This is a genomic window from Bacillus sp. 01N45 (assembly GCF_056399205.1).
The window spans coordinates 57,672-173,014 of the sequence record NZ_JBFTQW010000002.1 but is presented as its reverse complement, the minus strand read 5'-3'; the positions used below and the strand labels follow the sequence as shown (position 1 = coordinate 173,014).

The following is a 115,343-nucleotide window of genomic DNA, read 5'->3' as shown; positions in this document are numbered from 1 at the left end:
GATCCAAATAATATCCCCTCTCGCAAAATTTTAATAAACGTCGGTTTTACCTCTGAAAAAGTTTGTGAGATTGATGGATTGCCTAGGGAGGTTTTGAGTATATATATTTAACTAAATAAAAGGCAATACTACTAGTAGTATTGCCTTTTTCTCTTAGCCATCATTTCATGGAATGACGGCTTTTTCTGATTACTATTATTCATAATTAATTGATAGATACATTCTTTTTAACTGACGATCAAGTTACCTATTATACAATAGAAAACATCATATACACTCCAACAACGAAGAATACGGCAAGGGTCTTAATTATCGTAATACCAAATATCTCTTTATAAGCTTCCCGGTGCGTTAATCCTGTAACCGCAAGTAAAGTTATAACTGCTCCGTTATGAGGTAAAGTATCCATCCCTCCTGCCGCCATTGCAATTACACGATGCAGCACATCTAACGGAATATCAAAGTTCGCTGCCGCTTCAATATATTTTTCAGCCATTAAACCTAATGTAATACTCATTCCACCCGAGCCTGATCCCGTCAGCCCGCATAATATATTCGTCATGACCGCTCCGCTAATTAATGGATTTGAGAAAGTCCCCGTTAAATAGTTTTGAATCATGACAAATCCAGGTAAAGCTGCTATAACGGCACCAAATCCATACTCGGCTGCAGTGTTCATAGCTGCTAAGATTGAACCACTCACACCAACGCTTGTAATTGATTGAAAATGATCTTTTACCGCTTGGAAGTTTAATAATATAGCAGATAATATTCCGATAAGAAGTGCCATTTCCACTGACCAAATCCCCACAACTTGTCCCATATCAATTGTTCCGTACTCCTTCAAACCTATGGATGCAAAATCAAATCCCTTTGTATACCAAACAGGAATGAATGCTGTAAAGACTTTATTCATCACTCCAACCAGTACAAGCGGAAGAAATGCTATCCAGTAACTAATTGGAATTACATCGCCCGAAGCAATCGGATTTTGCACCAATTGCGCGCTAGTTGTAGCAGCCATCTCAGAAGTAGCATCGCCTTTTCCGAAGTACCCCTCCCCCTTAGCAGCAGCCTTCTTCCTACATCTTTCCAAATACAACATACCACATATGAAGATAAACAGTGCTCCTATAATTCCTAATGTAGGAGCGGCATAAATATCTGTTTTAAAGAACGTAGTTGGAATAACATTTTGAATTTGAGGCGATCCAGGAAGTGAATCCATCGAAAACGTAAATGCGCTGAATGCGATTGTTGCAGGAATGAGACGTTTCGGAATATCCGCCTCACGAAATAATTGCGCTGCAAATGGATAAATCGCAAATACTGCGACAAATAAACTGACACCACTGTATGTAAGAATCGCTCCCATTAATACGATGGAAAGAATTGCTCTTTTCACGCCTATAAAGCGGATAATAATTTTCGCGATTTTTTCTGCTATTCCAGTGATTTCTACCACTTTACCAAATATCGCTCCAAGCAAAAAGACAGGAAAATATAATTTTATAAATCCGACCATCTTCGCCATAAAAACATTAGAAAAGAATGGTAAAACATTTGCCGGTTCTGTTAAAAACACAGCGAGCAACGCACATAACGGAGCGAATAAAATGACTGAGAATCCTCGGTAAGCAACAAAAATAAGCAAGCCAAGCGCTAACAATACAATCAATAAATCCATAACCCCAATCCCCCTCAATAATTTGGATTTTTTAACTTTGTATCCTTTTCTGTTTGTATATATTTTGGTAATGCCTGCCGGAGGCAGGCATTACTTTTTTGCATATTATAGTTATAGCTTTTTATTTATGATGAAAGATTGGTGCCCTCTTTTCTATAAAGGCCTCCACTCCCTCTCTTACATCACTTGTTTGAAACACATGTCCGAAATTCTCAGCTTCTATTTTTAATCCTTCCTCAAGAGAAGCAGATAATCCCTTATTGATAGATTGCTTCATCAAGGATAAAGCAGGAAGAGAAAACCGAGCCATCTTCACAGCTAGTTCCTTCGCCTTATTCAGCGATTCGCCACGCGGAACAACATGATTCACCAAACCAACTCGCCAAGCTACTTCGGCAGTGAGTGGTTCACCAGTAAACATCATTTCTTTCGCACTTGCAGTTCCAATTAATCGCGGTAAACGTTGCGTTCCTCCTGCACCTGGAAACAAACCTAACTTCACTTCTGGAAGCCCGATTTGGGCGTGTTCTTCTATAATCCGTAAATCACATGATAAAGCTAATTCACACCCGCCCCCAAGCGCTAATCCGTTAATAGCAGCAATTACAGGCTTGGGCAATCTTTCTATTTTATTTAACGGATTCTGAAGCCACATTGATTTTCCCTCTGCATATTCACTCCCTTTTCCAATCCATTCCGGAAACGACTTAATGTCTCCTCCTGCAACGAAAGCCTTTTCTCCAGCTCCAGTTAGAAGTACAACAATTACTTCATCATCCTGTTCTATTTCACCGACTACTACCGTCAGTTGATCTATCACAACACTGCTCAGTACATTCACAGGAGGATTATCAATGATAATCGTTGCGACTCCATTTTCTTTGGACCATGTAACAACCCGCTTATTTTCCAATTCAATCCCTTCTTTCTAATATGTAATAAAGTAAAATCAGCACATCAACTCGTTCTTTTAATTACATAACCGGCCTGTTCGCGATCCCAAGCGCTACCAATCCCTTCCTCCTTCAGCTTGAACTTTTGGATCCGTTCCGTCGCTGTTTTTGGGAAGGTTTCACTGAACTGAACATATCGAGGTACCATAAAATAAGCCATACGTTCTTGACACCAATCTATAATCTCTTCATGGGACATCGTTTCATCTTTCTTTACAATCACATATAATTTAACATCCTCCTCTCCCACTTCTGATGGGACACCGATGGCCGCCGATTCAAGTACTTTCGGGTGATTATTCACAACTTTTTCGATTTCCCAAGAGGAGATATTTTCACCACGTCTTCGGATACACTGTTTAATTCGATCACAAAAATATAAGTAACCCTCCTCATCTAGATAACCTCGATCTCCTGTATGGAACCATCCCTCCTTCATTGCCTCCTCTGTTTTATCAAACATTTTATAATAACCTTCCATGAATGCTTGTCTCTGTAAGGAACGAATAAAAATCTCTCCAATTTCACCAGTCCGTGCTTCATTTCCATCCTCATTAACAATCTTCGTCTCTACGTAAGAATATGGTTTTCCTATAGAAGGTGGCTTATTGGCATACAATGGATTCGTTACACAAAAACCCGTTGTTTCCGTTAATCCGTAACCTTCTACAATCCGAACGCCAAACCTCTCCTCAAACGGCTTCCAAAATTCCTTAGGCGTAGCAGCACAAGCTGTCACCCTTACTAAATTTTCATTATCATCTTCCTTTTCCGGCTGCTTACAGAGAATAGGAATCATAGATCCTAAAGAATTAAAAATGGTTGCGCCATGACTGCGAATTTCATACCAAAATCTAGAAGCACTAAACCGCTTACCTAGAGCAATCGTAGCATTGGAAGAAATGGATCCAAGTACTGTATGGGCCTGGGCGTTTATATGAAATAACGGAAGCGCTGTAAATAAGACATCTTTTGAACTTGCGCCAACCATATAGTTGGCAAATGACTGCGCAGAATTTACATAAGCAGAATGACTTAACATAACCCCTTTAGGTAAACCAGTCGTCCCAGAGGTATAGAGGATACTGTTAATAGAAGTGGAGGAAACAAATGCAGTTGGAAGGTGATGATTATTTGTATTTAGTACATCTTTCAATTCGATTACTAACCACTCTTTGCCATCACCTGCAATGACTACGCTTTCATTTTTTCCGTAAGCAACAATTTGAATGTCCCTATGTATAAATGACAAACAAGAGGCAATTTGAGGAACAAATTCCTTATCAACGATAATTAACTTACAATCAGAGTGAGATATAATATACTGCAAGCCTTCTCCTTTTAAATGCACATTCAGAGGCACCGCAATTGCTCCCATAAAAGATAAAGCAAACCATACATCCAGATATTCAGGAGTGTTATGAAGCATAATACAAACTTTGTCTCCTTTTTGAATACCGAGCTCACAAAACCCCGCTATAGCTCTTGTAATTCGATGATAAAGTTCCTCATATGTAACCCTTTGTTCTTCAAATTGTAAATATACTTTACTTGGTGTTTTTTCGATACTTTGCATAATAAAATGCGGTAAGCTATGATTTTCTAGCATTTAATTCCATCCCCTTCCTACTAAAATCTTTTTTTATTTATATAGCAAGAAACATGCCAAAAATCGACTCATTACCTATTCCCTTATTCCTTCGTAATCTCCCTTACTTTTCTAACCTCACATGTCGCATTTGCGCTACAAACATTAGCAACCATGTCGCATCTATAAGAAAATGTCGCAAAAAAGAGACAGTGTTTATTACTACAAACAAAAAAAGGGCCTATTTGCCCTTTACTTTCCTTCACGGTATTTCGTATTTCTCTATTTTTCGATATAAGCTGGCCCGATGAATTCCTAAAAGCTCGGCTGCCTCTTTTACATTTCCAACTGTTTTTTCCAAAGCTCTCGTAATCGCACGTTTTTCAGCGGATTCCACTTCCGCCTTCAGTAAATAACTCATCTCATGGTTCTCATGGCCCATCGTAAATATTTCATGGATTAACTCTTCTTCCAAATCTTTTTTTCGTAAATAGGCAGGAAGATGATGCACTTGAATAATCATTCCTTCTATAACATTCATCGCTCGTTCTAATACATTCTCTAGCTCCCTAATATTCCCTGGCCAATCATGCTCCATAAATAAATCTCTTACTCTCTCATCCAATGAAATAACGTTACTACCTAGCTCACCATTCAATTTCTTAATTAAAAATTCCGTTATATGTATCATATCTTCTTTTCTCTCTCGCAACGGAGGGATATCAATTTCAAACACATTCAGCCTATAATATAAATCCTCCCTGAACTCCCCACTTTGCACCATTTCACGGAGATTTCGATGTGTAGCCGCAATGAAACGGACATCAATCTTTTGAATTTTTGTACCTCCAATTCTTTCAATCTCTTTCTCTTGCAATACACGAAGCAACTTCACCTGCATGTCCAATGACATATCACCAATTTCATCTAAAAACAATGTTCCCTTATGAGCTAACTCAATCTTCCCAGGCTTACCGCCTTTTTTTGCTCCTGTAAAAGCCCCTTCTTCGTATCCAAACAATTCAGCCTCCAAAAGATCCCTCGGAATCGCAGCACAATTCAAGCGAATAAATGTGCCACTAGCACGCGGACTTGCACGATGTACCGCATGTGCAAAGAGCTCTTTTCCTGTACCACTTTCTCCTCTTATCAAAACGGTAGACCGACTTTTAGAAACCTTTAAAGCCATCATTTTGACTTCTTTCATTTTTGCACTCTCTCCTATAATGCTTTGAAAGGAAAGTCGCCTTTCTTGCAGCCGCTGTAATTCAGTTTGATAGTAAGATAACTTTGATTCCATTTCACTAATTTGATCTCCCAAAGCTTTAAACTGCTGTATATCATGAAACATAATTTTACCAATTGCTCCAATAATCTTGCCTTCCTTGATGATAGGTATGCGCGTTGCGATTATATTCCGATTACTTATACGCTGGATATGCCCAATTTCCATCTGTCCCGTCTTTACGATAATATGCATCCTCGTATTCTCAACAACCTCCGTACAATGCTTACCAATCGCTTCCTTCGGATCATCAATCCCTAAAAATTGTGCATAAGAACCACTTAAAAAATTGACAATTCCTTGTTCATTTACCCCTAGAATGCATTCAGACAGTAAATTTAGGGCACTTTCATATCGACTTATGATGCTTTCCAAAGACTGTATACTTTTCCCCTTACTTTCCAGAATGGCAATTGATCCGTATTCTGTCTCATTCCGATATACATGGGATTCATTCACAATTAAAACTTGGTTGCCACTCCTACATTCATACCTGTACAAACTATCCTTTTGATTCACTACTAACTTTTTACGATCAGGAATAATCGTTGATATATGCTCACCTATTATTTCATTTTCTTTTTTCTGTAGCATGCTACAGAATAGTTTGTTGCTATATGTGATGATTCCATCATGACTTATAACAGCAATTCCGTTATTCATTACCTGAAGAGCCTGACTAGTTACCTGCAAATTCATTCGTTCGTCCATATGCATTTGAAAGCCCCCTATCCAATTGCGCTCGTTCTCGCATGTATTATATATTCATTTTAAATATTTACTTTCCCTTGGTTTTTCCATTTGAAGTTATAAATTATTAAACTAGTAATATAGCCCATTAACCAGTGGCTTCTTTTTTTGGCACTAGCAAGAGTTTTATAATCTACTTTCTTTAGCTTCTTTTGAGAGAAGATTATTTCATGGGCTATTTGCAACATGCAGCAGGGACATGTTTAACACTTAATTGGATACATAAAGCAAGTTTAATAAAAATAAAAAACAGTTGACGGATTACCTTCTGTCAACTGTTTTTATTACGAATATTGGTGACGAAACCCATAATTGTTAGGTTTCCTTTAGCATAAAGTTCGGTCTCCAATTTTCCAGCTAAACCATCTCCCATGCCCTTCGGTTTCTCCAACCGTTTCACGATATTCGTTTCCGTTAATATAATAATCAATATGAAGGTCCCGGTCCCACATGTTGTTATATAGGTGGAATACATCACGTTTTGCACCGATTTCTTGGATTTGTTTTTCTAACTTACGTTTTACTTGTTCAGGTATTTGATTTGCGACGTGTGTATGGAAAATACAGATTATAGCATCTTTACTTATTTGTTCGATGATAGATGGCAATAGCTCCACACCGTCTCCTTCTATTAATTGAACAGATTCAGTTTTCACTAAAGATGCTGCTTGGTCAAACATTTCAAGTCTTTCTTTATGCTCTGGCCAAATGAGTGCACGTAGCCACAAATAATCTTCATTACTATGTAAATCATTTACATGTAAATCTAGTCCTATTCTTTCTGCGACAGATGGACTTTCTTTTAGAAAATGAGGCACATTCTCTCCTCTTATTTCAGAAGTTACATGCACATTCGAGTTTATATTTCCGTATGTTACATCTGTTCCATACGAATAGCTATATTGATCCCAGAACAGTTGTAATCCAGAACTTGTCCCAATTTCAATTAACGCTAATTGTTTTTTCACTTTATTAAATATGTAACAAAAACTTGGGTATAAGTACGCACATCGCCTTACTTCATTCGTTTGAACGAGTTTCGTTTGTAATAAGGTAATGATTTCTTCTCGATACGTTTTACAGAAATCTTTAAAATAATCAAAAGCTTGATTTAAATCCGTATTAGCATTTTCAACTAAGCTACTGTAATACATTTTTAAATGATGTTCTTTCCCTGATAGTAATAAATAATGTACAGCACCTAATAATAAGTTTGGAATTGGTTGGCCTACTTGAGCGTAGGAAGATAGTGTAAGTACTTCCTCATCTTCAGCAATTTTTATTGATAAGTATTCATATAAATCACTTGACCCTTTACATTCCTTTATTGAAAAATTTCGAAATAAGTTTGCGATTTGTTCTTGTGTACGCATTGGTATCCCTCCTTTTCATTTTACAGAATAACCATACTATTATCAGAGGTAAAATTCCATAAAAAGGTATCTTTTCTACCCATTCTACGATACGTAAGCTTTTTCGGGATAATTTCAAACTGTAATTTTTTTCTATTTATCACCTTAAAAGAGCTTGTTAAATAAGATTTTTGGCGAATAAAACGTTAAATAGTTTAAAATTATCAGATAACACTAGATATTTTAGTCTATTAATTATTATAATAGAGTATGAGATGGTTATACAATTGAGACAAAAAAGGTAAATACCTAGGTGGGGCCTAGGCGGTGTTTCTCTTTTACGGCTTAGACATAGAAAACACCTACTCTTTTTTGCCAATATAGGGGATGGAGAGATTATCATGAGCAACATGCAGCAAAAAACAGACGTTATCTTAATTGGTGCAGGAATTATGAGTGCAACGTTAGGCTCATTACTAAAAGAATTAGCACCTGAATGGGAAATTAAAGTTTTTGAAAAACTCGCAAGTGCCGGGGAAGAAAGCTCTAATGAATGGAATAATGCAGGTACAGGGCATTCTGCGCTATGCGAACTGAACTATACTTCCGAAAAATCTGACGGATCTATAGATATTAGTAAGGCTGTAAAAGTGAATGAGCAATTCCAGCTTTCAAGACAATTTTGGGCATATCTTGTAAAAAGTAAATTAATTCGTAATCCACAAGATTTCATTATGCCTCTACCTCATATGAGTTTAGTACAAGGTGAAAAAAATGTTGAGTTTCTAAAAAACCGTTTTGAAGCGCTTTCAAAAAATCCACTGTTTCAAGGTATGGAATTTTCCGATGCTCCTGAAACATTAAAAAAATGGCTTCCACTCATTATGGAAGGACGTACACCTAACGAACCAATGGCTGCAACGAAGATTGATTCTGGAACAGATGTTAACTTCGGTGCATTAACACGTATGTTGTTTGATTACTTACAAACGAAAAATGTCGAGCTAAACTACAAACATAGTGTCGAAAATATTAAACGCACAAAGAATGGTTTGTGGGAAGTAAAAGTACACGATATGAATAGTGGTAAAATTGAGCATCACACTGCAAAATTCGTCTTTATCGGCGGCGGTGGCGGTAGTCTACCTCTACTACAAAAGACTGGTATCCCTGAATCAAAACATATTGGTGGATTCCCTGTAAGTGGACTATTTATGGTATGTAAAAACCAAAAAGTTGTCGAGCAACATCATGCGAAAGTATATGGTAAAGCTAAAGTTGGCGCTCCGCCAATGTCTGTACCTCACCTTGATACGAGATATATAGACAATAAAAAAGCTTTACTATTTGGACCGTTCGCAGGGTTCTCTCCTAAGTTCTTAAAAACTGGCTCAAACCTTGACTTAATTGGTTCTGTAAAACCAAATAACGTCTTAACGATGTTAGCTGCTGGTGTAAAAGAAATGGGATTAACAAAATACTTAATTCAGCAAGTTATGTTATCTCACGAAAAACGTATGGAAGAATTACGCGAATTCATTCCGAACGCGAAAAGTGAAGATTGGGATATTGTAGTTGCTGGGCAACGTGTACAAGTAATTAAAGATACTGATGCTGGCGGTAAAGGTACACTTCAATTCGGTACTGAAGTTGTTAGTGCAGCTGACGGCTCAATCGCTGCATTACTAGGTGCTTCACCAGGTGCCTCTACTGCCGTTCACGTCATGCTTGAAGTATTAGAAAAATGTTTCCCGAGCCGCATGGTAGAATGGGAAGAAAAAATAAAAGAAATGATTCCTTCTTATGGCATTTCACTAACTGAAAATCCAAGATTGTTCCAAGACCTTCACACTTCTACAGGTCGTACGCTTGGATTAAATGAAAAAGAAACGGTTCATAATTAAAGAAGTTATTAAAAAACGTCCGATTTATTCGGACGTTTTTTTGTTACTAAAAATTATATTTATCAATATTCTCTTTCGTAAATACAACCCGCTCTGGTAATACTATAATTCCATTTCCTTCTGCTTCATAATCATAACCTTGGATGGAGTTTGGCTCTACTTTCACTTTTCCGATTCCTTTTACTTCGAAACTATCCCCTACTTTTAACTTCTTCCCTTTTACTACTATTTCATTTGCTACATACGTTGCGAGTGCACCTTGTTGTTTTACATCCCATAATCCAAATTGTTGTACTGTTCCACGTTTTACGTAATCACGCATAACGTTTGGTGTGGAAAAACCAGTTACGACTACTTTTTTATCCATTTTTAAGTTTTCAGCTGCTTGTGCCATCGCTGGTAGTGCCGTTGCATCCGGGCAAATGACTGCATTAATATCTGGATATGTTTTTAAAATGTTCTCTCCTACAGATAAAGATTTTTGCGCATTATTTTCACCATACTGCGTCGTTACAATTTCCCAGCTTGGATATTTCTTTTTAATAATTTCTTTCGCTTTCGTTACCCATTGGTTTTGATCCGTTACTGTTGGGCTAGAATAAAAGAAAGCTACTTTTCCTTTATCTCCAATTTGTTTGGAAGTCATTTCAATTAATAAATTAGCAAGTTGATCTGGTGTTCCTTGGCTTATATAAAATGATCGGTCTTTCGGATTCACATCAGAATCCCACGTTAAAACAGTCATTCCTTTTTTCTTAGCTCGTTGCAATGATTGCGATAGACCATCTACTGAAGTAGATGAGACCATAAGTGCATCATAGTTTTGATTAATAAAGTTGTTTATATATTTCACTTGCCCTGATACGCTTGCTTCAGACGGTCCATCATATTTCACATGTACGCCTAACTTATCTCCCATCTCTTTTGCTCCTTCACCGCCCGATGTAAAGAAGCCAACTCCAGTTAATTTCGGAATGAATGCAAATTTCACATCATCTGCCCTTTTCTTATCTGCCGTTTGACTAGAGCAAGCGATTAAACCGATTAAACAAATGCATACAATGAATACAATCCCCAGTTTTCTCTTCATGACATTTCCCCCTTATGCAAGTTCTTTCTTTTCCACGGTGTGAATTGATGTAATTTGAAATGTCTCATAATAACTGAAAGAATAAGAATAATACCAATAACTACGTTAGATTGTTCATTTGTTAAACCCGTCATTTGCAAGCCATACTGCATTAACCCAATAAAAATACTCGCCAGTACAGTACCGATAATACTTCCTTTTCCCCCTGTAATAAGTGTCCCGCCTAATACGACTGCTGTAATGATTGGTAAAATCGTTTCACTTCCCATATCAGCACGTGCGGAGCTGAAATATGCAGTTAAGAAAGCGCCTCCTAATCCACCTCCTAACCCGGAAAGTATGTAAGCGATGATGACTACTTTTTTCGTTTTGATCCCAGTGTATTTTGCTGCATTTTCGTTTGCACCAGTTAATTTGACGTGGCGCCCATAAATAGTACGGTGAAACAATACAGTGCATAAAATCGTTAATATAATCAATAACCATAATAAATTCGGTATCCCTATAAAACTACCGTTTGCCAGTTGTACAAATGCGTCAGGCAAACCACCTATCCCTTCATATCCAGAAGCACCTGCCCCTCCTGAAATGACGAGTGCAATTCCGCCGTATAAAAACATTGTTCCGAGTGTAACGACAAGTGGCTCTACGTCTGTCATTTTTATAATGAATCCGTTTAAAGCTCCTGCTAAACAGCTGATTAAAAGAGCTAATATGACCGCTAGCAAAATAGGTATTCCATTCATCCAAAGTACACCAATTATAATCGAAGTTAACCCCATAATAGATCCTACAGAAACGTCAATTCCTCCTGTTACAATAACGAAAGTCATTGGTATCGCTGCGATTGCTATAAATAGAAAATCATTTGTACTAAAAAGGAGATTACTAATATTTAAGAAATCACTACTTATAAAACTAAAGAGAATGAATTCTATAAAAAGTAATACAATTAGAACACCTTCCCATCTGTACAAATACTTCATAGATTCATCCTCCTTTCCGCCTTCCACTTTTTCATAACACTATCTAATATAACGATTACTAATAATAAAAACCCTGAAATAGCATTATTCCAAAACGCAGGTATTTTTAAAAAGACAAGTGAACTACTAATCGCCTCTAAAAATACTGCTCCTAATGCAGCTCCAACTATAGAACCCGTTCCTCCTTTTAAATGAATTCCCCCTAGTACAGCAGCTGCGATAACCTGTAGTTCTATCCCGGTACCTGTTTGATTTGGTACGAACCCGATATTCATGACAAATATGCAACCAGCGAGAGCAGCGCTTATGCCAGATATAATAAACGCATATATCTTCACTTTATTAACTGGTATACCAATGAGTCTCGCGCCATCTTCATTATCACCTACCGCATAGAAGTATCTTCCGAATGGCACTTTCCTTAAAAAGAAGTATAGTAGTAGTAAAATAATAAGAACAACCCATACAATTATCGGCAAACCAAATATGACGATCGATGACAGTTGCTTAAAATTGTTTGGTATGTCTTCAATCCACTTTCCGCCTGTGAAAATTAACATCGCACCTCTAATGATCCCTAACATACCTAATGTCATAATAATAGCTGGTACCCGAAACTTCGCAACGCCAATCCCATTTATAAAACCGAGAATAGCGCCAAGTAAAATAGCAGCAAGTATGGACAAAAATGCATGATATCCATCCGTTAACAACATCCCGCAAACAGCTGCGCTTAATCCCATAATTGAACCGACTGATACGTCTATATTTTTCGTAAATAAGACGAACGATTGGCCAATTGCTAGCACAACTAAAATAACGCTTGATTTCATCATTAAAGATAACGAGTTAAGCTGAACGAAACTTGGATTTATCATTCCGACAATGGCAATGTAAATGAGTAATAATAGTATGATAGATGTTTCGTGCATTTTATACATACGTTTCATTCCGTTACACCTCCGTATGCAAGACGTGTAACTTCATCTACAGTCATATTTTGTTTCTCTAAATGAGAAACAAATTGTCCATTTCGCATTACATATACACGATTTACTAATTGAACGATTTCTTCAACATCGGAAGAGATTAATAATATTGCGAGTCCTTCCCTTTTCATTTTTTCTATCGTCTCATATACTTCAATCCTTGCTTTCGCATCAATTCCGCGAGTCGGTTCATCAAGAATAATAATTTTTGGATTACACGCAAGATATTTTGCAAGCACGACTTTTTGCTGATTACCTCCCGATAAAGATGCTAGAACTTCATCCATGCTTCGTACAACAATTCGAAACTGTTCTATATACGCCTTCAATAAAGCGCTTTCTTTTTCTTGGTTAATGAAAAATCGACTATTCTGATGTAAACTTGCTGCAGTCATATTTTCTTTAACCGATGCAATTGAGAAAATACCATTTCTTGCTCTATCCTCTGGCACATAAACTAATCCCTCGCTAAGTCTTTTATGCAAAGAGCATGAATCAATTGATTTTCCTTCTAATAAAATAGAACCTGATTTTATAGACTTCAATCCAAATATGGTTTCTGCTAATTCCGTTCTGCCTGATCCAACAATGCCAGCAATTCCTACAATCTCTCCAGCATGTACAGTAAATGATATATTTTCGAATGCGTGACTCGTTATATCAATTACTTCTAATATTTTTTTCGTTTCTTTTGTCTCTTGCACTATTTCTCTTTTCTCTTCTTGTTTATACCCTTTCGGCAATAACCCCTCCATTAGCATGTCATATGTATAGTCACATACATCACCTTGGCTTACAATCATTCCATCACGTAATATCGCTACTTTGTTGGCAATTTCAAAGATTTCTGGAAAGCGATGCGTAATATATATCATTCCAATTCCTTTTTCTTGTAAACTTTTCATCAGCACAAAAAGACTCTTTATTTCGTGAGTTGTTAATGTCGATGTTGGCTCATCTAAAATAAGAATCTCGGCTTGCCGTATTAATCCTCTAACGATTTCTACTAACTGTTGCTGCGCAATGGATAGTGATCCTCCTAATTCTTTAAGGTCAATATCCCATCTTAAACTGTCAATCAATTGCTGAATCTTTACTTTTAATTCCTTTTTCTTCCCTTTTAGTCCGATACATATATTTTCTTCAATGGTCATATGCGGAAAAATGAGTGGTTCTTGTGGTATTAAGTAAATCCCTTCTCGGTGTGCTTTTTCCGGATTTACAAACTGTTTCCTCATTCCTTTTACATACATTTCTCCACTATCATACGAATATAACCCCGTTAATATTTTCATTAATGTTGATTTTCCAGCACCATTTCCTCCAACTAAAGCGTATATATCGCCACGCTCTACTTGTAAGTTCACCTCTTTTAACACATGTTGATTTGAAAACGCCTTACTCATTTTCTTTACATGTAATAAAGGTACGTTCTCCACATGATGTCACCTGCCTTCATCCAGAACATTTTTTGAGAAAATGATTATTTGTTCTACTTGTTTTGTAGCATTGTATATTTCTTTTTTCATATCTAGAACACTTTTTTCATCAGACAATTAATCGTTTCAACTGGAATAAACAAAATACATGGCACATATGTTTAAGCAGTGGTCAATTGTTGAAAGGGATGACGCGTATGACACAGCTGAACTTTGAAGAGAATTTATTAACTAAAGTAGCTTGGTACTATTATAAAGACCAATTAACACAACAGGAAATTGCTTCACTTCTTCACATTTCAAGAAATAAAGTTGTCCGATTATTAGATAAGGCGCGCAGTGAAGGTATCGTTACATTTCACGTAAAAGGGACTGGTTTACACTGTTTAAGTATTGAGCGTGACCTAATGAAAAAATTCCATTTAAAAGATGCTTTCATTATCCCTACTCCAATAAACAATTATCACGCTTCTCTCGGAAAAGCTGCTGCACAGTATTTAGAAACTCAGCTCCAACAAGGCAATTTACTCGGCATTGGCTGGGGTGAAACGATTAGCAAAATGCTAGAAAACATTCATTTTGAAACTTCTATAAATCTTTCAATTGTAACGCTAACAGGCGGAGTAAATCACTATCTCCCGAGAAAACAAAACTATTTTCACTACATGCAAGGCGATTTTCACATTATCCCTACGCCGTTTCTAGCATCTACAACCGAAATGGCACAAAGTATTCTATCAGAACCGAGTGTAAAAGATATGCTTCATGTCGCTTCACTTGCTCATACAGCAGTTGTTGGCATTGGCGGGCTATCCCAAGACGCAACTATTGTAAAAGAAGAAAAATTAACACTACGTGAGATGACATATATTCGTAGTCAAAACGGTGCTGGCGATATTTTAGGGCAGTTTTATAATACGAATGGTGATTTATTAAAGCTCCCACATCATAATCGACTAATTGGTACGCCGCTCTCGATTCTGCGCAAAATGAAACATGTCGTTGGTGTTGCTGGAGGTATAGAAAAGATAGATGCAATTTATGGTGCCTTAAAAGGAAAGTTCATTCATACATTAATTACCGATGAGGAAACGGCCCTCTCCTTATTACGAAAGGATGGTGATTGTTAATGTCTCATTTATTAGCTTTTGATGCTGGTACAGGAAGCATTCGAGCTGTTCTTTTTGATTTACTAGGTAATCAAATTGCGGTCAGTCAAAAAGAATGGGTTCATAAAACGGATCCTTGTTATCCAGGCTCTATGAATTTTGATGTAAAAGAAAACTGGCAACTTGTACAACAATGCACGAAAGAAGTTTTACAAAGAAGTAATGTCTCGCCCTCTTCTATTCAAGCTATTAGCGCTACTAGTATGCGAGAAGGTTTTGTTTTATATGATAAAGATGGGCAAGAAATTTGGGCTTGTGCAAATGTTGATGGGCGCGCATCCGCCGAAGTTAGTGAACTAAAAGAAATTCGGTCACATCTTGAAGAAGAATTATATACAAGATCTGGTCAAACTTTTTCATTAGGTGCTTTACCCCGCCTACTTTGGATTAAAAAACATGAACCAGACGTCTATAATGCTATTCACTCTTTTACGATGTTAAACGATTGGATTTTATATAAATTAAGCGGCGTGCTGCAAATCGATCCATCAAATGGATGTACGTCCGGTATTTTTGACCTGCAAAATAGAGTATGGGATAACGATGTCGCTATCGAGTGCGGTTTAACGTTACCATTTTCAACAACAGTAAATGAAGCGGGTACAGTAATTGGCAACGTCACAAAAGAGTGTGCAGCATTAACTGGATTATGTGAAGGAATTCCTGTCGTCGCCGGGGGCGGAGATGCACAAATGGCCTCACTTGGAACAGGAGTCGTGAAACCTAATCAAACGTTAATATGCGGAGGTAGTTTTTGGCAACAAGAAGTCAATGTTACAGAACCAAAAACAGATCCACATGCTTCCATTCGGGTAAATTGTCACGTCGTACCTAACCTTTGGCAATATGAAACGATTGCCTTTTTCCCAGGCCTTGTTATGCGCTGGTTTCGAGACGCTTTTTGCCATGAGGAAAAGAAACTTGCTGACAAACTCGGTGTAGATGCTTATACATTATTAGAAGAACAAGCGAAAGACGTACCTGTTGGTTCACATGGCATTATCCCTACCTTTTCAAATGTTATGAACTACATTTCTTGGCGTCATGCCGCACCTTCTTTTTTAAATTTAAGTTTAGATGCAGACAAATGCGGAAAAAAAGAACTGTTCCGTGCTATTGAAGAAAATGCTGCCTTCGTTACACTTGGCAACTTAAAATTAATAGAAAATCTAACAGGGACATTCCCTTCTGAAGTCATTTTTGCTGGCGGTGCTGCTAAAGGAAAACTATGGCCACAAATTTTATCGGACGTCCTTGGTATTCCTGTAAAAGTACCTGTTGTGAAAGAAGCAGCTGCTTTAGGAACTGCGATTGCTGCTGGAGTTGGCGCTGGCATATATTCAGCTATGGAAGAAACTGCTGAACAGTTTGTACAGTGGGAGCACACATTTGAACCAGTTACTGAAAATCATGAACTATATAAAGAATTCTATGAAACATGGAAAACTGTGTATAACAGTCAACTCGCTTTAGCTGATAAAGGGCTCACCTCACATATGTGGATTGCGCCTGGTGCTCTGTAACACATTACATAAAGGAGTGAAAAAGTATGTTAAAAGCGAATGAAAATGACTTCTCCTATCGCTTCGGTGATAATGGGCCGAAATATTTAATACAAGGTCCGAATATTGATCTTGGCCTTGTTGTCATTCAGCCTGGGCAAGAGTTTCAAAATCACTACCATACGACGTGCGAGGAAGTCTTTTATGCATTAGAAGGTGAAATTGATTTCTATGTGAATAACGAAAAAGTTCCGATTAAACAAGGCGATGTATTGCAAGTTCGCCCTCATGAATCTCACTATCTTATTAACCATTCTGACAAACCTTTTAAAGCAGTTTTTATTAAGTCACCACATTTACCAAATAAAGATACGGTACAAACGGAAAATCCAACATTAACGAAGGAGTGATTTCTAATGACTTGGGGATTTAAAAATCGATTAAATACAATTTTGCCTGATGGAAGAGCGGTTATGTTAGCGATAGATCACGGCTACTTTTTAGGACCCATTCACGGGCTAGAACAGCCACTTGAAACAGTTAAAAACTTACTTCCTTACACAGATTCCCTCTTTTTAACTCGAGGTGTACTTAGCTCCTGTATTCCTGAAAACTGCAGCACACCGATGGTTATGCGTGTTTCAGGTGGAGCTACTGTCGTCGGTAAAGATTTAGCGAATGAAACAATTGTTACACCAGTAAAAGAAGCAGTAAAACAAAACGCAATTGGCGTCGGTGTTTCTGTTTTCGTCGGATCAGACTATGAAACACAAACTGTTTCAAATCTCGCAAATGTAGTTTCAGAAGCTCACGATTACGGTCTACCAGTACTCGGTATTACCGCTGTTGCGAAAGAATTACAAAAACGTGAAGCACGCTTTCTAGCACTCGCTTCCCGCGTATGTGTTGAAATGGGTGCTGACATTATTAAAACGTATTACTGCGAAGGATTCGAAAAAATCACCAGCACTTGCCCTGCCCCAGTTGTAATCGCTGGTGGTCCAAAACTCGATTCAATTGAAGACGCATTAAACATTACGTACAATGCACTGCAAGAAGGCGCAATCGGCGTAGATATGGGGCGAAACATATGGCAATCTGAACATCCTGCTGCGATGATTCAAGCGATTCATGGCATTGTGAAGAATAGATTGAATGTGAAAGAGGCACTCCAATTATTCGACGATGTAAAAAATTAAAATAAACGACAGACTATTACTCTTAAATATATACAAAATTAATATTTACTATAAAGAAAAACCTCTATGTTAGATTACTAAGTAACCTAGCATAGAGGTTTTCTTTTACATTTTTTTGTTCCGGATTTAGTCAGATTTCTACAGATCGCGTACGTTCCAAACAATCTCACCGCGCTCCCCCCACGTACTGTGATGCCGATGAAACCCTATCTTTTCTAATACCCGGAAAGACGCTGTATTCCAAGCACCTACAGTTGACCAAAGTCTTTGGCGCCCCGTAGCGATCGCGGCCTCAAGCACTGCTGATGCTGCCTCTGTCGCATAACCTTTTCGATGAGCACTTTGGAACAACTCATATGCAATCTCTGGCTCTTCAAGCGTGGAACGACCGATGATTAAACCACAGTATCCGATGAAATCCCCTTCTTCTCGCCTACGTATAGTAAGAAGAGAAATACCATTTTCAGTTGCTTTCTTGCGCATTTCGATAAGAGAGCTACGAACAGATTCAATGGTTGGCATGTCCACACCACGTTCACCAATTAATTGTCTCAGCCAGACTGCATCAGATTCCTCCCACATATTCAGATCGAGTCGTTCCGTTTTTAACTGGAACGCCATATCTTTAAAAACAGCTGTCATAGCGGTAACCTCCTATTGATTTCACTGTACTACTTATAATAGTTTCGTACTTTACCATATGGGAAACCTGCTTGATTCATACATTATTATTTTATGCATAAGCAATTCCTCTGCTAAATAGACCTTGTTATCAAACTTCATTTTAAGTCTACAATATTTGATTTATGAATGAGTTTAAATTTACATTTAAAAATGTATCGCACTTTCTTTTTTGTTAAAATAAAGAAAAGGAGGAATGATTATGAAACGAATGGGTTTTGAACGGCCTACTGATTATTACGATGAAAGGTTATATACTATCGATGAAAAAATTTGTGCCCTATTAAAAGAACGAAAAGAACTTTCAGATGGTGATCCAGGTTTTCCACATGATGAAGCCATTTATAAATGGGCAAAGCAATACGGATTCTATCCAGACTATTTAAATTCATTATTCTCTTCCATGATGGACGAAGGTGAATTTAAACCTCGCGTCGAACCAACTACATTCAAAAAACATATACCTGCTTTTAAATCTTATGAACATGATGGTATCATGTATACCGTAACTTTTATTCGGCAATATGCAAATGCTAGTGTCGTTTATTTATATAGCGATTGGGATTCTACGAATAACACTTTTAATGAAAATAAGCCTCATAGTTTCTTCCAATTATCAATAGATGATACATATGACTGCTGGCCTGAAGGTGGTGGCGGTACTGATGGACATTTGAGTCATCATTTCGTTGTATCTCCTGCCCTTCCTGATAATTCGTCTGGAATTAGATTACAATTTAAAGAACTCAATATACCGTTTAGGAAAGATCAAACTGTACTTGAATTTGAAATTAAGATAGATTAATAAAGAAGCTGTCTCACATGCCCTTTTCCTGACTAAAATTCGTTTATTTTCACTTTTATGTCCCTTAAAATGATCAAGCCCCTTTCCAAACTGGATAAGGGGTATAGTTACATCTTCATGCAATTACTCTTGTAAATTTGTTATTAAATTTTCTTACCATCTTTATAGTCAAGGCAGGACACTTCAATTAACAATCCATTAAACATTGAAAAATAAAAACCGTAACTACTACCTCTCATTGCATACGGCGCCTTTTCTATTTCAATGCCACCAGCTACTAAACGATTATATGTTTGATCAACTTCACTTGAAGTATCCACTAAAAAACCAATATGAAAAGCTTCAGGGTACATAACTTCCTTATTTCCCTTAAATGCTTTTGGATCGCTTAGCACAAGTATAAATCCACTCTCATCACTCATCACTACTAGTGCCTTCCCCTTTTGCTCCAAAAATTGAAAATCAAAAAATGTTTCAAAGAAATGTCTCGCTTCTGATAAATCATCAACACATAGATTCAAATGATTTAACTTCATTTACTCATCTCCTATTAAACAGAAGTTATATAGACTCATATCCATAACACCTAAATATGTAAAGCAAGATATTCAAGCGTTCCGTCTAAGACTATGCTTTATAGTCTAATACTTTTCTCTATAGCTTAGAACGCTTTTTTAATGCATGCAATTACATGAATCATTCGACATGAAATTTTAATTTACCTATATAAAATGGTCAAATTATTTACTTTTCAAATTGTGTAAAATCCACTCAATTAAGAACATTGCCGAAGAGGTACGTTCTATTGTATCCCCTACAAATAGTTTATGAAGTAATGCCTCCAAATGAATTGGTTTATTAGGCAACATTTGTATATATCTTAAAACAGATCCCGCTGGCGGTGTAGGTTTGTTATGAATGGCCCATATGCCTTCTATCAATGTCCAAGTTGACGTGTGAACTATGTATGAAGCTTTTAACTCATCATTTGCTTTTAAAGCAGACTGAATTTTAATGAGCGAACTATGCAACCAATAAGAAATGCCTTTCACTTTGTCACTAGAAACACGATAGTTTTCAAATTCATATGTAGCTATTTCCTTTAACTTTTTCAACTCGCCGCTTTTATCAAATAAAATTTCCCCTTCTAAAAATGAGTATAATTCCATCGGATTGTTTTTGAAGTTTTCTAGTATTTGATTAACGTCTGCATACTTATATTCAACTAAAATTTCTTCTCTCGTTTCAGAATGAAATTTCTTATTTTGTCCGTCTTCTAAAAGAACATAGAAGTCTAAATCCGAATCAGGATATGCATCACCTCTTGCGACAGATCCGATAAGCATACATCCAGTTATCTTATTTATAGATAAGATTTCAGCTACTATGGTTTGCACTAATTTTTTATGTTGTTCATGTTTAATAGATATTTGTGCTTCTAACATTTGTAACCTCCAAACATTTTTTTCACTTCATGTACCTCCATTTATAACGAAACAATAAAACATATATCACATCCATATTTTACTATAAGTCAAAAAAAGAGGATATTTGTTTATTAATAAACAAATATCCTCTACCTTTAATTATATTTTACGACTGCTGATAAGCCGCTTTCGATGATTTTACATAATAAACTGCGTGATCCACTTTAATGATATGATCTGGTTTTGGTTTACCACGACTCGCTCTATGTCCTGCTAGATGTTCTTCACTTGTTTCCCAGTTTTTCCATGCTTCTTCAGATTCCCAGCGAATCATAACGACAACTTCTTCGTCGCCGCGTCTTACTTTTTTCACAAGAACGCTTAAGTCGATGAAGCCTTCAAATTTTTCAATAATACCTTCGCCAGTGAAACGTTCTACAACTATATTTGATGTACCTTCTTTTACTGTAAATGTTTTCGTTTCAATAAACATATATCCCACTCCCTCTTTATAATACGAATACTACTATTCTTCTATTATAGTTGATTATGATAATTATTTTCAATTAAAAAGTTTTAATTATTTGAATCATGCCGTTTTCTCTTCAACTGCCTCATCTAAAAATTTGAAATACGGAAGTAATAATCCTATTAAAGAAGTAATACATATAATCGCACCGATAATAAAGTATAGTGCTCTTATTCCCCAGATTTCACTTAGTATGCCTCCTAATAACACACCTAACGGCATAGCAGATCGTATGAAAAATAAACGCACTGAAAATACTTGTCCTATCATATTGTTCGGTACTGTTTGTTGGCTTATTGTCGTGTTATGAACATTGAAAAAGGCAATGCAAATGCCTGCAACAACTTCAATGAACACTGCAATTACTATACTATGATTGAATGCTAGAGAAATATATGTGAGTCCTCCTATAAACAATCCACCAAGCATAAGTATACGCCGGCTTTTATATGTTACTTTTCCGACTAGTATAGATCCAACTACATAGCCAAATGGGAATCCGGCCATAAAATAACCAAATTCCGCATACCCGGCTGACAGCTCGTCTTTTATATAAGGAAGATTTGTAACTAGCGTAACCCCAACTCCAAATTGCACGAAAGTAAGAAAAATACCGAGCCAAACGATAACTGGTTTTGTGAAAAAATATGTAAAACCGTGAAGAAACTGTTCTAACCACGTTTTCCGAATAGATTGTTTTGTTCTCTTTTCTTTTATATTAAGTAATAATGCACCACTAACAAATAGACAAATACATACGAAAGATAATGTAAGTTCTGTTCCAATCAAATGAATGATTACTCCGGCTAATACGGGCGCAAGAAACATCATAAGACGAGCCATTCCATCAATATACGCATTTGCGTCTTGAAGCTGTTCTTTACTTACAATACTCGGTGTAATTGCTTGACTTGCAGGTGTATACAGCGGCGTAATAAGCCCGATTATTATTTGTACGACATACACATGCCAAACTTCTATACTGTTAGTAAGTAACATGACTAACGGCAGTAAGAAAACCGAAGCCCGCATCCATTGCGAAAAAATCATAATCCACTTCCGGCTCCATTTATCAATAAATGGGCCACTTATTAGTTGTAGTATAAGAGATGGGATAAAGTATAGTAGCCACATACTACTTAATGCTGTTTTTGATCCTGTTAATTCGTAAACAAGAATCGAATTACATAACGTTCCGAAAGCCCCGCCTAACTCTGAAATTGCACTGCCAATCCACATATAAAAGAACGAACGGTTTTTCAATACATTTTTCAATTTCACACACCAACTTTTCTACTAGATTCCTCCCTCTATGTGCATTCTAGTTGCATATTATCTATTTAAAAACGCATCTAATTCTTTCGCTAACGACTGTACTGCTTTCTTTCTCAATACATATTTCCCGTCATGTATATCTACTAACTTCGCTGCACGTAACAATTTCAAATGATGGTGTACAGTCGATTTACCGAGTTGCAGTCTTTCTGTAATTTCCTGCAAAGTCCGTTCTTGTTCGAACAACATTTTTACAATGCGTAACCTCGCTTCATCCCCAAGTGCCTTATGTTTTTGAACTAAAAAATAATTCGGTTCATATAGATCTTCAGGATGGATGCTTTCGTTTGCGACTGGGTAATGAAATACTTTCGTATCTTCAATATCCGCCTCAATGTTCCACGGTCTGTACGTCATTTGCGGGATAAGAAGTACATAATGAACACTTGGTTCTGGCATATAGTTCACACCGCCAGTCGCCCACTCGACAAACTCTTCTGGTTTCATCTTTTTATTCATTTCATTTTTCGCTTCATAATCTCTTTGTAATATAGAAAGTATTTGCTCCTCCTCTTTCTGAATAACACTCTCATACCACCCTGTCATAACGGCTACCAAATGGTCCTTTAGTTTTTGCACATCGATATTACATATAAAACGAAGATACGTAGAGAAAAACTGATGATCATGTGTCAGTTCCATTAGTTCATGTATTGCAGTTACGTCTCCACTTGCTGCTAAATGTCTTTTCTTTTCATACTTCTCGCCTAAAAACGGTAAGCATATATATTTCAAATCTACTTCTGAAAGCGAATCGATTTTAGCATGAAACTGTGCTAAGTCCTGAAAATCCTCTTTATACAACAACTGAAGTAACGCTTTCCACGTATTATGTTCTTCTACAAACTGTAAGTGCTCTCTCATTTCTTCTGTTAATGATTCCTTAATTTCTTCCCATTCATTTTGACTCTTTTCAAGGGTATCGATTAACCTTTTATGAGTGATTGCCGCAATGCCGAGTGCGCATTCGAAAAGTATCGAATACTTCACTTGAACATGGTAAGTTTCCCTCTTTCTACTCGTTATGTGATAGACCTCCATTTTATCCCTCCCTGTTTACTATATATTAAATTCTATTTTTATCGAATTATACCTTCTATATTTTTAGAATTAATGAAATTTAAGTTGAAATACATTCATTCTAAATTAAGAAGAATAGGAGCTTTTTTATATACAAATAATAACTTTCAAGGAGTTGTTGACATGTATTTTATATTAAATATGTTAGGGATTTTCGTTGTCATATTAATCGTTTTCCTATGTTCGCCTAATAAAAAACAAATAAAATGGAGACCAATCGTTATTCTAATCATATTAGAGCTTTTTATTACGTGGTTTATGTTAGGTACGAAGCTCGGTAGTATTATCATTAATAAAATTGCGTCATTTTTCAGTTGGCTACTGTCATGCGCGAATGAAGGTATTCGGTTTGCCTTTCCTTCCGCTATGGAAAATCAAACAATTGATTTCTTCTTTAGCGCATTACTTCCTATCATTTTCGTTATCACCTTCTTTGATATTCTTTCGTACTTCGGAATCTTAACTTGGATTATTGATAAAGTAGGTGCAGTTATTTCAAAGATTTCTCGTTTACCAAAGTTAGAAAGTTTCTTTTCGATTCAAATGATGTTTTTAGGAAACACCGAAGCACTTGCGGTTGTTCGTGATCAGTTATCTGTTTTAAAAGATAATCGTTTATTAACTTTTGGAATTATGAGTATGAGTAGCGTTAGCGGCTCCATTCTTGGCGCTTATTTATCAATGGTTCCAGCAACATATATTTTCAGCGCAATCCCTTTAAACTGTATTAACGCATTAATTTTAGCCAATGTTTTAAATCCTGTAGAAATTACGAAAGAAGAAGATGTCATATATACACCTTCAAAAGATGAAAAAAAAGATTTCTTTTCTACTATTTCAAACAGTATGTTAGTCGGGATGAATATGGTTATCGTTATTTTAGCTATGGTAATTGGTTATGTGGCATTAACTGCATGTTTAAATGGAATTTTAGGCTTTTTCGTCACAGGTTTAACAATTCAAAAAATCTTCTCCATTATCTTTAGCCCCTTTGCTTTTTTACTCGGTCTATCGGGCAGTGATGCGATGTATGTAGCTGAATTAATGGGGATCAAAATAACGACGAATGAATTTGTTGCAATGATGGATTTAAAATCGAATTTAAAGTCGTTACAGCCACATACGATTGCGGTTGCAACAACATTTCTAGCTTCTTTTGCTAACTTTAGTACAGTAGGTATGATTTACGGAACTTACAATTCATTATTTGGCGGAGAAAAATCAGCTATAATCGGTAAAAATGTGTGGAAGCTTCTCGTTAGCGGAATGGCAGTTTCCTTATTAAGCGCTATGCTTGTTGGGCTATTTGTATGGTGAATAATATTTAAAATAAAAGACACTCAAACGAATTGAGTGTCTTTTATTTTTATTTTCGAATCTGACCATTTCCACGAATCACATATTTTGTAGAAGTTAATGCAGGAAGTCCCATTGGTCCCCTTACGTGTAACTTTTGTGTACTGATGCCAATTTCAGCGCCGAATCCGAATTCAGATCCATCAGTAAAACGAGTGGATGCATTATGATACAGTGCAGCCGCATCTACAGCTGTGAAGAATTTGCTGACGTTTTCCTCGTTTTCTGAAATAATCGCTTCGGAATGCATAGAACCATACGTATTTATGTGATGAATCGCTTCTTCTATAGAAGAAACTACTTTCACTGCCAACGTGAGTGATAAAAATTCTGTTTCCCAATCTTCTTCTGAAGCAAGTACAATTGACGAATCGATTGCCAATGCTTTCTGATCACCACGTAGCTCCACGCCTTTTTCCTTCAAAGTTGAAAACAGCTCGCTACCAAATTGCTGCGCCCACTTCTCATGAAGTACAATCGTTTCAATGGCATTACATACAGATGGACGCTGCGTTTTTGCATTAATAATAATATCAATTGCCATTTGTTTATTCGCTATTTCATCAATGAAAATATGACAATTTCCTGCACCTGTTTCAAGTACCGGAACAGACGCTTCTCTCACTACCGTATCAATTAATTGTTTGCCTCCTCTTGGAATAAGAACGTCTAGGTAATCATTCATTGTAAACAACTGCTTTGCACTATCTCGCGTTGTATCTTCTATAAGCTGTACACTTTCTGGAGGCAAGCTTGTTTCTTTGAGCGCCCGATGAATAACGGAAACGATGGCTTTATTAGAATTGATAGCAGAAGAACTACCACGTAATATAACTGCGTTTCCTGTTTTCAAACAAATTGTAGCAGCATCTACCGTTACATTCGGCCTTGCCTCGTAAATCATGCCAACAACACCAAGTGGTACACGCATCTCCTGAATAGATAATCCATTTGGTCGCTCCCATTCGCTTACACATTCTCCAATAGGATCGCGTAATTCAATTAACTGCTTAATCCCCTCTGCCATATCAATAATACGCTGCTCAGTCAGCATAAGACGATCAATGAGAGAATCGGAAAATCCTTTCGCCTTACCTTCTTCAATATCCCGTTTGTTTTCCTTTAAAATATAGGCTGTTTCTACTATTAGCCTTTCAGCAATTGCAGCAAGTGCTTCATTTTTTTGACTTGTAGATTTTAGTACAAGTTCTCTAGCAATTTCTTTCGCTTTTTTTCCCTTTGCCAACACTTCATTCATCTTCATTTCCTCCTTTTTAATATCACTATTCTTAAAGTGACACCCAATAATCTCTATGAATGACTTCATAATTATGCCTTTCGCCTCTTGCTTGAATATGTTGACTTTGCATACCTTTTATCTCTCTTAATTCCTCTGCGCTATATGTGCATTGTCCTTTTCCAATTACGCGCCCTTGTTGCGTCATTACTTCTACGACATCGCCAACTTGGAAAAATCCTGAAACATTTGTAACGCCAGCAGGAAGAAGACTCTTACCATGCTGAATGATAGCAGTAGCTGCTCCAGCGTCTACTTCAATTTGTCCGCTAACAAGCGAATGCAACGCGATCCATTGCTTGTTCATCTTCATCTCTTTTTGAGGGGCATTTCCGACATACGTACCATCACCTTTGCCCTTCAAAACATCTACAAACTTCTCTTGTCCACGTCCTGTTCCGATAAATACACTCACGCCAAGAGAAAGTGCTGTCTTCGCAGCATCAATTTTTGATTTCATACCGCCAGTCCCAAGTTTGGACCCAGCATCTCCTGCAAGAGAAGCAATCTCTTCCGTAACTTCAGGAAGGAAATAATATTTTTTCGCATCCGCATTTTTCTGTGGATTTTTGTCATATAAACCGTTCACATCCGTAAAAATCATAAGCATATCTGCCGAAACAAGTCCGCTTACTAAAGCTGACAGCATATCATTATCACCGAACGTTAGCTCCTCTAATGAGATGGAATCATTTTCATTAATGATTGGTAGAGCAGAACGGTTTAGTAACTCTCCTAAAGTAGCGTAAGCATTACTATATTGTTCTTTTCTAGAAAAATCACTTCTCGTCAGCAATAGTTGCGCTGTAACGATGCCATATTTACGAAATTCCTCCGTGTACGCCTGCATTAACAAACTTTGTCCAACAGCCGCAGCAGCCTGTTTTCCTTTAATTGTCACAGGTCTGGTAGGATATCCTAGAGCCGAAAAACCTGCAGCGACAGCCCCAGATGTAATTAACAAAACTTCATGCCCTTCCTCTTTCAATCGAGCCAATGCGGCAACGTGATCTGAAAGTTGTTCTTTAGAAATGCCTCCGTGACTATCTGCCAAGGAACTACTCCCAATCTTTACAACAATTCGTTGTTTTTTCATTTTTTTATCCCCCAAGTCTAAAATCAAAGTTTTTTATAAATTACACTTCTATTCATATAGCTTGCAGCGATTCTATTCTTTTCAATGCTGCGCCTAGCCTATTTAAGAGCAAAATAAAAATGACCGCTTCGCCCTTAATAAAATAAAAAGGACGAAACGGTCATTGTTCCGCGGTACCACCTTAATTGATATACATAGATATCCACTTGGCGCCTATAACGCAGGCGAACGCCTAAACTTTCATTTAAGACTCAGAGATAGGTTCGATATATTCTATACGAGGAATCTTTCAGCCGGTGAATTCCACTCTCTTTCGCAAGAAGACATATGTACTATTTCCCTTCAACGATTTTCGGTTTAATTTTTTATATTATGCGATATAATTTGATTTGGTGTCAAGAAGTATTTTTAAAAATAAATAGAGCGGTAAGTTACTTGTATGAAATTATTACCGTACTGAATGAAAATACAAATCGATATAAGTTTAACTCATATTCATCAACATAAAACCTAAAATTAAAGTGTATATATTTACATAATGTCGAATATAATTGATTTTTATCTTTTGGTGTTGCAAAAAGGAATATATTCTCTTAGAATGTTTCTTTATATTACATAAAGATGTTATTGTTATTTTAAGATAGCAATTTCGAAATGATATAATTTATTATAAAAGGAGCAAGATTGAGTTATTATGGATAAACAAATTGGATTCATCGGTTGCGGAAATATGGGAATGGCTATGATTGGTGGGATGCTACACAAAAAGATAGTGTCTGCAAATAATATTATTTGTTCGGATTTAAACACTACGAATTTAAAAAATGCTAGTGAAAAATATGGGCTAACTACAACTACTGACAACAATGAAGTAGCTAAAAATGCTGATATTTTAATTTTATCAATTAAACCAGACCTATACACATCAATCATTAACGAAATAAAAGAAGTAATCAAAAACGATGTTATCATCGTAACGATCGCTGCCGGGAAAAGCATTAAAAGTACTGAAGAAGCTTTTGCTAAAAAATTAAAGGTTGTAAGAGTAATGCCTAACACCCCTGCTCTTGTTGGAGAAGGAATGTCTGCATTATGCCCTAATGAAATGGTGACAGAAAAAGATTTAGAAGATGTGCTAAACATTTTCAATAGCTTTGGTCAAACAGAGATCGTAAGCGAAAAATTAATGAACGTTGTAACATCTGTAAGTGGTTCGTCGCCAGCATACGTATATATGATTATAGAAGCGATGGCAGATGCAGCTGTATTAGATGGTATGCCTAGAAATCAAGCATATAAATTCGCTGCTCAAGCTGTGTTAGGTTCTGCAAAAATGGTACTAGAAACAGGCATACATCCAGGTGAATTGAAAGATATGGTTTGTTCTCCTGGCGGAACAACGATAGAAGCTGTAGCAACATTAGAGGAAAAAGGATTACGAACTGCAATTATTTCGGCAATGCAGCGCTGTACACAAAAGTCTGTTGAACTATCTGGGCAAACGAAAAAGTAAAACTATAAAAGAGATCACGTTAGCTTTGAATTTAGTTTGAAAACGGTGGATTACATACTCTCTCGCTTGCACTAAATGATAAACGGACAAACTCATAGATACTTGAGTTTGTCCGTTTTTTTGATTATACTACAATAATTTTATTTGTATCTTCTTTTGAAATTTCAGTTTTATCCCTTCCTTATTCTCTACTATGATTGTGTAATTTTATTAGAAACTAATAATTTTTCAATGCATTTCGGTAACATATCTAATAGCGTTTCAAATGCGTAATTTACATCTAAACGTTCTGTCCATTGATGTGCATCTTTTCCTACCGGCCCCATATTTAATACCGGAACGTCAAACTCTTCTAGATCCTGAAGTGGAATCGAATAACCTTTATCCCATAATGGCATATTGTCTACAAGTGAACTCATTGAATCTAGTGGATTCTGTAAGCCCACATAGCTCAAATCTGAAATTCCCCCAAAATAGTTTTGGTTTTCAAATGTAATGTTATGATTGTAGTGAGCATACTTTTCCATTTCTGCAACTACATCTTTAATTAACGGATTGTTGCGTGAACTTACAGCTGGATAATATGGTGGAGCAAAGAAAAGTACAATCATCGGCGCCTTTTCTTTACATAAAATAGATAGTTTATCTACTAAATCAATTGTTACCGCACGATCATCTTTATCTTCTCTATTTTTTATTATATTAGATTGAATATCATCTATTTTCTCTTGCCCATGTTGTTCAATTGCATAAGCGATAAGCTCTTCATACGTTAATACATTTACTTTCATATTAGGCGGTATAAACGGATTATATTTAGAAAAACGATATGCTTGCTTCTCGTATGATTCTTCTATTTTCTCTGCTACTTTCGTTACTTTTTGACGTAACATTGAAACGACGTCTGTCATCGTTTTTTCCAGTAAAAACAAATTGAATAATGTGACTGCACGATGCGGAATTTGTACAGAATAATCCTCCTTTAAATCACGTTGAAGTAAGTTAGTTGGGGGAGGACTCGCTTCTCCTTCTACAACATCACAAAGGTCCGTATTCAATTCTAATTCAGCCGTTAATAAAGCAGCCATATAACTCCCATTTAAGCCTGCAAATGGTTCACCCACATGTGTTTCTTTACCATAGCAAAGAAATCCAGGTAACACTTTACCAATAGAACCAGTATAAATATACTTATTTTGGTCACCAGGATGTCGTGAAAACATAGGCTCTGAATTTAATACCGTTTTATAATCCAAGTTATGTTCTCTTGCTAACTCTAGTAGTCTTGGAACAGCAGCCCTCATCCCTACAGAGTTTACTTCTTCATCTGGAACAGCTAATAAAAGAACATTCCCGTCAAATCTTCCTTCACAGGCTTGCTCAATCATTGCCATTTGTAATGTGAGGCCGCATTTCATATCCATTGTTCCTCTGCCAAACAGCCAATCTCCTTGTTCTATATCTTCACGTACATGGTCTGGTAATTCATCTTTATGAGAATAAAACATAGATGTTAACTTTTTAGGATTAAATGCATCTTCTTTCCAAACTCCGTAATCTTGCACATCTACAACATCAAAGTGACTAACTAAAATTACGGTATTTTTTGTACTATCGCTTTTCTTCACTAGGGCTGTAACAAAATATCGTCCGTCCCCCGTCGGATTTTTTTGCAAATGATGTGGGTTTTCTTTGAAGTACTGTAAATCAGATAATTGTTCCACAACAAAGTCTGGCAATATCACTTCAGCTTCTGTACCTGTAATACTAGGAATTTCAACAAGACTGCTTAATAATTGAATCAATTGTTCTTTTGATTGCCACTTTGACATATAAATCCCCCTATTTTTTCCGCATTATGAAAATGAATTCCAGTATATGAATAAAAAATGACGACAGTTATCAAAATTATAGTTCTGATGTACTGCCGATTTTTATTGATATTTCATGAGCTGCTTGTTTTACCTTACTAATCAGAAAAGATAGTCGATCATCATTTATGCGATGACTAATTAACCCAACACTTAATGCTCCTACTACTTTATGATTAAATCCGATAATAGGTGCAGCTACTGAAGCTGTCCCTTCTGTTTTTTCACCATAACTTACCGCATATCCTTCAGTTTTTATTTGCTTTATTTGATCTAAAAGAATGTGCTTTTGTTCTGGTAATGAAGAAAGTAAATGTTCTACAATATGTTCCATTTCATTCGTTTTCATATTGGCAAGCATCGTTTTATTTGCAGCACCTATTGAAAGTGGAATTTGTTCCCCTAAATTATCAATAACTCGAATTTTTAAAGGGCTATCCATTCTTTCAATGATAATAGAATGTGTTCCATTTGGAATGTTCAAATAAACACTCTCTTCCACTTCAGAGGCTAACCGCTTCATCACTTCTCTTGCAACTGATCTGTAGTCTACCTTCTCCAATTGACGTAATCCTATTTCCATCCACATTGGCCCAATTTTGTACTGTTTCGTTTCTGAAATTTGCGTAACTAACCCATGCTCGATTAAAGAGTTAAGTAATCTATGTACTGTACTAACTGGGAGATGTGTTCTGTCCGCTATATCAGAAATTGCCCAATACTCTTTTTCATTAGTAGAATTTAACAACTTTATAATACTTATCGCTCTATCAATGGACTGCACCATAATAACTCACCTCAGCTTGACTTGTAATATGCTAGTTCGCTCAATTACCTATCAATTTAACAAAAATTTAAAATGAAATCAATCTATTTATTCAATTTTCTAAAAATAAAAACATACCACTGATAACAATTTGTAAGCGCGAACAAAAAAATATTGACTTTTCTTTTTAATTATCTGAAAATTATAACAAGATTTCACATCACGGAATACATTCCACAATACGGAAAAACATCAAACTTCATTCTATCAACTACGAAAGTGAGGAAAACAATGACGCAAGTAAGTAATACAAACAATGAATTAAAACGTACGATGAAAAGTAGACACTTATTCATGATTGCACTCGGTGGTGTGATTGGAACGGGATTATTTAACGGATCTGGTTTTATTATAAGTCAAGCTGGACCTGGTGGATCCGTACTTGCCTTTATGGCTGGTGGATTATTAATGTATTTCGTTATGCTTTGTCTTGGTGAACTTGCTGTAGCCATGCCTGTTTCAGGTTCTTTTCAGGAATATGCAACTAAGTTCATCAATCCTGCAACTGGCTTTACAATCGGATGGTTGTATTGGTTAAGCTGGGCGAATACGACCGGTCTTGAATTTACAACTGCCGGCATTACAATGCAGCGCTGGTTTCCTGATATTCCTGTTTGGGTTTGGTGTTTAATATTTGGCGTTACTATCTTCACTATTAACGCATTATCTGCTCGTAGTTATGCAGAAACAGAATTTTGGTTTTCAAGTATAAAAGTATCTGCCATTATAGCTTTTATTATCCTTGGCGGTGCCGCTATGTTCGGTTTTATTGACTTAAAAGGCGACGAACCAGCCCCGTTATTATCAAATTTCGTAAATCATGGCGGTTTATTCCCAAATGGACTTGCAGCTATTCTATTAACAATGGTTACAGTCAATTATTCCTTCCAAGGTACAGAACTTGTCGGAATCGCAGCAGGTGAAAGTGAAGATCCAGCAAAAACTTTACCTCGTTCTATTAGAAATATTATATGGCGCACGATGTTTTTCTTCGTCTTAGCAATCTTTGTTCTTGTTGCTTTAATTCCTTGGGAAGAAGCAGGATTAACAAAGAGCCCATTCGTTGCTGTATTTGATAATATCGGTATTCCATATGCAGCTGATATTATGAATTTTGTTATTCTTACTGCTGTTCTTTCTGTCGCAAACTCTGGACTGTACGCCGCAACTCGCATGCTTTGGTCATTATCAAAAAATGAAATGGCTCCGGCCTTTTTAAAAAAATTATCTTCACGAGGAATACCTTTAAACGCTTTAATTTTGACAATTTCTATTTCTGCTTTTTCTCTTTTAACAAGCGTTGTAGCTGCTGAAACAGTTTACTTATGGTTAATTTCCATTTCTGGCGTCATTACAATCATTGTTTGGATGTCAATTTGTGTCTCTCAATTCTTTTTCCGTAAACATTATTTAGCAGACGGTGGAAAATTAGAAGACTTAAAATTTAAAACTCCACTTTATCCACTTGTACCAATTCTTGGTTTTGGATTGTATGGCATTATATTAATCAGTCTTATTTTTATCCCAGAACAACGACTTGGAATCTATTGCACTGTACCGTTTATCGTTTTTTGCTATACCTACTATCACTTTAAAGTTAAGAAAAGAATTGCTACTAACACTCATAGTGAAAGTAAAATTAGCGAGACTATGTAATACTATACTTATATATAAAAGACCGCACATGGCTTTCATTTCATATGCGGTCTTTTATCATTGGCATTTGTTCTATTCCCTTTTCATTCATTACCTCATACGATTCAGTGTTACTATATACCTTTACTTGGATTGCAAGTTCTTTGAAAAGTGATACCAATTTCCATAATGCGGTAAATACTACAATACTAATAATTGGATTTTTTCACTTTTAATACGTTATTGATTTTCTTTACTGTTTTGATATATTGAATATATATTGCTTAAAAATTTTAAAAAAGACAGGAGTTATCTACAATGATAAAAGGTTTCGGGGGAATATTTTGGAGAACTAAAAATCTTGATGTTATAAAAAAATGGTACAGTGAGGTGTTGAAAATTGAAATAGAAGATTGGAATGGGACTGTGATTAAACCCCAATTAGGAAATGAGACTATTTTTTCTTTCTTTACCGAAAATGATAATTATTTTCCAATAGAACAGCAAGTGATGTTAAATTTTGAAGTACATAATTTAAATGAGACTATTCAGCATCTTGAACATATTGGTGTACCTCTTGAAAAGAGAGAAGAAATTAGTGAGTTCGGAAAGTTTATTTGGATTAAAGATCCTGAAGGTCGTCTAATTGAGCTTTGGGAGAAATAGACGGTTATAATCCTTTGCTATTAAGCTAACGGTTGCTTTCATTCAACAAAATAAATAAAAAAGTCGATTCCTTAACTCCACAGGAAATCGACTTCTTCTATCCCATCGCAATAAAATGGAACTACTTCCCTTGATTAGATTGTTTTCGAACAAAAGATACGAAAAATAGTTTTTTCTGGCTGCTTATTTATCCCTTCTAATTCGCTTTAAAATTATATAATGGCTTAATAATGTGCTTTATATCTATTGTTTCTTTTGTATTTTCTATAATTTCATCCATTGGCTTGTATACCATTGGTGCCTCATCAATTGTGCTCTCTACTACCGATGTAGTCCAAACCTCTTTCATCGTATTTTGGAAGTCCTCTAGACTCAATAATTCTTTAGCCTTCTTACGACTCATGATACGTCCTGCCCCATGCGGACCAGAAAAGTTCCAGTCTGGATTACCTTTACCAAATGCAATAATTGAACCATCTCTCATGTTAATTGGAATAATTACTCGTTCATCTTTCTGAGCTGAAATAGCACCTTTTCGTAGAATCATATTTTCCATGTCAATATAGTTATGTATTGTAGTAAATTGATCAGTTACTTTCCAATCCATTTTAGTGACAATTTCATCAATCATTGCTTTACGATTGAACTCAGCATACTTTTGGGCAATATTCATGTCATTCATATAATCTTTGAATCCTTCTCCTTCTAAATAAGCTAGTTCTTTACGAATCTGTGGCTTCTTAATTCCACGTAAAGTTTCTTGTATTTCTTTTTCTCTCCCCTCTTTAGTTAATCTCTTAATAATCTCATCCTTCATTGATGTAACATGAATTAGTTGTTCATACGCGAAGTTCTGGTAATACTCTGCTATTTGTTTACCTAAATTACGAGAACCACTATGAATGACAATATATACATTTCCTTTATCATCTTCATTTAATTCAATGAAATGATTTCCTCCTCCAAGAGTACCTATACTTTTTTGAGCTCGTTGTAATGTATATGGGGCCTTCACACCATCAAAATCAATCATTTTTGAGAATCGATGTTCTTTATCTCGGATACGAAAACCACTTGGAACAAATTTACGAATCGTTTCGTCTAAGTAATCGAAATTAATTTCTACTTTTTTCTTATCAATCACAACAACTTCCATACCACAACCAATGTCTACCCCTACAAGATTAGGAACAATTTTATCTTGTATTGTCATTGTTGTCCCAATCGTGCAACCTGCTCCTGCATGTGTATCTGGCATAATACGAATTTGACTATCCTTTACGAATTCTTGGTTACAAAGATCAATAATCTGCCCAGTTGCAGTCTCATCAACGTTATTCGTAAATACTTTTGCTTCATTGTATTTTCCTTGTAATTTCAACATCTTTCATGTCCCCTTCCTTTTGAAAGAATTATTTTATTACGTTGTATGTGTTCTTATAATTACTATCATCCACCTTCTGCTTTCCAATATATATGTACTATATCTTTCACTATAAAAAAAATTATAATGATTCATTTTGTTTACATAATATAATTACTGTCTCTTTATATTTATACCTACACATAAGTATTCCTCCTCCTAAATATCGATCATATAATAATTAAATAAAAACTCCCCTTAAATCGAAAATGATTAAGGAGAGTTTTTTATTTACGATGAAATTATAGTTCAGATTTCACTCGAACAGAAACATTGTTTTTAATTATTTTTTTGAATTCTTTAAAGGTAACAAAATTGTTACTTTTCTCATCCCAAAGACGAAAACGGAGTGATCGTAAGCTTGTAGCAAGTGTAATCGTTGGTACATTTTTTAACGGAAGCGTATTATTGTGTGCCTCTTCTAGTTTATAGTTAGGTACTCTTGGACTTAAATGGTGAACATGATGGAATCCAATATTACCAGTTAGAAATTGCAAGATTTTTGGAAGTTTATAAAATGAACTTCCTTCCACTGCCGCTTTCACATATTCCCAATCTTTATCCTCTTCAAAATAAGAATCTTCGAATGTGTGCTGTACGTAAAACAGCCAAATTCCTACTGAACCCGCTATTAAGAATATCGTACCATGCACTAACAGAAACGATTGCCACCCAATTGCCCAGCAAAGTATAGCTATTAAAGCAACGATTATAATATTCGTCAAATACGTATTCATACGTTCTTTCTGTCTAGCACCTTTTCGGTTAAATCTATTTTTAAATAAGAAAACATAAATCGGACCTAATCCAAACATAACGAATGGATTGCGATATAAGCGATATGCTAAACGAAGTCTAAATGGCGCAGCTAAATATTCATCCACTGTAAGCGTCCAAATATCTCCTGTACCTCTCTTATCCAAATTACCACTTGTAGCGTGATGAATAGAATGCTCATGTCCCCATTGATCAAACGGGAATAAAGTTAACACACCCATACATGTCCCTACGATTCTATTTGCAGGTCGACTTTTAAAGAATGAATAATGGGTACAATCATGAAAAATAATGAAAATCCGTGTCATAAAACCCGCGGCTAACAGAGATGGAACTACCGATAACCAATAAGAAACGGACAAACTTTTATAAGCAAGGTACCATAAAATAATGAATGGCACGATTGTGTTAATAAGTTGCCACACACTTTTTTTAATCGTTGATTTTTCATAAGGAGCAACTTGTTTTTTTAAATTTTTAGTATTTTCTAATGTCATTGGTCTAATTCCTTTCCTTTATGTTGCTAATTCACATTATAGCATACTATTAGTATCAGGTGTTAAAAGTAGCTGTAATAAATATTATATAATATAAAAATTTCTTTTTTCTTACTCATTACTTACAAATTACTTACGGTCAAAAAAGCTTATATAATCGGACAGATGGAGCATTTTATTTGTTAAAGAAACTTCTATTCCCTCCCCAATAAATATATATAAACAGAAAGCTTTTTCACTTCTATGTATCTTTTTTCTTCTTATAAATAGCAAAGAGATTTTTTCATTTGTATTTATATAATAATCTCTTTTTCACAAGAAGAAAAGAGCTGCCATAAGTCAGGTTTCACCGACTTATGGCAGCTCCTTTTCATTTTATTTTAGCGATGGATCCAAACTGCACCTGCAGACTTGTCTTCAGCTTGACCTACTACTTCAAACTTCAATCCAAGTTTCGGCAACTTACGTCCGGCATCTGGAATAACACTGTTGATGTATTGCTTAGAATCATCAAATTTCGCAACGCCTGGCAATCCTTTATAATCAAAGATACCGCGAGTTGGCGAATTTACTTTCCATGCTGGCGTTTGATCAAATGAGAATGCCGCATCGGCAATTTGATAACGCGTACTGCTCTTCACAGTTGGTTGTCCATTTAATGTTCCTACGATTGCCTCTGGATGAGAATCTACTACCCCAAGGAATCCTTCGCCTGGATGAACGCCTACCCAGTTATCTGTAAAGCTTTGATCCGCATACCATACAACCATTCCTGTATTAAATACTGGACCACGTGCATGTTGTAGCGCCGTGTCAGACCCAGCGTAATTTCGCCACTCGATATAGTAGTTATGTTTTTTCTGTTCAAATCCGTTAGACACAGTAAATCCTTTTAGCGTCATTGCTGGCTGTCCTTCTGCATCATCAGAGAAAACAACTTTTCCATCTACAGTTAATGCTGCATTGTCTAACGCAAATCCTTTATAAGCTACTGCAATATCTGTTACATACTCAAATTGCAGTTTTACTTTCTTTCCTTTAAATTGGCTTAAATCGTATGATTTATCAACCCACTTACCATCTGTTGTATCTACGCCGCCTTTTACATCTTTTTCGCCCATTCTATCAATACGTGTCTTCGTTCCATCTTCTGCAATCGCATTTACGTCAAGGAAATCATACTTCGCTTCCAATTCATAAAATGCCTTATAATCAAACTTAGCATCCGTTGCAGTCGTTAAGTCAAATACTGGTGTCTCAAGTGTTGTATGAATGTCATTTCCTTTTGTGCTGTAATAAAACTTCTTACCAAATGCTGATTCGATATTTTTTATATCTTTGTCTGGCAAGTTAACACGAACGATTCCTGGTCGTTTTGATTTTGTAACACTTTGATCTAAAAATGTTGCAGTACCGATTCCTGTGCGCAGTTTATCATAATCTACCTCAACGATATTCGCCCAGTTACCCTTCATATTCTTTTGGAAAAACTCTTTATTTTGTGGCGAGAAACTTGTTGGCTCTGTTCCCGCAATTTTTCCAGCCCAGCTACCGCCGCTCATAAGGGACCATGATTCAACAGGTTCACCTTGCCCTGAATACTTTGTATCATATTCATCAGGTAAGCCTAAATCATGACCGTACTCATGTGCAAACACACCAACTGCTCCGTCTTCAGGCTCAATTGTATAATCATATGCAGCCATCTTTCCGCCCCAATTTGAAACTGAAGATTTTGTACCATCAATTGCATATGGCTTTGAGCCTAGTTTTGAACGATGAGACCAAATCGCATCATCTTTCAATTTGCCGCCGCCAGCTTCTTGACCTACGCCCGCATGTACAACCATTAAATGATCAATAATTCCATCTGGCTCGTTTTTATTTCCATCACCATCTTGATCGTATTGATCAAATTGATCATAATCAGCTAAATTAATGCCTTTTGCTACCGCTGCTTTTAATGCTTCTTTCACAAAATCTTTTGGTCCTAAAGGCCCCTTGTTATCATGACCAGTACCCGCATCCGCACCATAATCTGACGCTTTCCCTGGAACAGTAAGCCATTCTGTTACAGTTCCATCAACTGTGTAGCTTCCGCCAGATTGTTCTTCATAATATTGTTTAAATGTATTAATCTTCGATCCATCAAATAACGTAAATGGCTCATCACCAAATAACATTTTTTGATAATGTTCACGATTAAAGTCCTTAGAATACATATAACCCGGTTCTTGATCAATATTATTATGCTTAAAATCGCTAAATTCTACGAGTAAAACAAGTACTTTATCTTTTCGAACAGCTCCATTGTACTCAGCTTGCTTCGCTGGTGTAGTAGGTACTTTTCCATTTAATTTTCTAGAATTCAATCCTGCATCTTGTCCAGCAACTGGTCCTACTTCTGGTTGCTGCGCCTGTTCATTCTCCTTCATTTTTGCATCTTTTACTTTTTTCATAAAATCTGAAGCTTCTTGCGTAAGGTTATCTCCTGTCAAGATTTCTTTTCCAGGGTTTTCCCCTTTCTTTTTCTCAACATATTTTTCGACAGCCTTTGATGTCTCGACTTGTGATGCAGATTGATCAATTACTCCCCGTTGTTTCAGCGCTTCTGCCAAACGTTCCTCTGGTATTAAGTGCTCATCTATTGGTAGAGATGATGTCGGTGTCTCAGCATACGCTGCATGACCTCCAAAAGCAAACGTACCACTTAGTACTGCTGCTGTTGTTAATACCGCTAATGGTTTTAATTTCTTTTTCAATGTATTTCCTCCCCAGTGTCTGCAAATTATCGTTTTTTGCCGATAACAACATAATATTCGTTATAATACGAATATTCAATCTTTTTCAACAAAGAGAATGTTGAGAAATATTTTTTTAGGCAGGGCGAAAAATATATGATAGCAATAGGTCTAATATTGCAAAATCCTCATTCACAATAACTTATAAACGTAGAGAATGTTTTTGTAGAAACAGCGATTCTCTTTACTCTTGTTTTCGAATGAATTTTCATCTACACAAAAAATGCCAATTCCTAAGTACTTGCTAAGGAATTGGCATTTTTTTAACGAGAATGCTTTATGAATAAGCGGATTGCTTCTTCTGGTATATAGAACTTGCCATTGCTTTCTACAACGACACTACCTAATTCATATTCTTTATTCTTAATACGAATTATATTTTTATTTACAAATAATTGAGCTTTTACATTATTACGTTTTACTATGAGCACCGGGTTTTCTGCATCAGTATTATCTATTGCTACTGTTGCACCTTTTCGTTTAAAGGCTAATTCACTCTCTACAAATAATTTGTTTGTTACTTCTTCTAAGTTAAAGTCCATTGCTTTCGCCATCGTCTTCGCAATGTCTGTGTTTTGGATCAAACCTTTTGGCTTTTGAGGACCGTAAGAATATAAAAACACATCCTCACCTGTATGGCCTCCTGTTGTGAAGCCTATGTTCGCATGATTGGCCAATAATGTAGTAAGTATTGGACCTACATCCGATTTCTTTTTTGCTGCTTTTACTCTTTCTTTTTCATCATAAGTTAAATTGTCCAAACCGTATAATTTAGCTACATCTTCTACATTTGATAAATCAGATTTTAGTTTATTTGTAGCACCTTCAAGTGTCATTTTCGATTTTTTTAATGGACCAATGTATGCAGAGACCGGCGTAATATTATAGCCTTTTGTCGTATTCGCATTCCCAATAGAAATACCGCTGTTACCATGATCAGTTACAGCTATTAACATCGTATTACCATCTTTTTTTGCAAATTCCAATGCTTCTGCAACTGCGTTATCAAATGCTAATACATCACTAATCATCCCTATTGGATCGTTCACATGAGCTGCCCAGTCTGGCTTACTTCCCTCTACAAATAAAAAGAAACCATCTTTATCTTTTGATAGTGTTTGAATTGCTTTTTCCGTCATTTGAGAAAGTGTTGGTTGCTCCGGATTTGTTGCTTCGCGATCCATATCAAACGCAAGAGCATTATGTGAGAAAGAGCCCCAAATTTTCTTAGATTTAGAGTTCAATAATGCATCTTTCGTTTCAACAAAGTCGTATCCTTTGTTTTGAATCACCTTTACTAAATCTTCACCATCTTTTCTTTTTATAGGTAGCAGTGCCTCTTTTCCCCCACCTAATACGACATCTATATTTTGATACACTTGCTGCTCCGCAATTACGTCAAAACGCTTACGGTTAATATGGTGAGCAGAAAATCCAGCGGGAGTAGCATGCTGAATTTCAGCTGTAGCAACTATTCCAGTTGCGCGACCAGTGCGTTTGGCACCTTCTAAAACATTGGCAACTGGACGTAACTTGTCCTCTTCTTTGATTGATTTTAAGCCAGGTGAACTTACAATAGAAGGTAATATACCTACATATCCTGAATTCGATTTATTCCCCGTCGCTAAAGCTGTAGCTGCTGGGGCTGAGTCTGTTATAGCTGATTCCGCCGAATAGGTACGAACTCCTCCTGTTACAATTTCATCTAGTGCAAGTGGTTTCCCTTTATACAAGCGAGCTAATGTCGTTGCTGAAGAACTCGTTCCGTCCATAACCATTATGATTACATTTTTCGGTTGCCGTTCTACTTGTTTCACCTTAGCTTCCACCGTATGATAATTCATCATGCTTTCCGTACATAACATACTTAGTGTGATTGTTCCTACTAACAGTAACCTTTTCATCAATAAACCCAAATTCGACATTGTTCTTCCTCCGTATGTTTCACATTCATTTATATACAAAAAGATTTCCACAACCTATATATGTTTTATTAGTCCCCAATTTTCATGAAGCTAACAATCATTACCTTCATTTTCTTTTATTAGTAAAGCAACGAACGATACATATCATAGCTTTTTATGTTCAAATAAATAGAGACCACACTTTTTTATAAAAACGTCTTATCATTCTCTTCACTAAAATTTGTTTCTCAATAAAAATCCGATTGAAATAAATAAGAATTTATTGTTAAACGATAAAATTTATGTTAAATTAAAATGATAATTTAAAAATGAGGTGCTTTATATGAACCAAGGATCAACACTCTTTTTAAAGACAGCAATTATCCTTATCGGTATTCCTGTTTTTGCTTTGTGTATATTTTTAATTCCTAATATTGGGAATTACACAGCGGACTTATACCCGGATATTGCATATATAAAATATCTTGTTTTAATCAATCTATATGCAACGGTGATACCTTTTTATTTTGCTCTATATCAAGCCTTTAAACTTGTAAGCTACATTGATAAGGGGAACGCCTTCTCGAAATTATCTGTTAGAGCTTTAAAAAAGATAAAACAATGTGCTATTACAATTAGTGTATTATATGTAGTAGGTATGCCGCTTTTCTATCTTGTAGCAGAGAGAGATGATGCACCAGGTATTTTAATAATTGGCATGATCCTTATCTTTTCTTCAATGGTTATCGCAGTCTTTGCTGCCGTTCTCCAAAGACTTTTAAAAGATGCGATAGATATAAAATCAGAAAATGATTTAACGGTCTGAGGTGAATAACATGGCAATAATAATTAATATTGATGTAATGTTAGCAAAAAGAAAAATGAGTGTAACTGAACTTTCAGAGAAGGTTGGAATTACAATGGCTAACCTTTCTATATTAAAAAATGGAAAAGCAAAAGCAATTAGAATTACAACTTTAGATGCTATTTGTAAAGCGTTAGAATGCCAACCAGGGGATATTTTAGAATATCAACCGGAAGATACCGAATAAAAAGAGTCCTTCATACGAGAAGGACTCTTTTTATTACATATTACGGCGCAAAACTAATTTGACCAGTAAACAATAATATAATCGTGATAATCCAAAATATAAATAATGATAAGGACAGTATTATTGAAATAATAGCAATCCCCTTCTTCTCTGTTTGTTTCGTTATCGTAATGCTAGAAAGTATAATACCTGCAACTATGAGGGCAACTGTAATATAATCTCCCACTACATTACCCACATTGGCTATCCTTGTCGGTGTAATAAAAACGAACAGAAAACATAAAACACCGATGAGTAAAGATATGTAGCTTATTATACTGTACTTCTTTTTAGGAACTATTTCAGTTTTCATACTAACCCACCCTTTCTCTATAGCTATGTGTTTATATTAGCATGAATACCCATAATTTGGTTAAAACAAAAAAACAGATAAAGTGGACACAACCACTTTATCTGCCATTACATTTCTACCTAATTACTAACCCAGCTATTTCTTCTTTATCGTTATAAGTTACGATAAAGGTACGTTGTTCTTTACTATACTTTGCTACAAGAATAACAGTATATAAACCATCTTTTTCTTCAATCGATTTTTTCTCAATTTTTTCGAATGTACCAGCTTTTTCAATTATAGGCGTAAGTTCTTTCATTTGCTCTTCTGATAAGGCTGATTTCATTTTACTATCAAATTTTTCGTGTACGTCTTTATACTTCGCCTCATTTAGTAATGATACAATTTCTTCCGCCTTTGGAATAAACTTTTTTGACGTACTTTCATCTACTTTATTACCGGTACATGCTGCAAGCGCGAACGCCGCGATAGCACTTATAATAATAAGTAACATTCTTCTCATTTTCATACACCCTTTCTTTTTAAAGTGAAACTATAACTAAAAACGAGTAAAGCACAAATTGCTATTGAAACTTCTGACATAATGATCCCGCTTTTCCCTGGTACATATAGCGATATAATGCCAGCTAATGCATTTGCAGTTCCATGGATGAGAATTGCATAGAAAACATAACGAAATTTCTTTTGGGCGACAGCTTGTAATATAATGAAGGAAAGTCCAATATGCAATACCATCGCGAAGATGCGCTCAATACCGCCCAAATAATAACTGTCACCATTTTGAATGACTGTTTGTGACAATAATAGGGATATTACCGGGATACCAACTATCAACACCGCTTCAATACCACCATGCCCTGCTCCAAATAAAAAACCAGACTGCCAATCTCGTTGCTTCATAAAATAACGCATTGCGATAAAACGAGCTATCTCTTCAAAAATTCCAGCTGATAAACTAAGCAAAAGTACAAATAATACAGGCTGCATTATTGAAAACATTTGAAAATCTGTGCTAGTTCCATTTACATAATTCAGTATTGGTATGCGGATCAATATTTGCGATACAACAAAAGCCAATACACCTAACATATATGGAATATAGCGTTTCTTCCAAACAGCATATAAAAGTGCTACAAGCGGTAAACCAAAGCAAATCATTGTTGTAAAAATAAGTCCATTCATCTCGCTTCACCTCTTACTTGAAGTGTATAAAAACGAGTGAAGAAAGTATGTAGTTCTTTCCTATTCGGTTTCATTTTCATCATAGATGGTCATTTTATCTCTTTTAATATGAATGTTTGCGTGAAATAAGGACTTACATAAGTTGTTTCTAACGTTGCATTATTTGTTTTATTCATGATACGTTTTAATGAGAATAACCCGTATCCTCTAGCCCCCTCTTTACTTGAATGGTTTTTCTCATAAATTTTTTGCAAATCAATCGCTTCACTCTTTGAACTATTACGCACGATAAAATATTGTCGTGAATCCATTTCAAAGAATGCGATTTGCAATATCTTTTCCTCACTATGTACTGCTTCTTCAATTGCATTGTCTACTAAAACTGAAATGATGCGAATAAATGAAATAACCGTCATCGAAACACTTTCAATATTCTCTGGTATATCGAGCATTATTTTTATTTGTTGGTGCTGGGCAGTGCTAACTTTCGCCCTTAATACACTTCTCACTTCAGGGATATGTACGCGAGATAATTTCGCAATATCAAGTTCATGATCATTTATTGTTTTTAACGTAGGAGCTATAACGTCATAGTACACTTGCTCAATTTCTTTCACATTTTTCGTACGTATTCCCTCTTCTAACGATAGTAATACATTCATATAATCGTGACGGAAACTAGCAAGCTCATCATGCATATCCTCTAATTTCTCCACATAATCTAATAACTCTTTATCCAAACGTTTTTCATGCTCTTCTTGTAACTTTGCTCTCGATAAATGTGAACTTATAAGTACTATGATGACTAATAATAAAAATACAATAATCGCTGAAATATAACTTACATCACTGTATTGTTGATTTAATTGTGCTAATAACGCAGAAGATGGCTGAGTTAAGATTAGTTCAATAATAAATCCGGCAATTAATAATATATAAGTTACATAGTATAGCGGACTACCTACTATATATTGAGCAATTTTTTGGATTCTTTTACGGGCTACAAAAATACCGATAAAAGTAAATGTCGATACGGTAAGGTGAATCATGCTTCCTGTCCATAAATATAAATTGAATGGCGTTAACATAAAGATTTTCATTCCTAAATCGAAAAGCAACATTTTTACTAACGTTATAATCACCATGCTCACTAGTGCAAAATATACATTATGCTTAAGTGTTAATTCATTTTGCATTAATCCTAAACTTATTAGAAATAACACAATGGTACTATTCAATTCTGGATATCTCGTTACTGTTACGACAATAGCAAGTAAAATAATGAATACTGCACTTAAAGCTATTAACATTCTAACTGATAATCTATTGTACCGGATTAATTGAATATATAAAAACATATGGCTCATACTAGTAAGCAGTATTGCAAATAAATCATAAATATACATTACATCTCACCCTTTAATATGTTACGTACTTTACTCACTAAGCGCCGTGATACTGGAATGCGTTTCCCGCTTTTTAAAACTATCATTTTTTGCTTCGCATCGTAAGAAGACAGTTGCTTCGTATTCACGATATATGATTGATGACAACGAAATAAACGTTCATCTACTAATTCAATTTCTTTTAAAGTCCCATAAAAATAAACAATTCGATCTAACGTCACTAATGCTAAACGGTGCGGTTCATCGGTCATAACATATTCAACTTCATGAAACGGAACCCGCACAGTTGCATTACTATTTTCAACGATAAAGTCATCGGACGGAATAATATGCTTATTACGCGCTTCATATTGGAGTAAACATTGTTCAAAAACGTTACGCCTCTCCTCGTATGGCAACCCTTTATCAATAAAAGTTAAAGCTGATACCATGTATTGATACGAAATAGGTGCAAATTCAGAATGCGTCGTTACAAACACAATAATTCCTTGCGTATCATACTTTCGTATCTCTTGTGCCACTTGTAACCCTTTACGTTCTTCTCTTTTTATCTCTATATCTAAAAAATAGATTGGGATATACTTCGCCTTAGGAATGTTAGTAATGATGTTTTCACTTTTACTACTCACCTCGATAAAATCAAAAGGCAACATATATTTCTCACAAATCTCTTCAACTAGCCGTTTCATTTGCTGCGCTTGTATGACATCATCTTCTAAAATAAAAATACTCATGTAATCACTCGCTTTATTGAAATCTTTCCATCTATAGATTTATCTATAACTATATAATTCAAATTGTTATACTAATCTCCTTCCCAAGAATTAAAATAATTAATTTGCTATTACATAGAGAAACCTCAACTATTCAAGCACAAAGTTGAGGTTTTCTTCAAATCATTCTATAACTAAATCCGCCCGATCCTTCGGCAATTCCGTTTCTAAGTAATAATCCTCTGCTTTCCAATACCTATTTTCAAACTTTGAAAGGTTTTTCTGCGTTTCTTCACTCTCACGTAGAAACCGTGTCTCTCTTGGACAATCTAAATACACCATATAATGAAAGAAATCTCTCCATTCTTTTCTCTGTAGAAAAACACCTTCTATTACAATTACGCCTACTATGGGGATCTGTACTTTTTTCATCTCACTTGAGTCTGTCTCATTATTATAGAACGGTAATTTCAGTTTTGTGTCATTTTGTAACTTCTGAAAAAACTTCTGCCGAAGCCATTCAATATCCCATTGTAAATAATAATACTCATACCATTCTTCATAGCCAGTATGATACCGTTTATTACGTTCTACTATATGATCATCAATATGAAAAATATGGAACGGAATACTTTCTTGTTTCATATTTTCTTTTAAGTTTGTTACAAATGTTGTTTTACCCGATCGACTTAGTCCATCAATACCTAAAATGAACCTATTTTCTTTATGCTTCTTCATAACATTTATAAGCTCATTTGTACGCATTACTTCTTCCACTCTTCTTTTAATAACGAGTATAAAATTGTATCATGAGCAACTCCATTTTGAATCATATGTTTTCGAAGTAATCCTTCTTCTTGAAACCCTGCTTTACTTAATAATTTTTGAGAAGCTTTATTTTCTACATATACAACAGCTGCAATTCTTATAAGTTGTAACGTTTCAAACCCGTAAGTTAAAATCGCCTGTAACGCTTCCGTTGCATACCCTTGTCCCCAATATGTATCATCTAGTTCATAACCAATTTCAGCTCGCTTATGATGCTTGTTTATTAAATGAAATCCGCACGTTCCGATTAATTGGCCCGTACCCTTCTTCTCAATTCCCCAGCGAAATACAGTTCCTTCTTCATAACGATTTTTAAACGTTTGAATAGTCGTTTTCGCTTGCTCAATATTTTCGAAAGAATCCATTCCAAAATAACGTATAACAGATTCTTTTGAAAAATAACGGAACATCATTTCTGCATCTAACAGTGTTAGTTCTCTTAATTGTAAACGTTCTGTTTCTAGTTTCGGAAACCCCATCTCTTTTTCTCCTTCTATTCTAATGAACTGCAAATTTCAATATAATTCCCATCTGGATCGGCAATGTATGCAATTGTTTGTCCCCACGGTTTCACAATTGGTTCAACTAAGATTTTAATACCTTGCTCTCTTAATTGTTCGATTGTTTCTTGTACATGATCAACAACGAATCCCAATTCAAAATGAGAAGATTGTAACTCACCTTCTGTAAGTGGTAGTCCTGTTAATTCTTTCACATCTTGCCTTGTGTTCATCGCTAAAATTGTAGAACCAGTATTAAATTCAATATATGTACCATGCTCTGCTTTTATAGGTAACTGTAAAATATCTTTATAAAATCTTAAACATTCTTCAAAATTTTCTACATATAAAATGATGTACTTCATTTTTAAATTCATTTTACATCCTCCTTTATATCCATCCCTAAAATTTCGACAAATGTCTCATAAAAACCTTGTTCCTTATAGCAACGAGCACAAAAAAATGAGGCCGATTTCTCGGCCCCCCAGCTTATTGGCATAAAACAGGAGATTTGGTTTGGACATAACCAGTTCGTACTCTTATTATATTTTATTTTTTCTGAATTTTGAATACTTTTAACACCCATTTATATTGAGAAAGTTTTTTTGCTTGCATAAAATTAATGAGTTTAAGAAATGCTACAAATGGAGGTGTATACATATGGAACCAATGCTATGTCCAAGCTGTAAAACGAACCGTACTCGCTTTAATATTCTTGAGCAACAAGTAAAACCAGTCAAGTTAAATCCACAAACTGGTCAAGTAGAAGAAGAATACACAAATGAAACGATGAATGCTTTTCATATGTCCTATCAAGGACCAACATATAGAGTCCAATGTGCTGTATGCGGACTTGTTGAAAACCCAGAACAATTTATTAAACCTGCGCAAAATCAGTCGTTTTCTTAAACATTTTTATTACCCCCTACAGATTTTTTGTAGGGGGTTTTCGATTTAATATGTTAATCAAAAATGTTTTTCTTCCTTATTATTAGTTACACCCCACACCTCTTTAGTCATCTTTTATTTTTTTGATCTTCGATATGAATCATTTTTTCTTCATTTATTATTTTGGGGTATGTGTGGTTCGTAACTATTAATTTTGTGCCTTTATATAGATTTTTATTATATAAAAAAGAGTGAACAAAAATACAATTATATAGAAACAAAAGAAGTTGATCCCGGTAATTCCCTTAAAACATCAACTTCTTTTTAACTCTACTTTTTATTATAATATTTCACTTTTTAATTTCTTAATTTTCCAAGTGAGTCTTATAAAGAAGTAAATCCACATACAACCTGTAAGACCCGTCATAGCTTTCGCCCAAATTGGCACTCTTGATTCCATCGGGCTTATAAATAGATTGTACATTGATGGTAATATAGCTGCTAACATAATAACAAAGAATACTAATAACTCATTTAGTTTTTGTATCCTCGTTTCCTTATCTGAATATATATCAGGCAACTCATTTTCCTCTTCTACTTCTTTACAAAAATAATTCCATTTCGCAAAACTTGTTACATGTTTCCATCCACACATTTCATATATTTCAATATACTCTTTTTGTTTTTCTTTTGAATCTTTATAATCCAATCTAAAATCCGCTTTATATATTACATCTTTCGGCTCGGTTTTCTTAAACGTATACATCACATTATACTTTTGTAACGCCCAGCCTTGTTGATGCATTTCCCTTAAAAAAGCCTCCTCTTTTTCTAAGCTCCATCCCGCAAAAAATTTAAATATTTTCTTTGTCTCCATCTTCCATTCACTCCCCTAACATACCATTTCCATTCCTTACAGATCTCTGCAACCTGTTATACTCTAGCTCTAACACTTCTCTACCCAGTGGTGTTAACTCGTAACACTTCTTTCTATCTGTAGAGGCAACTTCAACTATTAACATCTCTTTTAGTAACTTCGTCGTATTCCCGTATAAAGTTCCAGGACCGAGCTTTACTTCTCCATTTGTCATCTCTTCTACCATTTGCATAATTCCGTAACCATGCATCGGCTTCACAAGTGACAACAATATGTAATATGTCGCCTCAGTTAACGGAATATATTTTTTCGCTTTCGCATTCATTATAACTACCTCCGATACATCGTTATCTGATATATCGACTAACGATACATCGTATATCGATATTGTATAATCATATTCCAAAATATGCAAGGTAATTTAATAACTTAATATCTATTTCTTTAAATTAAAAAATCATATCAATTTTCTGAATAATTTGTTAAAATATAGAAATATCCGTTTATATTTTGAAAGGAATGATACATATGATAAATAAATTGAAAGAAAATATAGGATCAGTTTTTGTCGGTAAAGAAAATGTTATTGATTTATTACTTGTTTCTTTGCTTGCTGACGGACATGTACTGCTTGAGGATGTGCCTGGTACGGGGAAAACGTTACTTGCGAAAACACTTTCTAAAAGTATTGGTGGTAATTTTTCTCGTGTCCAATTTACACCTGATGTACTTCCGAGTGATGTAACAGGTATTGAATATTTCAATCCGAAAACGAGTGAATTCGAATTAAGACTTGGACCAGTTATGACCAATATTTTGCTTGCGGATGAAATTAACCGCGCTATGCCTAGAACACAGTCTAGTTTATTAGAATCGATGGAAGAACGACAAGTAACGCTTGAAAAACAATCTACTCCTCTTCCGAAACCGTTCTTTGTTATTGCGACGCAAAATCCAATTGAATCACAAGGAACGTTTCCTCTACCAGATGCACAGCTTGATCGTTTTTTAATGACAATTTCAATTGGTTATCCATCTCCAGAAGATGAACTACAAATGATGCGACGTTTTCGTAACGATGTACCACTAGAAAGTATCACATCTGTTATTTCTTTAGATGATATTTTAGAAGCACAGAAACGAGTAAAAGAAATTTTCGTATCAGAACCGTTAGAACATTACATTATTAAACTTGCTCACGCTACAAGAAATCATGATTACATCGCTAATGGTGTAAGCCCACGTGCCACATTAGCTTTAGTACGCGCAGTTCAAGCACTAGCCTTTTTACGCGACAGAGAATATTGCACGCCAGAAGATATACAATTTTTAGTTCCTTCTGTTTGGAATCATCGTATCGTCTTATCAATGGAAGGGGCATTACGCACGACAAAAAATGAAATTATACAAAGGATTTTAAAAGAAGTTGACGTACCAGTGGAGATTGAACAAACATGAATGGACAGCGTGTTGTAACTGTACCTTTATTTTTCCAACTTCATATTATTCAATTAAGTGTGCCAGGTGCTATACTATTCACATTTTTTATGCCACAACGAATCATTATGTTTTTCTTTTTCTTCTACTATTTATTTGCGATTTTTATTTATAAATATGTAGCTTACATAGAGAAGAAATTTGAAGTTATAAATGAGAAACAAACTACTCGGCTTTTTCCTAATGAATCTGGGCAATTTTTTATTCATTTAAAAAACGGAGCAAATATACCACTCGTTAACGGCGTTTGTTATTTCCATTTAAATCCGTCCCTACTACCACAAAAAGATCAAGGAATTGAACAAATATCAAAAACACTATTCTCTTTCCCGTTTTCACAACCTGCTCATTCGGCGCAAAAGTGGGATTTAACATTAACCGCAACGAAACGTGGTGTGTTTCAAATTGAACAGTTCGAATGTGTCTTGAAAGATCCTTTTCATCTTTTAACTGTACATTTGCCTATTTTTGATAAATTACGGACTGAAATTATTGTGTACCCTTCTCCTAAAGAAGTAGCAGGCTTACAAGAACTACAGCAACTTTTAACCGGATCTTATCGAACGAATTTTTCTTTTTACAATGATGAAACATCTATTATCGGTGTTAAACGATATGAACGTGAGTCTTTCCGCTCTATTCATTGGAAAGCATCTGCTAAAATGCAAGAATTACAGGCGAAGCAATATGAACCTGTAAAAAATTATAGTTGGACGATTTGTCTTTCATTAGCTGCTGATCGCGGGTTTGGTTGGAAAGATAATATAGAAGACCTTATTTCATTTGCAACATACATTTGTCAATACGCAACGAAGCATCAAATACCGTTTGAACTATTTATTAGTGTATTAGCTGAAGGTGGTCCTCTGCACTTACCATTAAACGAAGGGCAAACACATTACGGAATATCTTTAGAGGAATTAGCGCGTATTTCAGATGATAGTACTTTACTTCCGAAACAAGGATTTCTTCATTATGTAACGAGAAAAAGAGAACGATCGTCTACAATGATATACATTGGTTTACAGAGAAATGAACTCCCTCTTCTCTCTCAGCCTACGTTTCTCATTAATAACGAAGGGATGGTGGAAAAGCTTGAAAACTTGGCTTTATCACGTTAATGACTTTATTCTGCTGCTCCTCCTTTCGTTATTAACGGAAAGAGATGAACTCATCGGCATTGTTATATTTTTAGCAACAGGCTATATTGGAGTATTTCTTATCCATAAACTAATGAAGAAAAAAACAACAGGTTTTGTCATACTGTTAATGACTCAAATAATTGGTTGTTCTATCTTTCTCCCTTTCTCTCTGTTTGGCACAATTATGTTACCGCTTTTCTTCTTTATCGTACATGTAGTTGGACCCGGATATCCAGTTCAAAAGTCATTAGGTGGTATTGTATGGTTTAGTATTTCAGCCATATTTTATGCGCCCTTTCCACCTTTGTGGAAACTATTACTTTTAGTTTTACACATTATGATTACATTTTGGTTAACCGGGATAAACCGTAATCAACAGTTATTACGTTTCGCTTCTCTTATTACGATTGGAATAATTAGTGCTTTCCTTATTCCTATTTTCCCATACATTCGGCTTCTTTTTTCTTATGTCGTACAAGTAGTTGCTTTAGGATTTGGATACGCCATTAATCCGTTATTTTCGGCAGCTGAATCAAAAGAAACTGACGATTTTTGGTCGAATAAAGGGAATTTAAAAGATCCTCAAATTAAAGATGAATTTGGACATCGTGCTTTTGATCCAACACTTATAAATAGCATTACAATAATAGTCTGTACAACCATTGCTATTTACGTCGTTTGGAAAATAATAAAAAAACGAAAACAATTCAGTTTACCAAATATGCCTGCCTTCGAATCTACTATCATTACTGATAAAGAAGGAATGAGTTTAAAACATTTTAAACGAAACAAACCGCCACATAATGAAATTCGAAAAGAAATTTTTAAACTGGAGAGTAAATTAACTCCTCCTTTAAATAGAAAACGAGGAGAAACTGTTGAAGCATGGTTAGAAAGAATAAATAGTGAAGAAGATGTAAGTATTCAGAGTCATATTATTGTAAATGCTTATAATACAGTACGTTATTCAAATAGTGAGGATATGATGCTACTTCAGGAATTTAAGGAAGAGATTCATAAGCTTTATTTGTATCAGAAGAATTTGAAGAAAAGAAAGAAATAACATAACAAAAAAAGACTCCTATTTTCATAGGAGTCTTTTTATACTTCTACGTTACTTGTTAAATTGAAGCATTCTTCCCTGCTTCAATTTCTAACGACTCTTCATGCCACCAAAGTGTTTCTTCAGGGTCTTCTTTAGCGATTTGGTGTGCTTCTTTTTTCGTTTCTACTGTAGGATATGAGCCTTTTAGCGCACGTCCTGAAGTTGTAACGAATAATACACTAAATGCGACTAATCCAATAATACTTACACCTGCTAAATAAAATGCTGGTGCAAGCGGGTTACCAGTAGCATGAACTAAGTATGAACATACGAGCGGTGTTGTTCCACCGAATATTGATACAGAAATATTAAATGAGATCGAAAGTGCTCGATAACGTACATCAGTGAAAAATAGTGATGGTAATAATGAAGGTAGCGTTCCTTCATATACACTTAGGAAGAATCCTAAAATGAAAATACCTGCAAATATAGCAGCAATATGTCCGTTACCTATTAATATAAATGCTGGAATTGCAAATACAGTTAAACCAAGTAAACCAATTTGCACGACGCGTTTATTACCAATTTTATCACTTAATTTACCGAAATATAATGCCAGTGGAATCATAAGTGCCATCGTAATTGAAATAATTAATAAGCCAGTTGTTTCTTTGACTTTAAGTACTTGAGTTAGATAAGAAGGAATATACGAAAGAATCATATAATTCGTAATATTAAAGAAGGCGACAATTACTGTGCTTAATAAGAAGTCTTTTTTGTGATATTTTAATATATCCATAAATGAAAATTGTTCGTTGTCTTCAGATTCCTCTTGTGCTTTTTCCATCTCTTCAAAGATGGGAGATTCATCTAAATGACGGCGTAAATATAAACCGACCAAACCAATTGGTGCAGCTATTAAGAAAGGAATACGCCAGCCCCAGCTGAGCATTTGCTCATCTGTTAACAATAACGTCAAAATGGTAACAATTACCGATGCAGCAATGTAACCTGAGAGTGTTCCAATTTCAAGACCACTACCGAGTATACCACGCTTTTTATCTGGAGAAGATTCTGCGATATAAACCATTGCTCCTGAATATTCGCCGCCTGTAGAGAAGCCTTGAATCATTCGCGCAACTAAAAGTAGTATTGGTGCCCATACACCAATTTGTTCATAGGTTGGTAGTAATGCGATGAATAATGTAGAAAGTGCCATTAAAATAATAGTAGTACTTAACACGATTTTTCGGCCGTACTTATCTCCTATTCTACCAAAGAATACACCTCCGATTGGTCGAACGAGAAAGGCTGCTGCAAATGTACCGAATGTAAGTACAAGTTGCAATCCACTATTATCAACACCTGAGAAGAATAATTGACTTAAGATAACCGCTAAATACGCGTATAATCCGAAGTCAAACCACTCCATTGCATTCCCTATACCAGTAGCAACTACTGCTTTCCTGGCTTGTTTAGGATTGACAATATTAACGTCTTGAGGTTCAAAATTTAAATCATTATTTTGTTGCATATAATAAATCAGCTCCTTTTTTAATTTAACTTCTTTAAGCACACCTTCTCTTATTGAATAAAATTAATTCGAAGCACTTAAGGAAAATCAACGTCTCCTTGTCTGTTATTATTATTTCACATAATTAATTATTTGTCCAATTAAATGCTCTTTTTGTATAAATTTACACCCTATTGAACTTTTTATAAAATGAAGTTTAGGCTATATAATATATACCTTTACACTACAAATGAACCTTTCATTTATTTATATTTATAACGTTTCTATAATTGTTTCCTATAACTTAGAAACCAGTAACTTTTACTAAAGATTTGCATATATTTAAAAAGTGAACTCATTAGCTCGAATTCTGTTTTATTACATTCAACTATAATATTATTATAGTTTTAAAGGAGGCTATTTTATGTTGGAAATAATACTTTCACTTACTACTGTTTCTTTTCTCTTAATTATTTCTGGATTTTTCATTACCTTAAAACAATATAAAGAAATTAAAAATATAAAGACTATATTAACTACAAAAAAAGAAAATGAGAAAACTCCATCCGAAAACTCCATCCCTCTGCAATTAGACCTTAGCGTTCTCAATAATTTACTCGCTTCTGGAATAAATAAAGGTTCTAATACAAGTAAAGAAAATTGTGAGTCTGATAAAACTAAATGATTGTTATGCTTATAACAAGAAGAAAATATATCTCCTCTTTTATCTAATCTTATTAACAACTACCTCTGATTAAAAAGGAGACTGCTTATGTGTAAAAATTCAATTTCTATTATTATCCCCATACAACATAAAATAAAAAATTTACCTAAAATTTTGAAAGCATGTGAACAACTACAACCTTTTGAAATTATCCTTACTATTATCAGTAGTGTCGATGATTCTATTGATATTGCGCGATCTTACAATTGTGAAATTATTACACTAAAAGAGCCGATAGAATCTACTAATTGTTATGTAATTGGTGCAAAAAAAGCAAAGGGAGAGTACCTCTTATTTTTAGATGAAAATTACATTATTCACTCCCCCTCACTTATACAATTTCTTCAACCATTACTAAAACAATCGGCTGACGTCGTATTAAATAATTTAGATAATTTTTTCTATCAAAAACAACAGCCAAATATAGCAATGATTTGGCAGCAAGTTACGAATCATTTTTTTCATCGCCCAGATTTAAATGTTAACTCCTTATTATTTCCTCCCTATGCAATGACAAAAGAAGTACTTGAGGTAATTACTTCAGATAGTTTATCAAATCCAATATTGGCACAAATGAAAATTATTGAACATAAATTTCGGATTTGCGATCAATTAAACATTTCTATCCCTCAAGTTCCCTTTTTTCCTTCAACTCAACTCATTCATTATCATCTTGCAGCCATTGCAAATTGGATCAATCTAGTGCGAGATCAAAGGGGAAACTATACCGATAATAATCGAAAGCGGGATATTATTTTAGGGCTTCACAACGGGGAACAAAAATCCACTCCAAAAATAATTACAGGTAAAGAGTTTTATTCGAATACTTATGGAGATAAACAATTATCAGTTATCATCCCTGTTCAAAATGAAGAAAAAACGATAGAATCTGTCATTTTTGAGGTGCAGAAATTAAAACCTTTTGAAATTATCGTTATTGTTAATGGATCAACAGATAAAACAGAGGAATTGGCGAAGGATTGCGATGCAACAGTTATTAGTTACGAAGAAGCACTTGGAAATGATACGGGACGTGCTGTTGGTGCCTATTTTGCCAAAGGTGACATATTATTATTTATAGATGGAGATTTCTTAATTTCTAGTTGTGATTTATTACCATTTGTACAATCTATTCAAAATGGCACGGACTTAGCTTTAAATAAACTAGATTACTACTATATGTATCGTCTCCCCTATTCTATCGTCACCGCATGTAAATATGCTATTAACTTAGCATGTAATCGAAAAGATTTAGGTATGGGATCCACAATTGCTGTCCCTCATGCTTTTAGTCGAAAATGCATTCATACAATTGGGTTTAATTCACTTCTTTCACCAACCTTAAGTCAAGTTAAAACAATTTTAGCAGGCTTTCATGTGCAAAATGTCCATTCTGTCGACGTCGATAAAATGAATCGTGTTCGACCTGAAAAACACTTCTCTGAGCAAGGTTGCCTTTCATTAGCAACACAACAAATCATTGGTGATCATATAGAAGCAATTTCTTACTTGATCGAACAAAAAGAGTACTTTTAATTATACATCCTGCCTACTAAATAATATATTATCTCATTTTTAATATATGACAGAATAAAAAAGATGGTTTGTAACCATCTTTTTTATTTTTACATCAGCTCAAAAGAAAAGTAGAAGGCAGGCTTTTCATTTCTTATTTTCTTAAGAAGTTTGAAAAGAGAGGCTTGTTAATGAAGATTCAACACTTAAATCATCTTTTAGTGCAATTGAGAAACATGCAACTAATGGTAAAGTAATAACAATTGATCCACTAGGACTAATTACAATTGTAGGACTTGTCCCACATGTGCCCCCACAATCCACTTCTGCATCAATTCCACTACCAGGGGTAATTGTAATTTTAAGACACACATCTAAACAAACATTATTCGTAGTACATGCCATAACTCTCCCTCCTTTCTCTTAACAATATATGCAGTTTATCGAATTTAGACACGACTCTCCTACTAAATTTTATAAATTAGCTGCTATTTTCTTATCAGTTTTATATATGTTTAATTTATTATTAAACTAGATAAATTAATTAATAAATTCAGATCATCTTTTACTGAAATAGAAATACATGCGGTAAATGGTATTACATTAAAATCAGATGAAAATTCATAATTGCACCTTAGAGATATTTCTGCCCCAACATTTGGATAGACCTTAATTTCTAAATACATATTAAAACACCTTTTATTGATGTAAGAAAAGGTATTCCCTCCTTACTTGCATCTGATATTAAGTTATATAGAACTTATCGTTACTTCTTTATTTATTTTTTACTTGATATACTTAAAATAAGTTAAAATAAAAAAGTAAAAACCTCTTCATGTATTTTAAGAAGTTTTTACTTTTCACTTACACCTGAACCAAAATGGTCACTTTTTTAAATTTTGTTTTCATTCCAATACTCAACTTATACTCTATCCGTTGCTATTCTACGCTTATTAGTAAAGTATCTTCCAAATTAAAATAAATCTTTAAAATCCCTATTCTTTAGTAAATATGAAAGCCCTTCTACATGATCACCGGTAATTCTCAATACAGCTGGTGGATGTCCTACTGTTGCAAAGTGCTCATTTGGACGAATACGATTTGGTTTCATTACATCTACAAAATGGACACATTCAACTTTATATCCTGCTAATATTGCCTTTACTTGCGCAACACACGCTGTATGAAGAGTATCCCAGCCAATTCCCTCTAAACATTTTCGACTAATAGCGTGGGGAACAGCAATTGTGGATCCCACACCTAAATCTTTACGATTACAAGCAATATTCAACATATATTTATATAAACTTACAATATATAGAGGAAATCTAAGATTTAAATTTAAATCATTTAAAACCATATCAACACCATCCGCAACAGCCTGCGTTAACGGATGAAGATCTTTTGCTGGAATAGCAAAATCAGCATCAATAAAGAGAAGTATATCCCCTGTGGCTTCTTGTGCACCAATTGCCCGTCCTACATCATGCCCTAATGCTTCTTGATAAACAATTACGGTTGCTCCTAATTGTTTTGCAATTACTTCTGTCCGATCTGTTGACCCATTAATGACAACAATTATTTCTTTCGGTTCAACTTTTCTTGCCTCAAGAATAACTTCTTTAATCGTCGCTTCTTCATTTTGTGCCGGTATAATAATTGATAACTGTTTCCCATTATAAATCGATGAATTCATACCCCATCCTTTATGAAAACTTGAATAATTCTTTTGTTTTTTTAGTTGCTCTATAATTTCTCTTTTTCTTCCTCCATCTGTATAGTTACCTCTATCATCTTTTCGTTGTAACCAACTTTCCAAAGCTTTTACATTCTCTTTAATCTCACATACTTCTAATTTAGTTAATTCATTTTTATAGAAAGAGGTTTTGTTTGCGGGTATATTATTCAAGGAGGTGTTAGTGATAGCTGACGAGGATTGTAGTCGCCACCCTTTCTCAATAAGAGTTACTTGGGACAGAATAGGGTTCTGCAAGATATCATATCCAATGTCTTCAATTGCTTTTTTAGTAATAACATATGGCATAGATAACATCGAATCATATTTTAAATCCATACGCCCCAATACATCGTTTACTATTTTTCTATACACCATAGCAATGCTTGGCCATTCTACTCTCATCTTTTCAAAACATACAGAGTCTATGTTATTCAAGATTACATCCTGTTCCTTTTTTAGTAGTGGTTCTATAAATCGTTCTAATTCTACCGAAAAAATAACATCTTCTCCATTTAAAAATAAAATTACATCTCCATTAGCGATTTTCGCCCCATAAACTGGTGCTTTCCATTTATTTTTCTCTTCAATAACAACAACGTTACTCTCAACAAATGTAGGTATGGATTGTATCGCACTCATTCTATCATCAGCTACAATGATAATTTCTAATGGTTTTATATGGTGCACTTTGTTTAAAATTTGATTCAATTTCGATTTTTCTTCTCCTAAAACTATAACGACTGACAGTGCCACTTCTTTTTGTTCTTTTTTTACAGTCTGATTAGGCTTTACTTTTTTTATATATTCAATTGTTTCACTCTTACCTACCGCTGCATGCCCTGCTTTTTTATCGAAATATAAGTCTATTACAATTTGATTTACTTCTGTATCTTTATCCAGTTGTTCTAATTCAGAAATGAATGGTATTAAATGATTTTGCACATCAAATTCACACGCGAAATTTTGCAAAAAATAAATATTCGGTACATATTTAATGTGATTAAAAAATTTCACAACATTAATTCTTTCGCCAAATTTCTCCTCAACTTCTTCTCTTGATAAACCTGGATAAGACAAATCAAAAACTAGATTTATTGGTACAGGTATCCATTTTAATAAATTTGTTTGAGGATTATTAATTAAAACTGTGGAGCCCTTAACGAATCCAGCTAAAATTAAAGACATAAACCCTCCCCCGGAACTGCCATAAAACAACACATTTTTCGAATCAATTTTTAACTTTGTAAATAATATTTCTAAAATATTTGCTATATCTTGTAAGTAAAATCTATCTAACTCCCCTTGTCCCCAACCTAAAGATAATTTTCCAAGATATAATGTAGGATCATTATAATATATAACAGTATCTTCAAACTCTTCCATCCAAGAATGTCTATGAAAAATAGGTGGACCGATTGGCTGTTCTTGAAATCCACCTGCTCCGGATCCAAAAACAATAGTGTTAGAAGCACCCGGCTTAATACGAATTAAAAATTCATACGTTACTTTACCCCAATCAACCTTGAGTATAAATGGTTCTGTAGTTTGAAAATCCATTTGCCATAATTCTTCATATGAAATGTTAATTTTTTTGTACTGGTCTAACAGTTTAATCACCCTTTCCATCTATTTCAAGGTGTTCTATTAAGTAAGAGAGAGCTTCAACGTGATCACCAATTATTCTTAATACCGCTGGAGGATGTCCATTATGACTTACATTCTCCATTAAACGAATTCTATTCGGTTTTACAACATCAACGTAATGTACACATTCTACTCTATACCCTTGTAATATAGCTTTTACTTGTGCAAGACTAGGGCATAGTAAACTTTCCCAGCCTATTGCATCTAAACATGATCTACTCATAGCATGTGGAATTGCTACTAATGAGCCATTACTTAATTCTGGACGATTATATGCTAAATTAAGCATATACTTTACGACGTCTACAACATAAAACGGAGGATGTAACATCGGATTCAAATCATTTAATGCTATGTCTACACCAGCTGAAACTGCTTTTGTAAAGTGATGCAAATTACTTCCTGAAACACTAAAATCACCATCAATAAATAAAAGGATATCTCCTGTAGCTTCAAGCGCTCCAATAGCACGTCCAACATTATGACCAAGTCGTTCGTTATATTCAATAATAGTAGCACCAAGTCTTTTAGCAATATTGGCCGTTTGATCTGTCGAACCATTTACAACGACAATTATTTCTAGCGGTTCTATTTTTCTTGCCTCAAGTATTACTTGTTCTATAGTCTCTTCTTCATTTTGCACTGGTATAATGACAGATAGTTGTTTCCCGTCATAAATTGAAGAATGCATTCCCCAACCTCGATGATACGAAGGATACTGCTTGCTTTCACCTAATCTTTGAATAATATCTCTTCTTTTTCCTGCATCAGTAAACCCTACTCTTTTTCCCTTTTTCTCTATCCATTTAGAAATACCGATTAAATATTTTCCCACTTTCTCCCTTTCATTTTCTGACAATTCTTTTTTAACTAAATAACCTTCCTCTTCTAACGTTTCATCTCTAGATAACGTTTTTATTGCATATTGATCGTTAATCCGCCAGCCTTGATTAACTATGTTCATATGAGCTAGAACGATATCTTTTATATAATCAAAGCCGATATTTACCACTACTTCTTTCGTAAGTGCATATGGTAATGAAAGTATTGAATTGCTTTTTAAATCTGGTCGACTTAAAATTTCATTTAACATTTTTCTCCAAACAATATCCGTATTTGGACATTTACCAACTTCTATAAATTTATCTATTTTGTTTAATACTACATCAGCCTGATTTGTAACAACTGGCTCAATAAAATTCTTCATTTCATTTGAAGATAATAAAAAATTACTATCTACAAATAACAATACATCTCCTTTAGCTGCCTTTACAGAAGCTTCATACCCATCATAATACGTACTATATTTATCCCTCAAAACAATATGGCATTTATGTTTCTTTGCTATTTCATACAAATTACTTCTATCGTTAGGAACGAAAATTATAATTTCAAGAGGATTTAGCTTCCATATAGATTGAATTGATTCTTCTAATATTTGTGCTCTTTCACTATACAAAATAATAACCGTTAACGATTTCATTACACGCCCCCTTTGCACATCATGTGACATAAAGTGAAACTTTAATCAGTGGGGGTTTTCTTCATCCCCCACTGATTATTAGTTGAACCAATCGGACTTTTATGGGCAGCCCGACCCCCATCTAACTTCTTTGCTTTCGCTAAATTTTGAGGTGGGGGTCTTACTGCCTATTAAAGTGGGATAAAATATTAAGTATTACCATTTCCTATGAATTTGCTACTTTATTAACATATTCAAAAGTGAATTATACTGTGTAAAAACAACCGTCTATTTTTGAAAATATAAGTTCTGCACTTACCTCCTTCCTCTTATCATTGTTTGTTACAACTCTCACCATTTAAAAACAAAAAAAGTCCTAATTTCTTTAGGACTCTATTAAACAAATTTATCAATATTATTAATTTTATATACTACCTTTTTCCATGTTATACCGCGATCTGTTGTAGTAAATATTTCTTTTTTATTACACGCCCAACCTTTACGCCGATTAAAAAAATGCAAACAAAATACATTTTTTAACAATGGATTACTTGATACTTTTATCCATTTTGATCCTTTTTTTATTATTTGATATACACTTCCATTTTCACTATTTATAACCCAGCCATAATAGGAACTAAAAAAAGAAACAGCCACTTTACTAGTATTTATTGTTTTATTTGAAATATGCCACGAATTCCCCTTATCAAATGAGTAATTCATTAAAAATTTATCATCATTCATTTTAGTTGGTATTACTAATAGGTTATTTTTGTAGATTGCTTTATAAGCCATAGCAGTCCCAGTATTAATCCCTTCAAGACTTGGAATATCTTTTATAGCTTGCCAACTTTCCCCACCATTTATTGTTTTAAATACCGTTGATGTTTCATAATGTTTTTGTAATGAAATAAATCCGACTAAATCGTTTATAAATGTTATCCCTGAAATACTATCACTAATACTTATATTTTTTATTACTTTCCAAGCTTTCCCTTTCGTTTTCAAATAGTATAAATTATGTTCAAATTTATTTGATGCAAGCTTTCTAGATAATACAATCCATATACTATCCATATTCGTAGCATGCAATTGCACTTGAACATCAGTCGATTTCTCCCAATCTTCTTCAACCGGTAAAATAAACTCACTCCATCTTTCCCCTCTATTAACTGTATAAAATATAGCTGGCAATAGATCGTCATTCGTTTTTGTTAAACCATATGCCCAAGAGCTTCGAGCGTTTATTGGATATGCAAATAATACAATTGAATTTAGAGGATTAACAACATCCCATTCTACTCCTCCGTTTCGAGTATATAAGATGGCTTGCTTTTTATTTGCATATTGAATACCAGCCCAACCATATTTATCCGTTCTCATTTGTAAAGAAGTAAATTGAATATCATTATTTTCCAATATACCACCTCATTCTTATTATTTATATATTCGTATGCTATTATTTTCAAAACGTTCTATCACTCGTTGTTAGTACCACTCGTTTTATCTACTATCTTTATATTTACTTTCTCTTTTCTTCAACAGTAAAATATCATTCAATCATGTATCAAATATAATGAAATCCCTTCTATTTTTTTCGTTATCATTTACCAACAACTGTATTTTACAAAATTCAACTATAAAAAATGCACCCCAATTGTAAAACTATTTTTAACAATTAGAGTGCACTTTATATAAAATTTAGCTTTTAACTTTTAAGCACTTACTACAGCAGCAACTTTATCCATACAAGAAATAAATTGAGTAATAAATGCATCAATTTCTTCTTTTTTAATTATATATGGAGGAAGTAAACGGATGATATTCCCTTGTGTAACATCAACTAACATCCCTTTCTCCATTAGCTCTACCTGTAATTTCTTTACATTTTCGTTCGTATCATTCAAACTAATTCCAAACATCATACCAGCATGGCGTACTTCCTGAATATAATAAGAATTTTCTTTCTGAATTTCTTGCAATTTATCATTTAGATAGTGTGACGTTTCATACGCTTCTTGCATTAAACCATCGTCAATCAATGTGTTTAATACCGTTAACCCTAAAGCGGTTCCCATTGAAGAATGAGCAAACGTTGTGCCGTGATCTCCTGGTGCAAATACATCACATAACTTTTCACCTACAATAATTCCGCCAAGCGGTATCCCGCCTCCTGCTCCCTTACCAATTTGAATAATATCCGGAGTAATATTGAAATTTTGATAAGCAAATAGTTTACCAGTTCTCCCCATACCACTTTGAACTTCATCAACGATAAGAATAACATTATATTTATCACATAAGTTTTGAACACCATGTAAATATTCACTTGATAAAGGGTATATCCCCCCGCTTCCTAATACAGGCTCTAGCATAATCGCAATTGGATTTTCTTTAACGATTGTTTCTTCTAATTGCTCTATATTCTCACGCTCTACTTCATATACCGGAATCGATGTTTTAGGAAAATTTTGATATACACTTTCTTGTCTCGTAAAATGAAGTGCTCCTAACGTACGCCCATGGAAACTATTCTTCAGCACTACGATTCCTTCACGTTCCTCTCCCGTATTAGCTCTATATTTATCAATTAATTTTAATGTCGTTTCTGTCGCTTCCGTACCAGAGTTTGTAAAAAAGACCTTTCCGTTTTTTAAAGAGCAGTCAACTAATTTCTTTGCATACTCAATCGCAACTGGATTTAAAAAATGAAATGGAAGATGCAACGATTTCGTAACTTGTTCCATTGTCATTTGCACGATTTTCGGGTGATTGTATCCTAATACATTCACTCCGACACCAGAAAATAAATCTACATATTCTTTACCATCCACATCATATAGTTTGCAACCTTCTCCTCTTTCTATCGCAACCTTCGTACGACAATACGTAGACATCATATATTCTTTATCTAATTGAAACCAATCCGACATTTTAAATTCCTCCTAGTTATTTTCCCTGTTTATTTATGTTCATTCTCTATAAAGTCATGTATAAATTCATTTTTCAGATTAAAATTTTAATAGTAATTTTCTTCACGATATTCATTTTTCCATAATTTCTTCTATTTCAACAGGTCCACTACATGTGCATTTTTTTCATCTAGCGGTCTGTTACCATTTTGGACTTTGCGTGTCATACATAATCAAGGCTATGAAATCATATTTAGTAACAATGGACAAAAAAGATTTGGAGGCTATATAGATGGATGAAAACTATGATAAACAGGGGCAATCTTTACTAGGGAATGACTTTAATGAAAATAGAGAACGTAATGAACAAGCTATACTTCACTCACAAACAGTTGGTTCACGTGGACCTATTCTAAAGCAAGATAGTGTACTTCACGAGACGCTACAAGAATTTATTCACGAAAAAATTTTAGAAAGACCTGTTCATGTAAAAGGATTTGGTGCGTTCGGTTATTTTCAAACGATCTATCCAATGTCTGAACATACTAAACTACGTTTTTTACAAAATTCTAATGCGAGAGTTCCTGTTATGGTGCGATTTTCATTAGCCGTTAGTACGAAAGGAACACCTGACACTTCTAGAAATGTACGCGGTTTTTCTACAAAGTTTTATACAGAAGAAGGCATTTTCGATCTTTTATGTAATCACATCCCTGTCTTTTCCGTTCGTGATCCGATGCGTTTCCCTGAAACGATTCAAGCGTTGTTACCTTCACCTATAAATAACTTAATAGACCCTAATAGATTTTGGAGCTTTGTCGCTAGAGCGCCTGAATCCATTCATTTCGTTGTTCATTTATATTCTGATGCTGGTACGGCCAAAAGTCTTCGCCACATCCCAGGACATAGTGTTAATACATATGTATGGAGAAATGCAGAAGGTAATCGAAAGTATGTAAAGTATCATTGGTACCCCTTTGAAGGTGTACAATACATTACTAGTGAGGAAGCGAATAAACTGGCTGCTGAAAACCCTGATTATAGCGGAAAAGATTTATATGATGCAATTGCAAATGGTAAACCAGTAGAATACGGTTTATATGTCCAGCTCATGGATCCGAAAGATGAAGCACATCTTTCTTATGACCCTTTAGATGATACAAAAGTATGGGATGAAAAGAAGTATCCTCTTATACCAGTAGGCAAAATGGTATTAAATAAAAATCCTGAAAATTATATGGAGCAAGTAGAAAAAGTCGCCTTCTCCCCTTCTAATTTACTAGACGGTGCAGAACTATCAGATGATAAAATGCTGCAAGGGCGTGCTAACATTTACAGTGATTCTCAAAGAAGAAGAATTGGTTCCGAATTTCGCAAATTGGCGATTAACAAACAGCAAAATTGGACGCCTGCTAATCAAATAACGAGCGGTGACGGAAGATACGTTGAAGGTAAACTTGAAAGAACTTCTATTACGAAACAGGATGACTTTACGCAGCCTAGTGAATTTTATGCGAAGTTAAAACCGATAGAAAAAGAACATCTTGCTAAAAACTTAGCTAGTGATTTCAAAGTTATATCCCATGATATTAGGAAGATAGTTTTGGGGTATTTCAATCAAGTATCAACTGATTTGAAAACAAGCATTGAGACAAAAATGAAAGAGCATTAAGAAGATTAAAACATGCTTTACGAATGAGAATTCAAATCTATATTAATTATTTTCTTGTCAAAATCCAATGAAGTTATTTAATTTAAAAATATAAAGCCAATATATCCCTGTTCTATAATTAGAACAGGGATATATTGAAGTAGTTTAATGTTTAACATTAAATACTTTATTTAGCTAAAAAATGCAATAAGTAGCCTTTCAAAACAAACTATTTTACTTGTACCGTATAATTCCCTGTTCCACCACCATACTTATATACACTTAAGTAATATTTCCCTGGCTTTGCATTATAATTTCCAAGCAATTTGTTTCCATCACGTTTTGTTGCATAAGCTACATAATTATTTAGATCTGATTCAGAATATAATACCCAGTTCAGTCCAAGATTTTGTTCGTTCGTAACAGAAATCTGTAAATCTTTTTGATCCTTTACATCAATAACAAATTTATCCCCCTGATCTTGATCGCTCAAGGTTCCTTTTAACAAAATATTCAAGGATAGTGGATTTGCTGTTTCAAATGAATTATTTGGTTCTTTTTCTACAGCCGTACCTTCTTCTGTATTCACTCCGCTAAACACAACATCATATTCATATTGTCCAGCATTATTTACACGGTAATTTACAAAATAAGCAGTCAATGTTTTATATCCAGTCCACTCTTTTCCTGAAAGGCGTTTCAACATATCATTTGTTGCTTCATTCATCACTTTCCAGTCCTCAACTTCTCCTTTAGCCGCACTTCCTGTATATGTCCCCTGTAGTGTAAATGTATTAAAGAATTGTGATTTATTCTTTGTTACTTTCACATCTTTTAATTTCGCTTCATTCGTAATATCTGAAGTAACGTCCGAAAGCGATTTTGGATCATGCTGAGTTAAATACTCATCTGATACTTGTGGAATTGTATACTTATCGCGATTATCAATAAGCATTTGCATATAAGATTGATATTCTTCATTTAACTTATTATCTTTGCTTAATGTAACACGGTATGCATCGTAACTTGAAACATCATTTGCGCGAATTAAATCATGTACTTTATCGAACATTTCTGGGCGTTTATTATACATATATGATTGCAGTGCAAACGAATAATTATAAAAATCCCACGTTCCATATTTCGCATTTAATGTTTGTGATGCTGTATAACGTTTTGCAGGATCATTAGATAACCCACCAATTATACTTTTTCGCGGTACTACACTATCTAATCGCGTTGCACCTGCAAAGAACTCTGCATTCCCTTCTTCAAACCATGTTAAACGTTCATTTTGATACATTTCTCCTTGTCCCCATAATCCCTGAACTTCGTACCTTCCTTGTAAGTAGTGCGTAAATTCATGGCGGAACAATTCTTCCAAACTATAAATACTTTGCTCTGGTGTACGTTCATATGTAAAGAAAGTCCCTGTCCCTTCAATATAAATCCCACCATTATTCGTTTCATATCCGTACAGTTGACGATTAAATTGATACTCATCTGGGCTATTATAAATAACCATCGTTAACACATCATCAGCATGTTCACTTTCAAGTGGTTTATCGCTACCAACTGTACGATAAAATTGAGAACGCACTTCTTTTGCCGCCCAGTATAGACGTTTAATTTTCTCTTCGCTAACTTTATCCCCAGCTTTAAAGACAATTGCTCCATCATCAAACGTATACGTTTTCGGTAAATATTTCTCTTTACCCTCTTCTCGAATTTGATCTAAATTTACAGTTTTTCCGTTCGCATCTATTCCTCCATAATTTGTAGTAATTTGTTCTGCCGCAACAAAGTATTGCTCTCCTAAATATGGATAAATTCGCATTGTATCTGTAACAACTTGTTGTCCTTTTGTCGGCGTGCTATGAAGCTTGCCCAATCGGCCAGCATAGTAAATTCCGTTATTTATTAACCATCCATTTTTATCTGATACAGTACCAATAAGTGCGAAACGACTTACTTCATTAATAAAGTTATCGATATTTCGATACCACATCGTATCTTTCGGCTCTTTTCCAGTCGTGTACATATCCGTCTGAATATCAAAGTCAATTCCCTTCATCAACTCATATATAGCGTCTCCTTTTGTTCGGTCTTCAATGAAAGTTGCAAGATTATCGTTATATTGTTTAAAAATTTCACCTGCATATAAAACCGTTTCAACATCTGCTGATGCATTTCCGATTAATTTTCCATATGATGCAATTACTTTATTTTGTTCTGATGTACCAAGTTTGAAATTTGGATTTTTTGCAATTGTTTTTAAAGCTGGTAAACATTTATCATGGTAGCTACGCTCATTTAGTTTGCTTAATTCATCATGGTAAAAACCTAAATAAAATGCTGCACGTAGAGCTTCTACTAATGTTTCAATCCCTTTTGAATCATCTTTCGTATAAGCTTGTCCTTGTTCTGCTAGTTTATTAATAATCGCTTGCATTCGGTTATCATCTTGATAGAATTTAAGACTATCACTATTAAACTGAAATAATTCCGGAATTTGATACCATTTAATTGTCACAAGAAGATCAGTTAATTGTTTGTTATTTAATTGATTTAACTCAGCCATCGAATACTTTTTTTCTTCAGCTAACGGTTTAATATTATCGGTTGGTGCTAGTGGACGCTGCGATAAATCCGCTAATTTTAACCGTTTTGTAAAAGATGCATTTTCTTGTACTTTTGAAGGGTGCGCCAATTCATCAACAGATTTCTGTATTCCTACCGGCTCCATTTGTAATACATTCTTCACATTTTTCTCTTTTGTCTCTGCTTGAATTTGCAAACCATTACATGTTATTGTCACTAGTCCAACACCAAGAATCCACTTAGAAATTTTCGAATATTTAACCATACCATTGCCCCCTAGTGTTTTAAAAGAAAATTCTGAATTCCAAAACCAAAAAACACTTATTTGTATGTATTTACAGTTCCGCTATAAATACAACTATGATCAATAATGCAATAGTAGCTTGTTTTATACTATTACGAGTACAGATTCCTTACATACAATCTCCCTTCCTTACATTTAGTACAAGCAAAAACTGTGCCAATCATATTAATCATATTTCTTATGAATAGCCAACATTCTTTTATAAATACTGTAGAATAAAATATACATAGGTGGTTCGGCAATGTATAAATCATTTGACACAAAATCTAATGTTTATGAAGAACAAATTCATTGAATGTTATAAGTTCATTAGCCAGTAAATAATTTTCAACTAACAACATCCCCAATTTTTAAATCTCTCAAAAAAGGTAAACAAACATATTCCATAAAGCTAATATGTTCGTTTACCTTTTTCTATTTCAAATCAACAGCAAAATATCGTTGAATAAAAATAGTATTAATAAGTATTTTGTTATTCATTTCTCTTTTTTAGATAATCTTTTTCACATTGTAACGGTTTGAATTTCACTTTTTTCCCTTTCTTCTTTTTCGTTTTTATAACGAGCCATTCCCCTTTTTCAACGTCTAGTTTAAGGCGTTTCATTACATTAATATTATCTTTTTCTTTATAAAGTAAAAATGCTTCTTGCGCCCTCACAAATAAGCTGGGCTGCTCGCTAAATCCACCACTATCATAAATTTTAGTTAGCGAATTATAATAAGAATCATTTTCCTTTCCACCATACATCAAATGGGCAGCCTCCAGATCTCTTTTACTTACTTCCCAAAAACTGTGTGCATCAATATTTAAATCAAACGTAGATTTAATGTCCCTCATAATGTTTTTCACATACTTCTCATCTCGAATTTTCCTTTTTTCAAGACAATCAGAAGATAACCTTGGTGCATCTGATTGGGAATGTACAACGTGTTGTATCGATACACACAAAATAAATACGCTTAAAATGTAAAATATTTTTTTCATATTTACATATCACCTCAAATGATTTATATACTATATCATTTGAGTCTTACAATATTCTTATGCTAACAATGTGAAAGGCCCTATAAATTGGACTTTTATAGAGCCTTTCATATTAACATTGCTTTATTAAATTTACCGGTGAAGCCATTACCTTACTATTTTTCACATCATATAGTCCTATAGGCGTTACCCGTATAAAAGGCAAGTGCGTCGCAGAAAAGAATAAAATGGTAAATGCCGGATCGTCATACCTGTAGCCACGCTCTTGCAATAATTTCACCAACTGTTTCTCTTCCTGTATTAATTCACTCATTTTTAAATTAGACATAATCCCGAGCAATGGTAATGCGATTTCGTGTAATACTTCATTCTTTTCAGCTATTACCATTCCCCCGCCAAGCTCTTTTACTCTATGAAAAGCTGTAAGCATATCTTCTTTATTCTTCCCAATAAGAATGATGTCGCCGGTACCAGAATAAGAGCTAGCAAGACCACCTAGTTCTTTCGCAAACCCCTTTACAACTGTATTCACTCGCCACGTACCGTCACGAGCAATCATCATAAGAAAACACTCATCATGATCTAGAGAAAGTTCATCACAGTTTAAATCAATTTCACTCGTGTATGGTTTAGTTATAACGTTATTCAATAAATGTATACCCATGTTATGAGAAAAAATCATATCCTCTTTTTCTATGGACCAGTTTAATAATAATGGAGTTACTTTGAATTTACTCCAGTCTATTTGTAATGATTCATTTTTGTTTATTCCGTCACGCTTCACCCATTTCCCTTTTGCAATTACGCTTATTGGAACCGGTTTTTCTTTACTTTCTAAAATATTAATATTAGCAATTCTACCTGTCGCAATTGAACCATGTAGATGTTCCATATTATAATAACGAGCGATATTATAACTTGCCATATGATAAGCATCTATTATTGGCACTCCTTGTTTTATCGCGGTAGCTATCATTACGTTTGTCATTCCATTTTCATAAAACGAAGGATGTGAGCCGTCTGTAGTAAGAATAAATCTATCAAACTGCTTTACTCCTAGTTCCAACAATTCTTTTAGTAACACTTCTAAATCTGGGCGGATTGAAGAATTTCTTAGGGAAACCGTGTAACCTTGCATAAGACGAGTGAAAACTTCCTGCCCTGTCATCGCTTCATGATCACAATCTGTACCTAACAGTTTTAACTTCGCTAAAGTCGTTTCAGATGCTCCTGGAAAATGCCCTTCTACTTTTTTATGTAATCGTTTCGTTTCCTGCACCCAATGTAACATTTCATCATCGCCATGTAATAACTTTGGCCACGCTGTTAGCTCGCCACCTTGAAGAACTGCTTTATGCTTAAGCCACTCTATTATTTCTTCACGATTAAATAAAGATTCCCCGTTTTGCAATTCAGTTTGTCCATCAAAACGACACCACCAATACATACTTGCTGGAATCTTTTCAAATTCATCTAATAAACGAAATGCTTCTTCACGTTGTAATGTGAAAAATAAAGTTAAATTATCATTAATAAAAGTCGTCGTCCCAAACTGCATCGCATAATTTGCTAACGTTTCTGGATTATATAATTGATATGGATGTGCATGCGGTTCTATGTAACTTGGAACTATATACTTTCCATCACAATCAATGACTTCACATTTATGTAGTTGCGCTGGCAGTTTTTCTCCTACATAAATAATGCGATCATCATAGATCCAAATATTTGCTTGCATCCACTCGCGCATATAGGAATTTAAATAAGTTGCATTCTTAAATAAAATGTGCGGACTTCTTTTGCCATCTATTATTTCAACATGTTCTCTTAATTGCTTGTTACTCCACCTGAAATCCTTTTGTTCCACTGTATTCAACTCCAATGCTATATTATTTAAGATGAAAAATAATTAATTAAATAAACTATTTTTCATACAAGCCCACTAAATACGTACCCCTATTATATTTAATAATCATAAAAATAACAATTTTCAGAATCAACATCGTTTTTATTGTTCACTACTTCTCCTTTTGAACATAAACATTTCTGTGCAGTTGTTTTACTGAAATCTTCGAAAGAATAACGACTATTTCGTAAAGTAAAAAACGTGTCACCTTAATACGATGGCACGTTTTTTACTTTGCATTTCAAATTATGATTAGTTCATACTATTTCGGAGCTGATTTATAAAGGCATGGGCTGCATTTGAAAAAACTTGATTCTTTTTCCAAATAATATTTAAGTTCGCTTCTAATTTAGGTTGTAATGGTTTAAAGCAAAGTTTACTATTTCCTGACGTGTTAATTATCTTATCTATACATAATGCATATCCAATACCTTCTTCAACCATAAGTGCTGCATTATAAAGCAAATTATAGGTTGCGACGATGTTTAAATTATCTATACTTTGTCCAAACCATCCTGTTAATTCATTACTAACAGTAGATTGTCGTGAAATGAATAATGGTTTATCTATTAGATCCACTGGGCTAATAACTTGTTTATCCGATAAAGGACTATCTTTACACATTAATACACCCCAAGTGTCTTTAGCTGGCAATTGTGCATATTCATATTTTTGTTTATCAGTTGGCTCTATAACGACACCAAAATCTAATAATCCACTATCTAATTTACTCTTAATGTCATCAGCATTTCCGCTGTACAAATGAAATCGAATATTTGGATAGTCTTTTATTAATACTTTTAATGTTTTCGCAATAAGATGCATCGCTTCAGTTTCACCGGCACCAATGTAAACTTCCCCGCTTATCATTTCTTTTGAATCTTTTAAGTTCGCTTCCGTTTTATCTGCTAAATCAACAATCTCCTTCGCCTTTTTAAATAAGTATTTCCCCTCTTCTGTTAATGAGATTTTCCTATTTCCTCTTATAAATAAATTTGTTCCTAATTCCATTTCTAAATCTTTCAGTTGCCTTGATAATGTTGGCTGTGACAAATGTAATTGTTTTGCAGCTGCTGAAATACTTTCTTCATTTGCTACAGCAATAAAATAGCGTAACACTCGAATTTCCACGATAGTCTCCTTTTACATATAGCTAATAAGCATATGAATGTATTTAATATAGGTATTTGATATTGGAATCGTATCATTTTATGATTGTATTGAAAAGATTAGCGTTTTAGAGGGGAGTATAACAATGGATATGAAAGATTTTATAAATTTTTGTAAGGCCGGCAAGCCTATTTCAGGCGAGGATAAAGAATTACATGATCTACTAGTTCAATGTAGCTATGAAGCCCAGAAGATAACAATGAAATTAAATACATCTTATCATTCTAAAGAAGAGATTGTAGCGATATTTAGTGAATTAACAGGTAACAACATTGATCCATCTTTTATGTGTTTTCCACCGTTTCATACAGACTTCGGTAAAAATATTACAATTGGAAAAAACGTATTTTTTAACACTGGATGTTCTTTTCAAGATAGAGGCGGAATTCATATAGGAGACAATTGTATGATCGGTATGAATGTTACAATTGCCACACTTAATCACGGGCTAACTTTAGAAACAAGAAATACAACATACGCTTCCCCTGTTACAATTGGTGAAAATGTATGGATTGGTTCTAGCGCAACAATACTTCCTGGTGTTTCAATTGGGAACAATTCAATTGTTGCTGCAGGTTCAGTTGTTACAAAAGATGTACCTGCAAACACCGTCGTTGCAGGGGTGCCGGCAAAAGGTGTGAAAGTCATTCATAGCAATTAAAAATATTCTAGATTTTTGAAATGCAAACAAGCTACTTTGATTGAAATTTGCTTTACTGCTTATATATTTATTTTATCGCTCTTGTTAAGAATTTTATTTCTCCTTGTGAGAAGAGAATGTACCTATATATTTTTCTATACCGCAATAAAAAGACTTATAGAATGATTCTATAAGTCTTTTACTATAAGGAATTAACCTATACCCATCGATTAACAAATTCAAAAACCAAAAGGTTCGCGATGAATAAATTTCTAATAAATCACTATTCTCTCTAATCGTCAAAAAATTAACAATAGTTGAGTAATTCCTTTTACTGCCTCGTAGCCAAAATATATTCCAAACAGAATTAAAACAATGCCTGCTACTATAGAAATCCATTTCATTACTATATGATTAATAAATCTTCTACCAAAATGAATAGATGTAGCCATAAATATATCCCAAAGCATAATCCCAGCAAAAATGGCTGCACTATACCATAAAGCTTGTTCTTTTCCAATAGTATTCATGGCACTAGTTAGAACTGATCCATATATCCCTATCCAAAAAATAATATTTAATGGATTAGAAATTGCGATAGCAAACCCCGATAGAAAAGATTTTAAAGGATGTTCTTTTTCACCTGATGAAATATATTGAACTTGTTTAGTAGCTTCTTTCATACTTTCATAACCCAAATAAATCATCGTTACAAAACCAAAAATCCAAATGCAAAGTTGAGCAACTGGGGTTGTTAAATAAGTCGAAATACCAAAGTAAATTAAAAACATCATTACAACATCTGCTGACATTGCCCCGACTCCCACTAACCATGCACTCAAAAAACCATTTTTTATTCCTTTATTTATTTGAGCAACATTAATCGGACCGACTGGTGCAGACAATGAAATCCCTAATAATATATAACTGAATATCATGCTAATCATTTTTCTTCAACCCCGTAATAGGACATCTCATTACACTTTCTTCATTTGTTTCTGGTAACATATATTGTTTCCATTCAAAGGTTTCTTTTATTCCGTAATCCCCTATATCTGGATGCATTGGAATATCATCATATGCTAACAAACGTTTTCTAATCACTTTCCGCACTTGTTTCCCTTGTTTTGTATCACCTGTAATATCATCCAAAGTACCTCGAGGTTGTAACGTAATTTCAAGGCCGGTTCCTGTATATCTACTTTTTCTCTCAGAATATATTGGAGCCCTACAAACGACAAATATAGGTTCACCACCAAAACAAAATTCCCATTTAGCGTTATAAGGATCTATTGGTATTTCTGCATTCCATGGCTCCGGATCATTTCTCATTAAAAATTGTAATACATTCCAAAATTGTTTTTTGTATTCTTCAGCCAGTAATTGTTTATTAGATGGTTTAAAAAATATTACTAAAGTAGTTCTCTTTGCAATTTGTTGATATGTTTTAATATATTCATAAATCCCATCTCTTAGTTTGAACAATTCATTTTCATCATAAGCCGATTCGGAAAATATATATCTAGACCAACCATGTTTCTCAGAATCCACTGCAAAATAACACGGAAATGGTTTAGATTGATCTAAAATGCTATCGTGAAAATTATTGAAAGATACAGTTTTCCACTCATCTAAAATCCCTTTATTTTGTTCTTCAATTATTCTCTTTTGATCGTATAAATACATTTTTGTAGTTGGCATTACTAAAAGCCCCCCTAATATATTTATGATTTTTTCTCATATAGTAAAATATTATTCTCAACAATATTTAAAATTTCATTTATACTTTTTGTAGGTATTTCAATTGTTATCTCAGGTATACCGGGAGATAATAAAAATTTATTATAGTTATAAATTTTCCGATCTATAATAAGTGTGATTTCATCTGAATAGCCAAATGGAGATACGCATCCTGGAACACAAGAAGTTTTTTCTATTAACTCCTCGGCTGAACAAATAGAAATCCTTTTTCCAACCAACTCTTTCATAAGTTTTGAATCTAATTTTTCTCCTTCAACAGTTACAAATATGTAATAGTTATTTGATTTATCTTTTAAAAATAAACTTTTACTGGGTACACCTTCTAATTTAAACCTTTCTCTAATTTTTCTATCTGTTTCATAATCTAATATTGGTTCATGTGTATATTGTTTATACGATATAGCCGCTTCTTCTAACAGTTCTACTACTTGTTTATACATATTTATCCTCCCTTTGATTTCATTACACAATTTGAAAATATAGCCTTTTCTATTGCTGTTCCCGCTCCCTATTCTTTTTCACAATATATTCAATTATAGTTTAAAACACAATTTAAATTGCAATAAAATACATTTTTGTAATAAAAATGGAATTAAAATATAAAACCTATATTAATCATTAATTTCATAATAGTCAATCATTTAGACACAAATCATAATTATCTATTTTTGTATACTTAATTCTATTTGTTATTAATTCATACATATTGTTTCTTTTGAAAAAGGACTTGTATATGTGTTCTATTTTTCATCTTCCAAAAATGTTTTGTTTTATCCTTCGGAAATGCGTCAACATTAATACGCTTTAAGATATTAATTCATAAGATAAAAGTACATTATTATGTAAATTAAGGGAATACATTCGAATATTTTTCAACAAAAATCAGAATTTACTTATTATTAACTCCAAAATCTAGAACTACTTACCTTTGTGTGTTCCAATATTTTAAAAATGTAAAAGTCACTATAAATAAGAAATATCAAATAAATATAATAGATTTATAGTAAAATAAAAAAATTTAAATACATCATTACTTTTCTTGTAACAGCACGTAAAAACCCCGAATCATGGGAAGTAAATTGCTCATGATTCGGGGTTTTTTAAGACTATATTTTAATAATAATTAAATCGCATACAAGTCCTTATATACCTCTATAGTAGAACTCTTTTCATCTATTATTTCTTAAATTCAATTTGCATCATTTTATTAAACTGTGTAAGAATATCAACCGGACCTAAAGAGTTAACATTGACAGCAAATGTATGCTTGCCTCCAATTACTCCACCAGCAAAAGTCATATACCCAGGAATTGCTCCTCCGTGACCCCAAACTGAAACACCGTTTGGAAGTTTCGTCTCATATATCCCAAGGCCATATCCATCACCAAGATCTTTTCCTTCTATTGGAACTGTAGTAAGCATTTCTTTTAGCTCGCGTTCTTTCAATAACTTACCACCGAGCAAAGATGAAAAGAACTTATTTAAATCGTCTGCATCTGAAATCATATCTCCCGCTGAATTAGCTAAACTCGGATTATAATACGTCATGTCTTTCAATTCACTTGTTTCGTCAATTTTCATATACCCTCGAGCATGATTCTTTCCTGGGATGACTGGTGAATTACCTGGTAAAAACGTATTTGCCAAATCCAAAGGTTCAATAATTCGTTTTTCAATTTCTTCCGCATAACTATTACCAGTTATTTTTTCAATAAGCATTCCTAGTATTACGTATCCTGTGTTTGAATACGACCAACCTTTACCTGGCGAAAAATCTGGGGGTAGAGCAAGTCCTATCTTTACTATTTCTTCTGCTGTATACGTTTTTTTCGAATTCATAATGTCAGCGTCTTTTGACTTTAAATAATCAGCTATACCACTCGTATGATTCAAAAGTTGACGTATCGTAATTTGATTGCCATCATAACCATTTCCTTGAATGAGGCCGGGCAGCCACTTTTCAATCGAATCGTCAAGCTGCACACGATTTTCTCCTACTAATTGAAGAACAGTCGTAGCAGTAAAAGTTTTCGTCACACTACCAATCCGAAAGCGATAGTCCGATTTCATCGATTTCTTTGTACTTAAATCCGCGACGCCAGCATTATAACTACTAATTTTTCCGTTATTATACGTCTTAGCTAGTACCCCGGGTGCTCCAATTTGGATGGTTTCCTGCATGACTCGTTTCCACCCATTCCGATTCTTTTGATCATGTGCTTGTGACGAATTAGAAATATTTTGAGTAGATTCTGCTTCCACAGTAAAACCTGGTGTGAATAAAGTAGTACCCGCTAATAAAACTGCCAAACTTGCTAACTTAATGGAATAACATTTTTTCATAAGGCTTTCTCTCCTCTATGCATATCGTATTGATTCAAGCTATACTTTCATCCTATATGATAAACCTCTCTTTTTTCTTATCCATTCCTTACGAAATACTTACGTTCAAAATTTAATGACCCAATGGAAAAAGCAATGTATGAAAATAAAAAAGAACGTGTTTTCAATTTATGAAAACACGTTCTCTTACATACTTAAAACCCTATATCAACTTTTTAGTTCATTCACTTTTACCATCCTGCACTAGCGTTCATGCCATTTCCGATAATAGTAAATAGTAATGGCCACAGCACTGGTGCTAACGTAAGAAATAGATTAAGCAGTATAAGTATTCTATATCTTCCAAGGATATTATGATTTTTACGATTAACAAATACTACAAAAACTAATAATATTATGGTCGTTACAAGTCAACTACACCCACTGAGATGAAACGTTTCAGTGGGGGCTTGAGTTAGAACGCTAGGTCTTTTCGTCTATCGCTAGACAGTTGACGCTCTAGCATTCATGCCACCTTATGGTAACACCCCAAGTATGTTTTTGGTTGGTACTGGCAACGAACGATTGTTTTCCCACTTGCACCACCCTTTCGAAAAAGAGCAGTTCTTCCTTATGGAAGAAGCCACCACTCAGATCAATCTGGCGTGTACTACAAGCCCCGACAAGTCGAGTACACATGGATGGTTGACGCACCCACTAAGCTATGCGCGAAGCAACAGCCTTACGTTTTTGTACTTCTAATAGAATCGACGTTTTCACTTTGAGGTTGTCATCCAATTCTACAACTTTTGATTTTTTCAATGTATTCAATGCACCATTAATATCAGCGTGAATATATTTCCCTAATTTACTTTGGTACAGACCGCGCGTGATTCGTTTACCACTAAAGCGATAATGCGTCCTATCATCTTTAGACCAAGCTGGAACCGGATCTTTATCAAGAAAACTAGCTTTTGAAGTATAGCTCTCTTCTTGTTTTAAAAATCGTATACCTTCTTTTATACATTTATTCTCAATTGCCGCAATCAGTTTATGAAATGGGATTTGAACAAACTTTTGATTATTCTTTTTCCCCATATCAGATTTTTGTTTCCAACCAGCGTTATACCCTACGACAACCGTATCTATGCCAAATGCTTTCACTTTTTTGAACAACAAGCCTACCGTTTGTGAAATGTAACCATTTATTTGTCGTTCCCGTTTATGCCAAAGTGCAGCCATTTTGTTCGTTACAACTCGTTTAGAAAGTCCATTTTCTACATTTTTCAGTTGTAGATTACGTATTATTTTGTTGAAGTACTGGTTAATGGATTTTAGTTTCTTTCCATCAATTAAAAATGTATCACCTGTATTTGTTACGCAACTTACTAATCTATCTACACCTAAATCGCAACTCAAAGCGTTACTAGTAGTCGTGGATGGTTTCTTCATTTGAGAAACGTGCATTTCATATGTGTAATGCACCTCAAAGAACCGACCTTTTTGCTTCGGTACAATCTCAATATAGGAGATTTTTTTATTTCTTAAGTTTTTAGGCATACGTATTTGAATGGAACCGAATTTTTTTCTGAATGCAACATTCATCGGAATCATCCAATACCCATTATCATCCACTTTTGGAACTTGATAGATTTCAATAATTCGTTTGTCAGTTGAACCAGAATAATTCGGAAACTTAGGACGACCTGTGAAGGTTTCTGGTTTTTTCTTCCACTGTTCCCATGCTTTAAAAAAGCTTTTCACTTCTGTAAATAAGGCTCTACGAATCGCTTGAACAGAGTTTGATTGAATGCCCGAGTAATTCAAATCGGCTTGCATGGTAGTATCCACTTCTTTTACAGTAGCTATTTTATTATGGTTCAAGTAACTTTGTTTTATGGTGTACAATCCAACATTTCGCAATGCTTTTGAACTATGTGACATGCGCTGAAGTAAACGAAATTCTTTTGCCGTGAGGCACGCTCGTCCGATATTCTGTTTTTGAGTGAATCGTTGTATATTTTCTCTTTTCTTTTGTTTACGTAATACTTTCACTGCTTTCTTTCTAGCCATTGTTTTCACCACCTTTCTTAGAGAGTTCATTAAAATTATTTTTTTGACAAATTACTATTTGGAACGAAACGGAACAAAATGTGAATATGGTCTTCATCGCAATTCCTATTGGCTCAAGTAACAAAATGATTATTATTATCCAATTTCGTTGCCTTACGATCTATTCCCTCCTTATCTAAGGACAGATTGTACCGTAAGACAAAAAGAAACAAATACTCGCCTGCAAAAAATTATTATGAAAGAAACAAAAGAGTTCAGCCTACCTTCTGACAACAATTCATCTCCACCTGAATTGTTGGGCTTCACCCGTAACACAAATCAGATGGAGTCTTCTTGCCGAAAAAGATAAAAAAAGATACCCATAGCAATCGCTTAGGGTATCTTTTTCACCAAATTATTTTACTAAATCTCCATTATAAGCTTTTATATTAAGTGGAGCAGTTAAAAACTGTGCTGCTTTACTAACGAAAGATGTAAAGTGTTCACTCGTATTATGACTCGCAACTGCCTTTTCATCTTTCCATACTTCTACCATCGTATATACATTTTCATTTTCTGTATCTTTATATAAGTCATAAGATACATTTCCACTTTCTTCTCTTGAACTATGAATCAGCGGACGAATTTCTTCTAAAAATGATTGTTGTTTTGCTGGATCTACTTGAAATATTGCGTGAATAATAATCATGGTGTTTCCCCTCTCATATCTCACTTATTTCTGTATTTATAAAATTACTTCCACTCAGCAACTTTTTCAACTGGGAGACGTACTGATTGGTAACCACTGTCAGCAGCTTTTCCGATTGAAATTAACATAACTGGTACGTAACGTTCTTTATCTAATCCGAATACTTCTGCGATTTGGTCTTTTTCAAATCCGCCAATTGGACAAGTGTCATAACCGTGCGCACGAGCTGCTAGCATAAATTGCATTGCTACAAGTCCACCGTCAATTAAAACAGTATCTTTCATTACTTCTGGTGTAACCATTGAGAAGTAACCTGAAAGTTTTTTCATTTGATCTTCTTTTACTTCAGCTGGCATTAAACCACGCTCTACTGCTGTACCGTAAATTTCTTCTGCGTTATCAAAGTTGTTTAAATCACCAAATAAAGCGATCATTGCTGAAGATGTTTCTACTTGAGATTGATTGAATTTCGCAAGTGGTGCAAGTGTCGCTTTCGCTTCGTCACTTTCAATCACTAAAAATCTCCATGGTTGCATGTTTACAGAAGATGGTGCAAGTGTTGCTTCTGTAAGAATTTCTGTCATTTCTTCTTTGCTAATTTTCACTGAAGGATCGTACTTACGAATTGAACGGCGTCCTGTTAAAATTTCGTTAAAATTATTTGTTTTTACTGAGTTAGTCATAGTTGAATTCTCCCTTTTTTATAGTTCTTTTATATTTTCTTGAATGTGATTTAACATAGTTAAAAGATTATCGCGCTGTTCTTCACTTAACCCTTTAAATGCTGAAGCTGCAAAACGTTCTTTTTCCTCTTGAAACGCCTGAATTTTATTTCGTCCCTCCTCAGTTAGAGAAACCAATGTAATTCTATTATCATCTGGATTTTTACGTCTTGTAATCATTTCATTTGCCTCAAGCTGCTTTAAATGCCTCGTTATCGCAGCATTATCAATATTCACTTCTTGTTGAAGTGCTTTTTGGCTAATTTCACCTACTTCATATAATTGAAGTATAAGCTCTAATCGAGACTGGCTCATACCCGTACACCCTTCAAACTTCGAACTTACTTCTTTATTTAGAAAGTGTAATTTATATAAAATAATCGCTTCTTTTGAGCATGAACTTGTCAAACTATCCCTCCTTTACATGCAAAACAAAAAACGTTTGATGCATCAATAGTTGATATGTCAATTAATATAATCTATATTGATTTAGAATGCAAGCATTTTGTTTTCATTTATATTTTTCCAAATTAAGGCGCTTTGTCGCGTTACAAATAATGTTAATTGCACTATAATAGTACTAATTTAAATGACTGGAGAGTGATTGTAATGCGGCAATACACAAATAGAAATGAGGAATTAAAACTGGAAAATGAAATGAGGATATTCACATATGACAACAATAAATATAGGGATTGTCGCGCACGTAGACGCTGGCAAGACGAGTTTGACTGAGCGTATTCTTTATGAAACGAATGTGATTAAAGAAATTGGCCGAGTAGATAGTGGTAATACGCAAACTGACTCAATGGAATTAGAAAGACAACGTGGAATTACGATTAAAGCATCTGTCGTCTCTTTCTGTATCAATGACTTAAAAGTAAATGTCATTGATACACCTGGACACGCTGATTTTATAGCTGAAGTGGAGCGATCATTCCGTGTTCTAGACGGTGCAATTTTAGTTATTTCTGCCGTTGAAGGTGTGCAAGCGCAAACAAAAATTTTAATGCGAACATTACAGAAACTAAACATACCGACTATTTTATTCGTTAATAAAATTGATCGTAGTGGCGCAAATACTGAAAAAGTTATGAAACAAATAAAAGAGGTTCTTTCAAATGAAGCATTCCCTTTCTACTCTGTAGAAAACGAAGGAACGAAAGAAGCCCGAATCATTGAATACAAATCATATGACAATTGTATAGAACTGTTAGCACTATATAATGAATCATTACTTGAGTCATATGTAAATAATGAAATCGTATCGGGCACACTATTAAGAGAGGAACTCATTACACAGATAGCGCAAGCAAATGTGTTCTCTATCTTTTTCGGTTCAGCCATGACAGGTACAGGTGTAACTGAACTGCTCGAAAATATTTCAGACTTAATTCCCGCTAATAAGTCGGCAGAAAATGAAGTATTATCCGGTGTTGTTTTTAAAATTGAACGTGAACCTTCCGGGGAAAAGATTGCATATGTAAGAGTTTTTTCTGGTCGTTTACACGTTAGAAAATATGTTCATATACTGCGTGATGACGCTCTAGCACATAAAGAAAAGATTAAGAAAATATGTATGTTTCATAACGGAAATGCAGTTCAAGCTTCAATCGTTCCTAGCGGAGAATTTGGCAAAGTGTGGGGACTTAGTGATATTAAAATTGGTGATATTATCGGTGAACGGACTGATTATATAAAAGATATTCACTTTGCCGAACCACAAATGGAAGCTGCTATTGAAGCATTACCAAAAGAACGTATTCATGATCTATACGCTGCACTTATGGAGCTATGTGAAGAAGATCCGCTCATTAAAGTGTGGAAAGATGATATTCATAATGAACTATATATTCGCCTTTTCGGTGAAGTTCAAAAAGAAGTAATTGAAACAACTCTTTATGAGAAATATAATTTGCAAGTTACTTTCTCAAATACGCGTGTCGTATGTATTGAGAAACCCATTGGCATAGGGAAAAGTGTTGAAGTAATGGGCGGAAAAGCGAATCCATTTTACGCAACAATTGGTTTTAAAATCGAACGTGGTGAACTTAATTCTGGCGTAACATATAAGTTAGGTGTTGAACTGGGATCACTTCCATTAGCATTTCATAAAGCAATTGAAGATACTGTATTTCAAACGTTAAAACAAGGTTTATACGGATGGGAAGTTACGGACATTATCGTCACGTTAACACATACAGGTTATGCTAGTCCTGTTACAACAGCAAGTGATTTTAGAAACTTAACACCACTCGTACTAATGGATGCTTTAAAGCAAGCTGAAACATGTGTATATGAACCAGTAAACGAGTTTGAATTGAATGTACCGGAGTACGCAATTAGTACCGCGATGTATAAATTAGTTGCTATTCCAGCAACTTTTAGCGAACCTATATTACACAATGATTCTTACCAGTTAACAGGCTCATTACCTGTTGCGAAAACAGAGCATTTTAAGCGAATACTCCATTCATTCACTGAAGGAGAAGGAATATTTACAATGAAGCCATCTGGTTACAAAGAACTGAAGGCTCCCTTCCCTACTCGAAAACGTGTTGATTATAATCCGCTGAATCGTAAGGATTATTTACTTCATGTGCTTAAGGCTTATTAAGTAAAAAAGAGGTGCAAATTGCACCTCTTTTTGCATGTATTGATAAGTTAGTTTGTCCTAACAACTTCTTTAAGCTTTTCTATTATTTTTGCTGTTGCTTCGATTGAATTCTCGGTTTCATATTCTCCAACATTTACAGAATGATTTGCATTTTTGACAACTTCAATTTGTAAATTCGTTTTATGTAACCGATCGATTTGATCTGCATTATATTGGTGATCTTTATCTCCAATTACTAATAGCCCTTCGTGACGACTATGTAAAATCGACTCAAAAATGGAATCAAAAGTTAGTAAAGGTGTAAGTAGTATCATTTTTGACTGTAAAAAATCTTCTCTCTTCATTAAATCATTTGCAATCGGAATGGTTCCGAGTGACTTCCCTAAAAATATCGTATGATTGTATTGCTCACCTTTTAATACTTCCTTCATTACAGGATTAATATCGTCCATCATTATTTTTGTTACTTCTTCCATCAGTTTATTCATTACTTGTTCGTCATAAGAATAATGAATATGTACTACATCTATTTTATTTTCAAGCATAAGCATCGTTGCATAATAGAATAATGGTTTATCATAATTGTAACCGGAACCTGAAAACATAAAACAGATTGTATTAGAACCTTTTTCGATATGTGTGTAACGAATGACTTTGTCGTCTATATGTATTTCCTTTTTAGTTCCCTTCACCGTTTCCCCCTCCAAACACGTTTACTTTTGTAAAACGATATGTTCTGTATGAACTGATACATCCTTTACTTTATCTTTTATAAACGCTGGCTGTAAGTTATATGTATCTAATTCTTCTATCGGTACCCACTTAAACATATATGTTCTACCCTCTTCATTCAGAATATATTGATCCGCCCCATTTGCAGGTAATTGTTTCAGCTCTACTTCATAGTAAAAACTAATTTCATGAAACTTTCGCTCAGAAAGGGTGAAGAAATTTTCTACTGACCATATTAATCTCTTCACTTTAATAGGAACACCCACTTCTTCCGCAAGCTCTCGTTTTAATGCATCTTCACTATTTTCTAGCATTTTCACTCGTCCGCCCGGTACATACCAAAAATCTTCACCGTCACCTTGCAAAATGAGTATTTTATTATCCTGTTTGCAAATTGCTCCGACTCGGTAATTAAAACATGTTTCCTCTACTTTAAACGTAAGATCCACAATAACCCCCTCCAATGTATCATTACAAAACTATTATTTATGCGCAGTACAAATAAGATTACTAAATTTTTCTATTCCATTCAATAATTTTTTAACTTTTCAAAAACAATACGCATCATTTGTCATCACAAGTATAAATACATATGTCACAATCACTGCACACACTAAAGAAGCATTATGGGGGACGAATGGAAACATTGTCAATATACAAAACTGAAAAATCAAATAATTTTTAAGGCATCATTATAAAAGATAAAGTAAAACTTCAATAAATGGAGTTTTTATCTTTCCCCTGTTGTTTTTAAATATTGTTAAGACATTATTAAAAAAGACGCAAGGTCAACTTATGTGCTAATTAATTCTTTTTCTAGAAAAAGCGTCTTTTATTGCAATTGTTAATACATTTAGGAATAATAAAATAGCCATAACTACCGTTAATACGTTAAATTGCTTTGTTTTATAAGGAGCGAACCATTCCGTAAAGAACTCTGCATTAACGAGACGCTCCCCAACTCCTCCTTCCTTGAAGTTCGGTATTCACGAATTCATATCAAGGATGATAAAAATTAGTTGCATAACGAAAAATGCTCCAAGAGTTTTCAGCCAATTTCGTATTCGAATAGGACGCCCTTTTTTTGATGTCATTTAAATGATCCTTCTTTTAGAACTTGCTATTAAAGAGCCTTGTTCTGATAGATACGAATAGATAATATCCATGAAACCCCATAGCACCCCACTGCTATGACAGCAAATATAAGAAATAATTTCAAATCTGAAATCTCTTTTAAAAAGGTCAGTACGCCATTAGCATATTTATTTAATAAATATGGAGTATTTCGCATTAAATATATAACTCCAATAGATAAAAATATAAAAACTGGTACAAGTGTTTTCACTTTAAATGCAACAAAAAATGGGATGTAAAATGCAGTAATCAGCATGACTGCCAAGAAGCCTAGGATGTAACTTTCTAAGGAAAGTTGAAATTCCACGCTGTCTAAAATGAAATATTTTCCAACCAAACAAAAGGGGATGATTACTATTGTAAAAAATAAGGTTCCAACGTATTTTGAACTTATAATTTCCTTCCTAGTATACGGTAATGAGTTTACTAAAATATTAGCATTATCTTTATCATCAGATTGATAAGTGTTAATTACAAAAACGGCACTACAAATGATTATGACATATGCTACATCCATGCCGGCCCACAAATAGGTAACTAGAAATAAGAGATAAGCAGGTAAAAAAGTTTTTTGTAAAATCAAATCCTTTTTAATTAAATTAAGCATCTTGACTCCCCCTTTTTCATGAAATACATAATATCCTCTAAACTTGGTTTTTCAATCACCACTTCTTTATTAAATAAAGTTTCGATTGAATTTACATTTTCAATCAATCCCTCGAAACCTGTATTTGCTTTACATACAGATATAAATTCACGCTCAGTATCAAAATCTAACATATCTAGTGGTCCTTTGACCAAAATATAATCTTCTGCAATGGCATAAATATCTTTTGTAAAAATATGCTTCCCATTTTGAATAAATGTAATATAATCAGCAATGCGGTCTAAATCCGTTGTAATATGAGATGAGAAAAAGATAGTTTTCTCACCATCCTGCATAATATTTTGTAAAACATCCAATAATTCTCTTCTAAATACCGGGTCGAGTCCGGAAGTAGGCTCATCCATAATAATTAGTTCAGCATGATGTGAAAGGGCAATTGCAAGAGAGGCTTTCATTTTCATTCCTTTGGAGAATGTTTTCATTTTTTTATTTAATGGTAATTCGAACAGATCTTTATAATATGTAAATTGGTTAAAATCCCATTTTTTATAAGCAGGCGCAATAATTTTAGTAATTTCCTTTAATGTGAGTTCATCATAAAACACATTATCGTCATAAACGAAACCAATTCTTTCTTTAATTCGCTTCGCATCAGTCGAATAGTTCATGCCAAATAAGGAGACATTTCCACTATCCGGGTTCATTAGATTCATAATCATTTTAATCGTTGTAGATTTACCTGATCCATTTCCCCCAATAAAACCCGTAACAAATCCTTTTTTTACTTCCATCGAAAAATTTTTAATTTGAAATCCTTTAAAAGATTTACTGACATTTTGAAGTTCTATTACGTTTTCCAAGAGTTTTCCTCCTCGTATAAAATTGTAAGCATTTCTTTTAGATCATTTAAAGAAACATCCATTTGTTTAGCATTTTGAATCGCTTCACACAACTTTTCTTCAACTGTCTTTAATTTTTTTTCTTTCATAGTTTCAATGTTTTGTTCTGCTACAAAGGACCCCCTTCCGACAATCGAATAAATAAAACCATCTTTTTCCAGTTCTTCATATGCTCTTTTCGTTGTAATAATACTTACTCTTAAATCTTTTGCTAACTGACGCATTGAAGGAAGAGCATCTCCTTGCTTTAAATCACCTAGTAAAATAAGTTTTTTTATTTGGACACCAATTTGTTCATAAATAGGTTCCTTTGAAGTGTTCGTAATAACGATTTGCATGCAAATACCTCTTTTTAAAAATATTGTATATATACTTTATATACAATATATACTATCGTACATTGTAAATCAACAGAAAATTTCCAAAATATAGTCACAAACACAATCTAATAATACATGTAATTCATACAACTTATTTATACGGGGCTTCCTCGTATTTGCTCGATTTTGAGGTGGAGGTCTTACTGCTATCTAATGCGGTATAAAGACTACGTTGTGTTTTACGGAGAAATTGGCACAGCTGGTAGTGTGAAAGCAAAAGAGTTTGAAACAGAAGAACAATCTGAGGAAGTTGATATCAAGTTAGACTGGGATGAAGATGACAAAGAAGGATTAAAAAAGATGTTTCCTAAGTTATGGGACATGTACGGGGAAGAACCGATAGACTGGTAGATTAGTTGATTGTCAAAAACGCCTTGTTTCTTTCGTAACAAGGCGTTTTTCATGATACTATATTTAAATTTTTATCTTCCCACTTTCCCACCACTTCATAAACGTTTCTAACGAAGGAGCAACCCAAGTTCTACTATCATTTTCATGATTCCATACATATATATCATCTCTTTGCACGATTCCATTCAAAATGGAATAACCAAACAAATCACCATTTCCGCCATCAGCAATAAATAATAAACAGTCAAAAGGCATATATAAACCCTTGAAATCAACTATATTTCTCATATTCATATTTTCAGTTTTAATTTTTGAAGTAGACCATATAAAATCCCCGTATTCACCTTCTACACCGTTTGTTTCCTGTAATAATTGATATAAATCATTCGGTAATTCCACCTGCAAATTTTTGTGAACTTCAGCGAGTTCATCCTTTTTAGCTGGATTATTGAAACTTAAGTTTTGTGAGATACTGTGAATTGTGTTTTTCCACATAGCTTTTTATCCTTCCATCGCTTATGTTCAATCAATTACATACAAAAAGGATTCCCTAAATTGATTGATACCACTTTTCTAGCAACTCTTTCTCCCTCTCTCCTGAAATACCTGCTTTTAATTCCCATTCATCCACACTCTTTATCCACTCATACACATCTGTAACTGTATGTTCTAACCTTCTAAAAGTAAGTCCTTCTTTAACAGCACTTTCAATACTAATAGAAAAACCACCTTTCCACGGCTTCGTCTCACCTTCTAATGAAAATGTTTCAGGAAGCCATAGTGGCATCTCTGTCCAAGGCTGCACCTTATATTCATTCAAAAACGATTCATCTACCCAAACGAATGCAGCATCACTATTCGTAACCTTTTTACAAGTATTTAATAGCTCTTCCATCGTCAATTCATAACTTGGACCTGTTACATTGAATGTACCTGCTTTATTGTTTTCTGCCATGTTTATTCCCCAGTTTGCCACGTCTTTTATATCAACTATCTGCACTGGACGGTCTTTTCTTCCTGGAACTAACACTTCTCCTCCCTTTGCTACACGCCCAATCCAGTATGGAAGCCGATCTGTATAATCAAACATCCCTGAAAGAAGTCCTGCTCTTACGTGTAAAACACGCCCTGGCCAATACTTCTCTGCTTCTTTTTCACACAATACTTTCAGCGCACCGTAATACTCATAAGGAGAAACTTCACCATTCTCCACAGTCTTTATTTGATCACCCGTTGGTTCGGGTTGTAATATATAATCTTCTTTTATATGAGGCGGAATCCAATCTTTATATACGGAAAGACTTGAAATAAATATATAATGCTTTATATTATCCCGTAAGGCTTCTCCAACATTTCTAATGTGATGCGGAGAAAATCCACACGTATCTACGACAACGTCCCATTTTCGATTTTCTAAACTTGAAACATCATCATTTCTGTCACCAATTAACTGCTCTACTTCAGGAAAAATTTCTTTATTCGTTCCGCGATTAAACAATGTAACTTCATGCCCTCTTTTTAAAGCCTCTTCTACAAAAGCTCTTCCTAAAAATCGTGTACCACCTAGAATTAGAATCTTCATTGTTCTCCCCCATTCGTGATTGAAAATCCTTTCTTTTGTTAAACGATTTTTTGCTCATAAAAGTTACGGGGTTAGTCTAACTTTTTCTACAAGTTCAACATATGTAATTTCCATTTCATATATAATTAAAATATCGGATATTTGATTAATCACTTATACATGTAAGTAGGTGAAAAATATAAATAGAAACATAGTTTATCATTCAACATTATGTATGTATTGCCTTACATCGCTTGTATATATAATCTTACTGAACATAGAAAATGGTCGTAATTACTTAGGGTTTACGATGGTTATTCCGCTTTTAGCTGCTATTTTATATCAGAAATTATATAAGAAACAAAAAATAGTCCATACATTTGGAATTTCACGTCCAAAAATAAGAACTTTGATTTTCTCCATTTTATTCCCAATACTTCTAGGGCTATGTCTGCATTTCTATTTTTATATTTATAATATAAAATTCTTATTTAATTATTGTAATGAATTAGGATTTCTCCTACTCATTGGTCTTACAATTGCTGCTTTGTCTGCATTTTTAGAAGAAATCATATGGCGTGGAAATTTCCATTACCATTTACGAAAAAAATATTCATTAAAACAAACAGCAATCATTACTGCATCGCTTTGGTCTTTATGGCATTTGCCAGTATCAATCTTTTATAAAAACTATGAATTATGGTTTGTAGGAATATTAAGCTATCTCTCGTTTTTATTTATATTATCTATAATTTTGACGTATACAAGAGAGTATAGCCATTCTGTGATAACACCTGCAATTTTACATGGCATGTTCAATGTATTTTATTTAACAGATGGAGTAGAAACAAAATGGGATATTAGCCTAATGGAATTAATTAAATTTATCTTGCTGGTAATTGTGTTTGGCATGATATACCTAATACATCGAAAAATTAAAAGTACCTAAACAAATTATAAAGTACTTCAACACCTATTCAATAATCGTATAGGTGTTGAAGTTTTCTAATCTTAGTTGCTCAACTTAGTTAATACAACACTTTTTTCTATTATGAAGAACAAAACAAGTTTAACTAAACCTTTCATTCTTGTTTTTATAAAAATAACCATATTAATCTTTGAAATAAGGAAATACGGACTCTTTAATTAACTTCCATCTATCCCCTGCATTCGGTATGACTTCAGAAGCGATCGCCACCACGAGCTCCTTCTCTGGTACGCAGCAAATCACATTCCCACCATCGCCCATTGCACAGTATGAAAAGATTCCATCCTCTTCTCGTAACCACCATAAGTAACCGTATTGATTTTGGTTCATTGTTGTCGATTCTTTTATCCATGATTTTGATAGTATTTGTTTTCCATTATGAATACCTTCATTCAAATACAGCTGTCCAAACTTAGCCATATCTTTAACCGTTAACGTTAGTCCCCAACCGCCTGTCGAAATACCATTTGGATCATGAACCCATCCCTTTACATCTTTTCCAAATAAGTCATCAAATCCAAATGCTTTCATATTGTAGTTTGGAATTTCTCTCATGCCGAGTGGCTGAAATAAGTATTCATTCGCAAATTCACGGGCACCTTTTCCTGTTGCGCTCGTAATAATTGCTGATAGTACATGAGCTCCTGCAGATGAGTATTTAAAAGATCCGATTTCTCCGCCATTCCCCATTCTATTAAGTGTATACTGTACCCAATCCTCTTGCGTACATAATTCTTCTAGCGGTTCCTGCCAATCTGCATAAGGGTATGGAGCTGTCATAGTAAGTAGATGCCGCACTGTTATTTCAGATGAATTACAATTATAGTCTGGGAAAAATTCTATTATTTTTTGATCAACGTTTTTTATATAGCCCTTATCTATACATATCCCAATTAAAGCAGAGATTATCGTTTTTGTAACTGACGCTATATGAAATGCATCATTTGGACCGTGACCGTTATAATAGTTTTCAAAAATAACATTACCTTTCTGTACTACTAACATACCATTAATATTTTTGTATTCTTCTTTTATAATACACTCTAGCTTTTCAGCAGTTTGCATTGTTCTTCCCCCTTAATCAATGATTAAAAAGGTTCGATAGGTACATATATATCAACTATATGTTTATTTTCTGGGTGCTGCCTTGGGTCATTTTTATACATTTCAAAAGGATATGAATCTCTCGGTTTATATCCGCTATTGGGAAGCCACTCACCGTATAAGAAATCCCATGCTCCTTTATATTCATCTTGGAATATTTCAAAATGACCTACCGCATACTTTCCAGAAGGTATTACCATTATTCCAATGTCGCTCGTTTCTACTGCGGATTCATCCGGAATTGTTATACATAAACTAGTTCTTAAATGGTTGTCCTCAGTAAATTCATGATGGTCGTGGTAAATGGTTAATACTTTCGTATTCTCAAATACATAATAGTTTTCCTCCGCTGCGTAATGAAATAATTTCTCTATCATTTTTGGAAAAGCTATCGTTAACTCTTCATATGTACCGATATGTCTTATGTATGCGACGTTTATATCGTCCACTGTTACAATTTCAACATTTCCTCGAACCTTCTTACACTCATTGTATTGAGAAGCTCTCCTTACGTCTTTGCAATTCTTGCTATTATCGTTTCGATATTGCGACGGACTTACTCCGTAATAATTTTTAAATGTACGGGAGAAAACTGCGGAATCTGTAAATCCGAAGTGATACGCAATATGTGTAATTGTCATATCCAAACGGTATGTAAGTAAATTTGTTGCTCTTTCTAATTTTAATCGGTTTACATACCGTGATAATGGCTCCTCTACTATCCCCTTAAAAATACGATGAAAATGAAACTTTGAAAATCCTGCTACATCCGCCAGCTCTTCAATTGAAAGTGAATCATCTATGTGTGATTCTATATAATCTTGTACTTTGTAAATGCGTCGTATGTATTCATTTCTACTTTGTTTACTCTCCATATTATTATCTCCTCACAACAAAAAGGCTAACGTTAAGCTAGCCTACTTTTATACATTTTTTAAAAATAATACTCTACTACCGCCGTTCCCATCATAATTTGTATGTACCGATACACCCTCTACCTCATCGTCCCCAGCCTCAATCCGAAAACCGATTTCTTGATGAAACTGTATCGACTTTTTGTTAATTGGTGACGTAATTGCTTTTACAACTTTACGGTTATTTGCACGAGCGGCATCAAAGAAATAAGAATACAATGTTGATGCGATTCCTCTTCTTCTATACTTCGGATTTACACCGATAAAATGAACGTATGCTTCATCTTTATATGTTTGTGAAAAAAATCCACATAAAAAACCTAACGTCTCGCCATCTTCTTCAATGATAAAACTCGTTTCTTGAAAATGAACGAAGAACAGTTTTGGCAACATAGCAGACATATCTCTCCCGCCCCACCAATCATTTAAAACAGAATTAATCTTTACATAATCTTCCCCTTGGATGTTTCTAACTCGCATATGTTTCTCCCTCTCACTCACTTCATTTTTTCATATATTTTAATGACTGTTTCTACTAATAGGATGAATACCCATATCCCGCAAAATACAAGAACAGACTGGAATATCAATCCAATTATCATAACACCAACTGCACCTGTTATTGAAAAGGATATTCCACCAAGCCCTGGATCCTGTATAAATGCTCCAGCAGAAAAAGGGGTTATAATAGATACTATTAAATAAATAACACTCATTATTTTTAATATTTTTATAGAAAGATACGAAGTTTTTTCTTGCTCCACTTGTGATAATTCGATTTCCCCGCTCTCAATTCCTTTTTGAAGACAATCTTCACATAAAAATTCTTCCTTAATTTTTTTACCACCGTGCAGCGTACCTGTTATCTCTTTACACCTTGAACATTTTCGATTTATCATGTTGTTACCACTCCAATCTATTAAGATTATACTTATACCATTCTTTATTTACCTTAATATCTCTTTTATGTATTTTATAGAGAAAGGTCGTGTTTTATGATTTCAAAACTTACGTTTGGCTTGAAAAAATCTACAGCTCATTATGTATTAAGACCTAGTTGTTATGCGATTATTTTCCATTCATCTTCTTCAATGATTGCTGTTATCCAAAAAGGAGACCGTTACTTTTTACCTGGTGGTGGTATGGAAGGTAATGAAACAAAAGAAGAGTGTTTGCACCGTGAACTACTAGAGGAATTAGGATGGGCAATTGAAATTAATCAATATATCGGTAATGCGGCTCGATATTTTTATGCAGAAAAGGAAGATATATATTATTTAAATGACGGGTTCTTTTATATTGCGAACATGGTGCAGAAACAAACTGAAAACTGTGAGGATGATCATGTTCTAAGGTGAATGTCTCCTTTACTTGCTGTCGAACTTCTCCTTCACGATCATCAAAAATGGGCCGTTGAACAAACCCTTTTATTACGAAAACAAAAAGGATCTCCTTCTATATGAAAGAGATCCTTTTTACTGTTAACTTACTTTTTTCAAATTGAGAGCTGGCTTTTTCATTCCACCTTTTTTTACAACATATAGACCCACAAAGATAATAAGTCCGCCAACGAGTTGCATCATATTAATTTGCTCCCCAATTGTTACTGCTGCAAAGATAACTGCGAATAATGGTACGAGATACATATAAACCATTACTTTTGTTGAACCTATTTGACTAATACCGACATACCACATTGCTAGTCCGAAGATGGTTGCAAAGATGATTGAATATGCTAGTGATCCCCAGCTTGGCGTATCTACTGGCCACGTTAAAGAATTTACGTTGAATAAACAGTATATAACAAGTGGTACTATCCCAATTAAAGTAGACCATGATGTGACTCTCATTGCGGAGTATTTTGTAATAAGAGGTTGCGCTAATATTGGATACCATCCCCACGCAATTGCTGCGACTAATCCAATTACATTTCCGAGCCACGCATATTCATAAGTAGCTCCTCCTGTATGTCCTGTTAATAAAACGAATGCTGCACCAATAAACGCTATTATTGAACCAATTTGTACTTTCATCGAAAAACGTTCTTGTTTGTGTAATACTGCTAATATCCCTGTAAATATAGGTGACATCGCAATTAATAATGAGGCGTTCGTTGCTGAAGTATATTTCACAGATAGCATAAACATCGTTTGATACATCGCCGTACCAACAATACCGACTGCTACTAATCGTAACCAATCTTTTCTTTCAATACGTAATGAACGTTCCATCATAAATGTAATAAGTAATAATACCGGAGATGCTACTAAAAATCGTAAACTATTAAATTGAATGGATGACATATATGCCACGCCATATTTTCCAATTGTATAATTTGCTCCCCATACTAATGCTACTGATACTAGGAGCCATTCCATTTGCCATCGTTTCATCCGAATCTCCCCTTCCATATTTAGCATAGTAAAATTGGCTGGATATAACACCGTCCAATTGGCTGTTTTTTTACCCAGCCAATTTGTTATACTTGATGTAGTTAAGAGATACGGAGGCGTTTGTATGGAATGGAAGCTAGATAACGACAGTAAAATCCCTATTTATCAGCAAGTTGTTGACTTTATTGAAAAGCGTATTACATACGGAGAACTTCCACCTGGTAGCTTCCTCCCTTCTGAACGGAAATTAGCTATGCAGTTAAATGTAAACCGAAGTACGGTAACGACTGCTTATAATGAACTACGTGCTATGGGGATTGTGGAAAGTACGACTGGTAAAGGGACACGTGTAAGTACACATATGTGGGGCGTTTCTCCAACATTAACGCCGAATTGGAGAAATTTCGTAGAAGGTGGCACTTTTTTACCAAACTTGCCGTTACTTCGCCATATTCGGGCGGAAGTACAACAAAATGAAAACATTATAGATTTTGCAAATGGAGAGCTCGGTTGTAACCTCTATCCTCACGATCAACTACAAACGATTTTACGAGAACAACCGTTAACGCATTCATTAAGTTACGATCATCCGCAAGGCAATCTTCCGCTAAGACAAGCGGTCGTAAAATATATGAAGGAATATTTAAAAGTTGAAGCGACTGAACAATCCATTATGATTACATCTGGCGCACAGCAAGCACTTCACCTTATCGTTCAATGTTTATTAAATCCCGGTGATGCAGTTGCTTTCGAAAGTCCTTCACACTGTTATTCCTTACCGTTATTCCAATCAGCAGGTATTCGTATTTTCCCGTTACCTGTCGATGAACATGGTATTAATCCGGATGATGTACAAGAGTTGTATAGAAAACATCGTATTAAAATGATCTTTTTAAATCCAAATTTCCAAAATCCTACGGGAACTATGCTGCATCCAAACCGTAGAAAAAAACTGTTATCACTTTGCGCAGATTTACGAATTGCGATTGTTGAGGATGATCCATCTAGTTTACTTACTCTAGACAAGAAACAACCTTGCCCTACTTTGAAATCGATTGATGAAAATGGAACTGTCATTTATGTACATTCCTTATCTAAAATGATTGCACCAGGCTTACGAGTTGGCTGGCTTGTCGCTCCGCAGTCTGTAGTAGAAAGGTTATCAGATGCAAGGCACCAAATGGAATTAGGTATGAGCATTTTCCCGCAGTGGCTTATGCAACAATTTTTTGAAACTGTACCATTTCAGTCTCATATCGTACCGTTACGAAAACAATTAGCAGAAAAAAGAGACGTTATTGTTCGCGCCTTAAATGAGCAACTTCACGATAAAATCTCTTTTTCAAACCCGACCGGCGGTATATACATATGGGGAAAATTAAAAGAACCGATAAACGAAAAACAACTTATTATGCAAAGTTTAAAACAAGAAATCGCATTTATGCCTGGGAGTATTTTCGGCGCGAAAGATGGTTATATTCGTTTATCTTATGGAAAAGTGGATATTAATCAAATTGAGGAAGGTATTTCTCGTTTGCGTGAGGCTATTTTAGTTTGTGGAAAATAATTTTTAATAAAGCTTTCTCGTTTGACAAAAGAAAAATCTACCATTATCATCAACTCGAACCTATTTTTAGGAGTGATAAAAATGAAAATTTACGTTGATGCAGATGCTTGTCCTGTAAAAGATGTAATTATTTTAGAAGCTACGAATGTTGAAATCCCTGTAACCCTCGTTACTAGTTTTTCTCATTATTCTAATGCGGAGCAGCCAAAAGGTGTGGAAACAATTTATGTTGATTCTGGAGCAGATGCTGCGGATTACCGAATTATGCAATTAGCTCAAAAAGAAGATTTAATAGTAACACAAGATTACGGTCTTGCTTCGCTCGCTTTAGCAAAAGGCTGTATCGTGCTACACCATAAAGGCTATAAGTATACGAATGATAACATTGAACAATTGTTACAAACACGGTATTTAAGTGCAATGGTTCGAAAAAGCGGCAAACGCACAAAAGGTCCAAAACCATTTACAGCAGAAGATAAAGAGAAATTTAGAGCGCTCTTTAAAAGTATGATTGCACTTTAAAAATGAACCTTCTATTTGCAAGGAAAACTTCGCAAAACAAAGAAGAGAATATCGAAATGAACATTCTCTTCTTGAGGTTTACCCTTTTAAAATGAAGGTAAATTATCTAAGTTATTTTCCTTTATTCCATCAGGTTCACTACGTAAAATATCTCTACCATACTTATGAAATACGTCCACATGAGCTAACTTCCCTGATTTCGCTTCACTAAGTGCAGCCATATAATCTAACTCTCTTCCGCTACTTGTTTTAAACGCTATTAAATCACCATCATTATTTTTACGGACGGCAACAATTTGTTCTGCTCCTGAATTGACTTCATGGTCTACTTCAAATTGAGCTTGCCCTTCTCCTTGATGTAAGTAATCATTATAAACTTTTTCAAAGTCTTTCTTGTCCATAACATACACCTCCAACACATTTTATTAGTATGGTTGGGAGATGTTGGTTTTATGTACTTTTTTATTAACTTAACAAAATATATTACTCCAAATAAAAAATACAGGTCATTTTTTGTAGCCTAATACAAATCTATTTATAGTTCCTTACCTTCTTAATTTAAGCTAAATTTAAGTGTTAATATTTTCCTGATAACTTTATAATTTATTATATCGAAACGAAATTTGAAATGGAGAATGGTTAAGATGAATATAGATATTAATCGTTTAACTGATATTTGTTTAGAGTATCAGCAATCTAGATTTTATGTTACTAGAATCCCTAAAGATTTCTTATCAATTGCCCAAAAACGTTTTTCTATACCAACGGATGATCAAATTATCGCTTTTTTAAGTTGTAATTTATTTGGATCAGGCAAGTATGGTGTTTACATTACGAGTTCGGGTTTATACTGGAAAAATTGGTTATTAGGTAAAGGAAATTTGAAATGGGATCAATTAATTGAAGTGCAACAAATTGAAATTGATAAAGATGGTTTCTTATCTTTTGATGCACAAACAAGCTTCAATATTAACGGGAGTGATTATCCCCCACTGTTATTTAAAGAATTACTTATAGCTCTTACGAATTCATTCCAAAATTCAAAACAATATGATTTACATCCAGCTATAAAAATTAATGAGATAAAATCAATTTGCTCATTATTTGAAACGTACAATGAATTACTAGAGCCTGATAATGGATTATTTGTAGACACTCATATTTCAGACAAAAAGTTAAAAGCAATTGAGGCACGATTTATCGTTCCAAAAGAAGAACAAATCATTGCTTTTTTAGATACAACTGTTCTTGGGAATATGGGGAAAGGATCTGATGGAGTATTAATTTGTGAATCAGGTATATATTTTAGAGAAACCTTTGTACACTTATATTTCCCATGGCATGTCTTTAAAAAGATTCCTATTACTTTGACTTCAGATGAATTTGAAATTGGAAAAAGAAATATATTTCATCTTCAACATGCTAGAATGGCTAGTCAAAATATTTTATTGTTCATGAAAAATTTAAAACAGTATGTGAATAGTTTATATGAAGAACATCCACAATTACATATTTAATACATTTCTTATTACATACAAGTACATGTATAGTTAAGTCTAAAATTTCAATTCAACTAAAAAACCGATTATTTTTGTAGAGAGCCTACATGTATAATCGGTTTTTTAATCTTATTCTTTTCTTACAAACTCATTTATAATGGCATCTAGTGATTTTTTAATACCTACGCAAACCCTTCAAAGTCTCCAATATATCATCTGTAAAGGCTGTACTACCTTCTGCCTCTAAAACTCTGAAATAAAAACTTCTTAGGAAAGTTCTAATATTTTGTACTAAAATAGCATGCTGCGGATGTCGAATGTCTTCAACAGTTGCTATACTATGTAACCAGTTGCTCCACTCTTCTTCAGTTAAAAGATTTTGGTTACGTAAAGACATAATCGGCTTTACTAATCTCTCATCTTCAAAGTGCACATACACGTAATCACTTAATCGAACCTTCTGACGAACAGCTGCAAGAATCGCATATGAAAACTCACGATTTTGTATAGTACGTGCTAAAGCATCAAGTGCATCAGCAGCGTGTGCCGTAGAATGTGCCCAACCTTTTCCTTCTACGTAACCTCTTACATCTTCTTCTAAATATACATATTCCAACACTTGTTCTGCCACACTGTACAGTTGTTCTTCAGATAAAAGTGGTTCTCTTTCATGAACAGATAAAATAAGTGGTGGAATTAGTACGGAGAATGCACGTTTAAATATAGAGTCTGTGCCCTTTTCACCAATTTTATAAAATAAATAATCAGGACTAATTGCTTGTAACATTAATCCTCGTAACTCTTTTTGTCTAAATACATCATTTGTAATCCATGTGTGAAGCGTACTATAAATTAAATCATCACGTAATTCAGCATCAGGTGAACCGATATAATCTAACATCCACTGCGCATATGGATATGCATCTACGTCTTCTGGTACAGCATAATTATTATTTTTAATTTGTAGTAGTTCTTCTTTTAGTTCTAGTACTTCATTCATTATATTTCCTGTCCCCTTTTTACTTTATTAACATATTTTCGCCTTATCCCCTGTAATTGCCTATCCTTATATGAACTTGATTCAATTATATATAATTTATCCTGATAAATAAAAGGAAATACTTTAGAACATCGCAGTCTCTCACTTTATTTACATGCATTTCATGTCAGTTTAATTTATAAAATAAAGGATGTTTTTTCTTTCATATTCAATTGTAGTTATAATCAAAAATTAAATCATTTTAGAACTTGTTTAATAAATTCTGTTTTAGCTTTTGTGTATGCTTCTCTATCTTGGTTATATCTTTTAGCTAAATCTTGTTTCAGATTTGAATAATCATAAACTAATTGTGGATTTTCTCGTAAGCGGTTACGAAATAAAAGTTGATGGTCCCATCGCTCAGTTCCTTTAACCATTAAATGCAGGTGTGCTACACGCCTATTATTCTTAACTTTCACAAAGAACCTTCTCCAAGGTCTTTTATCTAATTCTGGGCTTACATAATGCCAATTATATATGGCCAATGTAGCTGAAATATCTAGTACTCTTTCAAATGAGTCTATTTCAGCCATTAGATCAATGATAGGTTTTGCAGGTAAACCAGGTATGGATGTACTTCCTATATGTATTACTTTGCTTATACCTAGAGGAGCAAGCAGTTCATATAATTGCTGCTCTTCACATCGGCCTTTATCTTGCCAATCAGGATTTGCATTAACTATCTCTACTGACTCATTCGCCCATACAGGCCAATCGTTCAGATTATCTTTCTTATCCATCCAATGCATCCCCTTTCACGATTTTAGATTCCTTTAAATACAATTACCGGATCATCAAAATTACTATTTCGAAATACAATATCCGCACACTCTTTCGGATTATGCTAGTTCGTTTGCAAATGTTGTTTTTCCTGAAGCTGTAATACCACTTACTCCAACTCTTGTTGGATGTGTTAAATTTAATTTTAAAATATGATCTGCAATTTCTTTCATGCGTTGTATTCGGTTCATGATATTTCCTCCTACAATTAGTTTACATAACATAATTACAAGCAACAATCTATGTCATTATTTGTCGGTAAGTCGATATATCGAAAAAATCGTTGATATATTATGATTAGCTTACTTTCCCTTAAAACCTCGATATAAAGCAGTCCGTAATTCTTGTTTGTATTCTTCAATTTCTGGCATATCGAGTTCTTCTGCTAGCCTGATGGCTAGTTCAATATCATATGGTACACGTACGAGTTGAATAGAAAAGCTCGCTGCTTCTTTTTCATTATAAGTTCCTTCAAATATTAAATAGGAAGCTTGTGTAATTTCAAGAGGATTACCTACACTACCAGCATTACATAACGTTTTCCCTCTGAAGTTTTGAACGAATGCTTGGTGAACGTCACCGTAGCAAACGACATCGGGTTTTCTTTCCCCTTCTATATTCTCTGTGAGCTCACTATTTTCGAACATACTAATACGCTCTTCTCTTGAGGCATGTGGTTGAATTCTTTCATATAAACTTCTCGGTGAAGCGTGGAACATACGAATCAGTTTGCCGCTCATAAAAAATTCGATTGAAAACGGTAAGCTTCTTAAATAGTCATTTTGTTCTTCCGATAGTTGTTTTTGATGCCATTTTAATGCCTCAAATTCAGTCGGTTTTGTAATGAAATCATCCCAATTTCCCATTACAACTCCATCACATTCTTTACGAATGATTTCAATCACTTCGCTAGAATGAGGGCCTTTTCCGACTAAATCTCCAAGACAAATGATGCGCTCAATTCCTCTTAATTTAATATCTTGCAGCACAGATTCTAAAGCTGGAATATTACCGTGAATATCTGAAATTACCGCTATTTTATCCATATGAATCCCTCCATTACTTATTGTTTATTATATCCTCATGTTGTGATTGATACCATTTTGGAATATAGGATGAAAAATTGTTATGATCTTCTAAAATTCCGTTCAATCTTTCCTTCATATCATCTACTAAATGTGGCGTGCTTCGGTTTGTCCATACGATATCAGCTGGGAATGTCATTGCTGCATATAATGAGTACAGCTGCCAAAAGTGAAGTGACGGTTCTCCCCCGCAATAACCGTGAACTTGTCCAACCGCAAATGGTTTACTTATTCTTGTAGTAAAGATCGCCCCGTTATAAAAATCATGTATTGGATCGCCAAAATCATATCCACCAAAATCGATAACGATAAACTCTTTATTATGAATCATACTATTTGCTGGATGGAAGTCATCGTGTAAAAATGTGATTGGGCGATTTTTCAATAATTGTTTATGCTCCCCTACAAAACTTAATACTGGCTTCAAATCAAGGAAGTCTATTTCATAGTTTGCTAACGCTTCTACGTATCTTTCGTATTTATTCCATCGAACCGTTTCCCATTTATTACTTGCACTTTCTCTTTCAATTGAGTGGATTCTCTTTAATACTTCTCCTGCTTTTCTTCCTGCATAATACTGTTCTTCCACCGATAGTTTCCCTAAACCTTCTTCACCATTTACACCTTGGATCCATTCAAATACTTGAATACATTTTTTTAAATCCTCCAGCTTTATAAAATGAATTAACTTAGGCGTAGGAATATGTAATAACTCTAATTGTTTCATATACGTATATTCTTCTTGTTTACGTTCAAAATGAACAGCATCACATATTTTTACAAAATATGGCACTCTATTTTCTAATTCTATTTTATATTTCTCTTCATGTGAAAAACCTTTTGAAATAGCTGTACACTTTGTAATACGAGGCCATTCTAGTTTTCTCTCTATCTCTCTAAGTATTTCTTCCACTATGTTCACCTCTATCAATATATGTACAAACTACCTAACACTTCATGCTCTCGTTTATTTTCCCCATTACACTCCACTGCAAATGGATATTCGCCATGATGATTCAAACGTTCTAGTACTAACCCTTCTCCTTTTGGTTCACAAAACTGCACATGAACATCTCCAAATGATACGCTTTGGCACTCTGCATTCCATTCTTCATTCTTAACGACCTGGCTTGCAGTTAGCCCCATTACTTCTTGCCATTTCCGTACTGTTTCTCGAACATTTTTCACTGCGTAATGAATCGTTTCAATTTGTTGTACTTTGTTTTTATGTTCAGTGATCGTCCCTATGTTACGTAAATCGTTTCTTCTTTCTTCATCCGTTTCATTCCATTGTATAAAGAATGGTAATTTCGGTCCGTTTTCCTCTTGCTTTACAAATAACATTTTCCATTCTAAAAGGCGGCCATCTTTTCTCATACGTTTCCCTTCAAATGGTCCTATCGTATGTAAACCTTGCTTACTAAACTTAACTGCTAGGTCTTCAATGGCATCTGCTCGAATTGCGATTTGTAGCATTCCTTCTCCGTCTTGTAATTTCACTACTGTTTCTTGTACTAATGGATTGTCTGCTTTCTTCGCTTTTTCTTCATGCTGAATTGCTAAAAATTCTATATAGGATAAATCAAAATAACATAAACTATTCCAAGTACCCCAGGTCGTATGCTCTCCGCCTAGTGCAGTATGAAATCCACGCTCCTGCATTTGTTTCGCCGCTTCCTCCGGTGTACCGTGTACTGCGTGTACGAGATGATCAAATCGTAACATGTCTTTCTCCCCTTTCTCTCCATCCTTTTATTGTATATTTTATTTTTCTTTCATTCAATTCAAAAAACTTTAAAACCTAGTTGATTTATACGATTAATATGTATTATAATGAAACAAATTTAATTATTGCTGATTGGAAAAACCAAAGGCACTTTTCTCATACGGGAAAAGTGTCTTTTTCATTTATTATTACAGGGGGATTATTTATGCAGAAATTAATTGTCTTTGCTATTATTGGATTTTTCGCTCAATTGATTGATGGGGCGCTTGGAATGGCGTACGGGGTAACATCTACCTCACTATTATTAATGTTTGGTATCGCACCGGCTGTAGCTTCCGCATCTGTTCATTTAGCTGAGGTCGTTACAACCGCCGCTTCTGGTGCATCTCACCTCAAATTTGGAAACGTTGATAAATATACCGTTTCCAGGCTTACATTGCCAGGAGCAATTGGCGCATTTATTGGAGCATGTTTTTTAAGTAATTTATCTGGCGATGTAATTAAACCGTACATTTCCGTATTTTTATTTACTTTAGGGGTTTATATTTTATTACGATTCCTCATTCAAAAACAAATTGTTACTTCAAATAAGCGTATGTCTGCTAAACAGCTTGTTCCGCTTGGCTTATTTGCTGGATTCGTTGATTCAACTGGTGGTGGTGGCTGGGGGCCAATTACGACACCTGTACTTTTGGCAAGAGGAAATGAAGCTAGAAAAGTTATCGGATCTGTAGACACGAGTGAGTTTCCTGTCTCACTCGCTGCAACAATCGGCTTTTTCATTTCTCTTGGCTGGGAACAAGTAAGCTGGGTTTGGGTATTTTCTCTTATGCTCGGTGGTATCGTTGCGGCACCGATCGCTGCATGGTTAGTGCGCATCGTTCCTTCTCATTTACTTGGCGTATTAGTTGGCGGCCTTATTATCTTTACAAACATTCGTACACTGCTTACTACATTTAAAGTTGATCCAACTATTATTTCACTTTCTTACGTGGCAGTTGGTCTTGTCGTTATTATTTCTATTTTCATTGCTGTTCGCAATCATTCCAAGCGTTCTAACGCATCGACAGCTGGATATCCGAATAATCAAAAACAAATGCTACCATAACAATAAAAAATACCGCCCGATATACTTCGAGCGGTATTTTTTATTGTTCTATTTTCCAATTAATCATCGTTTCTGTAGTGCCAATTCTCTTCATATGTAGTTTCTCTAATACACGAATCGAGCTAATATTTTCAAGAAGTGTCTCTGCAATAATCGTTTCTACCTCTTCTGTTTGAAAAGCCCAATTTATTAGCTCTCTTACAGCTTCTGTCGCATACCCTTTATTCCAATATTTCTCAATAAATCCGTAACCAATTTCTACTATATGTTCCTCATTTGGTTTCCCTTTAAACCCTATATCACCTAGAACGATGTCATCTTCTTTTCGAATGACATACCACGCGCCCCAAGGTAATATTTCCTTATCTTTTTTTACAGTTTCTACATGTCCTACAATATGTGGACCACTATCATATCCTTGCTTGCTCGCAACGTGCATCCCCTCTTCTGTACACGGTACTATATAAAGCCTTTCTGTTTCTAATTTCATGTTGATTTCCCCTTTTCAATTAAACAATACTTCAATTTTACCAGGAATAAAAAGAATATTCATTCTATTTATCAGATTTATACTTATTCTTTGAAACGAATTTAAGGAATAATCCTCTTTTGATACTTATGTCGAATTATATTTTCTGAATTTTCTTTTAATTTTAGAGGGTTTTTCAATATTTTTTGCGAAACATTTGTATAACAATTTTTTCTTTGCTTATTGTTACATAATAGTAGGTTCGGGTGGAGTTTTGCAAGCGTTTCCTATACAATAACCGATATTTTTTGACTTTTCCTAACAAAATATCTTGCAATATATTCAGAAAGTCATTACAATTGCCATATATTAAAAATCTTAGCAATATATCAAATCCTCATCAATCCGATGAGGTAGAGGTTGCGACTTTTATGAGTAAAACGGACGAGACACAGAGAATGTCACCGACTCCGTTTGAAAGGAAAAGTTGCCGAAGTTTATATTTCTTCTCTGGAATTATGAGCTGGGGCTGTCTCCGAAAGGAACAGAACTGTCACGTTTACAAAATTACCGTGTAAACGTGGGGTGCTATCTTAACGGAAGGGTATGATGGGGTGGTTATTTGTGAAACGTTCCGCCAAATTCCTTTGGCGGTTTTTTGTATTTTTCTCCCCCGTTCCTTCCTATCTTACAAGAAAAGGAGTGTTGAACATGAATAGCGCAACGAATCAAGCTACCTCTAAAACGCAAACTACACAAGGACAAGGTGAATTAAAACGCGGATTAAAATCTCGTCACCTTACGATGATTTCTCTCGGTGGTACAATCGGTACCGGACTATTTCTTGCCAGCGGTGGTGTCATCCATTCAGCTGGACCTGGTGGTGCATTAGTTGCATACGCCGCAATTGGAATTATGGTTTACTTTTTAATGACAAGCTTAGCTGAACTCGCAGCTTACATGCCTGTTACTGGATCTTTTAGTACTTATGCAACAAAATTTGTTGATCCGTCCCTTGGCTTTGCACTTGGATGGAACTATTGGTATAACTGGGCCATTACAATTGCTGCTGAACTCGCTGCTGTAACATTAATTATGAAATTTTGGTTCCCAGATACCCCTTCTCTTATTTGGAGTGGATTATGTTTAGCTATTATTTTCCTTTTAAACTATTTATCTGTTAAAGGGTTTGGTGAATCTGAATATTGGTTCGCACTTATTAAAGTAGTTACTATTATTATCTTTTTAATTGTCGGCTTCATGATGATTTTTGGGATTATGGGCGGCGAATCTGTTGGCTTTAAAAACTTCACTGTTGCAGATGCACCATTTAATGGCGGCATTATGGCAATTATCGGTGTATTTATGGCTGCTGGGTTCTCCTTCCAAGGAACTGAATTATTAGGAGTTGCTGCTGGTGAAACTGCTGATCCAGAGCGTAACATTCCAAAAGCAATTCGTTCTATCTTTTGGCGTATTCTTTTATTCTATATCCTTGCGATTCTCGTTATCGGTTTATTAATTCCTTATACAACTGAAAGCCTTGCCGCAAGTGATGTTACAGTAAGTCCATTTACACTTATTTTTGAAAAAGCTGGCGTTGCTTTTGCTGCTTCTGTTATGAACGCTGTTATTTTAACGGCAGTACTATCTGCTGGTAACTCTGGAATGTACGCATCAACTCGTATGCTTTGGGACTTAGCTCGCCAAGGTAAAGCACCGAAGTTTCTTGGTAAATTAGATAGCCGCGGTGTACCTGTTAACGCATTAATCGTAACGTCAATTGTTGGTAGTATCGCTTTCATTGCTTCCTTATTCGGTGACGGTGTTGTATACATTTGGTTATTAAACGCATCTGGAATGTCTGGCTTTATCGCATGGGTCGGAATCGCAATTAGTCATTACCGTTTCCGTAAAGCATATATCGCTCAAGGTAAAGATTTAAAAGACTTACCATATAGAGCAAAATGGTTCCCGTTCGGTCCAATCTTCGCATTTGCACTTTGTGTCATCGTAATTTTAGGACAAAACTACGGCGCATTTATGGGCGAAGCAATCGATTGGAACGGTGTACTCGTTTCTTACATCGGTTTACCACTCTTCTTAGTACTATGGTTAGGATATAAATTTACGAAGAAAACGAAAGTGATTCCACTTGATAAATGTGAATTGAAATAAAGTGAAACGAGCAAACAAATATGTTTGCTCGTTTTTTATTCCCATGCTTCTCCCTTCCCTATTCCTCCTGTTTTTGCAATAATAAAGGAAATATACATAAAGGTTGGGATACCATGAACATTCGCATTACTGATGAAGCAAAAGCAGCTATACATAGATTAGAACGTGAAGACAAAAAAATCATTCGCATTAGAGGAACAATGACAAACTCTTGCAGTATTTTCGTTGATGTTGATTTAATTTGGGATACATATGATGCAGATGATGTTGTATATGAAGATGCTGAGTTTATCGTACAAATGGATTCATTTACGAAAGACTACACTGGTGATACGGTGACACTTGATTATAAAACGACAGGTTTTAGTATTACGACTCCGAGTGAGACTTTAGTTTATGGGTTGTCGATTAAAAAATAAAAATTATTTTCAGCTGATCAATGAGGTGAAAAAATGGGTAATTATGTTCCGTTAAAATTTTGATTTACTGAAGAATTAGTAGAAATAATGGCTGATTCTATTTGTAAACACGATCCTAATTTCTCTAAAAGAAACTTCGTATCTTCCGTAACATGTAAAGTTGAAAATTTAGAGTTAAAAGAGCGTATAGAAGTAATAGCAGATGAATTACACGATGCATTACAAAAAGATTTTAATGCAGCAATACATATTTTACTGAAAACATTGGGGCCAGAAAACACAACAGAAGTAGGCACATTTACAAACGGATATATGTACATGCCTTTTGCAAAATACGTTGAAAAATATGGGCTTAACGATTTTGAAACCTCATGTAACGCCATGTATGAAATAACAAAAAGGAATACTGCTGAATATGCCATTCGGCCTTTTCTCGAAACATACCATGAAGAGACACTACACATATTACAACAGTGGATTCATGACGAAAACAGCCACATTAGAAGATTAGTTTCCGAAGGTACAAGGCCCAGACTTCCTTGGGCTAAAAAAATAGGAGCTCTGAAAGGTGACTTTAAGAACAATTTACAGCTTCTTGAACCATTAATGAATGACCCGTCTAAATATGTCCAAAAATCAGTAGCCAATCATATTAACGATATTACGAAAGAAGATAAAGAACTCGTTTTTCAATGGTTGCAGCAGTTACGTGATAAACAGCATCCTGTTAACCTTTGGGTTATAAAACATGGGTTAAGAACGGTGATAAAAAGTGGTACTTTGCCAAAAGATTTTTCTTTTTAAGTACTTTATACAAAACCGCTTATACTTCATTTTTGAAGTATAAGCGGTTTTCTCTTTCAAACATTACCCTTGTCTTAAAATATTTTGAAACATTTTTGGCTTATTTCGTTTAAACAACTACCTTCCCTACTAACTTCAAAGGATTTCCACTCAATTATCCCGAATATACAAATAACCACTCTAACAAGGAGCGAATTTATATGAATCTATTTGAACACGAAACGTAAAACCGTTCCCCTTTAATAAGAGGTCCTCCTTTTTTTCTTTTCTCATCATATCATTTACTTACAAAATAGGAGGATACAATTATGAAACGTGATTTATTATTTTTAACTTTATTAGAAAGTGCTAATACAAATTTTAGCGGTTGGGATTTTTCTTTTATTTCAGAAACGGGTCGAATGAAGAGCGAGCCTTTATCGTGGTCATATGGCAGTACAGCTTTCCAACTTATGCAGCATGCAGAATCAATGGTAGATATGGGCACTGGCGGCGGAGAGTTTTTATCTATGTTACAACCGTTCCCATCAACTATTTTTGCGACTGAGGGCTATGCTCCAAACGTGCCGATTGCTCGGAAGAAATTAGAACCTTTAGGGGTTACAGTTATAGTGGTAACAGATGATACTGCTTTACCATTTCAAGATGGTCAGTTTAATTTAATCATAAATCAACATGAATCATATGCTGCTTCTGAAGTAAAAAGAATACTTTCTCCTAATGGAATATTTTTTACCCAACAAGTTGGTGGTCTCGATTGCGCGGAACTGAATGAGCAGTTTAACACACCGCTAAATAGCGAATTTGCAAGTTGGTCGCTTGAAGCGGCATGTTGTGAGTTAAAGGAAAATGGATTTACTATTTTAGAAGAAAAAGAAGAGTTCCCTTTTCAACGCTTTTACGACATTGGCGCTATCGTCTATTATTTAAAAGCGATCCCGTGGCAAATTCCTGATTTTACTGTCGAAGGTTACAATGAGAAATTATATCGTATACATGAAATCATCTTACAAAAAGGTTATTTTGATGTGAAGCAACATCGTTTTACGATTAAAGCGATTCGCAGTTAATCATGGAGCATATGAAAAAGAGATGGATCTACCATCTCTTTTTTTATTTTCACTCAATATTTTCTATATTTAAACACTTCGTTTCACAGTAATAGCCTTTGCCACCAACATAAACTTTTTCTATTTTATTCTCGCTATCGGTTGCTAATTTAACTAATATTTCGGAAGGCGAGTGTAAAGAATAACCTTGTTCAAATACATAGACTTCTTTTTGTAAGTAGCGCTGTTCATAAAGGTAGCAAGCTAATGCACCATTTGAAGTTCCAGTCGCTGCTTCTTCATTGATGTCGTATAGCGGAGCAAAGTTTCTGCATATAATTCGATTGTCATTAAAAGTATATAGATGCATCCCGACAACATTATAATACTTGCTGATTTCTTTAATTTTTTCAAAATTAGGTTGCATTGTATGTAATTGTGTTTCGCTTTTTATAGGAATTAAAATATCTTTTAAGCCCGTGGAGACAATTTGAATTGGGTATGTATTGTCTATATCTTTAATGTCAAAGCAGTCGATAAACTCATTTGGAGATATAACATCATAGAATATCGGTTCGTTTTGTTCCATGAATATAATGTCATCTTTTATGGTAATAGTAAGAACACCGCTGTTCGTTTCAATCGTATAGCGATTCTTGAAAAGTTTATTTACATGCATCAGTATCGTAAAAGAGCCAATTGTGGCATGACCACATAAATCAACTTCCTCTTTTGGTGTAAAATACTCAATTTTATAATCAGCAATTTCAGATTCTGATATAAATGCGGTTTCCGCATAGCCCAGTTGTTTGGCTATTGCCATTTTTTGAGTAGTGGTCAATGTATTCTCCATAAATACCACTCCTGCTTTATTTCCGCCTTTATGATCCTTGCTAAATGCACTTGCAACATAAACAGATATTTTCATAAGACACCTTCCTTCCTCACTTATAGTAAATTGTAGCATAGAACGTACTACGTATATATATTGTTGGATAAATTCGTCATAAAGCTAGAGACAAACTATTTTTTAGCATCTGAACTCTCCAAAAATAGTTTGTGTACAGTTTGAAAGATGGATCTACCATCTCTTTTTTCCCGTCTATTTAACAAAAGTTTGTGGTGCCTTCTAGATTGTTAAGTAAGTTCACGCCTTGCAATCGCATCAGCTAATGCGATGAATTGCTCATGCGTTATCTTTCCTGTTACCTTCGCTTTAATAATTTTTTCCATTTCTTTTGTAATAATCATACCCTCTATTGCTAGACTTGCTTTAGCTTCTTCGATAGCTTCATTTAGTTCTTCCTCACTTTTGAATGCCATAATTTAAGTTATCTCCTTCACATCATTTTCATTTCCTTTTCTAATGAAGCAAATTGTGTACTTATACATACGTCCATTTCCTTTCCTTTACACATGAGTTATTTAGCTTATTTTTAAGTAAAAACACTCGCCTTACAATTCCTTATCACATAATATATAGTACAACTTTCATACGTAAGCACTTTACGTAAAGCGAAAGAATCCTTTTTAGAAAGGAGAATTAACATCGATACTATAAGCAATGAATTTCTAAAACTTTATTACGACAGCAACGTTTGGTTACATGATACACACTGGCTCGGGGTCCCCATTTTCAAACTTCCCTCTGATCTTTTTTTGTATCAAGAAATTATTTACGAATTAAAACCCGATTTAATTATTGAATGTGGCACTTGTTATGGTGGTAGCGCATTGTATTTAGCTTCTATATTAGATTTAATTGGAAAGGGTCACGTTGTTACTATTGATATATTCCCTCAACCAAATCGTCCATCCCATGACCGAATTACGTATGTAACAGCTTCTTCTGTTTCTGTACATGCCGTTCAAACTATATTAAATATGCGCAAACCTGATGATGTGATTTTAGTTATTTTAGATTCTGATCATAGTAAAGAGCATGTATCAAAAGAACTTTTACTTTATAAATCTATCGTTACTACTGGTAGTTATATTATTGTAGAGGATACATCTATTAATGGAAATCCTGTTTCTCCCGATTGGGGTCCTGGACCGATGGAAGCTGTTGAAGAGTTTTTAGCTAAAAATAACAACTTCATAATCGATGAATCTAAACATAAGTTCTTCATATCATTTAATCCAAAAGGTTTTTTAAAGAAGATAAAGTGAAACTTTAATAAGTGGGAGGTTCATCCCCACTTATTATTAGTTGAACCAATCGGGCTTTTACGGGCAGTTGATCTCCCACCTAACTCCTTTGTACAGCTGAATTTTGAGGTGGGGGTCTTACTGCCCGTTAATGCGGGGTAAAGTGAAACTTTAATAAGTGGGGTTGTGTATAACCCCACTTATTCTATAATCTTCATTTTTGAAAAAGGATAATATACAAATTCCACTTTGCCTATTATATTATCTTCTTCAATATATCCTAAGCCATTTCGACTATCTCTACTAAGTTCACGGTTATCTCCCATTACAAATAATTTATTTGGCGGGATTTTTGTCTTTTGAAAGTTATAAAACACTTGCGTATTATTAAATAAATCTTTATTTGTATACGGTTCTTCTTGCTTTTTATCATTCACATATACTGATCCATTCGTTATGTTAATTACGTCACCAGGAAGTCCTATTACTCGTTTTACATAATATTTCGACTCATCCTCTTCCTTTATAATGACAATTTCTCCGTGCTCTAAATTTGAAAAATGTACTGCTGCTTTATTTACAAATACGTAGTCTTCTTCATATAAAGTCGGTTGCATCGATTTCCCTTCCACTTTACATAAAGTAAAAGAATGATAGGCTACTACCAAAACAAACACGAAGAGTATGTATTTCCCCCAGCCTCTTTTAATCTCCTGTTTCATATCCATTCCCACCTTATTTAAACGCTTAGTCACTCAAAAAATATATCACTGCACAATATATCTCCATGCAGTGATACTATTTTTACTGTGCCTTGTTCGGCTGTTCTACTGGGACTGGATTTCCACCCGCTCTTTTCGCTTTCAATTCAAAATATGAATCCAAAATCTCTTTACCAATCACGGAATTAATTCCTGATTTGTCATCATTCACCCAAGGTACAACAACTGAAAAAGCAACTTCCGGATCAGCATCATATGGTGCATAACCGGCAAGAGTTAAATTATAACATTTTTTTCGGTTATTGTTTTCATCTCTTCCAATATCACTTTCTCCACCGTATACAGTTTCAGCTGTTCCTGTTTTTCCAGCTGGTTTATACGGTAATCCTTTAAACGTTGCCGTACCTGTTCCATCAGCTTCTTGAAAAACTCTTCTAAATCCTTCTTTTACATGATTAATGTATGAAGTGTCCATATCCACTCGATTTAAAATAACTGGTTCAATGGAACGAACAACTTTTCCGACATCCTCTGGTCTATGTGGTTGCTCTCTCACTTCTTGTACAATTTGTGGTTTCATTCGGTAACCGCCGTTTGCAATTGTTGACATATATTGAGCAAGTTGAAGCGGCGTATATGTATCATACTGTCCAATCGCATAATCAAGTAAAAAACCAGGTATGTTATCTGTTTTACCCATTTGACCAATCGATTCATTCGGCAAGTCAATTCCAGTCGGTACACCTAAGCCAAACTGTCTAAAGTAGTAGCGCATTTTATTAAATGTCTCTTTTTTAATATCTAGCGGATTGTTTGGCACATAATTTATACCTGCCATTTTTAATGCTGTATTAAACATATAGACGTTTGATGAAACTTGTAAAGCTCTTAAATCATCAATATCTCCAAAGTCTTTCCATGATTTCTTTGGCTTAGTACTTCCTTTAAAGTACATTGGGGCATCGAAGAAATGCGTATACGGCTTAATTGTTTCAGTTTGATATCCGGCTAATAACGTAGCCCCTTTCACAGTTGATCCTAACTCATAAGAACTTGTCATCGTTCCTAAAGCGAAGTCTTCTATTTGCATGCCACCATCTTTATTTACAATTTTCTTTCCTGCCATTGATAAAATTTGCCCGTTTTTCGGGTTCATCATTACGACGAATGCACGATCCATCATCGGCTCTGCAGAATGAAATGCTCGTAAATTCTTTTCAAGACTTTCCTCTACTTTTTTCTGTAACTCCATATCCACTGTTAACATTAAATTATTTCCACTTTTTCCTTCAGTCACTTTTTCTGTCCGAATAATATTGCCCGCTTTATCCGTAATATTTTTAGACTGCTCTTTCGTTCCATGTAATGCATCTTCGTACTGTTTCTCGATGTAGCTCTTACCAATACGATCATTTCGGTTATAATCACGCACTAAATAATAATCTAACTGTTCTCTCGGCAAGCCCTCATTTTCAGTAGAAACGCTACCAAGGATCGAACGAAGTATTTTATCATTTGGGTATTCACGTTCCCAGTCCACTGTCGTATCCACTCCTGGCAAACTTGCCAATCTTTCACTTACAACTGCATATTCATTTTGACTTACATCTTTTTTTACGATTTGCGGCGTCATTTTATATCCCGCATTCATCCTACTTTTAATTGCTAGTACTTCTAAATCCTCTTTTGAAAGTTCACTTAATTCTTCTTGCGTAATTCTTTCCCTACGTAACTCTTCTACTTTTTTATCTAATTCTTTCCCTTCTATCTCTTGCTTCCTAAATGTATTCTCATCTTCTTTCGTCACTTTTGCTGCAGCGCGCTTTTCATTTAACTGCATCCAAAAATCTTTTTTATCTGTTTCTGTCAACTTATCTATATCTTCTGGTGACATTTCTATTAGCTGAGCTAATTGTCTTGCGACTTGTAAAACTTCTTTCGAATCTACCCCTTTCATTTTCGTATAAGTAACGGTTCGTAGCGGTTTGTTATTTACAATGACTTGACCTTGCCGATCAAACATTTTCCCTCTAGGAACAGGAGTGCTTACCGTAACATCTTCCTTTTTGTTCACTTCATTTCTATACGTTTCTCCATCAATAATTTGTACTTTACCTAATTGAATTATAATAGCTGAAAATAAAAGAAAGACGATAAAAAATAGTACATTTAATCGAAATGGAATATGAGTCTTTTTCTTTTTCGATTGTTTCTTCTGCTCCTTTTTCTGTCTCATTTCGCTCCCTCGCTTCATTCTATTAACATTTCTACATAGAACCATTATGTATCAAATTTATTTATATGATATATATAGAATTTTATATTAATTACAAAAGAAATAAAAGATTTAATTTTCAGTATTTTAATTTTATATCCTATTTATTACCATTCCCTTAATTCGGCATAACATGAATTTTCTTCTGAAAGAACGAGTGTATACTATCGTCTTTTCATACCATTCATTTACATTTCTCTGTATACTAACAATAAAAGGCATTACTAAGGAGAAAATGAAATGACAGGTTCATTCACAATTCATACTAATACGTCATATTGTTTAAACTTTATGATTTATATTCAAAACATTTATCTTAACCAACATGAGAATAAAGAAAATTTGCGGTTTCCTTACATAGCAAGACAATTAAATTTCTCTACTGACCTTGAAGATCATTTCAAAGAATTATGGCATATACTTCGTAAACAAATTGCTAACGACCGATATGATTTACAATTTTTTTATGAGGAAAATAATATCTTTTACGAGAAGCTTTTTGACACTCAATTCTGTAATGAGGAATCCTTTAAAGAAATACTGTATAGTTTTAAAGTATGGTGGACTAGCATAGTAGGTCAGCATTCATTAGAATGGTCTGTAAGTGAGTATAGTACGCAACTTTATACTGATTTAGTTTTATACTTAAAACAAAACCAAATAGAACCTTTACAACAGCTAAACATTAGCTTACTTTATGACGATTGTGTATTCGCTAAAGAAAACATTTCTTCCTATTCTGCTATTTTGCCAACCAAAATCTTTTTTATAGGTTATAGAGGTGTGGTTGCTACATTATTGAAATGTTTTAAACAGTGATTACTCAAATAAAAAAACTGAGGTGAATACCTCAGTTTTTTTGATAACTTATTTCATTGAAGATAACCCTTCAACAAACTCACCAATCTTATTTTGAAAAACAAAATCAAAGTTATATTCTTGCCCTGTTAACTCTTCATTTACTAAAATGGTCGTTGCCCCTATTTCCCTCTTTGCGATTTGTGGGAATGAAGCGACGGGTTGTACTTTTAATGACGTTCCCATA

The 115,343-nt window shown here is 34.5% G+C and carries 110 protein-coding genes, 3 pseudogenes, 1 riboswitch and 1 other annotated feature (2 of these 115 cut by a window edge); of the genes and pseudogenes, 35 read left to right on the top strand and 78 right to left on the bottom strand.

Annotated features, from left to right (window positions below):
- Nucleotides 1-111, top strand: the end of a protein-coding gene (locus AC1DMU_RS05025) for a GNAT family N-acetyltransferase (RefSeq protein WP_370513117.1). 390 nt of this gene lie to the left of the window's left edge; only the last 111 of its 501 coding nucleotides appear in the window; its start codon lies off the left edge, out of view; it ends in the stop codon at nucleotides 109-111.
- Between the two features lie 139 nt (nucleotides 112-250).
- Here AC1DMU_RS05025 and AC1DMU_RS05020 read toward each other — a convergent pair whose 3' ends face one another.
- From AC1DMU_RS05020 to AC1DMU_RS05000, 5 genes are all read right to left on the bottom strand, one after another.
- Complete coding sequence (locus AC1DMU_RS05020; RefSeq protein ID WP_088063786.1) at nucleotides 251-1,687, bottom strand: GntP family permease; 1,437 nt, start codon at nucleotides 1,685-1,687, stop codon at nucleotides 251-253.
- A 121-nt stretch (nucleotides 1,688-1,808) separates the two neighbouring features.
- A complete protein-coding gene (locus tag AC1DMU_RS05015) occupies nucleotides 1,809-2,600 on the bottom strand; it encodes an enoyl-CoA hydratase (protein WP_088063787.1) in 792 nt (263 codons plus the stop codon).
- Nucleotides 2,601-2,644: 44 nt separating this feature from the next.
- Entirely contained in the window at nucleotides 2,645-4,249 is a 1,605-nt protein-coding gene (locus AC1DMU_RS05010; RefSeq protein ID WP_088063788.1) for an ATP-dependent acyl-CoA ligase, read from the bottom strand.
- Nucleotides 4,250-4,490: 241 nt separating this feature from the next.
- On the bottom strand, nucleotides 4,491-6,230 hold the full coding sequence (locus AC1DMU_RS05005) for a sigma 54-interacting transcriptional regulator (protein ID WP_088063789.1): 1,740 nt from the start codon (nucleotides 6,228-6,230) through the stop codon (nucleotides 4,491-4,493).
- A 359-nt stretch (nucleotides 6,231-6,589) separates the two neighbouring features.
- Nucleotides 6,590-7,636, bottom strand: a complete 1,047-nt coding sequence (locus tag AC1DMU_RS05000; protein ID WP_088063790.1) for a DUF2332 domain-containing protein — start codon at nucleotides 7,634-7,636, stop codon at nucleotides 6,590-6,592.
- 380 nt (nucleotides 7,637-8,016) lie between these two features.
- On the opposite strand from AC1DMU_RS05000, the gene AC1DMU_RS04995 reads away from it, so the two are divergent.
- Nucleotides 8,017-9,519: a malate:quinone oxidoreductase gene (locus AC1DMU_RS04995; protein ID WP_000069156.1), complete on the top strand. Its 1,503-nt coding sequence runs from the start codon at nucleotides 8,017-8,019 to the stop codon at nucleotides 9,517-9,519.
- Nucleotides 9,520-9,565: 46 nt separating this feature from the next.
- Here the strand turns inward: AC1DMU_RS04995 and lsrB are convergent, their stop codons facing one another.
- From lsrB to AC1DMU_RS04975, 4 genes are read right to left on the bottom strand one after another with little or no spacing between them, the layout of a single operon-like run.
- Nucleotides 9,566-10,609: an autoinducer 2 ABC transporter substrate-binding protein LsrB gene (gene lsrB / locus AC1DMU_RS04990; RefSeq protein WP_087984658.1), complete on the bottom strand. Its 1,044-nt coding sequence runs from the start codon at nucleotides 10,607-10,609 to the stop codon at nucleotides 9,566-9,568.
- The gene (locus tag AC1DMU_RS04985) at nucleotides 10,606-11,595 is read right to left on the bottom strand and encodes an ABC transporter permease subunit (RefSeq protein ID WP_141542743.1); all 990 of its coding nucleotides are present in this window, start codon (nucleotides 11,593-11,595) and stop codon (nucleotides 10,606-10,608) included. Before AC1DMU_RS04985 ends, lsrB begins: the two co-directional genes overlap by 4 nt.
- The gene (locus AC1DMU_RS04980; RefSeq protein ID WP_060487174.1) at nucleotides 11,592-12,545 is read right to left on the bottom strand and encodes an ABC transporter permease subunit; all 954 of its coding nucleotides are present in this window, start codon (nucleotides 12,543-12,545) and stop codon (nucleotides 11,592-11,594) included. Before AC1DMU_RS04980 ends, AC1DMU_RS04985 begins: the two co-directional genes overlap by 4 nt.
- Complete coding sequence (locus AC1DMU_RS04975; protein WP_097890221.1) at nucleotides 12,542-14,023, bottom strand: sugar ABC transporter ATP-binding protein; 1,482 nt, start codon at nucleotides 14,021-14,023, stop codon at nucleotides 12,542-12,544. The genes AC1DMU_RS04980 and AC1DMU_RS04975 overlap by 4 nt, the downstream gene beginning before the upstream one ends.
- Nucleotides 14,024-14,220: 197 nt before the next feature.
- On the opposite strand from AC1DMU_RS04975, the gene AC1DMU_RS04970 reads away from it, so the two are divergent.
- Genes AC1DMU_RS04970 through lsrF form a run of 4 tightly spaced genes read left to right on the top strand, consistent with a single transcriptional unit; the run spans nucleotide 14,221 to nucleotide 17,893 of the window.
- Nucleotides 14,221-15,153, top strand: a complete 933-nt coding sequence (locus AC1DMU_RS04970) for a sugar-binding transcriptional regulator (RefSeq protein ID WP_088063792.1) — start codon at nucleotides 14,221-14,223, stop codon at nucleotides 15,151-15,153.
- Nucleotides 15,153-16,715 carry an autoinducer-2 kinase gene (gene lsrK, locus AC1DMU_RS04965; RefSeq protein WP_142291763.1) on the top strand — a complete coding sequence of 521 codons (1,563 nt, stop codon included), beginning with the start codon at nucleotides 15,153-15,155 and terminating at the stop codon, nucleotides 16,713-16,715. The genes AC1DMU_RS04970 and lsrK overlap by 1 nt, the downstream gene beginning before the upstream one ends.
- Before the next feature lie 26 nt (nucleotides 16,716-16,741).
- On the top strand, nucleotides 16,742-17,104 hold the full coding sequence (locus AC1DMU_RS04960) for a cupin domain-containing protein (protein ID WP_046959771.1): 363 nt from the start codon (nucleotides 16,742-16,744) through the stop codon (nucleotides 17,102-17,104).
- Between the two features lie 6 nt (nucleotides 17,105-17,110).
- Nucleotides 17,111-17,893, top strand: a complete 783-nt coding sequence (gene lsrF / locus AC1DMU_RS04955) for a 3-hydroxy-5-phosphonooxypentane-2,4-dione thiolase (protein ID WP_088063794.1) — start codon at nucleotides 17,111-17,113, stop codon at nucleotides 17,891-17,893.
- A gap of 138 nt (nucleotides 17,894-18,031) precedes the next feature.
- Here the strand turns inward: lsrF and AC1DMU_RS04950 are convergent, their stop codons facing one another.
- Nucleotides 18,032-18,535 (bottom strand): GNAT family N-acetyltransferase, encoded by a 504-nt coding sequence (locus tag AC1DMU_RS04950; protein WP_088063795.1) that lies wholly within the window; start codon nucleotides 18,533-18,535, stop codon nucleotides 18,032-18,034.
- A gap of 241 nt (nucleotides 18,536-18,776) precedes the next feature.
- On the opposite strand from AC1DMU_RS04950, the gene AC1DMU_RS04945 reads away from it, so the two are divergent.
- Nucleotides 18,777-19,379 (top strand): chorismate mutase, encoded by a 603-nt coding sequence (locus AC1DMU_RS04945; RefSeq protein ID WP_142291764.1) that lies wholly within the window; start codon nucleotides 18,777-18,779, stop codon nucleotides 19,377-19,379.
- A 143-nt stretch (nucleotides 19,380-19,522) separates the two neighbouring features.
- Here the strand turns inward: AC1DMU_RS04945 and AC1DMU_RS04940 are convergent, their stop codons facing one another.
- The 5 genes from AC1DMU_RS04940 to AC1DMU_RS04920 all read right to left on the bottom strand — a co-directional run bounded on the left by AC1DMU_RS04940 (nucleotide 19,523) and on the right by AC1DMU_RS04920 (nucleotide 23,711).
- Complete coding sequence (locus AC1DMU_RS04940) at nucleotides 19,523-19,915, bottom strand: VOC family protein (protein WP_087984652.1); 393 nt, start codon at nucleotides 19,913-19,915, stop codon at nucleotides 19,523-19,525.
- Nucleotides 19,916-20,119: 204 nt separating this feature from the next.
- A complete protein-coding gene (locus AC1DMU_RS04935; protein WP_088063797.1) occupies nucleotides 20,120-20,824 on the bottom strand; it encodes a nucleotidyltransferase domain-containing protein in 705 nt (234 codons plus the stop codon).
- A 148-nt stretch (nucleotides 20,825-20,972) separates the two neighbouring features.
- Nucleotides 20,973-21,299: a heme-degrading monooxygenase HmoA gene (gene hmoA / locus AC1DMU_RS04930; RefSeq protein ID WP_088609164.1), complete on the bottom strand. Its 327-nt coding sequence runs from the start codon at nucleotides 21,297-21,299 to the stop codon at nucleotides 20,973-20,975.
- A 96-nt stretch (nucleotides 21,300-21,395) separates the two neighbouring features.
- The gene (locus AC1DMU_RS04925) at nucleotides 21,396-22,610 is read right to left on the bottom strand and encodes an MFS transporter (protein ID WP_142291765.1); all 1,215 of its coding nucleotides are present in this window, start codon (nucleotides 22,608-22,610) and stop codon (nucleotides 21,396-21,398) included.
- Between the two features lie 57 nt (nucleotides 22,611-22,667).
- Nucleotides 22,668-23,711 (bottom strand): ArsR/SmtB family transcription factor, encoded by a 1,044-nt coding sequence (locus AC1DMU_RS04920; RefSeq protein WP_088063800.1) that lies wholly within the window; start codon nucleotides 23,709-23,711, stop codon nucleotides 22,668-22,670.
- Nucleotides 23,712-23,873: 162 nt separating this feature from the next.
- On the opposite strand from AC1DMU_RS04920, the gene AC1DMU_RS04915 reads away from it, so the two are divergent.
- Nucleotides 23,874-25,067: a nucleoside transporter C-terminal domain-containing protein gene (locus AC1DMU_RS04915; protein ID WP_088063801.1), complete on the top strand. Its 1,194-nt coding sequence runs from the start codon at nucleotides 23,874-23,876 to the stop codon at nucleotides 25,065-25,067.
- Nucleotides 25,068-25,116: 49 nt separating this feature from the next.
- Here AC1DMU_RS04915 and AC1DMU_RS04910 read toward each other — a convergent pair whose 3' ends face one another.
- Nucleotides 25,117-26,364, bottom strand: a complete 1,248-nt coding sequence (locus AC1DMU_RS04910) for a glutamate-5-semialdehyde dehydrogenase (RefSeq protein WP_088063802.1) — start codon at nucleotides 26,362-26,364, stop codon at nucleotides 25,117-25,119.
- 31 nt (nucleotides 26,365-26,395) lie between these two features.
- A complete protein-coding gene (proB, locus tag AC1DMU_RS04905) occupies nucleotides 26,396-27,499 on the bottom strand; it encodes a glutamate 5-kinase (RefSeq protein ID WP_088063803.1) in 1,104 nt (367 codons plus the stop codon).
- Nucleotides 27,500-27,643: 144 nt separating this feature from the next.
- Nucleotides 27,644-27,854, bottom strand: a binding site (T-box leader).
- Nucleotides 27,855-28,193: 339 nt separating this feature from the next.
- On the opposite strand from proB, the gene proC reads away from it, so the two are divergent.
- Nucleotides 28,194-29,012: a pyrroline-5-carboxylate reductase gene (proC, locus tag AC1DMU_RS04900; RefSeq protein ID WP_087984645.1), complete on the top strand. Its 819-nt coding sequence runs from the start codon at nucleotides 28,194-28,196 to the stop codon at nucleotides 29,010-29,012.
- Nucleotides 29,013-29,203: 191 nt separating this feature from the next.
- On the opposite strand, the gene AC1DMU_RS04895 is transcribed toward proC, so the two are convergent.
- Both AC1DMU_RS04895 and AC1DMU_RS04890 read right to left on the bottom strand, forming a co-directional pair.
- The gene (locus AC1DMU_RS04895; protein ID WP_088063804.1) at nucleotides 29,204-30,844 is read right to left on the bottom strand and encodes a M20/M25/M40 family metallo-hydrolase; all 1,641 of its coding nucleotides are present in this window, start codon (nucleotides 30,842-30,844) and stop codon (nucleotides 29,204-29,206) included.
- Nucleotides 30,845-30,920: 76 nt separating this feature from the next.
- Entirely contained in the window at nucleotides 30,921-31,670 is a 750-nt protein-coding gene (locus tag AC1DMU_RS04890) for an IclR family transcriptional regulator (protein ID WP_000250770.1), read from the bottom strand.
- A gap of 270 nt (nucleotides 31,671-31,940) precedes the next feature.
- Between AC1DMU_RS04890 and AC1DMU_RS04885 the strand changes: the two genes are divergently transcribed.
- Together AC1DMU_RS04885 and AC1DMU_RS04880 are read left to right on the top strand one after the other, a co-directional pair.
- Nucleotides 31,941-33,365: an amino acid permease gene (locus AC1DMU_RS04885; RefSeq protein ID WP_088063805.1), complete on the top strand. Its 1,425-nt coding sequence runs from the start codon at nucleotides 31,941-31,943 to the stop codon at nucleotides 33,363-33,365.
- 297 nt (nucleotides 33,366-33,662) lie between these two features.
- Nucleotides 33,663-34,010, top strand: a complete 348-nt coding sequence (locus tag AC1DMU_RS04880) for a VOC family protein (RefSeq protein WP_088063806.1) — start codon at nucleotides 33,663-33,665, stop codon at nucleotides 34,008-34,010.
- A 196-nt stretch (nucleotides 34,011-34,206) separates the two neighbouring features.
- On the opposite strand, the gene AC1DMU_RS04875 is transcribed toward AC1DMU_RS04880, so the two are convergent.
- The 4 genes from AC1DMU_RS04875 to AC1DMU_RS04860 all read right to left on the bottom strand — a co-directional run bounded on the left by AC1DMU_RS04875 (nucleotide 34,207) and on the right by AC1DMU_RS04860 (nucleotide 41,433).
- Nucleotides 34,207-35,394, bottom strand: a complete 1,188-nt coding sequence (locus tag AC1DMU_RS04875; protein ID WP_088063807.1) for an RtcB family protein — start codon at nucleotides 35,392-35,394, stop codon at nucleotides 34,207-34,209.
- A gap of 281 nt (nucleotides 35,395-35,675) precedes the next feature.
- Nucleotides 35,676-36,707 carry a Delta(5) desaturase DesA gene (gene desA / locus AC1DMU_RS04870; protein WP_142291766.1) on the bottom strand — a complete coding sequence of 344 codons (1,032 nt, stop codon included), beginning with the start codon at nucleotides 36,705-36,707 and terminating at the stop codon, nucleotides 35,676-35,678.
- Between the two features lie 380 nt (nucleotides 36,708-37,087).
- Nucleotides 37,088-39,469 carry an immune inhibitor A domain-containing protein gene (locus AC1DMU_RS04865; RefSeq protein ID WP_088609171.1) on the bottom strand — a complete coding sequence of 794 codons (2,382 nt, stop codon included), beginning with the start codon at nucleotides 39,467-39,469 and terminating at the stop codon, nucleotides 37,088-37,090.
- A gap of 302 nt (nucleotides 39,470-39,771) precedes the next feature.
- Nucleotides 39,772-41,433 (bottom strand): alkaline phosphatase, encoded by a 1,662-nt coding sequence (locus AC1DMU_RS04860; RefSeq protein WP_088063809.1) that lies wholly within the window; start codon nucleotides 41,431-41,433, stop codon nucleotides 39,772-39,774.
- Between the two features lie 322 nt (nucleotides 41,434-41,755).
- Here AC1DMU_RS04860 and AC1DMU_RS04855 point away from each other — a divergent pair, with 322 nt between their 5' ends.
- Nucleotides 41,756-42,238 (top strand): DUF2975 domain-containing protein, encoded by a 483-nt coding sequence (locus AC1DMU_RS04855; RefSeq protein WP_476941478.1) that lies wholly within the window; start codon nucleotides 41,756-41,758, stop codon nucleotides 42,236-42,238.
- 10 nt (nucleotides 42,239-42,248) lie between these two features.
- Entirely contained in the window at nucleotides 42,249-42,464 is a 216-nt protein-coding gene (locus AC1DMU_RS04850) for a helix-turn-helix domain-containing protein (RefSeq protein WP_000974615.1), read from the top strand.
- Nucleotides 42,465-42,504: 40 nt separating this feature from the next.
- Here AC1DMU_RS04850 and AC1DMU_RS04845 read toward each other — a convergent pair whose 3' ends face one another.
- The 8 genes from AC1DMU_RS04845 to AC1DMU_RS04810 all read right to left on the bottom strand — a co-directional run bounded on the left by AC1DMU_RS04845 (nucleotide 42,505) and on the right by AC1DMU_RS04810 (nucleotide 47,822).
- Nucleotides 42,505-42,816, bottom strand: a complete 312-nt coding sequence (locus tag AC1DMU_RS04845; RefSeq protein ID WP_088063811.1) for a hypothetical protein — start codon at nucleotides 42,814-42,816, stop codon at nucleotides 42,505-42,507.
- Between the two features lie 115 nt (nucleotides 42,817-42,931).
- The gene (locus AC1DMU_RS04840) at nucleotides 42,932-43,318 is read right to left on the bottom strand and encodes a DUF3887 domain-containing protein (protein ID WP_088063812.1); all 387 of its coding nucleotides are present in this window, start codon (nucleotides 43,316-43,318) and stop codon (nucleotides 42,932-42,934) included.
- A 2-nt stretch (nucleotides 43,319-43,320) separates the two neighbouring features.
- Nucleotides 43,321-43,998, bottom strand: coding sequence for a YhfC family glutamic-type intramembrane protease (locus AC1DMU_RS04835; RefSeq protein ID WP_088063813.1), 678 nt, complete (start codon nucleotides 43,996-43,998; stop codon nucleotides 43,321-43,323).
- Nucleotides 43,999-44,087: 89 nt separating this feature from the next.
- Nucleotides 44,088-45,404: a GHKL domain-containing protein gene (locus AC1DMU_RS04830; RefSeq protein WP_476941477.1), complete on the bottom strand. Its 1,317-nt coding sequence runs from the start codon at nucleotides 45,402-45,404 to the stop codon at nucleotides 44,088-44,090.
- Nucleotides 45,404-46,138, bottom strand: a complete 735-nt coding sequence (locus tag AC1DMU_RS04825; protein ID WP_088063815.1) for a LytR/AlgR family response regulator transcription factor — start codon at nucleotides 46,136-46,138, stop codon at nucleotides 45,404-45,406. The genes AC1DMU_RS04830 and AC1DMU_RS04825 overlap by 1 nt, the downstream gene beginning before the upstream one ends.
- 162 nt (nucleotides 46,139-46,300) lie before the next feature.
- Nucleotides 46,301-46,882, bottom strand: a complete 582-nt coding sequence (locus AC1DMU_RS04820; RefSeq protein ID WP_087984631.1) for a kinase — start codon at nucleotides 46,880-46,882, stop codon at nucleotides 46,301-46,303.
- Complete coding sequence (locus AC1DMU_RS04815; protein ID WP_088063816.1) at nucleotides 46,882-47,424, bottom strand: GNAT family N-acetyltransferase; 543 nt, start codon at nucleotides 47,422-47,424, stop codon at nucleotides 46,882-46,884. Before AC1DMU_RS04815 ends, AC1DMU_RS04820 begins: the two co-directional genes overlap by 1 nt.
- A gap of 14 nt (nucleotides 47,425-47,438) precedes the next feature.
- Nucleotides 47,439-47,822: a VOC family protein gene (locus tag AC1DMU_RS04810; protein WP_088063817.1), complete on the bottom strand. Its 384-nt coding sequence runs from the start codon at nucleotides 47,820-47,822 to the stop codon at nucleotides 47,439-47,441.
- Nucleotides 47,823-48,105: 283 nt separating this feature from the next.
- On the opposite strand from AC1DMU_RS04810, the gene AC1DMU_RS04805 reads away from it, so the two are divergent.
- Complete coding sequence (locus AC1DMU_RS04805) at nucleotides 48,106-48,354, top strand: hypothetical protein (RefSeq protein ID WP_048547666.1); 249 nt, start codon at nucleotides 48,106-48,108, stop codon at nucleotides 48,352-48,354.
- 319 nt (nucleotides 48,355-48,673) lie between these two features.
- Here AC1DMU_RS04805 and AC1DMU_RS04800 read toward each other — a convergent pair whose 3' ends face one another.
- Nucleotides 48,674-49,210, bottom strand: a complete 537-nt coding sequence (locus AC1DMU_RS04800) for a DUF2812 domain-containing protein (protein WP_149212745.1) — start codon at nucleotides 49,208-49,210, stop codon at nucleotides 48,674-48,676.
- A gap of 7 nt (nucleotides 49,211-49,217) precedes the next feature.
- Nucleotides 49,218-49,535, bottom strand: a complete 318-nt coding sequence (locus AC1DMU_RS04795) for a PadR family transcriptional regulator (RefSeq protein ID WP_088063819.1) — start codon at nucleotides 49,533-49,535, stop codon at nucleotides 49,218-49,220.
- 203 nt (nucleotides 49,536-49,738) lie between these two features.
- Here AC1DMU_RS04795 and AC1DMU_RS04790 point away from each other — a divergent pair, with 203 nt between their 5' ends.
- From AC1DMU_RS04790 to AC1DMU_RS04780, 3 genes are read left to right on the top strand one after another with little or no spacing between them, the layout of a single operon-like run.
- A complete protein-coding gene (locus AC1DMU_RS04790) occupies nucleotides 49,739-50,668 on the top strand; it encodes an AAA family ATPase (protein WP_088063820.1) in 930 nt (309 codons plus the stop codon).
- Nucleotides 50,665-51,828 carry a DUF58 domain-containing protein gene (locus tag AC1DMU_RS04785; protein ID WP_088063821.1) on the top strand — a complete coding sequence of 388 codons (1,164 nt, stop codon included), beginning with the start codon at nucleotides 50,665-50,667 and terminating at the stop codon, nucleotides 51,826-51,828. The genes AC1DMU_RS04790 and AC1DMU_RS04785 overlap by 4 nt, the downstream gene beginning before the upstream one ends.
- Complete coding sequence (locus tag AC1DMU_RS04780; RefSeq protein ID WP_088063822.1) at nucleotides 51,803-52,912, top strand: DUF4018 domain-containing protein; 1,110 nt, start codon at nucleotides 51,803-51,805, stop codon at nucleotides 52,910-52,912. The genes AC1DMU_RS04785 and AC1DMU_RS04780 overlap by 26 nt, the downstream gene beginning before the upstream one ends.
- Before the next feature lie 58 nt (nucleotides 52,913-52,970).
- Here AC1DMU_RS04780 and AC1DMU_RS04775 read toward each other — a convergent pair whose 3' ends face one another.
- Nucleotides 52,971-54,428: an MFS transporter gene (locus AC1DMU_RS04775; protein ID WP_088063937.1), complete on the bottom strand. Its 1,458-nt coding sequence runs from the start codon at nucleotides 54,426-54,428 to the stop codon at nucleotides 52,971-52,973.
- Between the two features lie 403 nt (nucleotides 54,429-54,831).
- Between AC1DMU_RS04775 and AC1DMU_RS04770 the strand changes: the two genes are divergently transcribed.
- Both AC1DMU_RS04770 and AC1DMU_RS04765 read left to right on the top strand, forming a co-directional pair.
- The gene (locus tag AC1DMU_RS04770) at nucleotides 54,832-55,092 is read left to right on the top strand and encodes a hypothetical protein (RefSeq protein WP_000889750.1); all 261 of its coding nucleotides are present in this window, start codon (nucleotides 54,832-54,834) and stop codon (nucleotides 55,090-55,092) included.
- 87 nt (nucleotides 55,093-55,179) lie between these two features.
- Nucleotides 55,180-56,667 carry a glycosyltransferase gene (locus tag AC1DMU_RS04765; protein WP_088063823.1) on the top strand — a complete coding sequence of 496 codons (1,488 nt, stop codon included), beginning with the start codon at nucleotides 55,180-55,182 and terminating at the stop codon, nucleotides 56,665-56,667.
- A gap of 141 nt (nucleotides 56,668-56,808) precedes the next feature.
- Here the strand turns inward: AC1DMU_RS04765 and AC1DMU_RS04760 are convergent, their stop codons facing one another.
- The 5 genes from AC1DMU_RS04760 to AC1DMU_RS04740 form a co-directional block, all read right to left on the bottom strand.
- Nucleotides 56,809-57,051 carry a hypothetical protein gene (locus AC1DMU_RS04760; RefSeq protein ID WP_000752473.1) on the bottom strand — a complete coding sequence of 81 codons (243 nt, stop codon included), beginning with the start codon at nucleotides 57,049-57,051 and terminating at the stop codon, nucleotides 56,809-56,811.
- A 568-nt stretch (nucleotides 57,052-57,619) separates the two neighbouring features.
- Nucleotides 57,620-59,941: a bifunctional glycosyltransferase/dipeptidyl aminopeptidase/acylaminoacyl peptidase gene (locus tag AC1DMU_RS04755; protein WP_179196845.1), complete on the bottom strand. Its 2,322-nt coding sequence runs from the start codon at nucleotides 59,939-59,941 to the stop codon at nucleotides 57,620-57,622.
- A gap of 52 nt (nucleotides 59,942-59,993) precedes the next feature.
- On the bottom strand, nucleotides 59,994-61,511 hold the full coding sequence (locus AC1DMU_RS04750; protein WP_088063825.1) for a glycosyltransferase family 2 protein: 1,518 nt from the start codon (nucleotides 61,509-61,511) through the stop codon (nucleotides 59,994-59,996).
- A gap of 375 nt (nucleotides 61,512-61,886) precedes the next feature.
- On the bottom strand, nucleotides 61,887-62,909 hold the full coding sequence (locus AC1DMU_RS04745) for a hypothetical protein (RefSeq protein ID WP_088063826.1): 1,023 nt from the start codon (nucleotides 62,907-62,909) through the stop codon (nucleotides 61,887-61,889).
- Nucleotides 62,910-63,205: 296 nt separating this feature from the next.
- On the bottom strand, nucleotides 63,206-64,423 hold the full coding sequence (locus AC1DMU_RS04740; RefSeq protein ID WP_088063827.1) for an aspartate aminotransferase family protein: 1,218 nt from the start codon (nucleotides 64,421-64,423) through the stop codon (nucleotides 63,206-63,208).
- A gap of 271 nt (nucleotides 64,424-64,694) precedes the next feature.
- On the opposite strand from AC1DMU_RS04740, the gene AC1DMU_RS04735 reads away from it, so the two are divergent.
- Nucleotides 64,695-66,074, top strand: a complete 1,380-nt coding sequence (locus AC1DMU_RS04735; RefSeq protein ID WP_088063828.1) for a catalase — start codon at nucleotides 64,695-64,697, stop codon at nucleotides 66,072-66,074.
- Nucleotides 66,075-66,282: 208 nt separating this feature from the next.
- On the opposite strand, the gene colA is transcribed toward AC1DMU_RS04735, so the two are convergent.
- The 4 genes from colA to AC1DMU_RS04715 form a co-directional block, all read right to left on the bottom strand.
- Nucleotides 66,283-68,919 carry a collagenase ColA gene (colA, locus tag AC1DMU_RS04730; RefSeq protein WP_088063829.1) on the bottom strand — a complete coding sequence of 879 codons (2,637 nt, stop codon included), beginning with the start codon at nucleotides 68,917-68,919 and terminating at the stop codon, nucleotides 66,283-66,285.
- Between the two features lie 511 nt (nucleotides 68,920-69,430).
- Nucleotides 69,431-69,943, bottom strand: coding sequence for a hypothetical protein (locus tag AC1DMU_RS04725; RefSeq protein ID WP_088063830.1), 513 nt, complete (start codon nucleotides 69,941-69,943; stop codon nucleotides 69,431-69,433).
- Between the two features lie 112 nt (nucleotides 69,944-70,055).
- Nucleotides 70,056-71,810, bottom strand: a complete 1,755-nt coding sequence (locus AC1DMU_RS04720) for an adenine deaminase C-terminal domain-containing protein (protein WP_088063831.1) — start codon at nucleotides 71,808-71,810, stop codon at nucleotides 70,056-70,058.
- Between the two features lie 291 nt (nucleotides 71,811-72,101).
- Nucleotides 72,102-72,980, bottom strand: a complete 879-nt coding sequence (locus tag AC1DMU_RS04715; protein ID WP_088063832.1) for a LysR family transcriptional regulator — start codon at nucleotides 72,978-72,980, stop codon at nucleotides 72,102-72,104.
- 124 nt (nucleotides 72,981-73,104) lie between these two features.
- Here AC1DMU_RS04715 and AC1DMU_RS04710 point away from each other — a divergent pair, with 124 nt between their 5' ends.
- Entirely contained in the window at nucleotides 73,105-73,680 is a 576-nt protein-coding gene (locus tag AC1DMU_RS04710; RefSeq protein WP_088063833.1) for a sugar O-acetyltransferase, read from the top strand.
- Nucleotides 73,681-73,958: 278 nt separating this feature from the next.
- On the opposite strand, the gene AC1DMU_RS04705 is transcribed toward AC1DMU_RS04710, so the two are convergent.
- The 9 genes and pseudogenes from AC1DMU_RS04705 to AC1DMU_RS04665 all read right to left on the bottom strand — a co-directional run bounded on the left by AC1DMU_RS04705 (nucleotide 73,959) and on the right by AC1DMU_RS04665 (nucleotide 81,633).
- Nucleotides 73,959-74,606: a LysE family transporter gene (locus AC1DMU_RS04705; protein ID WP_088063834.1), complete on the bottom strand. Its 648-nt coding sequence runs from the start codon at nucleotides 74,604-74,606 to the stop codon at nucleotides 73,959-73,961.
- Nucleotides 74,599-75,360: a YqcI/YcgG family protein gene (locus tag AC1DMU_RS04700; RefSeq protein WP_088063835.1), complete on the bottom strand. Its 762-nt coding sequence runs from the start codon at nucleotides 75,358-75,360 to the stop codon at nucleotides 74,599-74,601. The genes AC1DMU_RS04705 and AC1DMU_RS04700 overlap by 8 nt, the downstream gene beginning before the upstream one ends.
- A gap of 23 nt (nucleotides 75,361-75,383) precedes the next feature.
- Complete coding sequence (locus tag AC1DMU_RS04695) at nucleotides 75,384-75,860, bottom strand: YbaK/EbsC family protein (RefSeq protein ID WP_087984608.1); 477 nt, start codon at nucleotides 75,858-75,860, stop codon at nucleotides 75,384-75,386.
- A gap of 736 nt (nucleotides 75,861-76,596) precedes the next feature.
- On the bottom strand, nucleotides 76,597-77,763 hold the full coding sequence (locus AC1DMU_RS04690; RefSeq protein ID WP_088063836.1) for a serine hydrolase domain-containing protein: 1,167 nt from the start codon (nucleotides 77,761-77,763) through the stop codon (nucleotides 76,597-76,599).
- A 230-nt stretch (nucleotides 77,764-77,993) separates the two neighbouring features.
- Nucleotides 77,994-78,170 (bottom strand): annotated as a pseudogene (locus tag AC1DMU_RS04685) (DUF3902 family protein); the annotation flags it as partial.
- Between the two features lie 289 nt (nucleotides 78,171-78,459).
- Nucleotides 78,460-79,815 (bottom strand): RNA-guided endonuclease TnpB family protein, encoded by a 1,356-nt coding sequence (locus tag AC1DMU_RS04680; RefSeq protein WP_088063837.1) that lies wholly within the window; start codon nucleotides 79,813-79,815, stop codon nucleotides 78,460-78,462.
- A gap of 394 nt (nucleotides 79,816-80,209) precedes the next feature.
- Nucleotides 80,210-80,503 carry a putative quinol monooxygenase gene (locus AC1DMU_RS04675; protein ID WP_088063838.1) on the bottom strand — a complete coding sequence of 98 codons (294 nt, stop codon included), beginning with the start codon at nucleotides 80,501-80,503 and terminating at the stop codon, nucleotides 80,210-80,212.
- 44 nt (nucleotides 80,504-80,547) lie between these two features.
- Nucleotides 80,548-81,186 carry a nitroreductase family protein gene (locus tag AC1DMU_RS04670; protein ID WP_088063839.1) on the bottom strand — a complete coding sequence of 213 codons (639 nt, stop codon included), beginning with the start codon at nucleotides 81,184-81,186 and terminating at the stop codon, nucleotides 80,548-80,550.
- 18 nt (nucleotides 81,187-81,204) lie between these two features.
- On the bottom strand, nucleotides 81,205-81,633 hold the full coding sequence (locus AC1DMU_RS04665) for a MarR family winged helix-turn-helix transcriptional regulator (RefSeq protein ID WP_000204169.1): 429 nt from the start codon (nucleotides 81,631-81,633) through the stop codon (nucleotides 81,205-81,207).
- A gap of 265 nt (nucleotides 81,634-81,898) precedes the next feature.
- Between AC1DMU_RS04665 and AC1DMU_RS04660 the strand changes: the two genes are divergently transcribed.
- Nucleotides 81,899-83,842: a GTP-binding protein gene (locus tag AC1DMU_RS04660; RefSeq protein ID WP_476941476.1), complete on the top strand. Its 1,944-nt coding sequence runs from the start codon at nucleotides 81,899-81,901 to the stop codon at nucleotides 83,840-83,842.
- A 47-nt stretch (nucleotides 83,843-83,889) separates the two neighbouring features.
- Here the strand turns inward: AC1DMU_RS04660 and AC1DMU_RS04655 are convergent, their stop codons facing one another.
- The 6 genes and pseudogenes from AC1DMU_RS04655 to AC1DMU_RS04630 form a co-directional block, all read right to left on the bottom strand.
- Nucleotides 83,890-84,534, bottom strand: coding sequence for an alpha/beta hydrolase (locus tag AC1DMU_RS04655; protein ID WP_088063842.1), 645 nt, complete (start codon nucleotides 84,532-84,534; stop codon nucleotides 83,890-83,892).
- Nucleotides 84,535-84,555: 21 nt separating this feature from the next.
- On the bottom strand, nucleotides 84,556-85,023 hold the full coding sequence (locus tag AC1DMU_RS04650; RefSeq protein WP_088063843.1) for an NUDIX hydrolase: 468 nt from the start codon (nucleotides 85,021-85,023) through the stop codon (nucleotides 84,556-84,558).
- A gap of 351 nt (nucleotides 85,024-85,374) precedes the next feature.
- Nucleotides 85,375-85,668: pseudogene (locus AC1DMU_RS04645) on the bottom strand (YfzA family protein).
- 29 nt (nucleotides 85,669-85,697) lie between these two features.
- Nucleotides 85,698-86,315, bottom strand: coding sequence for an ABC-2 transporter permease (locus AC1DMU_RS04640; protein WP_088063844.1), 618 nt, complete (start codon nucleotides 86,313-86,315; stop codon nucleotides 85,698-85,700).
- Nucleotides 86,303-87,175, bottom strand: a complete 873-nt coding sequence (locus tag AC1DMU_RS04635) for an ABC transporter ATP-binding protein (protein ID WP_000432454.1) — start codon at nucleotides 87,173-87,175, stop codon at nucleotides 86,303-86,305. Before AC1DMU_RS04635 ends, AC1DMU_RS04640 begins: the two co-directional genes overlap by 13 nt.
- Nucleotides 87,163-87,552, bottom strand: coding sequence for a GntR family transcriptional regulator (locus AC1DMU_RS04630; RefSeq protein ID WP_001167593.1), 390 nt, complete (start codon nucleotides 87,550-87,552; stop codon nucleotides 87,163-87,165). The genes AC1DMU_RS04635 and AC1DMU_RS04630 overlap by 13 nt, the downstream gene beginning before the upstream one ends.
- A 195-nt stretch (nucleotides 87,553-87,747) precedes the next feature.
- Between AC1DMU_RS04630 and AC1DMU_RS04625 the strand changes: the two genes are divergently transcribed.
- Nucleotides 87,748-87,945, top strand: coding sequence for a hypothetical protein (locus tag AC1DMU_RS04625; protein ID WP_142291768.1), 198 nt, complete (start codon nucleotides 87,748-87,750; stop codon nucleotides 87,943-87,945).
- Between the two features lie 63 nt (nucleotides 87,946-88,008).
- Here the strand turns inward: AC1DMU_RS04625 and AC1DMU_RS04620 are convergent, their stop codons facing one another.
- Nucleotides 88,009-88,440, bottom strand: a complete 432-nt coding sequence (locus tag AC1DMU_RS04620) for an SMI1/KNR4 family protein (RefSeq protein WP_088063846.1) — start codon at nucleotides 88,438-88,440, stop codon at nucleotides 88,009-88,011.
- Between the two features lie 55 nt (nucleotides 88,441-88,495).
- A complete protein-coding gene (locus AC1DMU_RS04615; RefSeq protein ID WP_088063847.1) occupies nucleotides 88,496-89,527 on the bottom strand; it encodes an SDR family oxidoreductase in 1,032 nt (343 codons plus the stop codon).
- 169 nt (nucleotides 89,528-89,696) lie between these two features.
- Here AC1DMU_RS04615 and AC1DMU_RS04610 point away from each other — a divergent pair, with 169 nt between their 5' ends.
- Nucleotides 89,697-90,455 (top strand): CPBP family intramembrane glutamic endopeptidase, encoded by a 759-nt coding sequence (locus AC1DMU_RS04610; RefSeq protein WP_088063848.1) that lies wholly within the window; start codon nucleotides 89,697-89,699, stop codon nucleotides 90,453-90,455.
- 162 nt (nucleotides 90,456-90,617) lie between these two features.
- Here the strand turns inward: AC1DMU_RS04610 and AC1DMU_RS04605 are convergent, their stop codons facing one another.
- The 4 genes from AC1DMU_RS04605 to AC1DMU_RS04590 are packed head-to-tail and all read right to left on the bottom strand — an operon-like array spanning nucleotide 90,618 to nucleotide 93,411.
- Nucleotides 90,618-91,559, bottom strand: coding sequence for a serine hydrolase domain-containing protein (locus AC1DMU_RS04605; RefSeq protein ID WP_476941475.1), 942 nt, complete (start codon nucleotides 91,557-91,559; stop codon nucleotides 90,618-90,620).
- A 23-nt stretch (nucleotides 91,560-91,582) separates the two neighbouring features.
- Nucleotides 91,583-92,473 carry an AraC family transcriptional regulator gene (locus AC1DMU_RS04600; RefSeq protein ID WP_088063850.1) on the bottom strand — a complete coding sequence of 297 codons (891 nt, stop codon included), beginning with the start codon at nucleotides 92,471-92,473 and terminating at the stop codon, nucleotides 91,583-91,585.
- Nucleotides 92,474-92,521: 48 nt separating this feature from the next.
- Nucleotides 92,522-92,992, bottom strand: a complete 471-nt coding sequence (locus AC1DMU_RS04595; protein WP_060487240.1) for a GNAT family N-acetyltransferase — start codon at nucleotides 92,990-92,992, stop codon at nucleotides 92,522-92,524.
- 17 nt (nucleotides 92,993-93,009) lie between these two features.
- Nucleotides 93,010-93,411, bottom strand: a complete 402-nt coding sequence (locus tag AC1DMU_RS04590; RefSeq protein WP_088063851.1) for a DUF3980 domain-containing protein — start codon at nucleotides 93,409-93,411, stop codon at nucleotides 93,010-93,012.
- Between the two features lie 96 nt (nucleotides 93,412-93,507).
- Between AC1DMU_RS04590 and AC1DMU_RS04585 the strand changes: the two are divergent.
- Nucleotides 93,508-93,975 (top strand): annotated as a pseudogene (locus AC1DMU_RS04585) (NUDIX hydrolase).
- A gap of 18 nt (nucleotides 93,976-93,993) precedes the next feature.
- On the opposite strand, the gene AC1DMU_RS04580 reads toward AC1DMU_RS04585, so the two are convergent.
- Nucleotides 93,994-94,905 carry a DMT family transporter gene (locus AC1DMU_RS04580; protein ID WP_088063852.1) on the bottom strand — a complete coding sequence of 304 codons (912 nt, stop codon included), beginning with the start codon at nucleotides 94,903-94,905 and terminating at the stop codon, nucleotides 93,994-93,996.
- 124 nt (nucleotides 94,906-95,029) lie between these two features.
- Here AC1DMU_RS04580 and pdxR point away from each other — a divergent pair, with 124 nt between their 5' ends.
- Together pdxR and AC1DMU_RS04570 are read left to right on the top strand one after the other, a co-directional pair.
- Nucleotides 95,030-96,472 carry a MocR-like pyridoxine biosynthesis transcription factor PdxR gene (pdxR, locus tag AC1DMU_RS04575; RefSeq protein WP_088063853.1) on the top strand — a complete coding sequence of 481 codons (1,443 nt, stop codon included), beginning with the start codon at nucleotides 95,030-95,032 and terminating at the stop codon, nucleotides 96,470-96,472.
- Between the two features lie 81 nt (nucleotides 96,473-96,553).
- On the top strand, nucleotides 96,554-96,994 hold the full coding sequence (locus AC1DMU_RS04570; RefSeq protein WP_088063854.1) for a YaiI/YqxD family protein: 441 nt from the start codon (nucleotides 96,554-96,556) through the stop codon (nucleotides 96,992-96,994).
- A gap of 86 nt (nucleotides 96,995-97,080) precedes the next feature.
- Here the strand turns inward: AC1DMU_RS04570 and AC1DMU_RS04565 are convergent, their stop codons facing one another.
- Nucleotides 97,081-97,395, bottom strand: a complete 315-nt coding sequence (locus AC1DMU_RS04565; RefSeq protein ID WP_088063855.1) for a DUF3892 domain-containing protein — start codon at nucleotides 97,393-97,395, stop codon at nucleotides 97,081-97,083.
- A 243-nt stretch (nucleotides 97,396-97,638) separates the two neighbouring features.
- On the opposite strand from AC1DMU_RS04565, the gene AC1DMU_RS04560 reads away from it, so the two are divergent.
- On the top strand, nucleotides 97,639-98,511 hold the full coding sequence (locus AC1DMU_RS04560) for a hypothetical protein (RefSeq protein ID WP_088063856.1): 873 nt from the start codon (nucleotides 97,639-97,641) through the stop codon (nucleotides 98,509-98,511).
- A 157-nt stretch (nucleotides 98,512-98,668) separates the two neighbouring features.
- On the opposite strand, the gene AC1DMU_RS04555 is transcribed toward AC1DMU_RS04560, so the two are convergent.
- The 6 genes from AC1DMU_RS04555 to AC1DMU_RS04530 all read right to left on the bottom strand — a co-directional run bounded on the left by AC1DMU_RS04555 (nucleotide 98,669) and on the right by AC1DMU_RS04530 (nucleotide 103,122).
- The gene (locus AC1DMU_RS04555; RefSeq protein WP_088063857.1) at nucleotides 98,669-99,493 is read right to left on the bottom strand and encodes a DUF2785 domain-containing protein; all 825 of its coding nucleotides are present in this window, start codon (nucleotides 99,491-99,493) and stop codon (nucleotides 98,669-98,671) included.
- Between the two features lie 236 nt (nucleotides 99,494-99,729).
- Complete coding sequence (locus tag AC1DMU_RS04550) at nucleotides 99,730-100,272, bottom strand: GrpB family protein (RefSeq protein WP_088063858.1); 543 nt, start codon at nucleotides 100,270-100,272, stop codon at nucleotides 99,730-99,732.
- 99 nt (nucleotides 100,273-100,371) lie between these two features.
- Complete coding sequence (locus tag AC1DMU_RS04545; RefSeq protein WP_088063859.1) at nucleotides 100,372-100,503, bottom strand: uridine kinase; 132 nt, start codon at nucleotides 100,501-100,503, stop codon at nucleotides 100,372-100,374.
- A gap of 111 nt (nucleotides 100,504-100,614) precedes the next feature.
- Entirely contained in the window at nucleotides 100,615-101,358 is a 744-nt protein-coding gene (locus tag AC1DMU_RS04540) for a metallophosphoesterase family protein (RefSeq protein WP_088063860.1), read from the bottom strand.
- 13 nt (nucleotides 101,359-101,371) lie between these two features.
- On the bottom strand, nucleotides 101,372-102,310 hold the full coding sequence (locus tag AC1DMU_RS04535; RefSeq protein ID WP_088063861.1) for an aminoglycoside phosphotransferase family protein: 939 nt from the start codon (nucleotides 102,308-102,310) through the stop codon (nucleotides 101,372-101,374).
- A 14-nt stretch (nucleotides 102,311-102,324) separates the two neighbouring features.
- The gene (locus AC1DMU_RS04530; protein WP_088063862.1) at nucleotides 102,325-103,122 is read right to left on the bottom strand and encodes a VOC family protein; all 798 of its coding nucleotides are present in this window, start codon (nucleotides 103,120-103,122) and stop codon (nucleotides 102,325-102,327) included.
- A 206-nt stretch (nucleotides 103,123-103,328) separates the two neighbouring features.
- Here AC1DMU_RS04530 and AC1DMU_RS04525 point away from each other — a divergent pair, with 206 nt between their 5' ends.
- Complete coding sequence (locus tag AC1DMU_RS04525; RefSeq protein WP_088063863.1) at nucleotides 103,329-104,231, top strand: sulfite exporter TauE/SafE family protein; 903 nt, start codon at nucleotides 103,329-103,331, stop codon at nucleotides 104,229-104,231.
- Between the two features lie 40 nt (nucleotides 104,232-104,271).
- Here AC1DMU_RS04525 and AC1DMU_RS04520 read toward each other — a convergent pair whose 3' ends face one another.
- A complete protein-coding gene (locus AC1DMU_RS04520; protein ID WP_088063864.1) occupies nucleotides 104,272-104,721 on the bottom strand; it encodes a GNAT family N-acetyltransferase in 450 nt (149 codons plus the stop codon).
- A gap of 385 nt (nucleotides 104,722-105,106) precedes the next feature.
- Nucleotides 105,107-105,299, top strand: a riboswitch (Lysine riboswitch).
- Between the two features lie 112 nt (nucleotides 105,300-105,411).
- Between AC1DMU_RS04520 and AC1DMU_RS04515 the strand changes: the two genes are divergently transcribed.
- The 4 genes from AC1DMU_RS04515 to AC1DMU_RS04500 all read left to right on the top strand — a co-directional run bounded on the left by AC1DMU_RS04515 (nucleotide 105,412) and on the right by AC1DMU_RS04500 (nucleotide 109,171).
- A complete protein-coding gene (locus tag AC1DMU_RS04515; protein WP_088063865.1) occupies nucleotides 105,412-106,878 on the top strand; it encodes an amino acid permease in 1,467 nt (488 codons plus the stop codon).
- 113 nt (nucleotides 106,879-106,991) lie between these two features.
- A complete protein-coding gene (locus tag AC1DMU_RS04510; RefSeq protein WP_060487256.1) occupies nucleotides 106,992-107,297 on the top strand; it encodes an iron-sulfur cluster biosynthesis family protein in 306 nt (101 codons plus the stop codon).
- Nucleotides 107,298-107,384: 87 nt separating this feature from the next.
- The gene (locus AC1DMU_RS04505; protein WP_088063867.1) at nucleotides 107,385-108,101 is read left to right on the top strand and encodes a DNA alkylation repair protein; all 717 of its coding nucleotides are present in this window, start codon (nucleotides 107,385-107,387) and stop codon (nucleotides 108,099-108,101) included.
- Nucleotides 108,102-108,409: 308 nt separating this feature from the next.
- Nucleotides 108,410-109,171 carry a class I SAM-dependent methyltransferase gene (locus AC1DMU_RS04500; RefSeq protein WP_088063868.1) on the top strand — a complete coding sequence of 254 codons (762 nt, stop codon included), beginning with the start codon at nucleotides 108,410-108,412 and terminating at the stop codon, nucleotides 109,169-109,171.
- 49 nt (nucleotides 109,172-109,220) lie between these two features.
- On the opposite strand, the gene AC1DMU_RS04495 is transcribed toward AC1DMU_RS04500, so the two are convergent.
- Nucleotides 109,221-110,078, bottom strand: a complete 858-nt coding sequence (locus tag AC1DMU_RS04495; protein WP_088063869.1) for a PhzF family phenazine biosynthesis protein — start codon at nucleotides 110,076-110,078, stop codon at nucleotides 109,221-109,223.
- Between the two features lie 209 nt (nucleotides 110,079-110,287).
- On the bottom strand, nucleotides 110,288-110,473 hold the full coding sequence (locus tag AC1DMU_RS04490; protein ID WP_088063870.1) for an antitoxin VbhA family protein: 186 nt from the start codon (nucleotides 110,471-110,473) through the stop codon (nucleotides 110,288-110,290).
- 225 nt (nucleotides 110,474-110,698) lie between these two features.
- Between AC1DMU_RS04490 and AC1DMU_RS04485 the strand changes: the two genes are divergently transcribed.
- Nucleotides 110,699-111,322 carry a CmcI family methyltransferase gene (locus tag AC1DMU_RS04485; protein WP_033658741.1) on the top strand — a complete coding sequence of 208 codons (624 nt, stop codon included), beginning with the start codon at nucleotides 110,699-110,701 and terminating at the stop codon, nucleotides 111,320-111,322.
- Nucleotides 111,323-111,501: 179 nt separating this feature from the next.
- Here the strand turns inward: AC1DMU_RS04485 and lepB are convergent, their stop codons facing one another.
- Both lepB and AC1DMU_RS04475 read right to left on the bottom strand, forming a co-directional pair.
- Nucleotides 111,502-112,023, bottom strand: coding sequence for a signal peptidase I (gene lepB, locus AC1DMU_RS04480; protein ID WP_000806886.1), 522 nt, complete (start codon nucleotides 112,021-112,023; stop codon nucleotides 111,502-111,504).
- Between the two features lie 82 nt (nucleotides 112,024-112,105).
- Complete coding sequence (locus AC1DMU_RS04475) at nucleotides 112,106-114,259, bottom strand: peptidoglycan D,D-transpeptidase FtsI family protein (RefSeq protein ID WP_088063871.1); 2,154 nt, start codon at nucleotides 114,257-114,259, stop codon at nucleotides 112,106-112,108.
- Nucleotides 114,260-114,538: 279 nt separating this feature from the next.
- On the opposite strand from AC1DMU_RS04475, the gene AC1DMU_RS04470 reads away from it, so the two are divergent.
- Nucleotides 114,539-115,117 (top strand): hypothetical protein, encoded by a 579-nt coding sequence (locus AC1DMU_RS04470; RefSeq protein WP_088063872.1) that lies wholly within the window; start codon nucleotides 114,539-114,541, stop codon nucleotides 115,115-115,117.
- Nucleotides 115,118-115,165: 48 nt separating this feature from the next.
- Here AC1DMU_RS04470 and AC1DMU_RS04465 read toward each other — a convergent pair whose 3' ends face one another.
- A protein-coding gene (locus AC1DMU_RS04465) for an NAD-dependent protein deacylase (RefSeq protein WP_476941474.1) crosses the window boundary here: on the bottom strand, nucleotides 115,166-115,343 show its final stretch. 551 nt of this gene lie beyond the right edge of the window; 178 of the gene's 729 nt are visible here — the last part of the coding sequence; its start codon lies off the right edge, out of view; it ends in the stop codon at nucleotides 115,166-115,168.

Bases quoted from the DNA above. Each gene is read 5' to 3' on its own strand.
- AC1DMU_RS05020 (WP_088063786.1), bottom strand. From the start codon at position 1,687: ATGGATTTATTGATTGTATTGTTAGCGCTTGGCTTGCTTATTTTTGTT.
- AC1DMU_RS05010 (WP_088063788.1), bottom strand. From the start codon at position 4,249: ATGCTAGAAAATCATAGCTTACCGCATTTTATTATGCAAAGTATCGAA.
- AC1DMU_RS05005 (WP_088063789.1), bottom strand. From the start codon at position 6,230: ATGCATATGGACGAACGAATGAATTTGCAGGTAACTAGTCAGGCTCTT.
- AC1DMU_RS05000 (WP_088063790.1), bottom strand. From the start codon at position 7,636: ATGCGTACACAAGAACAAATCGCAAACTTATTTCGAAATTTTTCAATA.
- AC1DMU_RS04995 (WP_000069156.1), top strand. From the start codon at position 8,017: ATGAGCAACATGCAGCAAAAAACAGACGTTATCTTAATTGGTGCAGGA.
- lsrB (WP_087984658.1), bottom strand. From the start codon at position 10,609: ATGAAGAGAAAACTGGGGATTGTATTCATTGTATGCATTTGTTTAATC.
- AC1DMU_RS04985 (WP_141542743.1), bottom strand. From the start codon at position 11,595: ATGAAGTATTTGTACAGATGGGAAGGTGTTCTAATTGTATTACTTTTT.
- AC1DMU_RS04980 (WP_060487174.1), bottom strand. From the start codon at position 12,545: ATGAAACGTATGTATAAAATGCACGAAACATCTATCATACTATTATTA.
- AC1DMU_RS04970 (WP_088063792.1), top strand. From the start codon at position 14,221: ATGACACAGCTGAACTTTGAAGAGAATTTATTAACTAAAGTAGCTTGG.
- lsrK (WP_142291763.1), top strand. From the start codon at position 15,153: ATGTCTCATTTATTAGCTTTTGATGCTGGTACAGGAAGCATTCGAGCT.
- AC1DMU_RS04960 (WP_046959771.1), top strand. From the start codon at position 16,742: ATGTTAAAAGCGAATGAAAATGACTTCTCCTATCGCTTCGGTGATAAT.
- lsrF (WP_088063794.1), top strand. From the start codon at position 17,111: ATGACTTGGGGATTTAAAAATCGATTAAATACAATTTTGCCTGATGGA.
- AC1DMU_RS04950 (WP_088063795.1), bottom strand. From the start codon at position 18,535: ATGACAGCTGTTTTTAAAGATATGGCGTTCCAGTTAAAAACGGAACGA.
- AC1DMU_RS04945 (WP_142291764.1), top strand. From the start codon at position 18,777: ATGAAACGAATGGGTTTTGAACGGCCTACTGATTATTACGATGAAAGG.
- AC1DMU_RS04940 (WP_087984652.1), bottom strand. From the start codon at position 19,915: ATGAAGTTAAATCATTTGAATCTATGTGTTGATGATTTATCAGAAGCG.
- AC1DMU_RS04935 (WP_088063797.1), bottom strand. From the start codon at position 20,824: ATGTTAGAAGCACAAATATCTATTAAACATGAACAACATAAAAAATTA.
- hmoA (WP_088609164.1), bottom strand. From the start codon at position 21,299: ATGTTTATTGAAACGAAAACATTTACAGTAAAAGAAGGTACATCAAAT.
- AC1DMU_RS04920 (WP_088063800.1), bottom strand. From the start codon at position 23,711: ATGGAGGTCTATCACATAACGAGTAGAAAGAGGGAAACTTACCATGTT.
- AC1DMU_RS04915 (WP_088063801.1), top strand. From the start codon at position 23,874: ATGTATTTTATATTAAATATGTTAGGGATTTTCGTTGTCATATTAATC.
- AC1DMU_RS04910 (WP_088063802.1), bottom strand. From the start codon at position 26,364: ATGAATGAAGTGTTGGCAAAGGGAAAAAAAGCGAAAGAAATTGCTAGA.
- proB (WP_088063803.1), bottom strand. From the start codon at position 27,499: ATGAAAAAACAACGAATTGTTGTAAAGATTGGGAGTAGTTCCTTGGCA.
- proC (WP_087984645.1), top strand. From the start codon at position 28,194: ATGGATAAACAAATTGGATTCATCGGTTGCGGAAATATGGGAATGGCT.
- AC1DMU_RS04895 (WP_088063804.1), bottom strand. From the start codon at position 30,844: ATGTCAAAGTGGCAATCAAAAGAACAATTGATTCAATTATTAAGCAGT.
- AC1DMU_RS04890 (WP_000250770.1), bottom strand. From the start codon at position 31,670: ATGGTGCAGTCCATTGATAGAGCGATAAGTATTATAAAGTTGTTAAAT.
- AC1DMU_RS04885 (WP_088063805.1), top strand. From the start codon at position 31,941: ATGACGCAAGTAAGTAATACAAACAATGAATTAAAACGTACGATGAAA.
- AC1DMU_RS04880 (WP_088063806.1), top strand. From the start codon at position 33,663: ATGATAAAAGGTTTCGGGGGAATATTTTGGAGAACTAAAAATCTTGAT.
- AC1DMU_RS04875 (WP_088063807.1), bottom strand. From the start codon at position 35,394: ATGTTGAAATTACAAGGAAAATACAATGAAGCAAAAGTATTTACGAAT.
- desA (WP_142291766.1), bottom strand. From the start codon at position 36,707: ATGACATTAGAAAATACTAAAAATTTAAAAAAACAAGTTGCTCCTTAT.
- AC1DMU_RS04860 (WP_088063809.1), bottom strand. From the start codon at position 41,433: ATGTCGAATTTGGGTTTATTGATGAAAAGGTTACTGTTAGTAGGAACA.
- AC1DMU_RS04855 (WP_476941478.1), top strand. From the start codon at position 41,756: ATGAACCAAGGATCAACACTCTTTTTAAAGACAGCAATTATCCTTATC.
- AC1DMU_RS04850 (WP_000974615.1), top strand. From the start codon at position 42,249: ATGGCAATAATAATTAATATTGATGTAATGTTAGCAAAAAGAAAAATG.
- AC1DMU_RS04845 (WP_088063811.1), bottom strand. From the start codon at position 42,816: ATGAAAACTGAAATAGTTCCTAAAAAGAAGTACAGTATAATAAGCTAC.
- AC1DMU_RS04840 (WP_088063812.1), bottom strand. From the start codon at position 43,318: ATGAGAAGAATGTTACTTATTATTATAAGTGCTATCGCGGCGTTCGCG.
- AC1DMU_RS04835 (WP_088063813.1), bottom strand. From the start codon at position 43,998: ATGAATGGACTTATTTTTACAACAATGATTTGCTTTGGTTTACCGCTT.
- AC1DMU_RS04830 (WP_476941477.1), bottom strand. From the start codon at position 45,404: ATGTATATTTATGATTTATTTGCAATACTGCTTACTAGTATGAGCCAT.
- AC1DMU_RS04825 (WP_088063815.1), bottom strand. From the start codon at position 46,138: ATGAGTATTTTTATTTTAGAAGATGATGTCATACAAGCGCAGCAAATG.
- AC1DMU_RS04820 (WP_087984631.1), bottom strand. From the start codon at position 46,882: ATGCGTACAAATGAGCTTATAAATGTTATGAAGAAGCATAAAGAAAAT.
- AC1DMU_RS04815 (WP_088063816.1), bottom strand. From the start codon at position 47,424: ATGGGGTTTCCGAAACTAGAAACAGAACGTTTACAATTAAGAGAACTA.
- AC1DMU_RS04810 (WP_088063817.1), bottom strand. From the start codon at position 47,822: ATGAATTTAAAAATGAAGTACATCATTTTATATGTAGAAAATTTTGAA.
- AC1DMU_RS04805 (WP_048547666.1), top strand. From the start codon at position 48,106: ATGGAACCAATGCTATGTCCAAGCTGTAAAACGAACCGTACTCGCTTT.
- AC1DMU_RS04800 (WP_149212745.1), bottom strand. From the start codon at position 49,210: ATGGAGACAAAGAAAATATTTAAATTTTTTGCGGGATGGAGCTTAGAA.
- AC1DMU_RS04795 (WP_088063819.1), bottom strand. From the start codon at position 49,535: ATGAATGCGAAAGCGAAAAAATATATTCCGTTAACTGAGGCGACATAT.
- AC1DMU_RS04790 (WP_088063820.1), top strand. From the start codon at position 49,739: ATGATAAATAAATTGAAAGAAAATATAGGATCAGTTTTTGTCGGTAAA.
- AC1DMU_RS04785 (WP_088063821.1), top strand. From the start codon at position 50,665: ATGAATGGACAGCGTGTTGTAACTGTACCTTTATTTTTCCAACTTCAT.
- AC1DMU_RS04775 (WP_088063937.1), bottom strand. From the start codon at position 54,428: ATGCAACAAAATAATGATTTAAATTTTGAACCTCAAGACGTTAATATT.
- AC1DMU_RS04770 (WP_000889750.1), top strand. From the start codon at position 54,832: ATGTTGGAAATAATACTTTCACTTACTACTGTTTCTTTTCTCTTAATT.
- AC1DMU_RS04765 (WP_088063823.1), top strand. From the start codon at position 55,180: ATGTGTAAAAATTCAATTTCTATTATTATCCCCATACAACATAAAATA.
- AC1DMU_RS04760 (WP_000752473.1), bottom strand. From the start codon at position 57,051: ATGGCATGTACTACGAATAATGTTTGTTTAGATGTGTGTCTTAAAATT.
- AC1DMU_RS04755 (WP_179196845.1), bottom strand. From the start codon at position 59,941: ATGGATTTTCAAACTACAGAACCATTTATACTCAAGGTTGATTGGGGT.
- AC1DMU_RS04750 (WP_088063825.1), bottom strand. From the start codon at position 61,511: ATGAAATCGTTAACGGTTATTATTTTGTATAGTGAAAGAGCACAAATA.
- AC1DMU_RS04740 (WP_088063827.1), bottom strand. From the start codon at position 64,423: ATGTCGGATTGGTTTCAATTAGATAAAGAATATATGATGTCTACGTAT.
- AC1DMU_RS04735 (WP_088063828.1), top strand. From the start codon at position 64,695: ATGGATGAAAACTATGATAAACAGGGGCAATCTTTACTAGGGAATGAC.
- colA (WP_088063829.1), bottom strand. From the start codon at position 68,919: ATGGTTAAATATTCGAAAATTTCTAAGTGGATTCTTGGTGTTGGACTA.
- AC1DMU_RS04725 (WP_088063830.1), bottom strand. From the start codon at position 69,943: ATGAAAAAAATATTTTACATTTTAAGCGTATTTATTTTGTGTGTATCG.
- AC1DMU_RS04710 (WP_088063833.1), top strand. From the start codon at position 73,105: ATGGATATGAAAGATTTTATAAATTTTTGTAAGGCCGGCAAGCCTATT.
- AC1DMU_RS04705 (WP_088063834.1), bottom strand. From the start codon at position 74,606: ATGATTAGCATGATATTCAGTTATATATTATTAGGGATTTCATTGTCT.
- AC1DMU_RS04700 (WP_088063835.1), bottom strand. From the start codon at position 75,360: ATGCCAACTACAAAAATGTATTTATACGATCAAAAGAGAATAATTGAA.
- AC1DMU_RS04695 (WP_087984608.1), bottom strand. From the start codon at position 75,860: ATGTATAAACAAGTAGTAGAACTGTTAGAAGAAGCGGCTATATCGTAT.
- AC1DMU_RS04690 (WP_088063836.1), bottom strand. From the start codon at position 77,763: ATGAAAAAATGTTATTCCATTAAGTTAGCAAGTTTGGCAGTTTTATTA.
- AC1DMU_RS04680 (WP_088063837.1), bottom strand. From the start codon at position 79,815: ATGGCTAGAAAGAAAGCAGTGAAAGTATTACGTAAACAAAAGAAAAGA.
- AC1DMU_RS04675 (WP_088063838.1), bottom strand. From the start codon at position 80,503: ATGATTATTATTCACGCAATATTTCAAGTAGATCCAGCAAAACAACAA.
- AC1DMU_RS04670 (WP_088063839.1), bottom strand. From the start codon at position 81,186: ATGACTAACTCAGTAAAAACAAATAATTTTAACGAAATTTTAACAGGA.
- AC1DMU_RS04660 (WP_476941476.1), top strand. From the start codon at position 81,899: ATGACAACAATAAATATAGGGATTGTCGCGCACGTAGACGCTGGCAAG.
- AC1DMU_RS04640 (WP_088063844.1), bottom strand. From the start codon at position 86,315: ATGCTTAATTTAATTAAAAAGGATTTGATTTTACAAAAAACTTTTTTA.
- AC1DMU_RS04630 (WP_001167593.1), bottom strand. From the start codon at position 87,552: ATGCAAATCGTTATTACGAACACTTCAAAGGAACCTATTTATGAACAA.
- AC1DMU_RS04625 (WP_142291768.1), top strand. From the start codon at position 87,748: ATGCGGTATAAAGACTACGTTGTGTTTTACGGAGAAATTGGCACAGCT.
- AC1DMU_RS04620 (WP_088063846.1), bottom strand. From the start codon at position 88,440: ATGTGGAAAAACACAATTCACAGTATCTCACAAAACTTAAGTTTCAAT.
- AC1DMU_RS04615 (WP_088063847.1), bottom strand. From the start codon at position 89,527: ATGAAGATTCTAATTCTAGGTGGTACACGATTTTTAGGAAGAGCTTTT.
- AC1DMU_RS04605 (WP_476941475.1), bottom strand. From the start codon at position 91,559: ATGCAAACTGCTGAAAAGCTAGAGTGTATTATAAAAGAAGAATACAAA.
- AC1DMU_RS04600 (WP_088063850.1), bottom strand. From the start codon at position 92,473: ATGGAGAGTAAACAAAGTAGAAATGAATACATACGACGCATTTACAAA.
- AC1DMU_RS04595 (WP_060487240.1), bottom strand. From the start codon at position 92,992: ATGCGAGTTAGAAACATCCAAGGGGAAGATTATGTAAAGATTAATTCT.
- AC1DMU_RS04590 (WP_088063851.1), bottom strand. From the start codon at position 93,411: ATGATAAATCGAAAATGTTCAAGGTGTAAAGAGATAACAGGTACGCTG.
- AC1DMU_RS04580 (WP_088063852.1), bottom strand. From the start codon at position 94,905: ATGAAACGATGGCAAATGGAATGGCTCCTAGTATCAGTAGCATTAGTA.
- pdxR (WP_088063853.1), top strand. From the start codon at position 95,030: ATGGAATGGAAGCTAGATAACGACAGTAAAATCCCTATTTATCAGCAA.
- AC1DMU_RS04570 (WP_088063854.1), top strand. From the start codon at position 96,554: ATGAAAATTTACGTTGATGCAGATGCTTGTCCTGTAAAAGATGTAATT.
- AC1DMU_RS04565 (WP_088063855.1), bottom strand. From the start codon at position 97,395: ATGGACAAGAAAGACTTTGAAAAAGTTTATAATGATTACTTACATCAA.
- AC1DMU_RS04560 (WP_088063856.1), top strand. From the start codon at position 97,639: ATGAATATAGATATTAATCGTTTAACTGATATTTGTTTAGAGTATCAG.
- AC1DMU_RS04555 (WP_088063857.1), bottom strand. From the start codon at position 99,493: ATGAATGAAGTACTAGAACTAAAAGAAGAACTACTACAAATTAAAAAT.
- AC1DMU_RS04550 (WP_088063858.1), bottom strand. From the start codon at position 100,272: ATGGATAAGAAAGATAATCTGAACGATTGGCCTGTATGGGCGAATGAG.
- AC1DMU_RS04545 (WP_088063859.1), bottom strand. From the start codon at position 100,503: ATGAACCGAATACAACGCATGAAAGAAATTGCAGATCATATTTTAAAA.
- AC1DMU_RS04540 (WP_088063860.1), bottom strand. From the start codon at position 101,358: ATGGATAAAATAGCGGTAATTTCAGATATTCACGGTAATATTCCAGCT.
- AC1DMU_RS04530 (WP_088063862.1), bottom strand. From the start codon at position 103,122: ATGTTACGATTTGATCATCTCGTACACGCAGTACACGGTACACCGGAG.
- AC1DMU_RS04525 (WP_088063863.1), top strand. From the start codon at position 103,329: ATGCAGAAATTAATTGTCTTTGCTATTATTGGATTTTTCGCTCAATTG.
- AC1DMU_RS04520 (WP_088063864.1), bottom strand. From the start codon at position 104,721: ATGAAATTAGAAACAGAAAGGCTTTATATAGTACCGTGTACAGAAGAG.
- AC1DMU_RS04515 (WP_088063865.1), top strand. From the start codon at position 105,412: ATGAATAGCGCAACGAATCAAGCTACCTCTAAAACGCAAACTACACAA.
- AC1DMU_RS04510 (WP_060487256.1), top strand. From the start codon at position 106,992: ATGAACATTCGCATTACTGATGAAGCAAAAGCAGCTATACATAGATTA.
- AC1DMU_RS04505 (WP_088063867.1), top strand. From the start codon at position 107,385: ATGGCTGATTCTATTTGTAAACACGATCCTAATTTCTCTAAAAGAAAC.
- AC1DMU_RS04500 (WP_088063868.1), top strand. From the start codon at position 108,410: ATGAAACGTGATTTATTATTTTTAACTTTATTAGAAAGTGCTAATACA.
- AC1DMU_RS04495 (WP_088063869.1), bottom strand. From the start codon at position 110,078: ATGAAAATATCTGTTTATGTTGCAAGTGCATTTAGCAAGGATCATAAA.
- AC1DMU_RS04490 (WP_088063870.1), bottom strand. From the start codon at position 110,473: ATGGCATTCAAAAGTGAGGAAGAACTAAATGAAGCTATCGAAGAAGCT.
- lepB (WP_000806886.1), bottom strand. From the start codon at position 112,023: ATGAAACAGGAGATTAAAAGAGGCTGGGGGAAATACATACTCTTCGTG.
- AC1DMU_RS04475 (WP_088063871.1), bottom strand. From the start codon at position 114,259: ATGAGACAGAAAAAGGAGCAGAAGAAACAATCGAAAAAGAAAAAGACT.
- AC1DMU_RS04470 (WP_088063872.1), top strand. From the start codon at position 114,539: ATGACAGGTTCATTCACAATTCATACTAATACGTCATATTGTTTAAAC.